Source organism: Escherichia sp. WS2035 (assembly GCF_046487065.1).
GTDB lineage: Bacteria > Pseudomonadota > Gammaproteobacteria > Enterobacterales > Enterobacteriaceae > Escherichia > Escherichia coli.
In genome coordinates, this window is the sequence record NZ_JBJQKD010000001.1 from 802,920 (window position 1) to 915,960 (window position 113,041).

At 50.9% G+C, this 113,041-nt stretch carries 114 protein-coding genes, 2 tRNA genes and 2 pseudogenes (2 of these 118 only partly in view); 63 read left to right on the forward strand and 55 right to left on the reverse strand.

The window, feature by feature from the left end; genetic code table 11:
* Window positions 1–721 carry the 5' portion of a porin OmpA gene (gene ompA, locus ACJHX4_RS03885; RefSeq protein WP_001346420.1) on the reverse strand. The gene continues 332 nt to the left of window position 1, outside the view, so the window shows 721 of its 1,053 coding nt (coding positions 1–721); the start codon lies at window positions 719–721; its stop codon lies beyond the left edge, outside the window.
* Window positions 722–1,076: 355 nt separating this feature from the next.
* On the reverse strand, window positions 1,077–1,586 hold the full coding sequence (gene sulA, locus ACJHX4_RS03890; protein ID WP_000288707.1) for an SOS-induced cell division inhibitor SulA: 510 nt from the start codon (window positions 1,584–1,586) through the stop codon (window positions 1,077–1,079).
* 218 nt (window positions 1,587–1,804) lie between these two features.
* On the opposite strand from sulA, the gene sxy reads away from it, so the two are divergent.
* Window positions 1,805–2,434 carry a CRP-S regulon transcriptional coactivator Sxy gene (gene sxy / locus ACJHX4_RS03895; RefSeq protein ID WP_000839151.1) on the forward strand — a complete coding sequence of 210 codons (630 nt, stop codon included), beginning with the start codon at window positions 1,805–1,807 and terminating at the stop codon, window positions 2,432–2,434.
* On the opposite strand, the gene yccS is transcribed toward sxy, so the two are convergent.
* On the reverse strand, window positions 2,397–4,559 hold the full coding sequence (yccS, locus tag ACJHX4_RS03900; protein ID WP_000875041.1) for a YccS family putative transporter: 2,163 nt from the start codon (window positions 4,557–4,559) through the stop codon (window positions 2,397–2,399). The two genes, sxy and yccS, sit on opposite strands and share 38 nt — an antisense overlap.
* Window positions 4,560–4,568: 9 nt before the next feature.
* The gene (locus ACJHX4_RS03905) at window positions 4,569–5,015 is read right to left on the reverse strand and encodes a YccF domain-containing protein (RefSeq protein WP_001261235.1); all 447 of its coding nucleotides are present in this window, start codon (window positions 5,013–5,015) and stop codon (window positions 4,569–4,571) included.
* Window positions 5,016–5,137: 122 nt separating this feature from the next.
* Here ACJHX4_RS03905 and helD point away from each other — a divergent pair, with 122 nt between their 5' ends.
* Entirely contained in the window at window positions 5,138–7,192 is a 2,055-nt protein-coding gene (helD, locus tag ACJHX4_RS03910; RefSeq protein WP_001295938.1) for a DNA helicase IV, read from the forward strand.
* Window positions 7,193–7,223: 31 nt separating this feature from the next.
* Here the strand turns inward: helD and mgsA are convergent, their stop codons facing one another.
* Together mgsA and ACJHX4_RS03920 are read right to left on the reverse strand one after the other, a co-directional pair.
* Complete coding sequence (gene mgsA / locus ACJHX4_RS03915; RefSeq protein WP_001295939.1) at window positions 7,224–7,682, reverse strand: methylglyoxal synthase; 459 nt, start codon at window positions 7,680–7,682, stop codon at window positions 7,224–7,226.
* Between the two features lie 95 nt (window positions 7,683–7,777).
* The gene (locus ACJHX4_RS03920) at window positions 7,778–8,440 is read right to left on the reverse strand and encodes a DUF2057 family protein (RefSeq protein WP_000847791.1); all 663 of its coding nucleotides are present in this window, start codon (window positions 8,438–8,440) and stop codon (window positions 7,778–7,780) included.
* A 172-nt stretch (window positions 8,441–8,612) separates the two neighbouring features.
* On the opposite strand from ACJHX4_RS03920, the gene ACJHX4_RS03925 reads away from it, so the two are divergent.
* The gene (locus ACJHX4_RS03925) at window positions 8,613–9,026 is read left to right on the forward strand and encodes a CoA-binding protein (protein ID WP_000665217.1); all 414 of its coding nucleotides are present in this window, start codon (window positions 8,613–8,615) and stop codon (window positions 9,024–9,026) included.
* 44 nt (window positions 9,027–9,070) lie between these two features.
* Here ACJHX4_RS03925 and hspQ read toward each other — a convergent pair whose 3' ends face one another.
* Both hspQ and rlmI read right to left on the reverse strand, forming a co-directional pair.
* Window positions 9,071–9,388, reverse strand: coding sequence for a heat shock protein HspQ (hspQ, locus tag ACJHX4_RS03930; RefSeq protein WP_001295356.1), 318 nt, complete (start codon window positions 9,386–9,388; stop codon window positions 9,071–9,073).
* A 57-nt stretch (window positions 9,389–9,445) separates the two neighbouring features.
* Window positions 9,446–10,636 carry a 23S rRNA (cytosine(1962)-C(5))-methyltransferase RlmI gene (gene rlmI / locus ACJHX4_RS03935; RefSeq protein WP_000116318.1) on the reverse strand — a complete coding sequence of 397 codons (1,191 nt, stop codon included), beginning with the start codon at window positions 10,634–10,636 and terminating at the stop codon, window positions 9,446–9,448.
* Window positions 10,637–10,730: 94 nt separating this feature from the next.
* Here rlmI and yccX point away from each other — a divergent pair, with 94 nt between their 5' ends.
* Entirely contained in the window at window positions 10,731–11,009 is a 279-nt protein-coding gene (yccX, locus tag ACJHX4_RS03940; RefSeq protein WP_000048236.1) for an acylphosphatase, read from the forward strand.
* Here yccX and tusE read toward each other — a convergent pair.
* The 3 genes from tusE to ACJHX4_RS03955 all read right to left on the reverse strand — a co-directional run bounded on the left by tusE (window position 11,006) and on the right by ACJHX4_RS03955 (window position 12,382).
* Window positions 11,006–11,335 carry a sulfurtransferase TusE gene (gene tusE / locus ACJHX4_RS03945; RefSeq protein WP_000904443.1) on the reverse strand — a complete coding sequence of 110 codons (330 nt, stop codon included), beginning with the start codon at window positions 11,333–11,335 and terminating at the stop codon, window positions 11,006–11,008. The two genes, yccX and tusE, sit on opposite strands and share 4 nt — an antisense overlap.
* 91 nt (window positions 11,336–11,426) lie before the next feature.
* Window positions 11,427–12,086: an FtsH protease modulator YccA gene (gene yccA / locus ACJHX4_RS03950; RefSeq protein WP_247773227.1), complete on the reverse strand. Its 660-nt coding sequence runs from the start codon at window positions 12,084–12,086 to the stop codon at window positions 11,427–11,429.
* Between the two features lie 208 nt (window positions 12,087–12,294).
* Window positions 12,295–12,382: transfer RNA gene (locus ACJHX4_RS03955), tRNA-Ser, on the reverse strand.
* 427 nt (window positions 12,383–12,809) lie between these two features.
* Between ACJHX4_RS03955 and hyaA the strand changes: the two genes are divergently transcribed.
* From hyaA to appA, 10 genes are all read left to right on the forward strand, one after another.
* Window positions 12,810–13,928, forward strand: coding sequence for a hydrogenase 1 small subunit (gene hyaA / locus ACJHX4_RS03960; protein WP_001295940.1), 1,119 nt, complete (start codon window positions 12,810–12,812; stop codon window positions 13,926–13,928).
* Complete coding sequence (hyaB, locus tag ACJHX4_RS03965; protein ID WP_000107362.1) at window positions 13,925–15,718, forward strand: Ni/Fe-hydrogenase large subunit; 1,794 nt, start codon at window positions 13,925–13,927, stop codon at window positions 15,716–15,718. The genes hyaA and hyaB overlap by 4 nt, the downstream gene beginning before the upstream one ends.
* 18 nt (window positions 15,719–15,736) lie before the next feature.
* A complete protein-coding gene (gene hyaC, locus ACJHX4_RS03970) occupies window positions 15,737–16,444 on the forward strand; it encodes a Ni/Fe-hydrogenase b-type cytochrome subunit (RefSeq protein ID WP_410239905.1) in 708 nt (235 codons plus the stop codon).
* A complete protein-coding gene (gene hyaD / locus ACJHX4_RS03975; protein ID WP_000003638.1) occupies window positions 16,441–17,028 on the forward strand; it encodes a hydrogenase 1 maturation protease in 588 nt (195 codons plus the stop codon). Before hyaC ends, hyaD begins: the two co-directional genes overlap by 4 nt.
* Window positions 17,025–17,423, forward strand: coding sequence for a hydrogenase-1 operon protein HyaE (hyaE, locus tag ACJHX4_RS03980; protein WP_000063960.1), 399 nt, complete (start codon window positions 17,025–17,027; stop codon window positions 17,421–17,423). The genes hyaD and hyaE overlap by 4 nt, the downstream gene beginning before the upstream one ends.
* Window positions 17,420–18,277 carry a hydrogenase expression/formation protein gene (locus ACJHX4_RS03985; protein WP_000004879.1) on the forward strand — a complete coding sequence of 286 codons (858 nt, stop codon included), beginning with the start codon at window positions 17,420–17,422 and terminating at the stop codon, window positions 18,275–18,277. Before hyaE ends, ACJHX4_RS03985 begins: the two co-directional genes overlap by 4 nt.
* Window positions 18,278–18,410: 133 nt before the next feature.
* Window positions 18,411–19,955 carry a cytochrome bd-II oxidase subunit 1 gene (appC, locus tag ACJHX4_RS03990; protein WP_000263563.1) on the forward strand — a complete coding sequence of 515 codons (1,545 nt, stop codon included), beginning with the start codon at window positions 18,411–18,413 and terminating at the stop codon, window positions 19,953–19,955.
* An 11-nt stretch (window positions 19,956–19,966) separates the two neighbouring features.
* A complete protein-coding gene (gene appB / locus ACJHX4_RS03995; protein WP_000460803.1) occupies window positions 19,967–21,103 on the forward strand; it encodes a cytochrome d ubiquinol oxidase subunit II in 1,137 nt (378 codons plus the stop codon).
* A gap of 12 nt (window positions 21,104–21,115) precedes the next feature.
* Window positions 21,116–21,208, forward strand: a complete 93-nt coding sequence (gene cbdX, locus ACJHX4_RS04000) for a cytochrome bd-II oxidase subunit CbdX (protein WP_000270305.1) — start codon at window positions 21,116–21,118, stop codon at window positions 21,206–21,208.
* A gap of 79 nt (window positions 21,209–21,287) precedes the next feature.
* Complete coding sequence (gene appA, locus ACJHX4_RS04005; protein WP_410239906.1) at window positions 21,288–22,598, forward strand: bifunctional acid phosphatase/4-phytase; 1,311 nt, start codon at window positions 21,288–21,290, stop codon at window positions 22,596–22,598.
* Here the strand turns inward: appA and cspH are convergent.
* The gene (cspH, locus tag ACJHX4_RS04010) at window positions 22,586–22,798 is read right to left on the reverse strand and encodes a cold shock-like protein CspH (RefSeq protein WP_000087763.1); all 213 of its coding nucleotides are present in this window, start codon (window positions 22,796–22,798) and stop codon (window positions 22,586–22,588) included. The genes appA and cspH overlap by 13 nt on opposite strands.
* A 285-nt stretch (window positions 22,799–23,083) precedes the next feature.
* Between cspH and cspG the strand changes: the two genes are divergently transcribed.
* Genes cspG through ACJHX4_RS04030 form a run of 4 tightly spaced genes read left to right on the forward strand, consistent with a single transcriptional unit; the run spans window position 23,084 to window position 23,863 of the window.
* Complete coding sequence (gene cspG / locus ACJHX4_RS04015) at window positions 23,084–23,296, forward strand: cold shock protein CspG (protein WP_000066490.1); 213 nt, start codon at window positions 23,084–23,086, stop codon at window positions 23,294–23,296.
* Between the two features lie 10 nt (window positions 23,297–23,306).
* Complete coding sequence (locus tag ACJHX4_RS04020; RefSeq protein ID WP_071524879.1) at window positions 23,307–23,495, forward strand: cold-shock protein; 189 nt, start codon at window positions 23,307–23,309, stop codon at window positions 23,493–23,495.
* Entirely contained in the window at window positions 23,470–23,700 is a 231-nt protein-coding gene (ymcE, locus tag ACJHX4_RS04025) for a protein YmcE (protein WP_001309400.1), read from the forward strand. The genes ACJHX4_RS04020 and ymcE overlap by 26 nt, the downstream gene beginning before the upstream one ends.
* Complete coding sequence (locus tag ACJHX4_RS04030) at window positions 23,690–23,863, forward strand: GnsA/GnsB family addiction module toxin (RefSeq protein ID WP_001019197.1); 174 nt, start codon at window positions 23,690–23,692, stop codon at window positions 23,861–23,863. The genes ymcE and ACJHX4_RS04030 overlap by 11 nt, the downstream gene beginning before the upstream one ends.
* Window positions 23,864–23,911: 48 nt before the next feature.
* Here ACJHX4_RS04030 and ACJHX4_RS04035 read toward each other — a convergent pair whose 3' ends face one another.
* Together ACJHX4_RS04035 and torS are read right to left on the reverse strand one after the other, a co-directional pair.
* The gene (locus ACJHX4_RS04035; RefSeq protein ID WP_000818460.1) at window positions 23,912–24,985 is read right to left on the reverse strand and encodes a 4Fe-4S binding protein; all 1,074 of its coding nucleotides are present in this window, start codon (window positions 24,983–24,985) and stop codon (window positions 23,912–23,914) included.
* Between the two features lie 71 nt (window positions 24,986–25,056).
* Window positions 25,057–27,800: pseudogene (gene torS / locus ACJHX4_RS04040) on the reverse strand (TMAO reductase system sensor histidine kinase/response regulator TorS).
* 82 nt (window positions 27,801–27,882) lie between these two features.
* Between torS and torT the strand changes: the two are divergent.
* Window positions 27,883–28,911 (forward strand): TMAO reductase system periplasmic protein TorT, encoded by a 1,029-nt coding sequence (gene torT / locus ACJHX4_RS04045; RefSeq protein WP_001264949.1) that lies wholly within the window; start codon window positions 27,883–27,885, stop codon window positions 28,909–28,911.
* Here the strand turns inward: torT and torR are convergent.
* The gene (gene torR / locus ACJHX4_RS04050) at window positions 28,884–29,576 is read right to left on the reverse strand and encodes a two-component system response regulator TorR (protein ID WP_001120112.1); all 693 of its coding nucleotides are present in this window, start codon (window positions 29,574–29,576) and stop codon (window positions 28,884–28,886) included. The two genes, torT and torR, sit on opposite strands and share 28 nt — an antisense overlap.
* 129 nt (window positions 29,577–29,705) lie before the next feature.
* Between torR and torC the strand changes: the two genes are divergently transcribed.
* The 3 genes from torC to torD are packed head-to-tail and all read left to right on the forward strand — an operon-like array spanning window position 29,706 to window position 34,020.
* Window positions 29,706–30,878, forward strand: a complete 1,173-nt coding sequence (gene torC, locus ACJHX4_RS04055; protein ID WP_001230247.1) for a pentaheme c-type cytochrome TorC — start codon at window positions 29,706–29,708, stop codon at window positions 30,876–30,878.
* On the forward strand, window positions 30,878–33,424 hold the full coding sequence (torA, locus tag ACJHX4_RS04060; protein WP_001063148.1) for a trimethylamine-N-oxide reductase TorA: 2,547 nt from the start codon (window positions 30,878–30,880) through the stop codon (window positions 33,422–33,424). The genes torC and torA overlap by 1 nt, the downstream gene beginning before the upstream one ends.
* Complete coding sequence (gene torD / locus ACJHX4_RS04065) at window positions 33,421–34,020, forward strand: molecular chaperone TorD (protein ID WP_000209903.1); 600 nt, start codon at window positions 33,421–33,423, stop codon at window positions 34,018–34,020. Before torA ends, torD begins: the two co-directional genes overlap by 4 nt.
* 254 nt (window positions 34,021–34,274) lie before the next feature.
* On the opposite strand, the gene cbpM is transcribed toward torD, so the two are convergent.
* A complete protein-coding gene (cbpM, locus tag ACJHX4_RS04070; protein ID WP_000024569.1) occupies window positions 34,275–34,580 on the reverse strand; it encodes a chaperone modulator CbpM in 306 nt (101 codons plus the stop codon).
* Window positions 34,580–35,500: a curved DNA-binding protein gene (cbpA, locus tag ACJHX4_RS04075; protein ID WP_000420625.1), complete on the reverse strand. Its 921-nt coding sequence runs from the start codon at window positions 35,498–35,500 to the stop codon at window positions 34,580–34,582. Before cbpA ends, cbpM begins: the two co-directional genes overlap by 1 nt.
* Window positions 35,501–35,652: 152 nt before the next feature.
* On the opposite strand from cbpA, the pseudogene ACJHX4_RS04080 reads away from it, so the two are divergent.
* A pseudogene (locus ACJHX4_RS04080) lies at window positions 35,653–35,754 on the forward strand (hypothetical protein); the annotation flags it as partial.
* Window positions 35,755–36,034: 280 nt separating this feature from the next.
* A complete protein-coding gene (agp, locus tag ACJHX4_RS04085; RefSeq protein ID WP_001044302.1) occupies window positions 36,035–37,276 on the forward strand; it encodes a bifunctional glucose-1-phosphatase/inositol phosphatase in 1,242 nt (413 codons plus the stop codon).
* 37 nt (window positions 37,277–37,313) lie between these two features.
* Here the strand turns inward: agp and ACJHX4_RS04090 are convergent, their stop codons facing one another.
* Both ACJHX4_RS04090 and wrbA read right to left on the reverse strand, forming a co-directional pair.
* Window positions 37,314–37,541 carry a YccJ family protein gene (locus ACJHX4_RS04090; protein ID WP_001143120.1) on the reverse strand — a complete coding sequence of 76 codons (228 nt, stop codon included), beginning with the start codon at window positions 37,539–37,541 and terminating at the stop codon, window positions 37,314–37,316.
* A 20-nt stretch (window positions 37,542–37,561) separates the two neighbouring features.
* Window positions 37,562–38,158 carry an NAD(P)H:quinone oxidoreductase gene (gene wrbA / locus ACJHX4_RS04095; protein ID WP_001151437.1) on the reverse strand — a complete coding sequence of 199 codons (597 nt, stop codon included), beginning with the start codon at window positions 38,156–38,158 and terminating at the stop codon, window positions 37,562–37,564.
* A 372-nt stretch (window positions 38,159–38,530) separates the two neighbouring features.
* Here wrbA and ACJHX4_RS04100 point away from each other — a divergent pair, with 372 nt between their 5' ends.
* Window positions 38,531–38,704, forward strand: a complete 174-nt coding sequence (locus tag ACJHX4_RS04100) for a general stress protein (protein WP_001273658.1) — start codon at window positions 38,531–38,533, stop codon at window positions 38,702–38,704.
* 82 nt (window positions 38,705–38,786) lie between these two features.
* Here ACJHX4_RS04100 and rutG read toward each other — a convergent pair whose 3' ends face one another.
* Genes rutG through rutA form a run of 7 tightly spaced genes read right to left on the reverse strand, consistent with a single transcriptional unit; the run spans window position 38,787 to window position 44,230 of the window.
* Window positions 38,787–40,115, reverse strand: a complete 1,329-nt coding sequence (gene rutG / locus ACJHX4_RS04105) for a pyrimidine utilization transport protein G (RefSeq protein ID WP_001295943.1) — start codon at window positions 40,113–40,115, stop codon at window positions 38,787–38,789.
* A 20-nt stretch (window positions 40,116–40,135) separates the two neighbouring features.
* Entirely contained in the window at window positions 40,136–40,630 is a 495-nt protein-coding gene (rutF, locus tag ACJHX4_RS04110; protein WP_001028098.1) for an NADH-dependent FMN reductase RutF, read from the reverse strand.
* Window positions 40,631–40,640: 10 nt separating this feature from the next.
* Window positions 40,641–41,231, reverse strand: coding sequence for a malonic semialdehyde reductase (locus ACJHX4_RS04115; RefSeq protein ID WP_001001161.1), 591 nt, complete (start codon window positions 41,229–41,231; stop codon window positions 40,641–40,643).
* Between the two features lie 9 nt (window positions 41,232–41,240).
* Window positions 41,241–42,041, reverse strand: a complete 801-nt coding sequence (rutD, locus tag ACJHX4_RS04120) for a pyrimidine utilization protein D (RefSeq protein WP_001295944.1) — start codon at window positions 42,039–42,041, stop codon at window positions 41,241–41,243.
* Between the two features lie 7 nt (window positions 42,042–42,048).
* On the reverse strand, window positions 42,049–42,435 hold the full coding sequence (gene rutC, locus ACJHX4_RS04125; protein WP_001126780.1) for a 3-aminoacrylate deaminase: 387 nt from the start codon (window positions 42,433–42,435) through the stop codon (window positions 42,049–42,051).
* 11 nt (window positions 42,436–42,446) lie between these two features.
* Window positions 42,447–43,139, reverse strand: coding sequence for a peroxyureidoacrylate/ureidoacrylate amidohydrolase RutB (gene rutB / locus ACJHX4_RS04130; RefSeq protein ID WP_012896765.1), 693 nt, complete (start codon window positions 43,137–43,139; stop codon window positions 42,447–42,449).
* Window positions 43,139–44,230 (reverse strand): pyrimidine utilization protein A, encoded by a 1,092-nt coding sequence (rutA, locus tag ACJHX4_RS04135; RefSeq protein WP_001295946.1) that lies wholly within the window; start codon window positions 44,228–44,230, stop codon window positions 43,139–43,141. Before rutA ends, rutB begins: the two co-directional genes overlap by 1 nt.
* 287 nt (window positions 44,231–44,517) lie before the next feature.
* Between rutA and rutR the strand changes: the two genes are divergently transcribed.
* Entirely contained in the window at window positions 44,518–45,156 is a 639-nt protein-coding gene (gene rutR / locus ACJHX4_RS04140; RefSeq protein ID WP_000191701.1) for an HTH-type transcriptional regulator RutR, read from the forward strand.
* 39 nt (window positions 45,157–45,195) lie between these two features.
* Here the strand turns inward: rutR and putA are convergent, their stop codons facing one another.
* A complete protein-coding gene (gene putA / locus ACJHX4_RS04145) occupies window positions 45,196–49,158 on the reverse strand; it encodes a trifunctional transcriptional regulator/proline dehydrogenase/L-glutamate gamma-semialdehyde dehydrogenase (protein WP_410239907.1) in 3,963 nt (1,320 codons plus the stop codon).
* Window positions 49,159–49,212: 54 nt separating this feature from the next.
* Between putA and ACJHX4_RS04150 the strand changes: the two genes are divergently transcribed.
* The 6 genes from ACJHX4_RS04150 to phoH all read left to right on the forward strand — a co-directional run bounded on the left by ACJHX4_RS04150 (window position 49,213) and on the right by phoH (window position 56,016).
* A complete protein-coding gene (locus tag ACJHX4_RS04150; protein ID WP_000979522.1) occupies window positions 49,213–49,422 on the forward strand; it encodes a hypothetical protein in 210 nt (69 codons plus the stop codon).
* Window positions 49,423–49,580: 158 nt separating this feature from the next.
* A complete protein-coding gene (gene putP, locus ACJHX4_RS04155; RefSeq protein WP_001018504.1) occupies window positions 49,581–51,089 on the forward strand; it encodes a sodium/proline symporter PutP in 1,509 nt (502 codons plus the stop codon).
* A gap of 219 nt (window positions 51,090–51,308) precedes the next feature.
* The gene (gene efeU, locus ACJHX4_RS04160) at window positions 51,309–52,139 is read left to right on the forward strand and encodes an iron uptake transporter permease EfeU (RefSeq protein WP_000497959.1); all 831 of its coding nucleotides are present in this window, start codon (window positions 51,309–51,311) and stop codon (window positions 52,137–52,139) included.
* Window positions 52,140–52,196: 57 nt separating this feature from the next.
* A complete protein-coding gene (efeO, locus tag ACJHX4_RS04165; protein WP_000154381.1) occupies window positions 52,197–53,324 on the forward strand; it encodes an iron uptake system protein EfeO in 1,128 nt (375 codons plus the stop codon).
* A gap of 5 nt (window positions 53,325–53,329) precedes the next feature.
* Window positions 53,330–54,601 (forward strand): iron uptake transporter deferrochelatase/peroxidase subunit, encoded by a 1,272-nt coding sequence (gene efeB / locus ACJHX4_RS04170; RefSeq protein ID WP_001199134.1) that lies wholly within the window; start codon window positions 53,330–53,332, stop codon window positions 54,599–54,601.
* Between the two features lie 626 nt (window positions 54,602–55,227).
* A complete protein-coding gene (gene phoH / locus ACJHX4_RS04175) occupies window positions 55,228–56,016 on the forward strand; it encodes a phosphate starvation-inducible protein PhoH (RefSeq protein ID WP_000533536.1) in 789 nt (262 codons plus the stop codon).
* Between the two features lie 49 nt (window positions 56,017–56,065).
* Here the strand turns inward: phoH and pgaD are convergent, their stop codons facing one another.
* The 4 genes from pgaD to pgaA are packed head-to-tail and all read right to left on the reverse strand — an operon-like array spanning window position 56,066 to window position 62,249.
* Window positions 56,066–56,479 (reverse strand): poly-beta-1,6-N-acetyl-D-glucosamine biosynthesis protein PgaD, encoded by a 414-nt coding sequence (gene pgaD / locus ACJHX4_RS04180; RefSeq protein WP_001061089.1) that lies wholly within the window; start codon window positions 56,477–56,479, stop codon window positions 56,066–56,068.
* Window position 56,480: 1 nt separating this feature from the next.
* On the reverse strand, window positions 56,481–57,806 hold the full coding sequence (pgaC, locus tag ACJHX4_RS04185) for a poly-beta-1,6-N-acetyl-D-glucosamine synthase (RefSeq protein ID WP_000610443.1): 1,326 nt from the start codon (window positions 57,804–57,806) through the stop codon (window positions 56,481–56,483).
* Window positions 57,799–59,817: a poly-beta-1,6-N-acetyl-D-glucosamine N-deacetylase PgaB gene (pgaB, locus tag ACJHX4_RS04190; protein WP_000945575.1), complete on the reverse strand. Its 2,019-nt coding sequence runs from the start codon at window positions 59,815–59,817 to the stop codon at window positions 57,799–57,801. The genes pgaC and pgaB overlap by 8 nt, the downstream gene beginning before the upstream one ends.
* A gap of 8 nt (window positions 59,818–59,825) precedes the next feature.
* Entirely contained in the window at window positions 59,826–62,249 is a 2,424-nt protein-coding gene (gene pgaA / locus ACJHX4_RS04195) for a poly-beta-1,6 N-acetyl-D-glucosamine export porin PgaA (RefSeq protein ID WP_000287436.1), read from the reverse strand.
* A 585-nt stretch (window positions 62,250–62,834) separates the two neighbouring features.
* On the opposite strand from pgaA, the gene ACJHX4_RS04200 reads away from it, so the two are divergent.
* Window positions 62,835–64,202, forward strand: a complete 1,368-nt coding sequence (locus ACJHX4_RS04200; RefSeq protein ID WP_000409838.1) for a GGDEF domain-containing protein — start codon at window positions 62,835–62,837, stop codon at window positions 64,200–64,202.
* A 104-nt stretch (window positions 64,203–64,306) separates the two neighbouring features.
* Here the strand turns inward: ACJHX4_RS04200 and ACJHX4_RS04205 are convergent.
* Window positions 64,307–64,394 (reverse strand) — tRNA-Ser (locus tag ACJHX4_RS04205).
* A gap of 233 nt (window positions 64,395–64,627) precedes the next feature.
* Here ACJHX4_RS04205 and ghrA point away from each other — a divergent pair.
* The 4 genes from ghrA to ACJHX4_RS04225 all read left to right on the forward strand — a co-directional run bounded on the left by ghrA (window position 64,628) and on the right by ACJHX4_RS04225 (window position 67,529).
* Complete coding sequence (gene ghrA / locus ACJHX4_RS04210) at window positions 64,628–65,566, forward strand: glyoxylate/hydroxypyruvate reductase GhrA (protein ID WP_000351279.1); 939 nt, start codon at window positions 64,628–64,630, stop codon at window positions 65,564–65,566.
* Window positions 65,567–65,620: 54 nt separating this feature from the next.
* The gene (gene ycdX, locus ACJHX4_RS04215) at window positions 65,621–66,358 is read left to right on the forward strand and encodes a zinc-binding phosphatase (RefSeq protein ID WP_000283670.1); all 738 of its coding nucleotides are present in this window, start codon (window positions 65,621–65,623) and stop codon (window positions 66,356–66,358) included.
* 23 nt (window positions 66,359–66,381) lie between these two features.
* Window positions 66,382–66,936, forward strand: a complete 555-nt coding sequence (gene ycdY, locus ACJHX4_RS04220) for a molecular chaperone YcdY (RefSeq protein ID WP_001001921.1) — start codon at window positions 66,382–66,384, stop codon at window positions 66,934–66,936.
* 101 nt (window positions 66,937–67,037) lie between these two features.
* On the forward strand, window positions 67,038–67,529 hold the full coding sequence (locus ACJHX4_RS04225; protein ID WP_001309402.1) for a DUF1097 domain-containing protein: 492 nt from the start codon (window positions 67,038–67,040) through the stop codon (window positions 67,527–67,529).
* A 64-nt stretch (window positions 67,530–67,593) separates the two neighbouring features.
* Here ACJHX4_RS04225 and csgG read toward each other — a convergent pair whose 3' ends face one another.
* Genes csgG through csgD form a run of 4 tightly spaced genes read right to left on the reverse strand, consistent with a single transcriptional unit; the run spans window position 67,594 to window position 69,939 of the window.
* On the reverse strand, window positions 67,594–68,427 hold the full coding sequence (csgG, locus tag ACJHX4_RS04230; RefSeq protein ID WP_001531576.1) for a curli production assembly/transport protein CsgG: 834 nt from the start codon (window positions 68,425–68,427) through the stop codon (window positions 67,594–67,596).
* A gap of 26 nt (window positions 68,428–68,453) precedes the next feature.
* Complete coding sequence (gene csgF, locus ACJHX4_RS04235) at window positions 68,454–68,870, reverse strand: curli production assembly/transport protein CsgF (protein WP_001264082.1); 417 nt, start codon at window positions 68,868–68,870, stop codon at window positions 68,454–68,456.
* Between the two features lie 24 nt (window positions 68,871–68,894).
* Window positions 68,895–69,284, reverse strand: a complete 390-nt coding sequence (gene csgE / locus ACJHX4_RS04240; protein WP_000833288.1) for a curli production assembly/transport protein CsgE — start codon at window positions 69,282–69,284, stop codon at window positions 68,895–68,897.
* A gap of 4 nt (window positions 69,285–69,288) precedes the next feature.
* Entirely contained in the window at window positions 69,289–69,939 is a 651-nt protein-coding gene (csgD, locus tag ACJHX4_RS04245) for a biofilm master transcriptional regulator CsgD (protein ID WP_000481500.1), read from the reverse strand.
* A 752-nt stretch (window positions 69,940–70,691) separates the two neighbouring features.
* Between csgD and csgB the strand changes: the two genes are divergently transcribed.
* The 6 genes from csgB to clsC all read left to right on the forward strand — a co-directional run bounded on the left by csgB (window position 70,692) and on the right by clsC (window position 74,521).
* Window positions 70,692–71,147: a curli minor subunit CsgB gene (gene csgB / locus ACJHX4_RS04250; RefSeq protein WP_000791650.1), complete on the forward strand. Its 456-nt coding sequence runs from the start codon at window positions 70,692–70,694 to the stop codon at window positions 71,145–71,147.
* A gap of 40 nt (window positions 71,148–71,187) precedes the next feature.
* Window positions 71,188–71,646: a curli major subunit CsgA gene (csgA, locus tag ACJHX4_RS04255; RefSeq protein WP_000771429.1), complete on the forward strand. Its 459-nt coding sequence runs from the start codon at window positions 71,188–71,190 to the stop codon at window positions 71,644–71,646.
* Between the two features lie 59 nt (window positions 71,647–71,705).
* Window positions 71,706–72,038 (forward strand): curli assembly chaperone CsgC, encoded by a 333-nt coding sequence (gene csgC, locus ACJHX4_RS04260; protein ID WP_000992818.1) that lies wholly within the window; start codon window positions 71,706–71,708, stop codon window positions 72,036–72,038.
* A 120-nt stretch (window positions 72,039–72,158) separates the two neighbouring features.
* The gene (gene ymdA, locus ACJHX4_RS04265) at window positions 72,159–72,470 is read left to right on the forward strand and encodes a protein YmdA (RefSeq protein ID WP_000489584.1); all 312 of its coding nucleotides are present in this window, start codon (window positions 72,159–72,161) and stop codon (window positions 72,468–72,470) included.
* 94 nt (window positions 72,471–72,564) lie between these two features.
* Window positions 72,565–73,098, forward strand: a complete 534-nt coding sequence (gene ymdB / locus ACJHX4_RS04270; RefSeq protein ID WP_000857405.1) for an O-acetyl-ADP-ribose deacetylase — start codon at window positions 72,565–72,567, stop codon at window positions 73,096–73,098.
* Window positions 73,040–74,521 (forward strand): cardiolipin synthase ClsC, encoded by a 1,482-nt coding sequence (gene clsC, locus ACJHX4_RS04275; protein WP_001311599.1) that lies wholly within the window; start codon window positions 73,040–73,042, stop codon window positions 74,519–74,521. The genes ymdB and clsC overlap by 59 nt, the downstream gene beginning before the upstream one ends.
* Window positions 74,522–74,528: 7 nt before the next feature.
* On the opposite strand, the gene mdoC is transcribed toward clsC, so the two are convergent.
* Entirely contained in the window at window positions 74,529–75,686 is a 1,158-nt protein-coding gene (mdoC, locus tag ACJHX4_RS04280) for a glucans biosynthesis protein MdoC (RefSeq protein ID WP_001070347.1), read from the reverse strand.
* A 393-nt stretch (window positions 75,687–76,079) separates the two neighbouring features.
* Here mdoC and mdoG point away from each other — a divergent pair, with 393 nt between their 5' ends.
* The 3 genes from mdoG (at window position 76,080) to ACJHX4_RS04295 (ending at window position 80,550) form a co-directional block, all read left to right on the forward strand.
* Entirely contained in the window at window positions 76,080–77,615 is a 1,536-nt protein-coding gene (mdoG, locus tag ACJHX4_RS04285) for a glucans biosynthesis protein MdoG (protein ID WP_001300662.1), read from the forward strand.
* The gene (gene mdoH, locus ACJHX4_RS04290) at window positions 77,608–80,151 is read left to right on the forward strand and encodes a glucans biosynthesis glucosyltransferase MdoH (RefSeq protein WP_001304473.1); all 2,544 of its coding nucleotides are present in this window, start codon (window positions 77,608–77,610) and stop codon (window positions 80,149–80,151) included. Before mdoG ends, mdoH begins: the two co-directional genes overlap by 8 nt.
* Window positions 80,152–80,322: 171 nt before the next feature.
* Window positions 80,323–80,550, forward strand: coding sequence for a YceK/YidQ family lipoprotein (locus ACJHX4_RS04295; protein ID WP_001237205.1), 228 nt, complete (start codon window positions 80,323–80,325; stop codon window positions 80,548–80,550).
* On the opposite strand, the gene ACJHX4_RS04300 is transcribed toward ACJHX4_RS04295, so the two are convergent.
* The 3 genes from ACJHX4_RS04300 to lpxL form a co-directional block, all read right to left on the reverse strand.
* A complete protein-coding gene (locus tag ACJHX4_RS04300) occupies window positions 80,551–80,925 on the reverse strand; it encodes a MysB family protein (protein WP_001295957.1) in 375 nt (124 codons plus the stop codon).
* Between the two features lie 82 nt (window positions 80,926–81,007).
* Window positions 81,008–82,234: a multidrug efflux MFS transporter MdtG gene (gene mdtG, locus ACJHX4_RS04305; protein WP_000074171.1), complete on the reverse strand. Its 1,227-nt coding sequence runs from the start codon at window positions 82,232–82,234 to the stop codon at window positions 81,008–81,010.
* Between the two features lie 171 nt (window positions 82,235–82,405).
* Entirely contained in the window at window positions 82,406–83,326 is a 921-nt protein-coding gene (gene lpxL, locus ACJHX4_RS04310; protein WP_001295958.1) for a kdo(2)-lipid IV(A) lauroyltransferase, read from the reverse strand.
* A gap of 224 nt (window positions 83,327–83,550) precedes the next feature.
* Between lpxL and ACJHX4_RS04315 the strand changes: the two genes are divergently transcribed.
* Window positions 83,551–84,603: a rhodanese-related sulfurtransferase gene (locus ACJHX4_RS04315; protein WP_001295959.1), complete on the forward strand. Its 1,053-nt coding sequence runs from the start codon at window positions 83,551–83,553 to the stop codon at window positions 84,601–84,603.
* Window positions 84,604–84,644: 41 nt separating this feature from the next.
* Here the strand turns inward: ACJHX4_RS04315 and ACJHX4_RS04320 are convergent, their stop codons facing one another.
* The 10 genes from ACJHX4_RS04320 to mdtH all read right to left on the reverse strand — a co-directional run bounded on the left by ACJHX4_RS04320 (window position 84,645) and on the right by mdtH (window position 92,072).
* The gene (locus tag ACJHX4_RS04320) at window positions 84,645–85,220 is read right to left on the reverse strand and encodes a YceI family protein (RefSeq protein WP_000749265.1); all 576 of its coding nucleotides are present in this window, start codon (window positions 85,218–85,220) and stop codon (window positions 84,645–84,647) included.
* A 3-nt stretch (window positions 85,221–85,223) separates the two neighbouring features.
* Window positions 85,224–85,790, reverse strand: a complete 567-nt coding sequence (locus ACJHX4_RS04325; RefSeq protein WP_000011128.1) for a cytochrome b — start codon at window positions 85,788–85,790, stop codon at window positions 85,224–85,226.
* Between the two features lie 260 nt (window positions 85,791–86,050).
* Window positions 86,051–86,164, reverse strand: a complete 114-nt coding sequence (locus ACJHX4_RS04330) for a YceO family protein (RefSeq protein WP_001253418.1) — start codon at window positions 86,162–86,164, stop codon at window positions 86,051–86,053.
* Between the two features lie 47 nt (window positions 86,165–86,211).
* The gene (gene solA, locus ACJHX4_RS04335) at window positions 86,212–87,330 is read right to left on the reverse strand and encodes an N-methyl-L-tryptophan oxidase (protein WP_000872785.1); all 1,119 of its coding nucleotides are present in this window, start codon (window positions 87,328–87,330) and stop codon (window positions 86,212–86,214) included.
* A gap of 114 nt (window positions 87,331–87,444) precedes the next feature.
* On the reverse strand, window positions 87,445–87,699 hold the full coding sequence (gene bssS, locus ACJHX4_RS04340) for a biofilm formation regulator BssS (protein ID WP_000414438.1): 255 nt from the start codon (window positions 87,697–87,699) through the stop codon (window positions 87,445–87,447).
* Between the two features lie 288 nt (window positions 87,700–87,987).
* The gene (gene dinI / locus ACJHX4_RS04345) at window positions 87,988–88,233 is read right to left on the reverse strand and encodes a DNA damage-inducible protein I (protein WP_001217754.1); all 246 of its coding nucleotides are present in this window, start codon (window positions 88,231–88,233) and stop codon (window positions 87,988–87,990) included.
* A gap of 76 nt (window positions 88,234–88,309) precedes the next feature.
* A complete protein-coding gene (gene pyrC / locus ACJHX4_RS04350) occupies window positions 88,310–89,353 on the reverse strand; it encodes a dihydroorotase (protein ID WP_000126542.1) in 1,044 nt (347 codons plus the stop codon).
* 105 nt (window positions 89,354–89,458) lie between these two features.
* Complete coding sequence (locus ACJHX4_RS04355; RefSeq protein ID WP_001295443.1) at window positions 89,459–90,019, reverse strand: lipoprotein; 561 nt, start codon at window positions 90,017–90,019, stop codon at window positions 89,459–89,461.
* Window positions 90,020–90,152: 133 nt separating this feature from the next.
* Window positions 90,153–90,800 carry a glutaredoxin 2 gene (grxB, locus tag ACJHX4_RS04360; protein ID WP_000780912.1) on the reverse strand — a complete coding sequence of 216 codons (648 nt, stop codon included), beginning with the start codon at window positions 90,798–90,800 and terminating at the stop codon, window positions 90,153–90,155.
* Window positions 90,801–90,863: 63 nt separating this feature from the next.
* Window positions 90,864–92,072, reverse strand: a complete 1,209-nt coding sequence (gene mdtH / locus ACJHX4_RS04365; protein ID WP_000092206.1) for a multidrug efflux MFS transporter MdtH — start codon at window positions 92,070–92,072, stop codon at window positions 90,864–90,866.
* A gap of 235 nt (window positions 92,073–92,307) precedes the next feature.
* Here mdtH and rimJ point away from each other — a divergent pair, with 235 nt between their 5' ends.
* The 4 genes from rimJ (at window position 92,308) to murJ (ending at window position 96,120) form a co-directional block, all read left to right on the forward strand.
* Window positions 92,308–92,892 (forward strand): ribosomal protein S5-alanine N-acetyltransferase, encoded by a 585-nt coding sequence (gene rimJ, locus ACJHX4_RS04370; protein ID WP_000468182.1) that lies wholly within the window; start codon window positions 92,308–92,310, stop codon window positions 92,890–92,892.
* Window positions 92,893–92,902: 10 nt separating this feature from the next.
* Window positions 92,903–93,550: a YceH family protein gene (locus ACJHX4_RS04375; RefSeq protein WP_247773229.1), complete on the forward strand. Its 648-nt coding sequence runs from the start codon at window positions 92,903–92,905 to the stop codon at window positions 93,548–93,550.
* Between the two features lies 1 nt (window position 93,551).
* Complete coding sequence (locus tag ACJHX4_RS04380) at window positions 93,552–94,475, forward strand: Gfo/Idh/MocA family protein (RefSeq protein ID WP_000736146.1); 924 nt, start codon at window positions 93,552–93,554, stop codon at window positions 94,473–94,475.
* Between the two features lie 109 nt (window positions 94,476–94,584).
* On the forward strand, window positions 94,585–96,120 hold the full coding sequence (murJ, locus tag ACJHX4_RS04385; protein WP_001050672.1) for a murein biosynthesis integral membrane protein MurJ: 1,536 nt from the start codon (window positions 94,585–94,587) through the stop codon (window positions 96,118–96,120).
* Between the two features lie 39 nt (window positions 96,121–96,159).
* On the opposite strand, the gene flgN is transcribed toward murJ, so the two are convergent.
* From flgN to flgA, 3 genes are all read right to left on the reverse strand, one after another.
* Window positions 96,160–96,576 (reverse strand): flagella biosynthesis chaperone FlgN, encoded by a 417-nt coding sequence (gene flgN, locus ACJHX4_RS04390; RefSeq protein WP_000197357.1) that lies wholly within the window; start codon window positions 96,574–96,576, stop codon window positions 96,160–96,162.
* A gap of 4 nt (window positions 96,577–96,580) precedes the next feature.
* Window positions 96,581–96,874 (reverse strand): flagellar biosynthesis anti-sigma factor FlgM, encoded by a 294-nt coding sequence (gene flgM, locus ACJHX4_RS04395; RefSeq protein ID WP_000020884.1) that lies wholly within the window; start codon window positions 96,872–96,874, stop codon window positions 96,581–96,583.
* A gap of 75 nt (window positions 96,875–96,949) precedes the next feature.
* Entirely contained in the window at window positions 96,950–97,609 is a 660-nt protein-coding gene (gene flgA, locus ACJHX4_RS04400) for a flagellar basal body P-ring formation chaperone FlgA (RefSeq protein ID WP_000955721.1), read from the reverse strand.
* A 154-nt stretch (window positions 97,610–97,763) separates the two neighbouring features.
* On the opposite strand from flgA, the gene flgB reads away from it, so the two are divergent.
* From flgB to flgL, 11 genes are all read left to right on the forward strand, one after another.
* The gene (flgB, locus tag ACJHX4_RS04405; RefSeq protein ID WP_000884697.1) at window positions 97,764–98,180 is read left to right on the forward strand and encodes a flagellar basal body rod protein FlgB; all 417 of its coding nucleotides are present in this window, start codon (window positions 97,764–97,766) and stop codon (window positions 98,178–98,180) included.
* 3 nt (window positions 98,181–98,183) lie between these two features.
* Window positions 98,184–98,588, forward strand: a complete 405-nt coding sequence (gene flgC, locus ACJHX4_RS04410; protein ID WP_001196460.1) for a flagellar basal body rod protein FlgC — start codon at window positions 98,184–98,186, stop codon at window positions 98,586–98,588.
* Between the two features lie 11 nt (window positions 98,589–98,599).
* Entirely contained in the window at window positions 98,600–99,295 is a 696-nt protein-coding gene (gene flgD, locus ACJHX4_RS04415; RefSeq protein ID WP_000020484.1) for a flagellar hook assembly protein FlgD, read from the forward strand.
* 24 nt (window positions 99,296–99,319) lie between these two features.
* Entirely contained in the window at window positions 99,320–100,525 is a 1,206-nt protein-coding gene (gene flgE, locus ACJHX4_RS04420; RefSeq protein WP_000885885.1) for a flagellar hook protein FlgE, read from the forward strand.
* 19 nt (window positions 100,526–100,544) lie between these two features.
* A complete protein-coding gene (gene flgF / locus ACJHX4_RS04425) occupies window positions 100,545–101,300 on the forward strand; it encodes a flagellar basal-body rod protein FlgF (RefSeq protein ID WP_000349340.1) in 756 nt (251 codons plus the stop codon).
* A 171-nt stretch (window positions 101,301–101,471) separates the two neighbouring features.
* On the forward strand, window positions 101,472–102,254 hold the full coding sequence (flgG, locus tag ACJHX4_RS04430) for a flagellar basal-body rod protein FlgG (protein ID WP_000625837.1): 783 nt from the start codon (window positions 101,472–101,474) through the stop codon (window positions 102,252–102,254).
* 53 nt (window positions 102,255–102,307) lie between these two features.
* Entirely contained in the window at window positions 102,308–103,006 is a 699-nt protein-coding gene (gene flgH, locus ACJHX4_RS04435; RefSeq protein WP_001295960.1) for a flagellar basal body L-ring protein FlgH, read from the forward strand.
* Window positions 103,007–103,017: 11 nt separating this feature from the next.
* Window positions 103,018–104,115: a flagellar basal body P-ring protein FlgI gene (gene flgI, locus ACJHX4_RS04440; protein ID WP_327643341.1), complete on the forward strand. Its 1,098-nt coding sequence runs from the start codon at window positions 103,018–103,020 to the stop codon at window positions 104,113–104,115.
* Window positions 104,115–105,056 carry a flagellar assembly peptidoglycan hydrolase FlgJ gene (gene flgJ / locus ACJHX4_RS04445; protein WP_001295961.1) on the forward strand — a complete coding sequence of 314 codons (942 nt, stop codon included), beginning with the start codon at window positions 104,115–104,117 and terminating at the stop codon, window positions 105,054–105,056. The genes flgI and flgJ overlap by 1 nt, the downstream gene beginning before the upstream one ends.
* A 65-nt stretch (window positions 105,057–105,121) precedes the next feature.
* Window positions 105,122–106,765, forward strand: a complete 1,644-nt coding sequence (gene flgK, locus ACJHX4_RS04450; protein WP_000096483.1) for a flagellar hook-associated protein FlgK — start codon at window positions 105,122–105,124, stop codon at window positions 106,763–106,765.
* Window positions 106,766–106,776: 11 nt separating this feature from the next.
* Window positions 106,777–107,730, forward strand: coding sequence for a flagellar hook-associated protein FlgL (gene flgL / locus ACJHX4_RS04455; RefSeq protein ID WP_001212762.1), 954 nt, complete (start codon window positions 106,777–106,779; stop codon window positions 107,728–107,730).
* Window positions 107,731–107,924: 194 nt separating this feature from the next.
* Here the strand turns inward: flgL and rne are convergent, their stop codons facing one another.
* Window positions 107,925–111,110, reverse strand: a complete 3,186-nt coding sequence (rne, locus tag ACJHX4_RS04460; protein WP_000827406.1) for a ribonuclease E — start codon at window positions 111,108–111,110, stop codon at window positions 107,925–107,927.
* 572 nt (window positions 111,111–111,682) lie between these two features.
* Here rne and rluC point away from each other — a divergent pair.
* Window positions 111,683–112,642 carry a 23S rRNA pseudouridine(955/2504/2580) synthase RluC gene (rluC, locus tag ACJHX4_RS04465; RefSeq protein WP_000846342.1) on the forward strand — a complete coding sequence of 320 codons (960 nt, stop codon included), beginning with the start codon at window positions 111,683–111,685 and terminating at the stop codon, window positions 112,640–112,642.
* A 111-nt stretch (window positions 112,643–112,753) separates the two neighbouring features.
* Here rluC and yceF read toward each other — a convergent pair whose 3' ends face one another.
* On the reverse strand, window positions 112,754–113,041 hold the final stretch of the coding sequence (yceF, locus tag ACJHX4_RS04470; RefSeq protein ID WP_012896768.1) for a 7-methyl-GTP pyrophosphatase. It continues 297 nt past the right edge of the window; 288 of the gene's 585 nt are visible here — the last part of the coding sequence; its start codon lies off the right edge, out of view — the gene reads right to left on this strand; it ends in the stop codon at window positions 112,754–112,756.

Consider the following 113,041-nt stretch of genomic DNA (forward strand, 5'->3'; position numbering starts at 1 on the left):
CAGCCTGACCTTCCGGTTTCAGGGTTGCTTTGTTGAAGGTGAACAGAACGTCAGACTTCAGAGTGAAGTGCTTGGTCTGTACTTCCGGTGCCGGAGCTGGAGCCGGAGCAACTACTGGAGCTGCTTCGCCCTGACCGAAACGGTAGGAAACACCCAGGCTCAGCATGCCGTTGTCCGGACGAGTGCCGATGGTGTGTGCATCACCGATGTTGTTGGTCCACTGGTATTCCAGACGGGTAGCGATTTCGGGAGTGATCGCATACTCAACACCGCCAGCGAAGACCGGAGAAACGCCGGTGTCGTGGTCTTTAAAGGATGCGCCACCAGGTACGTTAGCCTTGGTGTCTGCACGCCATACCATACCACCCAGACGAGTGTAGATGTCCAGATCGTCAGTGATTGGGTAACCCAGTTTAGCGGTCAGCTGAACGCCCTGAGCTTTGTATGCGCCGTTGATGTTGTCGCCTTTGTACGGCATACGACCTAACCAGTCGTAACCCATTTCAAAGCCAACATACGGGTTAACCTGGTAACCACCAAAAGCACCTGCACCCAGTTGGTTTTCGTGGGTCGGACCATTGTTAGGAATAAAACCAGTGTCATGGTACTGGGACCAGCCCAGTTTAGCACCAGTGTACCAGGTGTTATCTTTCGGAGCGGCCTGCGCTACGGTAGCGAAACCAGCCAGTGCCACTGCAATCGCGATAGCTGTCTTTTTCATTTTTTGCGCCTCGTTATCATCCAAAATACGCCATGAATATCTCCAACGAGATAACACGGTTAAATCCTTCACCGGGGATCTGCTCAATATTAACTCTACCGATATCTTCGGCTTATGCCGAGCACCCCTGGCGATGTAAAGTCTACAACGTAGTTGAAAACTTACAAGTGTGAACTCCGTCAGGCATATGAAAAAAAAGTCTTGTATAAGGTACGTTTAATCTTTTTTGTCAGCGACAATTTACAGAAGAAAATCGCGGAAACCGCTTCAGACAAGCCTCCGCAAGGAAAATTAGTCACGACTGAAAGCATTGGCTGGGCGATAAAAAAAGTTCCAGGATTAATCCTAAATTTACTTAATGATACAAATTAGAGTGAATTTTTAGCCCGGAAAGTTGTCTCGTTGCGTGAGAGGATGCGCTTACCGGACGCATAATAAACCCCATAGCGTTACCTTCATTTGCCGCATCAACAAGTTCAGCATGCTCTTCTGCAGTCAAATCATCTGCCAACCAACCGATCACCACGCTGTAATTGCCCGTGCGTAAAGCGCGAACCATTGACTCCACGGTGTGGCAAGGGGAGAGCTGGCTAATCTGCATTACTTTCGTTAAGGGTAGCCCAGATGCCTGAACCCATTCGCGACTCAGTTTTTGTTGCGGTGTTAACCAGAGTTGCCAGCGTGATTGCTGACCGAGTTGCTGTAACAATGGCAACAGTAGAAGTTGCGTCATCATGGGCTGATCTTCGCGATAGACAACTTCACTGATAAGCCCGGCTGTAGTGTTTTCCGTAGAGACACGCGCAATTTTACTTGCTGCGGATGAGAACGACGAAGAACGATGTGCATAGCCTGAAGTGTACATAATCAATCCAGCCCCTGTGAGTTACTGTATGAATGTACAGTACATCCAGTGACGACAAAGATCAACCCTATTTTCGGAAAGAGCCTCGCAAATTTTGTCGTTGGTGGCGGGAAAACATAAATTAATCTTGCCCCTTAAGAATAAGTTGCCTATTTTCGTAGTTAACGGATCCGTTAATGTGAATCATTCTTTTATGTTATGATTTTAAAAGGAATTTTATGAAAAGCCTCTCCTATAAGCGGATCTATAAATCACAAGAATACCTGGCAACGTTGGGCACAATTGAATACCGATCATTGTTTGGTAGTTACAGCCTGACCGTTGACGACACGGTGTTTGCGATGGTTTCTGATGGTGAGTTGTATCTTCGGGCTTGTGAGCAAAGTGCACAGTACTGTGTAAAACATCCGCCTGTCTGGCTGACATATAAAAAGTGTGGCCGATCCGTTACCCTCAATTACTATCGAGTTGATGAAAGTCTATGGCGAAATCAACTGAAGCTGGTGCGTCTGTCGAAATATTCTCTCGATGCAGCGCTGAAAGAGAAAAGCACGCGCAATACCCGGGAAAGACTGAAAGATTTGCCCAATATGTCTTTTCATCTGGAAGCGATTCTCGGGGAGGTGGGGATTAAGGATGTACGGGCGTTACGTATACTTGGGGCAAAAATGTGTTGGTTGCGACTGCGGCAGCAAAACTGTCTGGTGACAGAAAAGATTCTGTTTATGCTTGAAGGGGCCATTATCGGCATTCATGAAGCTGCGCTCCCAGTGGCACGCCGCCAGGAGCTTGCAGAATGGGCTGACTCTCTTACGCCGAAACAGGAGTTTCCTGCGGAACTTGAGTAATCTGGCGTTGCAGACGACCAATCTCTGGCAGTAATGCAATCAATAACCCAACTTGTTGTACGACCAGAGGTTCTTTGCTGTCTGCCCGTGGTTCAAGTTGCTGCATCCGCTGTTTCAGGCCAGCTAATGCCTGATTGACGCGTTCTTCATCAGCAGGTTGATGATGTAGCGCGTCATCAACATAGCAAACGGCGTCATCAAGAAACGCCAGAATTTCAGGATTAGTTAACTGCTCCCGGTGAGCACCGAGGGCTGAGATATAGCTGGTAAACGTATGGTTAAGGCACAGCAACCGAAACGCGGCTTCGCGAATTTGCGGGGTAACGTTCGGTTCGCTGGACATATTTGATACCACCGACGCCAGTTCAGCATCACGGTTGTGTGCATCGCGGCGGGCAATACGATACGCCAGACGGTTATCACGCCCCTGATGGTATTGTTCCAGTATGGCATCGAGATACCGGCAGTTGGCCTCTGTGGCGCGTTCGAGCATTCGCGGCAGATTGCGAAACTTCCAGTCAGGCCAGATGTAGCTCACTGCCGCCCACGCAATGGCACAACCAATCAGCGTATCGATTACGCGAGGTAACGCCACTTCAAAACCTTCACCCAGCAAGTTGAAACACAGTAGCACCAAAAGTGTGATGAACATCGTTGCATGGGCGTATTGCACGTTACGGAAGGCAAAAAAGAGCACGCCGGTAATAACCAGCAGCACCAGCTGCCCTTCCAATGATGGCACAAACCACAGCACAGGAATACCAATTGCGATACCTACCAGCGTACCAATAATCCTTAACTTCAGGCGGTGGCGCGTGGCGTTATAGTTTGGCTGGCAGACAAACAAACTTGTCAGCAAGATCCAATACCCGTGATGCATTCCGGTTATCTGAATGATGGCGTAGCCGAAGCACAACACCAGCGACATTCTTACCGCATGACGGAAGAGGGCGGATTCCGGCGTGAAGTGACGGCTAAGACGCAGCCAGATATCACTCAATCCGTGCGGGCTGTCATCAGCGAGCTCATTTTCGTCATTATTATGGGGCAGTGCCTGGGCCTGTTCTGATTCAATTGTTGCCAGTTGGGCATCAATGGCACGTAAATTGTTCAGTAAAAATCCCAGTGTTTTGAGTAAATCAGCAGGCGCGCCGTTATCGCGCATCCGCTCCAGCGCAGCATCAATATGCGTAAAAGCGCGCTCAAAATGCGGATCATGTTGATAAGGCTGACGCAGCAAAATACAGCGTGACAGTTGCTGGCACGCCTGGCCCTGCATCGACATCAGCCGCTGAAAACGGAACAGCACGTCGCTGTGGCGAAAATGTTCACGCAATGTTTGATATTGAATATGAGAAGAGCTGGCACGCTCGTGAATATCCTGCGCGACAAAGTAATAATGCAGTGTGCGACGCGTTCCCCGTTGACCACGATCGCCACGTAAGCGGGTCAGCAGCGAGAGTTTCGTCTGATTCAATGTCGCCATCAGCTGACCGTTGGCGAGAGCCAAATCGTACAGCGGTGCCTGGCTTTCATCTTCAATATCAGGATCAAACATGCGCGACTTGAGCTCAAGATAACGCGCCAGTTGTTCATAGCAACGCGCCAGGTTGTCCTGCAGCGGGCGGACCGGGAACAGCAGATGACCAATAAGTGTCAGGACGTTGTACCAGACGGCACCGGCCAGAAGATACATCGGCTGCTGATACCAGTGCTCATACAGTGATGTTCCCAACATAGTGTAAATGGCGATCAGCAATGCACCGAAGGCAATTGTTGCATAGCGTTGACCCAGACCGCCGAGCAAAATGAAGCCGCTGGTAGAGAGCGTTAAGCCAATCGCAAATAGCCAGGGCCAGGGAAACAGCAATTCTACTGAGGCCGAGGCGATAAAAAAGCAGAACAGCGTAATGATGAGGTTACGCAAACGTCCCGCCAGTCGGTCATCGAGATCGGTCAGCGCCGCTGCCACCATCCCAAGCGTCAGCGGAATCGTCAGTTTTACATCACCCAGCCACCACGGAAACGCTGTGGTTCCACAAAGCGCAATAAAAATACGCGCGTAATACAGCCAGGCGCTGTTCCAGGTATAGCGTTTGAGCAAAGGACTTAGCATAAAGGCCATATTAGTGGATTATTCAAAACGACGACGTGCATTGGCTTCGCGCGCAGCTTGCGCTGTTTCTACCGATACCACGCGACGACCGACCGGCCATAGTGCAATAGCGGCAATTTTAAAGTTCGCAATACCGACAGGAATGCCAATGATGGAAATACATTGTGCGATGCCCGTTGCAATGTGCATCAGGCATAACCACCAGCCAAAGAAAATCAGCCAGAAAATATTCAATACCGTACCGCCAGTATTCAGCAGCACATTTTTGCCAGCCGGGTTCAGTTCATCGACATGAATAGCTTCATTGCCATAAGGCACCAGAGACAGTTTAGTGATCTCCCAGCAGGATCGTGTCAGTGGTAAGGTAAAAATCAGCACAATACTGACCAGAGTCGCCAACAGCCAGCCCAGAGTGGTGGCAAATCCGCCAAGCACAAAGTTCAGAATGTTCAAAACGGTACGCATAAAACCTCGCTTTACTGTGGTTTTCAGTAATGGGCGGCAATTGTAACGTTTTTTTGGGCTGGAGCACGTTTTCTCTGACGGTTACACTGATAAGAAATAATTTCGTGTGGATCTACAGAGTCATGGAACTGAAAGCGACAACGCTTGGAAAACGTCTGGCACAGCACCCTTACGATCGGGCGGTGATCCTCAATGCCGGGATTAAAGTCTCCGGCGATCGCCACGAATACCTTATTCCTTTCAATCAATTACTGGCGATTCACTGTAAGCGCGGTCTGGTATGGGGCGAACTGGAGTTTGTACTGCCGGACGAAAAAGTGGTGCGTCTGCACGGCACCGAATGGGGCGAGACGCAGCGTTTTTACCATCATCTTGATGCTCACTGGCGGCGGTGGAGTGGCGAGATGAGCGAAATTGCGTCTGGCGTTTTACGTCAGCAACTGGATTTGATTGCCACGCGCACCGGAGAAAATAAATGGCTGACGCGTGAGCAAACCTCTGGTATGCAGCAACAAATCCGCCAGGCTTTGTCGGCGTTACCATTGCCGGTTAACCGACTGGAAGAATTCGATAACTGCCGTGAGGCGTGGCGTAAATGTCAGGCCTGGTTGAAAGACATTGAAGGCGCTCGGTTGCAGCATAATCAGGCGTATACCGAAGCCATGCTTACCGAGTATGCGGATTTTTTCCGCCAGGTCGAGTCTTCACCGCTGAATCCGGCGCAGGCCCGGGCAGTCGTTAATGGCGAGCATTCTTTGTTAGTGCTGGCTGGTGCAGGAAGCGGAAAAACGTCGGTGCTGGTGGCCCGTGCAGGCTGGTTGCTGGCGCGTGGTGAAGCGTCCCCTGAGCAAATTTTATTGCTGGCGTTTGGTCGCAAAGCCGCTGAAGAGATGGACGAGCGTATTCGAGAACGACTACATACCGAAGACATTACCGCACGCACATTTCATGCGCTGGCGCTGCATATTATTCAGCAGGGCAGCAAAAAAGTTCCGATAGTCAGCAAACTGGAAAATGATACCGCTGCCCGTCATGAACTTTTTATTGCTGAGTGGCGCAAGCAATGCAGCGAAAAGAAAGCGCAGGCGAAGGGCTGGCGGCAATGGCTGACGGAAGAAATGCAGTGGTCAGTGCCAGAAGGTAATTTCTGGGATGATGAAAAATTACAGCGTCGTCTTGCCTCTCGCCTCGATCGCTGGGTAAGTCTGATGCGGATGCACGGTGGTGCACAGGCAGAAATGATTGCCAGTGCACCCGAAGAGATTCGCGATCTGTTCAGTAAACGTATCAAGTTGATGGCCCCGTTATTAAAAGCCTGGAAAGGTGCGCTGAAGGCAGAAAACGCTGTCGATTTTTCGGGCCTTATTCACCAGGCGATTGTGATTCTGGAGAAAGGTCGCTTTATCAGCCCGTGGAAGCATATTCTGGTTGATGAATTTCAGGATATCTCGCCGCAGCGTGCAGCGTTGTTAGCGGCATTACGCAAGCAAAATAGTCAAACGACGTTGTTCGCTGTTGGTGATGACTGGCAGGCGATTTACCGATTCAGCGGGGCGCAAATGTCGCTCACCACGGCTTTCCATGAAAACTTTGGTGAAGGTGATCGCTGTGATTTAGACACGACCTACCGTTTTAACAGTCGTATCGGTGAGGTGGCAAACAGGTTTATTCAGCAGAACCCAGGCCAGCTTAAAAAGCCGCTAAACAGCTTAACCAATGGAGACAAAAAAGCCGTCACATTATTGGATGAGGGGCAACTTGACGCTTTGCTGGATAAGCTCTCTGGTTATGCCAAACCGGAAGAGCGCATTCTGATCCTGGCGCGTTACCATCACATGAGGCCTGCCAGCCTGGAAAAAGCGGCAACACGCTGGCCGAAGTTGCAAATCGACTTTATGACCATTCATGCCAGCAAAGGGCAACAGGCGGATTACGTCATCATCGTTGGCTTGCAGGAGGGGAGTGATGGTTTTCCGGCTGCGGCGCGGGAGTCGATTATGGAAGAGGCGCTACTGCCACCGGTTGAGGATTTCCCGGACGCTGAAGAACGGCGGTTAATGTACGTGGCGCTGACCCGGGCACGCCATCGGGTATGGGCACTGTTTAACAAAGAGAATCCCTCTCCTTTTGTCGAAATACTGAAAAATCTGGATGTGCCGGTGGCGAGAAAACCGTAAGAAACAGGTGGCGTTTGCCACCTGTGCAATATTACTTCAGACGGTCCGCGAGATAACGCTGATAATCGGGGATCAGAATATCGACCGCGTCGTTAAAATGCGGTGACTGGATAATGAAGTCTGCCGTTGCCACGTTGGTGGCGACCGGAATGTTCCATACCGTTGCCAGACGCAGCAAGGCTTTCACGTCAGGATCGTGCGGCACGGCATTTAGTGGGTCCCAGAAGAAAATCAATACATCAATTTTCCCTTCTGAGATCAATGCGCCAACCTGCTGGTCACCCCCCATTGGGCCACTCAACATCGCGTTGACGTTCATGCCGGTCGCGCGGGAAATTAAGTTACCGGTAGTGCCTGTTGCATACAGTACGTGTTGTTCCAGTAACGGTTGATGCCGTTCCACCCAGCTCATCAGCATTTGTTTGCAGTGATCGTGTGCCACCAGCGCAATATGTTTCCGCGAAGGTAAAGTGCGAGTCGTCAGTTCCATAATGTACATCCGTAGTTAACTTTCCTACAGATTACTGTAAGTACTTATCGCTGCAAGATAAAGACTGAAAAAGCCTGCGCACAGGCACAAAAATCTCAGGAGGATGGTTGTTTTTCCGCCCATTGCAGGAAAGTATTTCGCGTTTGTGGGTCAGCCAGTTTAAACCAATACTTCAGCCGTTGTTCTGTGAGCACCTGAGACTGCGGTGGAATAGCATCCAGCTCGGAAACACCCGAAAGCAGCGTACTGTCATCTGCCATCATCGTGGCAAATTGCGGTAGTGAAGCGCGTTTCGCGGATTTGTTATAGCGTTCAACCTCGACCTCATAATCAATCGTTTTTGCCGTTGAGGTAATGGCGAGAATATCCAGCTTTACCGGAATCGGCGTCGCATCGCCATCCAACAATTCAAGGCGCGGCGCGGCATCAAAATGGTTAGCTTCCCGCTCATTCTCCAGGCGAGGCAGGCGAAAATTGACCTGGTTGATGAGCTGGGTATTAAAACTAACCACCAGTGGAGGGGAGATATAGAGCCGTTCTTCACTATTGGAAAGATGAATCGTCTTCTCAACGCGAAACACTAACTGATGCGGTCCATTGTCCAGTTCAATGCTGTCCGCACCGCGCAGCAGAGAGCTGGAAACCTTCTTACCGTCGAGTACCAGAAGATCGACATCAGTAGAAAGCCGCAGCGTGGTGGCAAAAACGGATACCGGCAAACATAATGCAATCAAGGTGGTCACGATGCCGGTTTTCATAGATAGCTCCTGTTAAAAGACCGCCCGAATAATAATGTGTCAAAATTTTTCTTTAATCATACTTACTAACATATAGACATATTTCCCGCTTTTGCTCTCATTCATTCGTATTAGCTGCATGGTTGGCATGTCGGCTTTGTCGTACACTTTGTTAAACAGTCTGGAGGAAATAATGAAAGAAACCGATATTGCAGGCATTTTAACGTCCACTCACACCATTGCGCTGGTGGGGGCAAGCGACAAACCCGATCGTCCCAGCTATCGCGTGATGAAATATCTACTCGACCAGGGGTATCACGTCATTCCTGTTTCGCCAAAAGTTGCCGGCAAAACACTGCTGGGCCAGCAGGGGTATGGCACGCTGGCAGACGTTCCGGAAAAAGTCGATATGGTCGATGTTTTCCGTAATTCAGAAGCGGCGTGGGGCGTGGCGCAGGAAGCTATCGCCATTGGCGCGAAAACCCTCTGGATGCAACTGGGGGTGATTAATGAGCAAGCGGCAGTACTGGCACGGGATGCCGGGTTAAATGTGGTGATGGATCGCTGCCCGGCTATTGAGATCCCTCGCCTGGGCCTGGCAAAATAAAAAATACCCGGAAGGCGAAAACCTTCCGGGTATGTTTATGAGAATTAGTTACGCAGACGCGGCGCCTGGAGTTGTTTGCGGATGGTCTGCGCCAGCTCATCCATGGATGGCTGTTCAGGATGTTCATCCTGCAATTCGCTACTTAGCTGGGCTTCAGCCAGGTAGGTATGAACCGGTAGGCCGTTATCATCCTCCATCACCACGTGATACCACGGAGCGGCGCGAAGCTCGTCATTCACCGCCAGCTCATCAGGCGACGGTTCAGAGAGCGAGTAAACCGGGTCGATATCCACGACCACTCCGAGATAACCTAACAGGGAATGGCGGACCTGCTGGCCGATACCGAATTTGCTGGCAATCATAGTCACCTCCCGGGAAATCTTTACCTTTGATATAAGGGTAAAATTCCACATTTCAAGTTACATGACGCGACAGGCAAACCCTTTCAGATATAGCCCTTCCGGGTAGGTAGCGATCACCGGATGATCGGCGGCCTGACGGAACTGCTCTATAAATTGTACATCACGACCGGCATCAATTGCGGCATCCGCGATGATTTTCTGAAATAAATCGCTGGTCATCAGACCGGAACAGGAGAAAGTCAGGAGAACACCGCCTTCATTCAGCAACTGAATCGCCAGCATGTTGATGTCTTTATAGCCACGGCACGCGCCCATCAACTGGCTTTTATTCTCAACAAACTTCGGCGGGTCCATCACGATAACATCAAATTTTTCACCGCGATCGCGATAAGTACGCAGCAATTTAAAGACATCATCACGGACAAACTCTGCCTTGCTCAGATCCAGTTTGTTCAGCTCAACGTTCTGCCGTGCAATATCCAGCGCTTCCTGGGAGGTATCAACGCTGACAACCTGGCTGCAACCGCCCATCAATGCCGATACGGCGAAACCACCGGTATAGGAGAAACAGTTAAGTACGCGTTTATTTTCGACGTAGCGGCGGGTAGCCAGGCGGCTGTCACGCTGGTCCAGGTAGTAGCCCGTTTTGTGCCCGTGCTGAATATCCACCAGCAGTTTCATGCCGTGTTCTTCAATCGGCAGCAGGGCAGGCGGCAACTCGCCGGTGATGGGGCCCTGAGTCAGCTCCATCCCTTCTTTTTTACGTACCGCGACGTCGCTGCGATCGTAAATGGCACATTCCGGGTACAACGTTTGCAGGGCGCTAATTAATGCCGCGCGCTGATACTCTGCGCCAGCACTCAGCAATTGCAGCACCAGAAAATTACCGAAACGATCGATAGTAATACCCGGCAGGCCATCAGATTCACCGGCGATTAAACGATAGCTGTCGAGGCCATCTTTTTGCGCCAGCCAGTCACGCCATTTTTGTGCTTGCTGCAAACGGCGGGTAAAAAAAGCAATGTCGATAGACTCAGACGGGTCAAACGTCCAGACGCGCGCCCGGATTTGCGAAGCTGGCGAATAAGCGCCGCGTGCTAACCATTTTCCCTGATGATCAACAATATCGATGGTTTCACCGAGGCTGGCTTTACCTTCCATGCGGGCAACGGCCCCGGAAAAGACCCACGGATGGCGACGAAGTAATGATTTTTCGCGCCCTTTGGCTAACACTAAACGTACACTCATAATTTACTTTTCTGTCGATGCAAAGAAATGGGCGTCATTGTCCGGAGTTTTCCATGGATTTGCAACGCGTCCATTAAGGATAAGGAGAGCAGCAATGTCGAAAGTCTGCATAATTGCCTGGGTTTACGGGCGAGTTCAGGGCGTAGGATTCCGCTACACCACGCAGTACGAAGCGAAAAAACTGGGACTAACCGGGTACGCTAAAAATCTTGACGATGGCAGCGTGGAAGTGGTTGCCTGCGGTGAAGAAGGGCAGGTGGAAAAATTAATGCAGTGGTTAAAAAGTGGCGGCCCGCGTTCTGCGCGTGTGGAACGGGTGCTCAGCGAGCCGCATCATCCCTCCGGGGAGTTAACGGATTTTCGTATCCGTTAAATGCATTTTACCGGTTTAGGCAGGCCAGCAATTTTGGTGGCTTGCTTTGCCGGACCTTTCGGGAACAGTCGGTACAGATAGCGGCTATTGCCTTTCTCTTCGCCAAATTTATTCGCCATCGCTTTTACCAGCATACGAATCGCCGGAGAAGTATTGAATTCCAGATAGAAATCACGCACAAAACGCACCACTTCCCAGTGTTCTGGCGACAGAGTAATCCCTTCGTTTTCTGCAATCACCACCGCCAGCGGCTCACTCCACTGGCTGCTTTCTTTGAGATAGCCTTCGGTATCCGTTTCTATCTCTTTACCTTCGAAGATCAGCATAATTCTTTACTACCTTAATCAGACTGGCGGCAGTGTAACAAAAAACAAAGCCCCGCATAAAGCGAGGCTCGGTAAGTAACCCTGGGCGAGATTAATCGCGGCTGGCGAAGCCCAGAATGCTCAGCAGGCTGACGAAGATGTTGTACAGCGAAACATACAGGCTAACCGTGGCACGAATATAGTTCGTTTCACCGCCATGAATGATGTTGCTGGTTTCAAACAAGATAGCGCCAGAGGAGATCAGAATGAAGACCGCGCTGATCGCCAGATGCAGAGCAGGCAGTTGCAGGAAGATATTAGCAACCATACCAATCAGCACCACCACAATACCCGCCATCAGCATACCGCCGAGGAAAGACATATCTTTGCGGGTGGTCAGCACATACGCAGAGCAGCAGAAGAACACTAACGCCGTTCCGCCCAGTGCCATAGCGATTACGTCACCCATTCCGGCAGACAGATAGGTGTTCAGAATTGGTCCGAGGATATAACCCAGAAAACCGGTAAAGGCGAATGCGGAGATAATCCCGGTCGGCTTATTCGCCGTTTTGTAGGTCAGGAACATCAAACCATACATACCCACCAGCGTCAGAATCAGACCCGGAGATGGCAGCATCAGCACCGTACTGGCAGTTGCGGTAATCGCCGAAAAGGCCAGCGTCAGGTTCAGCAGAAAATAGGTATTACGCAGCACCTTATGGGTGCTAAGCAGCGATGTACGGTCATGTGAAGAACTAACTATACGATCCATTGAGTCACTCTCTATGACAGATGTAATTAATTAAGCAGCATAATGATAATGCGTAAGGGCACCCAGAAGTTTTACCCATCTTTACGCATTTGATCTGGAACAGGTTTAACAGCGGATTATCAGGTCATTAGGCAGTGATATAACGCCCTGAGAATTTCGACAGGCAAAAGAAAAAGGGGTTAGCATTTAGCTAACCCCTTATCTTATTTGGCGGAAGCGCAGAGATTCGAACTCTGGAACCCTTTCGGGTCGCCGGTTTTCAAGACCGGTGCCTTCAACCGCTCGGCCACACTTCCGGAATGACGCGCACTATAAACATCCCGATGCGGCGTGTAAACCCCTAATTTGTTTGTTTGCCTGAAAAATAGCCAAAAGTGCATTGATAGCGTGAAACAACAGCAGATTGATCATTTCATCACCATGAATTCCTTCTCTATTTACTCGTTTAGCAACCGGCTAAACATCCCCACCACCCGGCAAAAAGAAAAATAGGTCCATTTTTATCGCTAAAAGATAAATCCACACAGTTTGTATTGTTTTGTGCAAAAGTTTCACTACGCTTTATTAACAATACTTTCTGGCGACGTGCGCCAGTGCAGAAGGATGAGCTTTCGTTTTCAGCATCTCACGTGAAGCGATGGTTTGCCTTGCTACAGGGACGTCGCTTGCCGACCATGTGCGCCCGGTGTTCTGCCGGTGTCGCAAGGAGAAGAGACGTGCGATATGAATAACGAGGAAACATTTTACCAGGCCATGCGGCGTCAGGGCGTTACCCGGCGCAGCTTTCTCAAATATTGTAGTCTGGCTGCCACGTCGCTGGGATTAGGCGCGGGAATGGCACCAAAGATTGCCTGGGCGCTGGAGAATAAACCGCGCATTCCGGTGGTATGGATCCACGGCCTGGAATGCACCTGCTGTACCGAATCTTTTATCCGCTCCGCTCACCCACTGGCGAAGGACGTCATCCTTTCCCTGATTTCCCTCGATTACGACGATACTTTGATGGCTGCCGCCGGAACCCAGGCGGAAGAAGTCTTTGAAGACATCATCGCGCAATACAATGGCAAATATATCCTCGCAGTAGAAGGTAATCCGCCGCTGGGCGAGCAGGGGATGTTCTGTATCAGCAGCGGACGACCGTTTATTGAGAAACTCAAGCGTGCCGCCGCTGGAGCCAGTGCGATTATCGCCTGGGGAACCTGCGCGTCCTGGGGCTGCGTTCAGGCCGCGCGACCTAATCCGACGCAGGCAACGCCTATCGACAAAGTCATCACCGACAAACCCATTATCAAAGTACCTGGCTGCCCGCCGATCCCGGATGTGATGAGCGCCATCATTACTTACATGGTGACGTTTGATCGTCTGCCGGATGTCGACAGAATGGGCCGTCCACTGATGTTTTATGGTCAGCGTATCCACGATAAATGCTATCGCCGCGCTCACTTCGACGCCGGAGAGTTCGTCCAGAGTTGGGATGATGACGCTGCCCGCAAAGGTTACTGCCTGTACAAAATGGGCTGCAAAGGGCCTACCACCTATAACGCCTGTTCCTCCACACGCTGGAACGATGGCGTTTCCTTCCCGATCCAGTCAGGTCACGGCTGCCTGGGTTGTGCGGAAAATGGTTTCTGGGATCGCGGTTCGTTCTACAGCCGCGTGGTCGATATTCCACAAATGGGTACCCATTCCACCGCCGACACCGTCGGTTTAACCGCGCTTGGCGTGGTGGCAGCGGCTGTTGGTGTGCACGCAGTCGCCAGCGCCGTTGACCAGCGCAGACGTCATAACCAGCAACCTACAGAAACCGAACATCAGCCAGGCAATGAGGATAAACAGGCATGAGCACTCAGTACGAAACTCAGGGATACACCATCAACAATGCCGGACGCCGCCTGGTGGTCGACCCGATTACGCGCATTGAAGGCCACATGCGCTGCGAAGTGAATATTAACGATCAGAATGTGATCACCAATGCCGTCTCCTGCGGCACCATGTTTCGCGGGCTGGAGATCATTCTGCAAGGGCGTGACCCGCGCGATGCGTGGGCGTTCGTTGAACGTATCTGCGGCGTCTGTACTGGCGTACACGCCCTGGCTTCGGTTTACGCCATCGAAGATGCCATCGGTATTAAAGTGCCGGACAACGCCAATATCATCCGCAACATTATGCTGGCAACGCTCTGGTGCCACGATCATCTGGTGCACTTCTATCAGCTTGCCGGGATGGATTGGATCGATGTGTTAGATGCGCTGAAAGCCGACCCGCGGAAAACCTCCGAACTGGCGCAAAGCCTCTCCTCATGGCCGAAATCATCCCCTGGCTATTTCTTCGACGTACAAAACCGCCTGAAGAAATTCGTTGAAGGCGGCCAGTTGGGGATCTTCCGCAATGGCTACTGGGGGCACCCGCAGTACAAACTGCCGCCAGAAGCCAACCTGATGGGCTTTGCCCACTATCTCGAAGCTCTCGATTTCCAGCGTGAAATTGTCAAAATCCACGCGGTCTTTGGCGGTAAAAACCCGCATCCAAACTGGATTGTCGGTGGGATGCCTTGCGCCATTAACATTGACGAAAGCGGCGCGGTCGGGGCAGTCAATATGGAACGCCTGAACCTGGTGCAGTTGATTATCACCCGCACGGCGGATTTCATTAACAACGTGATGATCCCCGACGCCTTAGCCATCGGTCAGTTCAACAAACCGTGGAGCGAAATCGGCACGGGGCTTTCTGATAAATGCGTCCTCAGTTACGGCGCGTTCCCTGATATCGCCAACGACTTTGGCGAGAAAAGTCTGCTGATGCCTGGCGGCGCGGTGATTAACGGCGACTTCAACAATGTACTGCCAGTGGATTTAGTTGATCCGCAGCAGGTGCAGGAGTTTGTTGACCATGCCTGGTATCGTTATCCCAACGATCAGGTTGGGCGTCATCCGTTCGATGGCATTACCGACCCGTGGTACAACCCCGGCGATGTCAAAGGCAGCGATACCAACATTCAGCAGCTGAATGAACAGGAACGCTACTCGTGGATCAAAGCGCCACGCTGGCGCGGTAACGCGATGGAAGTGGGGCCGCTGGCACGCACGTTAATCGCTTATCACAAAGGCGATGCTGCGACCGTTGAGTCGGTCGATCGTATGATGTCGGCGTTGAAACTGCCGCTTTCCGGCATCCAGTCAACGTTGGGCCGCATTTTGTGTCGCGCGCACGAAGCGCAGTGGGCCGCAGGTAAGTTGCAGTATTTCTTCGATAAACTGATGACCAACCTGAAAAACGGCAATCTTGCCACCGCTTCCACGGAAAAATGGGAACCAGCAACCTGGCCGACAGAGTGCCGTGGTGTCGGTTTTACCGAAGCGCCGCGCGGGGCGTTAGGCCACTGGGCTGCCATTCGCGATGGCAAGATTGATCTCTATCAGTGCGTGGTGCCGACCACCTGGAACGCCAGCCCGCGCGATCCCAAAGGGCAGATTGGCGCTTATGAAGCGGCGCTGATGAACACCAAAATGGCGATCCCCGAGCAACCGCTGGAGATCCTGCGTACTCTGCACAGCTTTGACCCGTGCCTCGCCTGTTCAACACACGTGCTGGGCGACGACGGTAGCGAGCTTATCTCCGTGCAGGTGCGTTAACAGCGAAGGAGAATCATCATGCAACAGAAAAGCGACAACGTTGTCAGTCACTATGTCTTTGAAGCACCCGTGCGGATATGGCACTGGCTGACAGTGTTATGCATGGCGGTGTTGATGGTCACCGGTTACTTTGTCGGCAAGCCGCTACCTTCCGTCAGCGGCGAGGCGACATATCTGTTCTATATGGGCTACATCAGGTTAATTCACTTCAGCGCCGGGATGATTTTTACCGTGGTTTTGCTGATGCGGATCTACTGGGCTTTTGTTGGCAATCGTTACTCCCGCGAGCTGTTTATCGTGCCGGTATGGCGTAAAAGCTGGTGGCAGGGCGTGTGGTATGAAATCCGCTGGTATCTGTTTCTGGCAAAACGTCCGAGTGCCGATATAGGCCATAACCCCATCGCCCAGGCGGCGATGTTCGGCTATTTCCTGATGTCAGTTTTTATGATCATCACCGGCTTTGCGCTGTACAGCGAACACAGCCAGTACGCTATTTTTGCGCCGTTCCGTTATGTGGTGGAATTTTTCTACTGGACGGGCGGCAACTCAATGGACATTCACAGCTGGCATCGGCTGGGGATGTGGCTGATTGGCGCATTTGTGATCGGCCATGTCTACATGGCGCTGCGTGAAGACATCATGTCCGACGACACGGTGATCTCCACTATGGTCAACGGCTACCGTAGCCACAAATTTGGCAAAATAAGTAACAAGGAGCGTTCATGAGCGAGCAACGCGTGGTGGTAATGGGGCTGGGCAACCTGCTGTGGGCCGATGAAGGCTTCGGCGTGCGGGTGGCGGAACGGCTGTATGCCCATTACCACTGGCCCGAGGATGTGGAGATTGTCGATGGCGGCACCCAAGGACTGAACTTGCTGGGGTATGTCGAAAGCGCCAGTCATCTGTTGATTCTCGATGCCATTGATTACGGGCTGGAACCCGGAACGCTACGAACGTATGCCGGAGAACGCATTCCGGCTTATCTCAGCGCGAAGAAAATGAGCCTGCACCAGAACAGTTTCTCCGAAGTGCTGGCGCTGGCAGATATCCGCGGACATCTGCCAGCACATATTGCCCTCGTCGGTCTGCAACCCGCAATGCTCGACGACTACGGCGGCAGCCTGAGCGAACTGGCGCGGGAGCAACTGCCCGCCGCGGAACAGGCGGCGCTGGCGCAGCTGGCTGCGTGGGGAATTGTGCCGCAACCGGCTAATGAATCGCGCTGTCTCAATTATGACTGTCTGTCGATGGAAAATTACGAAGGCATTCGTTTGCGCCAGTACCGGATGACACTGGAGGAGCAGGGATGAGCAACGACACGCCATTTGATGCGTTGTGGCAACGAATGCTGGCGCGCGGCTGGACGCCGATCAGTGAATCCCGTCTTGACGACTGGCTTACGCAAGCGCCAGACGGCGTGGTGTTATTAAGCAGCGATCCGAAACGCACGCCAGAGGTCAGCGATAATCCGGTAATGATTGGCGAATTATTGCGCGAGTTTCCCGATTATACATGGCAGGTAGCGATTGCTGACCTTGAGCAGAGCGAAGCCATCGGCGATCGCTTTGGCGTCTTTCGCTTTCCCGCCACATTAGTATTTACCTGCGGAAACTATCGCGGCGTGCTGAATGGTATTCACCCGTGGGCGGAACTGATAAACCTGATGCGCGGACTTGTCGAACCGCAGCAGGAGCGTGCCTCATGAGCGAAACTTTTTTCCATCTGCTGGGGCCAGGAACGCAACTGAACGATGACAGTTTCAGCATGAATCCACTGCCGATCACCTGTCAGGTGAATGATGAACCGAGTATGGCGGCCCTGGAGCAATGTGCTCACAGCCCGCAGGTGATTGCGCTGTTAAACGAGTTACAACATCAACTAAGCGAACGCCAGCCGCCGTTGGGCGAGGTACTGGCAGTCGATCTGTTAAATCTCAACGCCGACGATCGTCACTTTATCAATACGCTTCTCGGGGAAGGGGAAGTGTCAGTGCGCATTCAGCAGGCTGATGGTAGTGAAAGTGAAATTCAGGAGGCGATCTTCTGCGGATTATGGCGGGTACGCAGACGTCACGGCGAACAGTTGCTGGAAGACAAACTGGAGGCTGGCTGCGCACCGCTGGCGTTGTGGCAGGCGGCAACGCAAAACGTCTTGCCGACAGATTCGCTGTTACCGCCGCCCATTGATGGCCTGATGAATGGCCTACCGTTGGCCCATGAATTACTGGCACATGTACGTAACCCCGACGCACAGCCGCACAGCATTAATCTGACGCAATTACCCATCAGCGAAGCTGACCGGCTTTTTCTCTCACGTCTCTGTGGGCCGGGAAATATTCAGATTCGTACCATTGGCTATGGCGAGAGCTATATCAACGCCACGGGGTTACGCCATGTCTGGCATTTACGCTGTACGGACACCTTAAAAGGCCCGTTACTGGAAAGTTATGAAATCTGCCCAATACCGGAAGTGGTGCTGGCAGCGCCAGAAGATTTGGTCGACTCTGCGCAGCGGCTTAGCGAGGTATGCCAGTGGCTGGCGGAAGGTGCACCGACGTAAAAAGACGGTAAGTATCGCTTTCAGGCTTATGAATATCGCAATCGGCGAATACCTCTGGTCGTAGAGTTTCAGGATAAAGAGGGAGATCTACCATTAACGGGTTATTTTTCTCTCTTCGCCTACAGGAGTGCGCATGTGGGATGTCATTGATTTATCGCGCTGGCAGTTTGCTCTGACCGCGCTGTATCACTTTTTATTTGTACCCCTTACCCTGGGGCTGATTTTTTTGCTGGCTATCATGGAAACCATTTACGTGGTCACCGGCAAAACAATCTACCGCGATATGACGCGCTTCTGGGGTAAGCTCTTCGGTATCAACTTTGCTCTTGGCGTGGCTACCGGCCTGACGATGGAGTTTCAGTTTGGTACTAACTGGTCATTCTATTCCAACTATGTGGGCGATATTTTTGGCGCACCACTGGCGATGGAAGCATTAATGGCCTTCTTCCTCGAATCCACCTTTGTCGGGCTGTTCTTCTTCGGCTGGCAACGGCTGAATAAATACCAGCACCTGCTGGTGACGTGGCTGGTGGCGTTCGGTTCAAATCTCTCTGCGTTGTGGATATTGAATGCCAACGGTTGGATGCAATACCCGACTGGTGCGCATTTTGATATCGACACCCTGCGTATGGAGATGACCAGTTTCAGCGAGCTGGTCTTTAACCCGGTCAGCCAGGTGAAATTTGTGCACACCGTAATGGCGGGATACGTGACCGGGGCTATGTTTATTATGGCGATCAGCGCCTGGTATTTACTGCGCGGACGGGAGCGCGATGTCGCATTACGCTCGTTTGCCATCGGTTCCGTCTTCGGTACTCTGGCGATTATCGGTACGCTGCAACTCGGAGACAGTTCTGCGTATGAAGTCGCGCAAGTACAACCGGTAAAACTGGCGGCGATGGAAGGGGAGTGGCAAACAGAACCTGCACCTGCACCGTTCCATGTGGTTGCCTGGCCGGAACAGGATCAAGAGCGTAACGCCTTTGCCATCAAAATTCCCGCGCTGCTAGGGATCCTCGCCACTCACTCATTAGATAAACCCGTGCCGGGTCTGAAGAATTTGATGGCTGAAACCTACCCTCGCTTGCAACGTGGACGTATGGCCTGGCTGTTAATGCAGGAAATATCGCAAGGCAATCGTGAGCCGCATGTGTTGCAGGCATTCCGGGAGCTGGAAGGCGACCTGGGTTACGGCATGTTGCTCTCCCGCTATGCGCCGGATATGAATCATGTCACAGCCGCACAGTACCAGGCGGCGATGCGTGGCGCGATACCTCAGGTTGCGCCGGTATTCTGGAGTTTCCGCATCATGGTGGGCTGTGGTTCCCTGCTGCTACTGGTGATGCTGATTGCGCTTGTCCAGACGCTGCGTGGCAAAATCGACCAGCATCGCTGGGTGCTGAAAATGGCGCTCTGGAGTTTGCCGCTGCCGTGGATTGCGATTGAAGCCGGATGGTTTATGACCGAGTTTGGTCGTCAGCCGTGGGCGATACAGGACATCTTACCGACATACTCCGCGCACTCCGCCTTAACCACAGGACAACTGGCTTTCTCACTGATCATGATCGTAGGGCTTTACACCCTGTTCTTAATCGCCGAAGTCTACCTGATGCAGAAATATGCCCGTCTGGGGCCGAGCGCGATGCAGAGTGAACAACCGACGCAGCAACAGGGGTAAAGGAGAAAATCATGTTTGATTATGAAACATTGCGTTTCATCTGGTGGCTGCTGATTGGCGTGATCCTGGTGGTCTTTATGATCTCCGACGGATTTGACATGGGGATCGGCTGTCTGCTGCCGCTGGTGGCGCGTAATGATGATGAACGTCGGATAGTGATAAACAGCGTTGGCGCGCACTGGGAAGGCAATCAGGTCTGGTTGATCCTCGCAGGTGGGGCATTATTTGCCGCCTGGCCCAGAGTGTATGCAGCGGCGTTTTCCGGCTTTTATGTGGCGATGATTCTGGTGCTGTGCTCGCTGTTCTTCCGCCCGCTGGCCTTTGATTATCGCGGAAAAATCGCCGATGCACGCTGGCGTAAAATGTGGGATGCCGGACTGGTCATCGGCAGTCTGGTGCCGCCGGTAGTCTTCGGTATTGCATTCGGCAACTTGCTGCTCGGCGTGCCGTTTGCTTTCACACCGCAATTACGCGTGGAATATCTCGGCAGCTTCTGGCAACTGCTGACGCCATTCCCTTTATTGTGTGGATTGCTCAGTCTTGGGATGGTGATTTTGCAAGGTGGCGTCTGGTTACAACTGAAAACTGTTGGTGTGATTCATCTGCGTTCACAGCTGGCGACCAAACGCGCCGCACTACTGGTGATGCTGTGCTTTTTGCTGGCGGGTTACTGGCTGTGGGTTGGTATTGATGGCTTTGTGCTGCTCGCCCAGGATGCTAACGGTCCTTCCAATCCATTAATGAAACTGGTGGCAGTGCTACCTGGTGCCTGGATGAATAATTTCGTCGAATCGCCCGTTTTGTGGATCTTCCCGCTGCTGGGGTTCTTCTGCCCATTGCTGACGGTGATGGCGATTTATCGTGGTCGCCCGGGTTGGGGATTTTTGATGGCGTCATTGATGCAATTTGGCGTGATTTTCACGGCAGGCATCACGCTGTTCCCCTTTGTCATGCCGTCAAGCGTGAGTCCGATCTCCAGCCTGACGTTGTGGGACAGCACTTCCAGTCAGCTGACGCTGAGCATTATGTTGGTAATCGTGCTGATATTTTTGCCCATTGTGTTGCTCTACACTCTCTGGAGCTACTACAAAATGTGGGGGCGCATGACGACAGAAACTCTCCGCCGTAACGAAAACGAGCTGTACTAAGGAGCAGGAACAATGTGGTATTTACTTTGGTTCGTCGGCATTTTGTTGATGTGTTCGCTCTCCACCCTTGTGTTGGTATGGCTGGACCCGCGTCTGAAAAGTTAACGAAGGTAAGCCTGATGAGGCGCATTAGCGTCGCATCAGGCAATCAATAATGTCGGATATGAAAAGCGGAAACATATCGATGAAAGCGATCTTGATCCCATTCTTATCTCTTCTGATTCCGTTAACACCGAAATCTGCATTCGCTCAGAGTGAGCCGGAGCTGAAGCTGGAAAGTGTGGTGATTGTCAGTCGTCACGGTGTGCGTGCACCAACCAAGGCCACGCAACTGATGCAGGATGTCACCCCTGACGCATGGCAAACCTGGCCGGTAAAACTGGGTTGGCTGACACCGCGCGGTGGTGAGCTAATCGCTTATCTCGGACATTACCAACGCCAGCGTCTGGTGGCCGACGGATTGCTGGCAAAAGAGGGCTGCCCGCAGCCAGGTCAGGTCGCGATTATTGCTGATGTCGACGAACGTACCCGTAAAACAGGCGAAGCCTTCGCCGCCGGGCTGGCACCTGACTGTGCAATAACCGTACATACCCAGGCAGATACGTCCAGTCCCGATCCGTTATTTAATCCTCTAAAAACTGGCGTTTGCCAACTGGATAACGCGAACGTGACTGACGCGATCCTCAGTAGGGCAGGAGGGTCAATTGCTGACTTTACCGGGCATCGGCAAACGGCGTTTCGCGAACTGGAACGGGTGCTTAATTTCCCGCAATCAAACTTGTGCCTTAACCGTGAGAAACAGGACGAAAGCTGTTCATTAACGCAGGCATTACCATCGGAACTCAAGGTGAGCGCCGACAATGTCTCATTAACCGGTGCGGTAAGCCTCGCATCAATGCTGACGGAGATATTTCTCCTGCAACAAGCACAGGGAATGCCGGAGCCGGGGTGGGGAAGGATCACCGATTCACACCAGTGGAACACCTTGCTAAGTCTACATAACGCGCAGTTTTATTTGCTGCAACGCACACCAGAGGTTGCCCGCAGTCGCGCCACCCCGTTATTGGATTTGATCATGACAGCGTTGGCGCCCCATCCACCGCAAAAACAGGTGTATGGTGTGACATTACCCACTTCAGTGCTGTTTATCGCCGGACACGATACTAATCTGGCAAATCTCGGCGGCGCACTGGAGCTCAACTGGACGCTTCCAGGTCAGCCGGATAACACGCCGCCAGGGGGTGAACTGGTGTTTGAACGCTGGCGTCGGCTCAGCGATAACAGCCAGTGGATTCAGGTTTCGCTGGTCTTCCAGACTTTACAGCAGATGCGTGATAAAACGCCGCTGTCATTAAATACGCCGCCCGGAGAGGTGAAACTGACCCTGGCAGGATGTGAAGAGCGAAATGCGCAGGGCATGTGTTCGTTGGCCGGTTTTACGCAAATCGTGAATGAAGTACGCATACCAGCGTGCGCTCTCCATCAAGACAAATAAACATTTGCCGCTGTTGGTCCACGCAGGCCATTTACGCGGCAAAATTCCACGCGTAATCCTGGTATAAGCACTTCTGCGTCGCGGGGAGTGAATGCGGAAATATGGACCTGGACTTCTTTACGACCGTCGGAGGGGATAATGAATCCTTTGCCGCTTTTGCGATCAAAGGTTTTGACAATTCCTGTCATTTTACGGGACAAACAAATTCCTTACTGAAAATACTGCGCTGCACTATACGGGGTTAATAAAATAAAGCCAGCGATATTTAAGACCGCCGGACGGCTAAAATAAAATTTGCTTAATCTCAATTATCATGCGTTAATAGCTGCGTCGGTTTGAAAGACAGACAGCATACAAAGTAGTTTACTAAAGCAGTTCTCATTATCAGGCATTATCCCCTTCTTTTGAGTCTCTCTCCTGAACACTAAGTAGTTTCTGTATTAAAGCCCTGTTTGCCGAAAGGCCCAAAATGAAGGAAGTAAAATATGTCTAATAAAATGACTGGTTTAGTAAAATGGTTTAACGCAGATAAAGGTTTTGGCTTTATCACTCCTGATGATGGCAGCAAAGACGTTTTCGTCCATTTCACTGCCATCCAGAGCAATGAATTCCGCACGCTGAACGAAAATCAGAAAGTTGAATTTTCTATTGAGCAGGGGCAACGTGGTCCCGCGGCAGCGAACGTTGTTACGCTCTAAGGTTGCCGTTATTACTCAACATCTCCATTTCCGCTGTCCATGTTGCCATGGTTCACAGTACCGCACATCGGCATTCGATGTGACGGAGCGAAACCCTTTGGGTGCAAAGTGCATTTTTTGTAAATCGACGATGATCACCTTTGATAACGTTGCGCTGCAAATACGCACTGACCATGCGCCGCTGGATTTCACAAAATAATATCAGGCTCCCTCGTGGAGCCTTTTTTATATCTGCCTTATTTTTCTTCAACGCTGTATGTATAGTAAGCGATAACCTGTTGATTATTGAATCTTTCGGGGAGATGGCTTATAACATTTCTTACCTGACCAGGGTACCGGGAACCAACACCTTACTGGCGTGTTGCTGTCTTTTAAGACCAGAAGAGGTTAACAGTGAATATTGAAGAGTTAAAAAAACAAGCCGAAACGGAAATCGCCGACTTTATCGCGCAAAAAATCGCCGAGCTGAACAAGAATACAGGGAAAGAAGTCTCTGAAATTCGCTTCACCGCACGAGAAAAAATGACCGGGCTTGAAAGTTATGATGTCAAAATCAAAATAATGTGATTTTGTGAACATCACCCCGTGCGAGGTGATGTTCCGCTTGTTGCTAATTTAGTGACCAATCATTGGCGATTGCGGAATTAAGCGTTGGTACAATTCCTCCGGTACCGGGCTTTGCCATACTCCCGCATACATTGCGTAACCAATCGCCGCAAACATAATCCCCATAACCAGTAGCGTCATTAACCAGCCAGACAACGCAAAGGCTTTTTTATTTGCCGCAGGTTTTTGCAGTGAAAAGGCCAATGTTGAGGCTACCGGACATGACTCTACGCAAGTCATACAGCCGGTACATTCCACTGTTCGTACCTGAATTAATTTATCGACCGGGATCCGTGATGGGCAACTTTTTGCGCATTTGCCACAATCGATACAACTTTCGGCATTGCGACGAATCTTAAACGGCGATAATAGCGAAACCACGCCCATCAGCGCGCCATATGGGCAAAGATAACGACACCAGGCATGGCGAATAAACAGGCTGGCAATCAGCAAAACGATCATGCTGATTAATGTCGCGGTCCCCATATGACGAAAGAAATCGAGCATTTTAACGTCCATCACCACGCTGTAGGGCGACAACATAAAATAGTGAATCGCCTGAGCGGGCATCAATAACGCGATATAGAGAAAAAAACTCAACAGCAAATACTTCACGCCGCGCAGAGGAATATCCAGCCAGCGGGGAAGGACAAATTGCCGACCAAACAGTTTGTTACCGAGATCGCCGATTAATTCCGAAAGCGTACCAACCGGGCATAACCATGAACAAAAGGCCTTTTTGAGTAATAGACTGATGACGATAAAAGCGACCAATAACAGCATCGCGGCGGCGTGGACGGACGGTAACTGACCTGTTGCAAGGCTATATTTCAGATTCATCAGACCGGCAATCGGTAGCCAGCCTTCGATACCACCCGGTCTGGTGACAAATGTCGTACTACCTGCCGTTTCGTAATAGCGCACCCAATACCAGAACGTGATGGCAATATAAATATTAATTGCCAACAGTAATAATTGCGTCGCTTTACGCCAGGTCGTGGCATTGCGCCAGTCATTCCACGGTAATTTGCCGCCCGTCGTGCCTGGCCGCCGTTGCCAGCGGGTTCTTTTTTTCTCTGCCATGATTTTGCCAGTCCGTTAAGTTGCATACCAAATGCCACTATTCTAGTTGTTCTTAACTGGCTGATATTGATTCAAATCGCGTTCAGGTCTTTCTTATTAACCATGCTTCCAGAGCGGCAACACTGCGTGTAATTTCTTCGTGTGGAAGGGGGGCAGATAATGGCTGCTGCTCCAGTTGTGCGCATTGCTGGCTGGCGCTACGCATTCCCAGACTCGAGCAACTGCTTTTTAGCTGATGTGCGGCACGCTTTATTTTCTCGTTATCCTGACTGGCGCGGGCAATGTCGATTTCATCGAGAAGCGGCAGGGCATGTTGTTTAAATAATATCAGCCATTCGTGGATCTTCTCCGCCCCCATTAAATGAGCATCTTCATTGAGTTGCGATACATCCAGTGGTTGATCGTTATTGACTTGCAGTTGGAGATAGTGCGCCAGTAATTGACCGAGCACTTCACGCGGCACCGGTTTAGGGATAATCCCGCGAAATAGCGAACTGGTACGCTGTCGCAGTGTTTCGTCAATGACATGGGCGCTAAAGCCAATCAAAACCAGCGACGGATATTGCTGTGCCAGTTGTCGGGCAAGCGTAATGCCGTCGATATCCGGTAGATCAAAATCCACCAGTGCGGCAGCAAACGGTTCACTATTTTGCAGTGTCTCTAAAGCCTGCGCGGCATTTCCTACGGCAACGACCTGCGCCCCACTGCTGTTCAACATCTCAACGGTAATCCGCTGGGTTAGCGGGTTATCTTCAATTAACAGCAAACGTAAACCGTCCAGACGCACCGCCTGATTGACTGTTTTTGGCACGGGTGCAGTGGCAACACGTAACGGCACGCGTAAACAAAAACAGCTTCCAACCTCCGGCGTGCTGGTGGCGCTCAATTCGCCGCCCATCGCCTGGGCCAGACGGCTACTGATAGTCAGCCCCAGCCCGGTGCCGCCGCGTTTGCCGCTAACCTGAACAAATGGCTGGAAGATTTCAGCCAGTTTCGCGGGATCAATACCGCAGCCGCTGTCTTCCACTTCGACCAGCCATTGTTCGCCATCAATGCGACTACGCAGAATAATGTGCCCTTCGTCGGTGAAACGCAGGGCGTTGCTCAACAGGTTGGTAATGACCTGACGAATACGCCGCGGATCGCCCATTAACGCAGTCGGTACATCGTCGGCAATTTCTGTTGCCAGGCGAATCGGGCGACCTTTCACCCTTCCGCTCATTAATTGCAGGGTACTTTCCAGCAGCGGGCGCGGTTCAAAGGGTTCATCGCTGACCGAAACATTCTTGCCGCCTGCTTCGATAGCCGAATAATCGAGAATATCGTTGAGGATGGTCAGCAACGATTCACCAGAGTCGGTAATCGCCCGCAAATCATCGCGCTGGGCGTTAAGTGCGGGGTTATCTGCCAGCAGCTGTGCGGTGCCGAGAATACCGTACAGCGGTGTGCGGATCTCATGGCTCATCGCCGCCAGAAACGCCGATTTTGCCTGGCTGGCTTTTTCTGCTTCCGCCCGTGCCTGTCGGTGTTCTATCACCAGTTCCTGCAATTCAGCTGTACGCGCTTTGACCTGCGCCGCCAGCTGTTCGCGGTGGCGATTCAGTGCATGAACACTGCTGCGAAACGCATCCATCAGCCGCCCGATGGTATCCAGTTCCCGTACGCCAGCGGTTTCCGGGAAAGGGGAGTCGATATCACCATCCAGCAAGCGTTGCAGCGCCTGCGTTTGTTCTGCAAGAGGGCGCGTGACTGAGCGATAAACCACGCGCCAGAGGATCAGAATCAGTGCGCAAAGAGAAACTAATCCCAGCAATAACAGGCTGTATTGCCCGCGTGCACTGGCTTTTTCCAGATGAGCCAGCCCGTGCTGATTACGCAGCTCAATGGTGTCGACCAGCTGACTGACTTCGCTACTAAACTGCGCGAATTGGGCGATGTTATTTTGGGCGAGAGTTTGCAGGTGATTGCTGATTTCACTGTCCTGCTGATACAGCGCCAGCAAATCGCTATATTGGCTAACGGTAGTTAACGTTGTTGCTACCTGAGTACGAACACCCGGATCTTCAATGCGTATTTGCCGACGTTGCAGAATTTTCACCGCATTATTGAGCTGCTTTTCCAGCGTTGGCGCATTTTTCTGGATCTGTTCCAGCCCCAGATTCATCACCATTTGCTGCACCCGCAGGGCGCTAAGGCGCAGTTCATTCATCTGGTTAACATACTCAAGATCGATATCAATCAGCCGATCGAGTGCACTTTCTGCGGCTTGACGCTGATGTTGTTCGATCAAATCGTAAATCCCGGCCTGGGTCGCTCCGGCGGAGGTTGCCGCATTATTCGCCTGACCTTGCGCCAGGCGTGCGATTTCATCGGCGGCGGCGACTATCTGCTGACTGAGTTGCTGTTGTTGCTGGCGAAGTTGCAAACGCTGCCCCACCAGTTCCCCTTGCTGACGTAACGAACGGGAGATCTCCTGCTCCTGTTGTTCAATAGCGGTGGTGTCAAAACCTTGTTCCCGTAACGCTTGCAGCAACGCATTAATCTTCAGACTTTGTGCGGTGAGCATTCGCCCCTGCGCCTGCCACATCTTTTCGTTATCGGCACTGGTCAGGTTCTGCGCGGCGAAAAGTTCCCAGGCGCTGGCTTCGCTCAACTGGCGCGCCATATTCATGGTAGGAATCAATGCCTGAGTGTTGTCTTTTTCCACCTGGCTGATAAAGCGCAGGTTGTACCATCCCACCAGGGTACTGGTCAGGGTTAACAGCGCCATCAGGGCAAAGCCCATCCAGAGTCTTCGGGTCAGGGTTAAATTCACGGTCGGTGCACTTAAGGTGAAAAAGGTTGAGTCGCAAAGCGGAATGCATCTAGCATAAAGCCTTATTATTGATGAGGCTATCATGCGCGTACTGCTATTTTTACTTCTTTCCCTTTTCATGTTATCGGCATTTTCGGCTGATAACCTGTTGCGCTGGCATGATGCGCAGCATTTCACGGTGCAAGCCTCTACGCCGCTTAAAGCCAAACGCGCATGGAAACTGTGCGCGCTTTATCCCAGCCTGAAAGATTCATACTGGTTATCGTTGAACTATGGTATGCAGGAGGCTGCTCGCCGCTACGGTGTGGATTTAAAAGTGCTGGAGGCAGGCGGCTACAGCCAGTTGGCTACCCAGCAAGCACAAATCGACCAGTGTAAACAGTGGGGCGCAGAGGCCATTTTGCTCGGTAGTAGCACGACGTCATTTCCCGATCTGCAAAAGCAGGTAGCAAATCTGCCGGTGATCGAACTGGTAAATGCTATTGATGCTCCCCACGTGAAAAGCCGCGTTGGTGTGCCCTGGTTTCAGATGGGCTATCAACCAGGGCGATATCTGGTGCAATGGGCGCACGGTAAACCACTGAACGTGCTGTTGATGCCCGGCCCCGATAACGCCGGGGGCAGTAAGGAGATGGTAGAGGGTTTTCGCGCAGCCATTGCCGGAAGCCCGGTGCGTATTGTTGATATTGCGCTCGGTGATAACGATATTGAAATCCAGCGTAACCTGTTGCAGGAGATGCTGGAACGCCATCCAGAAATCGACGTCGTTGCCGGAACGGCCATTGCGGCAGAGGCGGCAATGGGGGAAGGGCGTAACCTGAAAACGCCGCTTACCGTGGTGTCGTTTTATCTTTCACATCAGGTGTATCGCGGGTTGAAGCGGGGAAGAGTGATTATGGCTGCCAGCGATCAAATGGTCTGGCAAGGGGAACTGGCGGTTGAGCAGGCCATCAGGCAATTACAGGGGCAATCGGTGTCTGATAATGTCAGCCCACCGATTTTAGTCATGACGCCGAAAAATGCCGACCGCGAACATATCCGCCGCTCGCTGTCACCAGGGGGATTTCGTCCGGTTTATTTTTATCAGCACACATCAGCGGCTAAGAAATAACCTTCGCCATGTTGTGTCACCAGTAAATCCGCACTGAGTTTATGGCGTAAACGACGAATTAACACATCGACGGTGCGCAGGTCAGGGTTTTCCACCCGACGCGCAGAGAGCATACGCAGCAGACGTTCACGGCTGAGAATTTCGCCCGGATTAGTCACAAATGCCACCAGCATTTCATACTCTGCGCGGGTCAGTTTAATCGGCTCGCCATCCCGCTCCAGCGTATGGCGCGACACATTCAGGCAATAACCGGCAAAGCGATAGCAGTTGTCCTGAGTGTGCGGTTGCGCCTGTCGCGCGAGGTCGATTCGCCAGAGCAAATTTTTCACTCGTACCACCAGTTCGCGCAGCTCCAGCGGTTTGGTGACGTAATCGTCTGCGCCCATTTCCAGCCCAACAATACGGTCAATCCGATCGCTGCGTCCGGTAACCAGAATAATCCCTACCGTTGAGCGTTCTCGCAGGGCGCGGGTTAACATCAGGCCATTTTCATCGGGCAAATTGATATCCAGCAGAATCAAATCCACCGGCTGATTCTGCATAATTTCCCGCAGCCCGGCACCGCTCGCCGTAACGGAAACGGTATACCCCTCCTGAGTGAAGTAAGATTGTAATCGCGCCTGGGTAACCGGCTCATCTTCAACAATAACAATGTGATGTGGCATCAGAGGGTTTTACTCATTCTGTTCATATCTGTTCATATTCTGCCGTAAGCCGTTCATCCTGACCAGTGCCGCTGTTCATATTTGCTCATTAAGATCGCTTCACTAAACCATAATTTTACAGGGGCTATTATGCGGAAACTCTGGAACGCGCTACGCCGACCCAGTGCTCGTTGGTCGGTACTGGCGCTGGTCGCTACTGGGATTGTGATTGGCATTGCGCTGATTGTATTGCCACACGTTGGGATCAAAGTCACCAGCACAACCGAATTTTGTGTCAGTTGCCACAGTATGCAACCGGTGTATGAAGAATATAAACAGTCGGTGCATTTCCAGAACGCCTCCGGCGTGCGAGCTGAATGCCATGACTGTCATATCCCGCCGGATATTCCAGGCATGGTGAAGCGCAAACTGGAAGCGAGCAACGACATTTACCAGACCTTTATTGCCCACTCCATTGATACACCTGAGAAATTTGAAGCCAAACGCGCGGAACTTGCCGAGCGTGAATGGGCGCGAATGAAAGAAAACAACTCGGCAACCTGCCGCTCCTGCCATAACTACGATGCGATGGATCATGCGAAGCAGCATCCTGAAGCGGCGCGTCAGATGAAGGTGGCAGCGAAAGATAATCAATCCTGCATCGACTGTCATAAAGGTATTGCCCACCAGTTACCGGATATGAGTAGTGGCTTCCGTAAGCAGTTCGATGAGCTGCGCGCCAGTGCTAATGATAGTGGTGACACGCTGTACTCCATTGATATTAAGCCGATTTATGCGGCGAAAGGCGATAAAGAAGCGTCTGGTTCTCTGCTGCCTGCTTCGGAAGTGAAAGTCCTTAAACGTGACGGCGACTGGCTGCAAATTGAAATCACTGGCTGGACGGAAAGTGCAGGACGTCAGCGTGTACTCACCCAATTCCCAGGTAAACGCATCTTTGTTGCCTCGATTCGTGGTGATGTGCAGCAGCAGGTGAAAACACTGGAGAAAACCACCGTTGCCGACACCAATACCGAGTGGAGCAAGTTGCAGGCCACTGCGTGGATGAAGAAAGGCGACATGGTGAACGATATCAAACCGATCTGGGCTTATGCGGATTCGCTGTACAACGGCACCTGTAACCAGTGCCACGGCGCACCGGAAATATCCCACTTTGACGCTAACGGTTGGATCGGCACGCTCAACGGCATGATTGGCTTTACCAGCCTCGATAAACGTGAAGAACGCACTTTGTTGAAATATCTGCAAATGAATGCGTCTGACACCGCAGGTAAAGCTCACGGCGATAAGAAGGAAGAAAAATAATGAACAATAACGATCTCTTTCAGGCATCACGTCGGCGTTTTCTGGCACAACTCGGCGGCTTAACCGTCGCCGGGATGCTAGGGCCGTCATTGTTAACGCCGCGCCGTGCGACTGCGGCGCAAGCGGCGACTGAGGCTGTCATCTCGAAAGAGGGCATTCTTACCGGGTCGCACTGGGGGGCTATCCGCGCGACGGTGAAGGATGGTCGCTTTGTGGCAGCAAAACCGTTCGAACTGGATAAATATCCGTCGAAAATGATCGCCGGATTGCCGGATCATGTACACAACGCGGCGCGTATTCGTTACCCGATGGTACGCGTGGACTGGCTGCGTAAGCGCCATCTGAGCGACACCTCCCAGCGCGGTGATAACCGTTTTGTGCGCGTGAGCTGGGATGAAGCCCTCGACATGTTCTATGAAGAACTGGAACGCGTACAGAAAACTCACGGGCCGAGTGCCTTGCTGACCGCCAGTGGTTGGCAATCGACGGGGATGTTCCATAACGCTTCGGGGATGCTGGCGAAAGCTATTGCCTTGCATGGTAATAGCGTTAGTACGGGCGGAGATTACTCTACCGGTGCTGCGCAGGTGATCCTGCCGCGCGTGGTTGGCTCAATGGAAGTGTATGAACAGCAAACCTCCTGGCCGCTGGTATTGCAGAACAGCAAAACCATTGTGCTGTGGGGCTCCGATTTGCTGAAAAACCAGCAAGCGAACTGGTGGTGCCCGGATCACGATGTTTATGAATATTACGAGCAGCTAAAAGCGAAAGTCGCCGCCGGTGAAATTGAGGTCATCAGCATCGATCCGGTTGTCACATCCACCCATGAGTATCTGGGGCGCGAGCATGTGAAGCACATTGCGGTTAACCCGCAAACTGACGTGCCGCTGCAACTGGCGCTGGCGCATACGCTGTACAGTGAAAACCTGTACGACAAAAACTTCCTCGCTAACTACTGTGTAGGTTTTGAGCAGTTCCTGCCGTATCTGCTGGGTGAGAAAGACGGTCAGCCGAAAGATGCCGCATGGGCTGAAAAACTGACCGGCATTGATGCCGAAACCATTCGTGGGCTGGCACGGCAGATGGCGGCGAACAGAACGCAGATTATTGCTGGCTGGTGCGTACAGCGTATGCAGCACGGTGAACAGTGGGCGTGGATGATTGTCGTTCTGGCGGCGATGCTGGGGCAAATTGGCCTGCCAGGTGGTGGTTTTGGTTTTGGCTGGCACTATAACGGCGCAGGCACGCCGGGGCGTAAAGGCGTTATTTTGAGTGGTTTCTCCGGCTCTACGTCGATTCCGCCTGTTCACGACAACAGTGACTACAAAGGCTACAGCAGCACCATTCCGATTGCCCGTTTTATCGATGCGATCCTCGAACCGGGGAAAGTGATCAACTGGAACGGTAAATCGGTAAAACTGCCGCCGCTGAAAATGTGTATTTTTGCCGGAACTAACCCGTTCCATCGCCATCAGCAGATCAACCGCATTATTGAAGGCTGGCGCAAGCTGGAAACGGTTATCGCCATAGATAACCAGTGGACCTCAACCTGCCGCTTTGCCGATATCGTGCTGCCTGCGACCACGCAGTTTGAGCGTAACGATCTCGACCAGTACGGCAACCACTCCAATCGTGGCATCATCGCCATGAAACAGGTCGTGCCGCCGCAGTTCGAGGCGCGCAACGACTTCGATATTTTCCGCGAGCTGTGCCGTCGCTTTAATCGCGAAGAAGCCTTTACCGAAGGGCTGGACGAAATGGGCTGGCTGAAACGCATCTGGCAGGAAGGTGTACAACAGGGCAAAGGACGCGGCGTTCATCTGCCAGCGTTTGATGACTTCTGGAATAACAAAGAGTATGTCGAGTTTGACCATCCGCAGATGTTTGTTCGCCACCAGGCATTCCGCGAAGATCCGGATCTCGAACCGCTGGGCACGCCGAGTGGCCTGATTGAGATCTACTCGAAAACCATCGCTGATATGAACTACGACGATTGTCAGGGGCATCCGATGTGGTTTGAGAAAATCGAACGCTCCCACGGTGGGCCTGGCTCGCAGAAGTATCCGTTGCATCTGCAATCTGTGCATCCGGATTTCCGACTTCACTCGCAGTTATGTGAGTCGGAAACTCTGCGTCAGCAATATACCGTAGCGGGTAAAGAGCCAGTATTTATTAGCCCGCAGGATGCCAGCGCGCGCGGTATTCGTCACGGTGATGTGGTACGCGTCTTTAACGTTCGTGGTCAGGTGTTGGCTGGAGCAGTGGTTTCTGACCGTTATGCACCCGGCGTGGCGCGAATTCACGAAGGGGCATGGTACGATCCGGACAAAGGCGGCGAGCCAGGGGCGCTGTGCAAATACGGTAACCCCAACGTCTTGACCATCGACATCGGTACTTCGCAGCTGGCGCAGGCGACCAGTGCGCACACTACGCTGGTGGAAATTGAGAAGTACAACGGAACAGTGGAGCAGGTGACGGCGTTTAACGGCCCCGTGGAGATGGTGGCGCAGTGCGAGTATGTTCCCGCGTCGCAGGTGAAATCATGACCACGCTGACAGCACAACAGATTGCCTGTGTTTACGCCTGGCTGGCGCAGTTGTTCTCCCGTGAACTGGACGATGAACAACTGACGCAAATCGCCAGTGCGCAGATGGCTGAATGGTTTTCGTTGCTGAAAAGCGAACCGCCGCTCACTGCGGCGGTGAATGGGCTGGAAAACAGTATTGCCACTCTGACAGTACGTGACGATGCCCGTCTGGAACTGGCCGCTGACTTTTGCGGCCTGTTTCTGATGACCGACAAACAAGCGGCGCTGCCGTATGCATCGGCCTACAAACAGGACGAGCAAGAGATTAAACGCTTGTTAGTTGAGGCGGGGATGGAAACCAGCGGCAATTTCAACGAACCGGCAGATCATCTGGCGATCTATCTCGATTTGTTGAGTCATCTGCATTTTTCGCTGGGAGAGGGGACCGTTCCTGCGCGAAGAATCGACGGTTTGCGACAAAAAACACTGACGGCTCTGCGGGAATGGTTACCAGAGTTTGCTGCGCGTTGTCGACAGTATGACAGCTTTGGTTTTTACGCGGCACTAAGCCAGTTATTGCTGGTGTTAGTGGAGTGTGACTACCAAAAAAGATAATGCCGTTTGTAGGCCTGATAAGACGCGGCAGGCGTCGCATCAGGCATTAGTGCGCAGTTGCCGGATGCGGCGAGAACGCCTTATCCGGCCTACGGGAACAGTGCTTTTTGTGGGACTGATAAGATGCGTTAAGCGTCGCATCAGGCATTATGGCGCAGTTGCCGGATGCGGCATGAACGCCTTATCCGGCCTACGGGAACAGTGCTCTTTGTAGGCCTGATAAGACGCGTTAAGCGTCGCATCAGGCAACAAACTCACGGGTGAGCCACAAACCGGGAAAGCCGCTGGCGCAGCAGGCGGTTTTCCTGCTTCAGGTGCGCAATATCATCCATTAACGTCAGCGCCACCGCGATCCCCGGCCAGTCCAGAGCCAGTTCATGACGCAGGCGTACCGCGCGTTGCACCACAATGGCGGCATGGTCGTCAAATACCCAGGTTGTCTCCTGGATCTCACTCGGTTCAACCACCCCCAAACCGACAATTTCATTCAACTCCTCTTCAGAGATGCCGGTATGCAGGCAAAATTCGGTAATAGTAAAAGTCACCGTAACATTAGCCATTATGCTTTCCCCCAATCTTTACGTGGATCAAAAGACGACTGGGCGTCTGCCAGTTGCTGCCACAGCGCGGCAGTGTTTTCATCCGGTTTCGGCGGCATCACGATTTTCAGTACCGCATACAGATCGCCGGTCTGTTTTTTGCTCACCAGACCTTTGCCTTTAACGCGCAATCGTTGCCCGGCCTGGCTGCCAGGCGGGATAGTCAGCAAAATGCTTTCTTTCAGTGTTGGAACGGTGACTTTAGTACCCAGCGCCGCTTCCCACGGGCTAACCGGCACCACTATTTCCAGATCCTGGCCGACAATATCAAACAGCGGATGTGGCGCAATGTGAATCACCAGCCACAGGTCGCCATTTGGACCGCCGTTTTCGCCCGGCGTCCCCTGGCCTTTCAGGCGGATGCGTTGACCATTGCCGACGCCCGCCGGGATCTTCACATTCAGCGTTTTCGGGATTTCCTGTTCGATCATGCCAAAGGCGTTATAAACCGGCAGGTTATAGCTGATGGTACGCTTATGCTCAGTAAGCGTTTCTTCGAGGAAAACCGCCACTTCGATTTCAATATCGTGGCCGCGTGTGGCGGGGCGTTGACGGCTCTGGCGGGCATGCTGACCGAAAATTGACGAGAAGATATCGTCAAAATCTTCGGCGTTAAAACTCTGACCGTCGCCATGATGGAACTGACGGTTAAATTGCGGATCGTTGCGATGTTGCCACATCTGATCATACTCAGCGCGACGTTGTTCATCACTTAACACTTCCCAGGCTTCGGCGACCTCTTTGAAGCGGGCTTCGGCATCCGGTTCTTTGCTGACATCAGGATGGTATTTGCGGGCCAGTCGACGATAGGCGGTCTTGATTGTCTTGAGATCGTCCGTCGGTTTCACGCCCATGATGGCGTAATAATCCTTTAATTCCATAGCGTTATCTCGCGTAAATCAACACAAATTGAAGGAACCCCTGTAAGGTAACTCCTATAAGTGTAGGGTAATCCTCAAAATTTCATATGCCAACACAGAATATGTTATTGAAATCATCGCGGAGGGGAGGTTGCCTCAAGGTGGGAGGAACATATTTTATTTACCTCACTCCTGAACTTTTGGCTCATGCTTACAAGTTAAACAATAAGGAAAGGAATGCACAACTCGACTATTTAAATCGTTATGCAATTTAATGATAAAGACATGTGCTAAAAACCATTGCTATTAGTCTCACATTCTTTTTTTATTGGTAATGGTAACGCCGCTGATTTTCTTTATAGCTACTGATGTAATCATTAGCGGCGTAAACGAGGCCGGGGCTAATCAGGCATAGTTTGCGTCAAAACTTGCCTGTTTTTAAAGGGGAATATAGAAAAACAGGCGTTCAACGAGCCATTTTGCGAACCTGTTCCCGGAAAAATGACATATTTCTGTCACACTCTTTAATTATTGATAACAAAAGAGGTGTGAGGAATGAACAAAACGCTAATCGCCGCAACTGTGGCAGGGATAGTTTTACTCGCTTCAAATGCTCAGGCACAAACCGTACCGGAAGGCTATCAGCTACAGCAAGTCCTTATGATGAGCCGTCATAACTTACGTGCGCCGCTGGCGAACAATGGCAGTGTGCTGGAGCAGTCGACGCCGAATAAATGGCCTGAATGGGACGTCCCCGGTGGGCAGCTCACCACTAAAGGGGGCGTGCTCGAAGTGTATATGGGCCATTATATGCGTGAATGGCTGGCAGAACAGGGGATGGTGAAATCAGGGGAATGCCCGCCACCGGACACCGTTTATGCCTATGCCAATAGTCTGCAACGCACCGTTGCGACCGCACAGTTCTTCATTACCGGCGCATTCCCGGGGTGTGATATTCCTGTTCATCACCAGGAAAAAATGGGCACTATGGACCCCACCTTTAACCCAGTGATCACCGATGATTCCGCCGCATTCAGTGAACAGGCGGTGGCGGCAATGGAGAAAGAGCTCAGCAAACTCCAGCTTACCGACAGCTACAAGCTACTGGAACAAATCGTTAACTATAAAGATTCTCCTGCGTGTAAAGAGAAGCAACAATGTTCGCTTGTAGATGGCAAAAATACCTTTAGCGCGAAGTATCAACAAGAACCGGGCGTTTCCGGGCCGCTGAAAGTCGGCAACTCGCTGGTAGATGCGTTTACTTTGCAATACTACGAAGGTTTTCCGATGGATCAGGTGGCCTGGGGAGAAATCAAATCTGACCAGCAGTGGAAGGTGTTGTCGAAGCTGAAAAACGGTTACCAGGACAGCCTGTTTACCTCACCGGAAGTGGCGCGCAATGTTGCGAAACCGCTGGTCAGTTATATCGACAAAGCCCTGGTCACTGAACGCACCAGTGCACCGAAAATCACGGTATTAGTTGGGCACGACTCCAACATTGCCTCTCTGTTAACGGCGCTGGATTTCAAACCGTATCAGTTGCATGACCAGAACGAACGCACGCCGATTGGCGGCAAAATCGTTTTCCAGCGTTGGCATGACAGCAAAGCCAATCGCGATTTGATGAAAATTGAATATGTGTACCAGAGTGCGGAACAGTTACGTAATGCCGATGCGTTAACCCTGCAGGCACCTGCGCAGCGCGTGACGCTGGAATTAAGCGGTTGCCCGATAGATGCCAACGGTTTTTGCCCAATGGATAAGTTTGATCGCGTATTGAATGAAGCGGTGAAATAACAGAAAACTCCCCCGCGTGAAGCGGGGGAGTCGCTGGTTAAACGTTTTTACGTTCGATGGTCTGTTCGCCCCAAAAAAGCGAATCTTTATCGGTCTTAGCAAAGGCTTTGACTAACACTTCATCGCTACCTTCTTCCCAAATCTTTTCCGCCATTTTTTCGTCGTACCCGGCGACTTCGAAAATGGCCTCGGCTATTTCCGGCGACGTATTGCGCAGAGATGCCCATTCACCGACGTGATGAGCTTTCGCTTCTTGAGTTGGCATGCGTATCCTCCTGTTGAAGATTAGCCGTTAAGTTTAACTGCCAGACCTGCGACATATTCCCCTTGATAACGAGCAATAGACAGTTCTTCCTGGCTGGGCTGGCGTGAACCGTCACCGCCTGCGATGGTGGTTGCGCCGTACGGCGTACCGCCGCGAACCTGTGAAACGTCAAATAATTCCTGCGCTGCGTAGCCAATGGGGACAATCACCATGCCGTGATGCGCAAGGGTCGTCCAGGTGGATGTGATGGTTTGTTCCTGACCGCCGCCAGTACCGGTGGAACTAAAGACGCTCGCCAGTTTTCCGTATAGTGCGCCGGAAGCCCACAGGCCGCCCGTCTGGTCGAGGAAGGTACGCATTTGACCGGACATGTTACCAAAGCGGGTAGGTGTACCAAAAATAATGGCGTCGTAATCGGCCAGTTCTTGCGGGGTTGCAACCGGTGCAGTTTGCGTTTTACCGCCTGCTTTTTCAAATAATTGCGGCGGCATGGTTTCCGGTACACGCTTAACGACAACTTCTGCGCCATCCACTTTGCTTGCACCCTCAGCAACTGCGCGAGCCATCGTTTCAATATGTCCGTACATGGAATAATAAAGCACCAGAACTTTAGCCATTTCTAACCACTCCTCGTGTTATCTCTATTCCGTAGCGATTCGCTACCACTTATTTAAAGATAAGACGTCCTTTTCAGAGTGCAAATTTCACAACCACTTATTTGATTTATAACAACTTTCACAAGCACGTAATTTTGTCGCAAAATGACACATTTTTATCTCATCGCGTTTTTTTAATCATAAGAGCGGCTTATGGATAATTATTGGAGATGATATCTATTCTCGCTAAGAAGCTGTTGCAGGATATTACCAAACGCGGATCTGCCCGCGTCAGTTCACTAAGCTTAGTTCCACGTAGCGAAAATATGGCAGCCGCCATACGCCGCGTTAATTCTATGCAATATGATGTCTATACCCAGACGGAGGTCAGTAATGGCAAACCATCGAGGCGGTTCCGGCAATTTTGCAGAAGACCGCGAAAGAGCATCAGAAGCAGGTAAAAAAGGTGGACAGCACAGCGGAGGTAATTTCAAAAATGACCCGCAGCGCGCATCTGAAGCAGGTAAAAAAGGTGGCAAGAGCAGTCACGGTAAAAGCGACAACTAGCCGGGCTAATCAATGACGCATGCATTTTTGTCTGTAGCTCGTCAAAACGCCATCACCGCCGGTAGCCCCGGCGGTTTTCTGTTTATGGCTTCTGATGAACAACTTCTGGCGGTGGAACGTCAACCAACCTTCTGCTTAACAACGCATTGAGTAAAATCGCGCCAAAGGTGGCTGTACCGATCCCTCCCAACGTAAAACCGCCCAGTGTGAGAGCAAAATCACCCGCACCCAGCACTAAGGTTACTGCGACCATAATCAAATTACCGTTCTGGCTTAAATCCACACTGTTTTGTACCCAGATCCGTGCGCCTGCGACGGCAATCAGCCCGAACACAACAATTGATGCACCACCAATCACCGCAGCCGGAATAGTATGGATCAGCGCGCCAAATTTCGGCGAAAAGCCCAACAGCATGGCGATGACGGCAGCGGCAACAAACACCAGCGTCGAGTAGACTTTTGTCACGGCCATCACACCGATATTCTCGGCGTAGGTGGTTATGCCGCTACCGCCGACAGAGCCAGAAAGCATCGTCGCCAGCCCATCGCCTACGAATGCCCGCCCCATATACGGGTCCATATTGCGTCCGGTCATCCCGGCGACCGCCTTGAGATGACCTAAGTTTTCCGCCACCAGAATCACCGCCACGGGCGCAATCAGCATCATTGCCTGACCATTAAAAGCAGGAGTGGAAAAATGTGGCAGACCGAACCAGGCAGCATGGCTGACGAGAGTAAAATCGACGGCTTTTCCCAGCCCTAAAACGTTGGTCATCACGCCATACAGCAGACAGGCGACAATTAATCCTACGAGAATCAATAATCGCTGGATCATGCCACGGGTAAATACGGCCACCAGCCCAATACACAGCACCGTCATTACCGCCATCCAGCTATCAAAGGCCGAAGCCGATACATTTTTCACTGCGATAGGCGCTAAGTTCAGGCCAATCGCCATCACTACCGCACCCGTCACAACCGGCGGCATTAGTCGTTCAATCCAGCGCGTACCGATTTTCATCACCACCAGGCCAATGACGGTATAAACCAGCCCACAGGCGATAATCCCGCCCAGCGCGATGCTGATGTTCGGATTAATTCCCTGACCATTAAAGCCCGTCGCGGCAATCACCACGCCGACAAAAGCCGCGCTGGAACCGAGATAACTGGGCACGCGCCCGCCGGTAATAAAGAAAAACAGTAACGTGCCGATCCCCGACATTAAAATGGAAAGATTGGGATCCAGCCCCATCAGAATCGGCATTAACACCGTCGCGCCAAACATCGCCACCGCGTGTTGAACGCCCATTACTGCCGTTTGAGCAAACGGCAATCGTTCGTCCGGCGCGACCACGCCGCTCTCTGTAGAGGTCGATTTTAACTGCCAGTGAGGAAAACCGAACATTGCCATCAGCTGTCTCCTTAAGGAGGTTAACAAGCAGGGCGCATCAGCGCGTGATAACTGCGATCGAACCACACCAGCCCGTAGGGTGTGGCGTGACGATGAATCGCTTCGATGGCGCAAAACAAAATGTCGTGGGTGCCGACGCTCACCACCTGGCTGATACGGCAGTCAAACGAAACCAGTGCCTTTTCCAGTTGCGGGCATCCGGTCACACCAGTCTGCCAGCGGGCGGCGGCAAAGCGGTGTTCCATGGGCGTTTTGCCGCCAAAAAGGTTTGAAAGCGGCTCCTGCCCGGCGCTAAGTGTATTTACACACAGCGTTCGATTTTCATTGAATACCGGCCAGACGGACGCCCCACGATTCAGGCACACCAGTAATGTGGGCGGCGTGTCGGTCACGCTGCAGACGGCGCTGGCGGTGAACCCGGCGCGCCCGGCTGGACCGTCCGTAGTGATGATATTGACCGCCGCGCCCATACAGGACATCGCATCGCGAAAGGTTTGTTGATCGACAATGTTCATTGTTTGCTCCTTACAACAGCCCGCAGGCTTCTTCAAAGGACAGACGTGGCAGGCGCGCAAAAAGTTTGCTGGAATCGCCATAGCCGATATTAATCAGCAGATCGCTCTTCAGCGTGCTGCCCGCAAAAAAGGCGTCGTCAACGTATTGACGGTCAAAGCCCGACATCGGGCCGGTATCCAGCCCCAGCGCACGGCAGGCGACGATCAGATAGGCCGCCTGCATGGAACTGTTGCGAAACGCTGTTTCTTCGGCAAGTTGTGGACTGGAGGTAAACCAACTGCGGGCATCGCCGTGAGGAAACAGCTGTGGTAACCGTTCATAAAATTCACTGTCCCAGGCGACGATAGCGGTGACGGGCGCGGTCAGGGTTTTTTGCAGATTGCCGCTGGAAAGCGCCGGGCGCAGACGTTCTTTTCCTTCTGCAGTGCGGATAAACACGATCCGGGCCGGAGAACAGTTAGCTGATGTCGGCCCCCATTTCATCAGGGCATAAATCTCCCGTAACGTCTCATCGCTGACGGGGGGCTCCCGCCAGCCGTTGTGAGTGCGGGCATCGGTGAACAGGGTGCTAAGCGCACCTGGGCTAACGGCTTCGTTCATAGCAATTCCTTACAGAGCGGCTTCACGGTGATGTAACAGGCTGGCAAGCCCGTTGAGTAACAGAGCATTAAACGTTTCGGGATCGGTCACGTTGCAGGCGTGTCCGCCATAGCGCATCACCATTTTCTGGCTATCGGGCAGGGCGGCATGAAGTTCACTGGAACATGCTGTTGGCACCAGCAGATCGTCACTGGCGCAGATGATTTGCACCGGGCAGCGGATACGATCCGCATGGTGACTAAAGTCAGCGCGTTTGAGGGCGTTAAGTCGACGCAGTAAATTATTTTTGCCCTGAAAATGCGCCAGTGCCAGCGCATCTTCTGCCTCAAGGCGAGGTGCGCGGGCCGCCATCCAGTCGGCGGGATAGAGGAACAACGGCTGCGCTTCCACCCATGCCTGCGCGCCGCCGCTATGTAGTAACTGTTCGCGAACCTGAAAACAGCGGCGCGTATGGGTGTTTATTCGTAGCCAGCCGTTAACGCTGACCAGCACAGTTACCGACGCGGGATAATCCAGCGCCAGCTGCATTCCCACCAGCGCACCGAGCGCATGGCCGACCACCGCGTAACGCTCAATCCCTGCGGCTACCAGCGCCTGATGCAGTTCCGCTGCCATCTGGGCGATACTGTAATCTTCTGCCAGCGTGTCGGGATTATTGCCGGTGCCGCGCTGGTCGTAACAGACTACCTGATACTCCTGATCCAGCACCGCCAGTTGCGGTAACCAGTAACTGCCGCTACCGCCAAGACCCGAAATCAACACCACTACGGGCGCATCAGCATAAGGGGGAGGTGAGAGTGAAAGTTTCATCGCGGCCTCACTTGGCGATATGCGCAATTGTGGCGATTTCCACCAGCGCGTCAGGTTTTACCAGTCCGCACTGAATGCAGAATCGCGCCGGTTTGTCACCCGGGAAAAACTCGGCGTAGATTTCGTTAATCGCGGCGTAATTTTTCCAGTCGGTAATAAAGATGCTGTTGAAAGTCACATCCGCCATCGTGCCACCCGCCGTCTCGATGACCTTGCGGATGGTTTCCAGAACGTGGCGGGTTTGCGCCTTTGGGTCATCGGCAAACAGCACGTTGTTATGTTGATCAAAAGCCAGCGTACCGGAGACATACACCACGCCATCAGCCAGCGTGCCGGGAACGAAGGGGGCCAGCGGTGCGCTGCTGCCAGCAGGAATAATTACGGATTTTGGCATCGTTAAACTCCTTAAGCGATACGAGCAAAGGACGTGGAAGAAAGCGCGTCGCAGAACGTTTCGACGTCGCTGACCCAGCCAAAAAAGGTTTCGATATTGAACAACGCAGCTTTCTGTGCAAATTCCGGCCCCGCCTGGTGTGTTGCGTCTTCCAGCACCACGCCGAAATACTCCAGAAAAAAGCCGTCGCGTAGCGTCGATTCGACGCAGACGTTGGTAGCGATACCGGTGAAAACCAGATGGCGTATTCCACGGCTGCGCAAAATGCTGTCCAGCGGCGTATTGAAGAAACCGCTGTAGCGCGGCTTCGGCAGCACAATATCGCCAGGCTGCGGCACCAGTTCATCCACCAGTTGATAATCCCAGGAGCCTTTCGCCAGCAATTTCCCCTGCAGCTGCGGCTGCTTACGCATGGTTTTCAGGGCGTTCGATTTATGAAAATTCGGTGAGCCGGGGCCGCCAGCCTCGACATACTGTTCATCCCAGCCATTTTGAAACCAGATGATCAGCATCCCTGCCGCTCGCGCTGCGGTCACGGCGGTTTGAATGTTGGCAATGACCGGGCGAGTGGTTGAGACATCAAACCCGGCGAGATCTAAGTAGCCGCCTGGCGTGGCATAAGCGTTTTGCATATCCACCACGATCAGCGCACTTTGCTGCGGATCGAAGGTAATGGCTTCCGGTCGAGCGGTTAAGGTCGTCATCATGCCACCTCCTGAGTCAGCGCAGGGAGATGGGCGCGGCACTGCATCAGTGGTTGAATGCGCTCGCCGAAGGTTTCGATTCCCGACAGAAAATCATCGAAGGTCAACAGCACGCCTTCGGCACCAGGCACGTTTGCGACTTCATCTAACATGCGCGCGACACTGGCGTAAGAACCGACTAACGTCCCCATATTGATGTTTACCGCCGAAGTGGGATCGGCCATCTGACGGACGTTGGTGTCAGTACCTGAGCGGGTATCTTTCTGACTTTGTTCGGTTAGCCAGCTTAACGCCTCTTCATCCGCGCCCGCTTTGTAGTGTTCCCATTTTGCACGAGCGGCATCGTCGGTTTCGTCGGCAATCACCATAAACAACACATAAGAGCCAACGTCGCGTCCGGTTTGCTCTGCGGCCTGTTTCATCCGCGCAGCGGTCGGGGCGAAAGCCGTGGGTGTATTTACGCCTTTGCCGAAACAGAAGTTAAAATCGGCATACCGGGCGGAGAACGCCATGCCAGCGTCGCTTTGCCCGGCGCAGATCACTTTCATGGGGACACTCGGTTGCGGACTGACGCGACAATCATCCATAGTGAAAAAATCGCCTTTAAAATCGCTTTTCCCCGAGCCCCACAGGTCGCGCAGCACCTGAACATATTCGGTGAGATAGTCGTAACGACGGGAGAAATAGTCATCGCCAGGCCAGATCCCCATCTGCTCATACTCGGGCTTCTGCCAGCCAGTCACGAGGTTGACGCCAAAACGCCCGCCAGAGATGGAGTCGATGGTTGCGGCCATACGGGCGACGATTGCCGGAGGTAACGTTAAGGTGGCAGCTGTCGCGTATATCTGAATGCGCGAGGTCACGGCTGCCAGCCCCGCCATCAAGGTGAACGACTCAAGGTTGTGATCCCAGAACTCAGTTTTGCCGCCAAAGCCACGCAGTTTGATCATCGACAGGGCGAAATCGAAATGGTAGTGCTCCGCTTTTTGCACAATGGCTTTATTCAGTTCAAATGTCGGCATGTACTGCGGCGCGTGGGTCGAAATGAGCCAGCCGTTGTTGCCAATAGGTACGAATACGCCAATTTTCATCATCAACCTCTCTTCGTCTCGTAAAGTGAAAGTCAGACGGGGCGCTGCATCCTGCATATCCTTTTCAGCCGCGTAATGGCTTGTTTGCAAAGCGGATGCCAGTTTTTAAAAAGTGAATGTTATTAATGTGTTAATGTTAAGTTGTCTAAAATGCCTGAAAAAAAGTGGACTAAACGGTCAAAACAGTTGCACATAAAACATGCATTCGTGCGCGATGAGAGTGCAGAAGGTCGAGGCCGGGCGGGGGTTTTGCTATCCTGTTGCCAATCTACAAGAGGGGAGAGCGCATGACGCAAGGCGCAGTGAAAACAACGGGTAAACGTTCGCGCGCAGTGAGCGCGAAGAAAAAAGCGATTCTTAGCGCAGCACTGGACACTTTTTCACAATTCGGTTTTCACGGCACAAGGCTGGAGCAGATCGCGGAGTTGGCGGGTGTTTCAAAAACCAATCTGCTGTATTACTTTCCGTCAAAAGAGGCGCTGTATATAGCCGTACTGCGGCAGATTCTCGATATCTGGCTGGCACCGTTAAAAGCGTTTCGAGAAGATTTCGCCCCGCTGGCGGCGATCAAAGAGTACATCCGTCTGAAGCTGGAAGTTTCCCGCGATTATCCGCAGGCTTCGCGCCTGTTCTGTATGGAGATGCTGGCAGGTGCACCGCTGTTAATGGATGAACTGACGGGCGATTTGAAGGCATTAATTGATGAGAAATCGGCGCTGATTGCCGGTTGGGTTAAAAGCGGCAAACTCGCGCCGATTGATCCGCAGCATTTGATTTTTATGATTTGGGCTTCCACTCAACATTACGCCGATTTTGCCCCTCAGGTGGAGGCGGTGACAGGCGCGACGTTGCGCGATGAGGTATTTTTCAATCAAACGGTTGAAAACGTGCAGCGGATTATTATTGAGGGGATTCGACCACGCTAATGGTGCCGGAGGAAGGTGTAACATCCTCCGGCTACCTGTTTAACCGATCGTCATTAAACTGGCGTTACCGCCAGCGGCAGCGGTATTCACACTCAGCGAACGCTCGATATACAGCCGTTCCAGAAGGATATTGCTTTCGCCACGGGCAAAACCCTGCACCGAAACAATTGCACCATCCCGCGCGGCAACGGCTTCACACAATGCGCGAAGCTGATCCGAATCACCGTGGAAGATCACCGCATCAAATGGTTGAGCGGTTATATTTTCCGCTTTCGCCAGTTGAATACGTTCGCTGACTGCCGATGGCAATGCCTTCACTAACTGACGATGCAGCGCATTATCCGGCCACAGCACCTGGCTACCCACCGCCAGCACGGCGGCGAGCTGAGTCAGCGCATCCTGTTCATCATCCGCAATACACAACACGCGCTCACGCGGCAGCAGCGTCCAGGTGTTGCGTTCACCCGTCGGCCCTGGCAACAATCGTTGTGTTCCTGCCTGCGCCAACTCGCCATATTGCGTACATAACGCCTGCAATTCTGGACGGTTTGCCGCCCATTCCCGCAGTGCATTTAGCGGCTGAGTCAATGCGGCTTTCAACTGCGCATCGACCGGATACTCCGCATCCTGACGCGCGAGCGTCACCGCCAGCGCACTTTCCGGGCGATTCGCCAGCAGACGGTAGAGATAGAGCGGACCGCCTGCTTTCGGCCCGGTGCCGGACAATCCTTCGCCGCCGAACGGTTGCACCCCAACCACTGCGCCCACCATATTACGGTTAACGTACAGATTACCGACATGCGCCGAGCCAGTGACCTGGGCGATGGTTTCATCAATGCGCGTATGGACGCCAAGCGTCAGACCATAACCGGAAGCGTTAATCTGCTCGATCAGCTCTGGGAGCTGGTTACGGTTGTAACGCACCACATGCAACACCGGACCAAAGACCTCTTTTTGTAATTCGGCAAAGTCATCCAGTTCGATCAGCGTCGGAGCGACAAAGGTGCCGCTTTGCCATTCACGGGCATCTTCGCTGTTTTCCCGCACCGCCTGGAACACCTGACGGCCTTTACTACGCATGGTCTGAATATGACGCTCGATATTGGCTTTCGCTTCGCTATCAATCACCGGACCGATATCGGTGGTCAGGCGACCCGGATTACCCATCCGGCATTCGGCCATTGCGCCGCGCAGCATTTTCAGCGTGTGGTCGGCAATCTCATCTTGCAGGCACAGCACGCGCAGTGCCGAACAACGCTGACCTGCACTGTCGAACGCCGAGGCCAGCACATCTATTACGACTTGTTCGGTCAGTGCTGAAGAATCGACAATCATCGCGTTCATGCCGCCGGTTTCAGCGATGAGCGGAATAGGGCGACCCTGAGCGTCCAGGCGGCTGGCGATATTGCGCTGCAGTAACGTAGCGACTTCGGTTGAACCGGTAAACATCACCCCGCGCACGCGATCATCACCCGTCAGTTGCGCGCCCACGGTTTCACCCCGACCTGGCAGCAATTGCACCACGCCTGGCGGTACACCCGCTTCCAGCAAAATGGCGATCCCTTGCGCGGCAATCAGCGGCGTTTGTTCTGCCGGTTTTGCCAGCACGCTGTTACCTGCCGCCAGTGCGGCAGCGATCTGTCCGGTGAAAATAGCCAGCGGGAAGTTCCACGGACTGATACATACCACAGGCCCTAATGGACGGTGGGTTTCGTTAGCGAAATCATCCCGCACCTGTCCGGCATAGTAGTGGAGAAAATCGACCGCTTCGCGCACTTCGGCAATGGCGTTACTGAAGGTTTTTCCGGCTTCACGCACCAGAATACCAATCAGTTGCTGCATCTGGCTTTCCATTAGCACGGCAGCGCGATGCAAAATTGCCGCGCGTTCAGCCGGAGGAGTGGCAAACCAGATTGGCGCGTTATTAACCGCACTTTCCAGCGCCTGTTCTACTTCACGCGGCGTGGCTTCACGCACATAGCCCACAATATCTTTCGGTTCCGCAGGGTTAATAACGGGCGACATCTCACCTGCCGCTACCGGTTGTTCCAGCATTGGCAAGGACTGCCATTTTTGCAGTGCACTATTGAGCAGGGCTGAAGAGAGCGAGGCCAGACGGTGTTCGTTAGCGAGATCCAGCCCTGCCGAGTTGTCGCGCCCGTGACCGTAAAGATCGCGCGGCAGGGGAATTTTCGGATGCGGTAATCCAGTTTGCCCTTCCTGTTGCGCCAGTTTTTCTACAGCAGTGACTGGATCGGCGACCAGTTCATCCAGTGGCAAAGAGGTGTCGGCAATACGGTTAACAAACGAGGTGTTAGCACCGTTTTCCAGCAGGCGGCGCACCAGATATGCCAGCAGCGTTTCATGTGTACCGACCGGAGCATAAATACGACACGGACGGTTAAGTTTGCCGTCGGCAACTTTCCCGGTGACCTGCTCATACAGTGGCTCGCCCATACCATGCAGGCACTGGAACTCGTACTGACCCGGGTAGTAGTTTTGACCCGCCAGTTGATAAATTGCCGCCAGCGTATGGGCGTTGTGCGTCGCGAACTGCGGGTAGATTAGATTTGGCAGCGCCAGCAGTTTTTTCGCACAGGCAAGATAAGAAACGTCGGTATACACCTTGCGGGTATAAACCGGATAACCTTCAAGGCCGTCCATCTGTGCACGCTTGATTTCACTATCCCAGTACGCGCCTTTCACCAGGCGAATCATCAGACGGCGACGGCTGCGGGTGGCGAGATCAATCAGGTAATCGATCACCAACGGGCAGCGTTTTTGATAAGCCTGAATAACAAAACCGATGCCGTTCCAGCCTGCCAGTTCAGGCTCGAAACAGAGTTTTTCCAGCAGATCGAGGGAGATCTCCAGGCGATCGGCCTCTTCGGCATCGATGTTAATACCAATATCGTACTGACGCGCCAGCAGGGTGAGTGATTTCAGACGCGGGTAAAGCTCTTCCATTACCCGGTCATACTGGGCGCGGCTATAACGCGGATGTAGCGCCGACAGCTTGATTGAAATGCCCGGACCTTCATAGATGCCACGACCGTTAGACGCTTTACCAATGGCGTGAATCGCCTGCTGATAGGAAACCATATACGCCTGTGCGTCTGCGGCAGTCAGTGCGGCTTCGCCCAGCATATCGTAAGAGTAACGGAAACCTTTCTCTTCCAGTTTGCGGGCATTGGCTAACGCTTCCGCGATGGTTTCGCCCGTGACGAACTGCTCGCCCATCAGGCGCATCGCCATATCCACACCTTTGCGGATCAGCGGTTCACCGCTCTTACCGATAATGCGGTTCAGCGAGCGGGAGAGGCTGGCTTCGTTATGGGTGGAAACCAGTTTGCCGGTAAACAGCAGCCCCCAGGTAGCGGCATTAACAAACAGGGACGGGCTACGACCAATGTGTGACTGCCAGTTACCGTTACTGATTTTGTCGCGAATTAACGCGTCACGGGTGGCTTTGTCGGGAATACGCAACAACGCTTCCGCCAGACACATCAGCGCCACGCCTTCCTGCGATGACAACGAAAACTCCTGCAATAACCCCTGAACCATACCTGCGCGACCACTGGCGTTTTTTTGATTACGCAGTTTATCGGCCAGTTGATACGCCAGTTTGTGCGCCTGTTCAGCAACTGGCTGCGGCAGGCGAGCTTGTTCCAGCAGCATAGAAACCGCTTCGGTTTCCGGGCGGCGATAGGCCGCGGTGATCGCGGCGCGGGAAACCGACTGGGGCAATATTTGTTCGGCAAAGTCGAGGAAAGGCTGGTGTGGTTCCTCTGCCGGAGTCGGTGCTTCATCGCTCTCATTGGCCGCGCCAGAAAGCAGCGCAGGTAGCTCCGGGAGAGTATCGCTGTTTTCCAGTTGTTCAAGATAAGAAAAAATCGCCTGTTTAATTAACCAGTGTGGTGTGCGATCGATACGTGTCGCAGCAGACTTAATACGCTCACGCGTCGCGTCGTCCAGCTTAACCCCCATGGTGGTGGTTCCCATGCCATTACTCCTGTTGTTCTGAAAGGTGCAACTTAACGTTATCGTGAAATATCCATGATGTTGCAACTTTGTGCAACCATGTTAAATGTGACCTGCGTAGCAAGCTTAAAAATGAATGAAATGTTAATAAACGAAATCGATATGACAGGGATTAAAAAAATAACTCAGACTTTTTCTCTGCGGCAGTTAACATTTTTGAAAGGTGCAACCGCAAAAAATGTGAGAGAGTGCAACCTGATGAAAAATAGTGTCGCTGAGCACTAAAATTTAATGTAAATGGTGTGTTAAATCGATTGTGAATAACCAGCGCTTCCGGCAGGATACGGTCGCCCTGGTAAAACATAAACTCTGTTACCCCGTTCCGGTGGCAGATATAACGGCAAGTTTCGACATTGCCGATAATAATTTTTTGGAGACTTTAGATGGCTATTAGCACACCGATGTTGGTGACATTTTGTGTCTATATCTTTGGCATGATATTGATTGGGTTTATCGCCTGGCGATCAACGAAAAACTTCGATGACTATATTCTGGGCGGTCGTAGTCTTGGGCCATTCGTGACGGCATTATCGGCGGGTGCGTCGGATATGAGCGGCTGGCTGTTAATGGGGTTGCCTGGCGCTGTTTTTCTTTCCGGGATTTCCGAAAGCTGGATCGCCATTGGCCTGACATTAGGCGCGTGGATCAACTGGAAGCTGGTGGCCGGGCGGTTGCGTGTGCATACCGAATACAACAATAACGCCTTAACATTGCCGGATTATTTCACCGGGCGCTTTGAAGATAAAAGCCGCATTTTGCGCATTATCTCCGCGCTGGTTATTTTGCTGTTCTTCACCATTTATTGCGCTTCGGGCATTGTGGCAGGCGCGCGTCTGTTTGAAAGTACCTTTGGCATGAGCTACGAAACGGCTCTGTGGGCGGGGGCTGCGGCGACGATCCTTTACACCTTTATTGGCGGTTTCCTCGCGGTGAGCTGGACTGACACTGTACAGGCCAGTCTGATGATTTTTGCCCTGATCCTGACGCCGGTTATCGTGATCATTAGCGTCGGTGGCTTTGGCGACTCGCTGGAAGTGATTAAACAAAAGAGCATAGAAAACGTGGATATGCTCAAAGGGTTGAATTTTGTCGCCATTATCTCGCTGATGGGTTGGGGGCTGGGTTACTTCGGGCAGCCGCACATCCTGGCGCGTTTTATGGCGGCAGATTCTCACCACAGCATTGTCCATGCGCGTCGTATTAGTATGACCTGGATGATCCTCTGCCTGGCAGGGGCGGTGGCTGTTGGTTTCTTTGGTATCGCTTACTTTAACGGGCACCCGGCGGTAGCAGGTGCGGTAAACCAGAACGCTGAACGCGTGTTTATTGAACTGGCGCAAATTCTGTTTAACCCGTGGATTGCCGGGATTTTGCTGTCGGCGATTCTGGCGGCGGTAATGTCAACGTTAAGTTGCCAGCTGCTGGTATGTTCCAGTGCAATTACCGAAGATCTATACAAAGCATTTCTGCGTAAACAGGCCAGCCAGAAAGAGCTGGTGTGGGTAGGGCGTGTGATGGTGCTGGTGGTGGCGCTGGTGGCGATTGCGCTGGCGGCAAACCCGGAAAACCGCGTGCTGGGCTTAGTGAGCTACGCGTGGGCAGGCTTTGGCGCGGCGTTTGGTCCGGTGGTGCTGTTCTCGGTGATGTGGTCACGCATGACGCGCAACGGTGCGCTGGCGGGGATGATCATCGGTGCGCTGACGGTTATCGTCTGGAAACAGTTCGGCTGGCTGGGTCTGTACGAAATTATTCCGGGCTTTATCTTCGGCAGTATCGGGATTGTAGTGTTTAGTTTGCTGGGTAAAGCGCCGTCAGCGGCGATGCAAAAACGCTTTGCCGAGGCCGATGCGCACTATCATTCGGCTCCGCCGTCACGGTTGCAGGAAGGGTAAGGGAAGGCGTTTTACCGAAAATTTCACGTCATAACAGGAAGCAGGCAGAGGGCAATCAGTGATTGCCCTCTGCGTTTTTTCTCAAAATATTTTTACATCTTCTCATCATTATCACTACATTTCACTTGTATTTTTCTTCATCGTAATGATAATCGCTATCACTGCGATTTACTTTTCTTTGCATAGATTGACTAAGAAAAACGTTTAAGGGTGGGTGGCATGTTTGTTCCGTTTCTCATTATGTTGCGCGAAGGACTTGAAGCCGCGCTGATTGTCAGTTTGATTGCCAGCTATCTTAAGCGTACCCAGCGAGGCCGATGGATTGGTGTAATGTGGATTGGCGTGTTGCTTGCCGCTGCGTTGTGCCTGGGCTTGGGTATCTTCATTAACGAAACCACCGGCGAATTTCCGCAAAAAGAACAGGAACTGTTTGAAGGCATTGTGGCGGTGATCGCCGTGGTGATCCTTACCTGGATGGTTTTCTGGATGCGCAAAGTGTCGCGCAACGTCAAAGTACAACTGGAGCAGGCGGTCGATAGCGCATTGCAGCGTGGAAATCATCATGGCTGGGCGCTGGTGATGATGGTCTTTTTTGCCGTTGCAAGGGAAGGGCTGGAGTCGGTCTTTTTCCTGCTGGCGGCATTTCAACAAGATGTCGGGGTCTGGCCGCCGCTGGGTGCAATGCTCGGTCTTGCTACAGCCGTGGTGCTTGGCTTCCTGCTCTACTGGGGCGGTATTCGCCTCAATCTTGGTGCATTTTTTAAATGGACCAGTCTGTTTATTCTCTTCGTCGCCGCAGGGCTGGCAGCTGGTGCCATTCGCGCATTTCATGAAGCCGGATTGTGGAACCACTTTCAGGAAATCGCCTTCGATATGAGCGCGGTGCTCTCAACTCACTCGCTGTTTGGCACACTGATGGAAGGGATTTTTGGCTATCAGGAAGCACCGAGCGTCAGCGAAGTCGCCGTCTGGTTTATTTATCTCATCCCGGCGCTGGTGGCATTTGTTCTGCCACCACGCGCAGGGGCGACTGCGTCCCGCTCCGTGTAGCAAATACGACGCAAACTCTTGCTTAGTTACAACATACTTTAAAGGGATAGTCTCGTCATGACCATTAACTTCCGTCGTAACGCATTGCAGTTGAGCGTGGCTGCGCTGTTCTCTTCTGCTTTTATGGCTAACGCCGCCGATATTCCGCAAGTCAAAGTCACTGTGACAGATAAGCAGTGCGAGCCGATGACCATTACGGTTAACGCCGGGAAAACACAGTTCATTATTCAGAACCACAGCCAGAAGGCGCTGGAGTGGGAGATCCTCAAAGGCGTGATGGTGGTGGAAGAGCGGGAAAATATCGCCCCTGGTTTTAGCCAGAAAATGACGGCGAATTTACAGCCTGGCGAATACGATATGACCTGCGGTCTGCTGACTAACCCGAAAGGGAAGTTGATCGTCAAAGGTGAAGCAACGGCGGATGCGGCGCAAAGTGATGCGCTGTTAAGTCTTGGTGGTGCAATTACTGCATATAAAGCGTATGTCATGGCGGAAACCACGCAACTGGTGACCGACACCAAAGCCTTTACCGACGCTATTAAAGCAGGCGATATCGAAAAAGCGAAAGCACTGTATGCGCCGACGCGGCAGCACTATGAGCGCATCGAACCGATTGCTGAACTGTTCTCCGATCTGGATGGCAGCATTGACGCCCGTGAAGATGATTACGAGCAAAAAGCCGCCGATCCAAAATTCACCGGTTTCCACCGTCTGGAAAAAGCATTGTTTGGCGATAACACCACCAAAGGGATGGATAAGTATGCTGACCAGCTTTATACCGATGTGGTCGATTTGCAAAAACGCATCAGTGAACTGGCTTTCCCTCCTTCAAAAGTGGTCGGCGGTGCAGCCGGACTGATTGAGGAAGTGGCGGCCAGCAAAATCAGCGGTGAAGAAGATCGCTACAGCCACACCGATCTGTGGGATTTCCAGGCTAACGTTGAAGGCTCGCAGAAAATTGTCGATCTGCTGCGTCCACAACTACAAAAAGCGAATCCGGAACTGTTGGCAAAAGTCGATGCCAACTTCAAAAAGGTCGATACCATTCTGGCGAAATACCGCACTAAAGAGGGTTTTGAAAATTACGACAAACTGACCGATGCCGACCGGAACGCACTGAAAGGACCGATTACTGCGCTGGCGGAAGATCTGGCGCAACTTCGTGGTGTGCTGGGGCTGGACTAAGCGTTATGCAGTATGAAGATGAAAACGGCGTGAATGAACCGTCACGCCGACGTTTACTGAAAGGGATTGGTGCGCTGGCGCTGGCGGGAAGTTGTCCGGTTGCTCATGCACAAAAAACGCAAAGTGCGCCGGGTACGCTTTCACCGGATGCACGCAATGAGAAACAGCCGTTTTATGGTGAGCATCAGGCAGGGATCCTGACACCACAACAGGCTGCAATGATGCTGGTGGCGTTTGATGTGCTTGCCAGCGATAAAGCCGATCTTGAACGGTTGTTTCGCTTGTTGACTCAGCGTTTTGCTTTTCTGACTCAGGGCGGAGCGGCACCAGAAACGCCAAATCCGCGCCTGCCACCACTCGATTCCGGCATTCTTGGCGGCTACATTGCGCCCGATAATCTCACCATCACGTTATCGGTGGGTCACTCATTGTTTGATGAGCGCTTTGGCCTTGCGCCACAGATGCCAAAAAAGTTGCAGAAGATGACGCGTTTCCCCAACGACTCGCTGGATGCGGCGTTATGTCATGGTGATGTGTTGCTACAAATTTGCGCCAACACCCAGGACACGGTGATCCATGCGCTGCGCGATATCATCAAACACACGCCGGATTTGCTCAGCGTGCGCTGGAAGCGGGAAGGGTTTATTTCCGACCACGCAGCGCGTAGTAAAGGCAAAGAGACGCCGATAAATTTGCTGGGCTTTAAAGACGGCACCGCCAATCCCGATAGCCAGAATGCGAAGTTGATGCAAAAAGTGGTGTGGGTGACGGCAGATCAGCAGGAGCCTGCGTGGACAATCGGTGGCAGCTATCAGGCAGTACGCTTGATTCAGTTTCGAGTGGAATTTTGGGACAGAACGCCGCTGAAAGAGCAGCAGACGATATTTGGTCGTGATAAGCAAACCGGTGCGCCGCTGGGCATGCAGCATGAGCATGATGTTCCCGATTACGCTAGCGATCCGGAAGGGAAGGTGATTGCGCTGGACAGCCATATCCGGCTGGCGAATCCCCGCACGGCGGAGAGCGAGTCCAGCCTGATGCTGCGTCGTGGCTACAGTTATTCGTTGGGCGTCACCAATTCCGGGCAACTCGATATGGGGCTACTGTTTGTCTGCTACCAACACGATCTGGAAAAGGGCTTCCTGACAGTACAAAAAAGGTTGAATGGCGAGGCGCTGGAGGAATATGTCAAACCTATCGGTGGCGGCTATTTCTTTGCGCTGCCGGGTGTGAAGGACGCGAACGATTATCTCGGAAGCGCATTATTGCGGGTTTAATGTTTTTAGGCGTATAAGGCGTTTACGCCGCACCAGGCGTTCGTGCGCTGATGCGACGCTTGCGCGTCTTATCATGCCTACAATCGGTGCGGGTCGGTAGGCCGGATAAGGCGTTCACGCCGCATCCGGCAAGCTTTTACCAGTACCGCGAATCCTGCTGAAAGCACACAGCTTTTTTCATCACTGTCATCACTCTGTCATCTTTCCAGTAGAAACTAATGTCACTGAAATGGTGTTTTATGGTTAAATATAAGTGAATATATTGTTGCAATGAATGCGAAATCTGTTGTACTTATTAAGTAGCAGCGGAAGTTCCCGGCAGTGATAGTCAGTCACTATGGAGATCGCGGATGGTAACGTCCTGTACTGGACATGTTTTAGAGAATCAGCGCGCCACCACTCGCGGAGATTTCTCCTCCGGTAGTCATCTCGTCACTTTGTATTTTCAACCTCATCCTTTCTTTTCATGTGTTACCGACGCCGTAAACGGTGCGCGTAGCCGTTTTTCGGCATTTTATCCAAAAGCAAACTATGGCTTACAAGGAAGCCAACCCTCTGATGTTCGTGCGCATAATCGCGCTGCCAACGGCGCGTGTGATGAATACAAACAACTCAAGGTGCTCTCCATGGGAAGACAAAAAGCAGTGATCAAAGCTCGTCGCGAGGCAAAACGTGTGCTGAGACGGGATTCGCGCAGCCATAAGCAGCGTGAAGAAGAATCGGTCACCTCGCTTGTGCAAATGAGCGGCGTAGAAGCCATTGGTATGGCCCGCGACAGTCGCGATACCTCGCCCATCCTCGCGCGAAATGAAGCGCAATTGCACTATCTGAAGGCTATTGAGAGTAAGCAGCTGATATTTGCCACGGGTGAAGCCGGGTGCGGAAAAACCTGGATCAGCGCAGCAAAAGCGGCAGAGGCCCTGATACATAAGGATGTTGACAGGATTATCGTCACCCGTCCAGTTCTGCAAGCCGATGAAGATCTTGGTTTCTTACCTGGTGATATCGCAGAAAAGTTTGCTCCCTATTTTCGCCCGGTCTACGACGTGCTGGTCCGTCGCTTAGGGGCTTCCTTTATGCAGTACTGCCTGCGACCGGAAATAGGGAAGGTGGAAATTGCGCCGTTCGCCTATATGCGTGGACGTACCTTTGAAAATGCAGTCGTCATTCTTGACGAGGCGCAGAATGTGACTGCCGCGCAAATGAAAATGTTTTTAACCCGCCTCGGGGAGAACGTGACGGTTATCGTCAACGGTGATATCACGCAATGCGATTTGCCTCGCGGCGTGCGCTCCGGATTAAGTGACGCGCTGGAACGTTTCGAAGAGGATGAAATGGTCGGGATCGTCCGATTCGGTAAAGAGGATTGCGTACGTTCGGCACTTTGCCAACGTACGCTACATGCATACAGTTAAGTGTATTATCGGTGCAGAGCCCGGGCGAACCGGGCTTTGTTTTGGGTGTTTATACCCGGACTAGCGTTTTTTCTGAAACCACCATTTTTATTTGTCCCTGGCTGGTGAAATGTACGCTCATCCTGTGGCTTTTTTGTAGTTGCTGATAAAGCTCATCAGGTATTGCTAAGCTCTCTGCATATTCTTGCGGCGTATATTGGTATGCTGCATGATGCTGCTGTTTTTGAAAACGCAGCTTATTGTACAACGCCCAGACGATTAACACGACGGCATTCACCACTGCCAGCAAAAAATAGAACTGAAGTCGGCTTCTGGCCTCGCTTTGCCAGAAATAACCCGTCAGCAGATCAATGGCGAATAAGAATATGAATAAAGCAAATAATGTCCACAAGATAGTTGTGGCAACATAATCAACCAGTAAACGTACTGGCGATTGTCGGGTCGTAATAATTAGATTGTTCATATTAACCTCTCAGAATCCCACGATCGGGACTTACCCAACGAGCGCGTTGTTTTTTAGGCATCAACATGACTCGTGTAAATGATACCAACGTCGTTGCCAGGCTTAGCATCCAGAAAATAACCGGGAACCAAATAATCCAGAAAAGCGATGAAGCCAGATTGTGCTCATAGCGATTCTCAATCACCAGACTGACAATAAATTGCAGTAAACATAACGTACACAATAATATTCCGGCAGTATGTGTCGCTGCGATATGTGTCAATTCAATATTTAACGGTACACCTGCAAGTTGGGCTGCGTAAATAATGAAACCGACCAGGCAGGTAAAGGCCCATATTGTCGTCAGACAGTATTCAAAAAACAGTGGCCACATTCGAAAGTTTTCTTTGCGCCACAACCTTGTCATATTTTTGAGGAATACTTCTGCACCGCCCTGAGCCCAGCGCAGGCGCTGATTCCACAGCCCTTTTAACGTTTCAGGCATTAATATCCAGCACAGCGCCCGTGGCTCGTAAAAAATCGTCCACTGATTCAACTGCAGCTTCCAGCTAATATCAATATCTTCGGTGATCATATCGTCACTCCAGTAACCCACTTCTGCCAGGGCGCTGCGACGAAATGCGGCAATAACACCGGAAACGGTAAATACGTTTCCATAGATACGCTGGGTCCGCTTGATCAAACCAATAATTGAGGAATACTCGCCAACCTGAATTTTACCCACCAGGGTAGAACGTGTGCGAATACGAGGATTACCGGTTACGGCACCCACACGCGGGTTGTACAACATCGGTTCCACAATATATGCCGCTGCATCGCGGTCTAATAACGCGTCGCCATCAATGCACACCAGATATTCACTTTTCGCCGCGGCAGCTCCGGTTTTAAGCGCAATGGCTTTCCCCTGGTTTTGCGCCAGATGAATGACCCGCAGACGGGGAATTTGTGCAGCCATGCGATCCAGGATGGCACGGGTTTTGTCTGTTGAACCATCATTTACGGCAATAACTTCAATGTTCTCATAACGCTGTGCTAAAGCGGCATGTATGGTTTCTTCAACGTTTTTCTCCTCATTAAAACAGGGAATGATAATGGAGATAGATGGATTATCTTTCAACTGGGGGGCTGGTGCGTTTTCTCCCCACGGCCAGTGGCGTTCACGATAGACCCAGAAATAGACGCCGCCAATAATCCACATAATGGACATAAAAAACGGCCAGAAGAAAACGAACCTCATCATCAGTTCACCAGAGTGAAAGTACGCTACGCATAGGGGTATGCATAACACCAGACATAATATAAAAAACGATACGATGCGATTAATCATTTTTCGGATACCAGGCTGTTGAAAACTCAGGACGAATAACGTCTATTTCAGGTTGGTTATGCAGAAAATTGTCGGGATAATAACCATAATTTTTCACTCCATTCAGTTGTAATAGGCTCATCCAGTGAGCGAGTTGTTGTGAAGAAATAGCCTGATGCTGACCATTTTTCTGCCAGTTTTGTGCCTGTAATTCTAAAATTGATTTGTCTTTAGCCTGCGGGATGCTTTTCATCTGATTGGTCAATTGTATTAACCATTGATCAGCCGATTTTTCTGTGACGCCTTCCATATAAGGCATAGCCATAATAGCGGTCCAGTCATAGCTTTTTAGGAAATCAGCATAATTCTGTGCAAACCAGGCTTCACTTTCAGGTTGTATTACCGGAAGTGCAAAAATATTTCGTGCAGTTTTAACATGTGGACCACGAATGGCTTTTACGCGCGCACTAAGTTCTAAAGTGAAGTCAGCTAACGCACGACTTTTAAAGCGGGTCCACTGTTTAAATTGCTCCGGGTTTTGTCGAATTTCGCTCAGACTCCCGCTAAAGCCAGCTTGCTGATAAGCCGCGATAGCCGCTGCACTGGCATCTTCATAATCTGAAAGCAAAGCATCATCGTGGAACAATATGCCATCAAAAGCAGCATGTCCGGCAAGATCATCATATAACATACCAACTTGTGCTCTGACCCTGTCATCGAAAGGAGAGAGACGGCGGTATTGTTCAGGATGAATTTGTGCTTTTTTCTCCCCAGTTGGTAAGTATTTTACTCGCGTTAATGTGGGATCTAAATCCCAGCTTAATACCGGCATCCACGCATAGATGTTTACACCTGAGCGGGTACGCAATTGCCAGGCAACCCGACTAAAAATATCTGCTTTCATTGGTAGCAAACGATTTGGAAACCAGACCTCTTTAACCAGCCCATCACCATCGGGATCAGCAAATGCTTGCAAATACACGGTAGATATTTGCATATCTTTTACCCGCTGAATTAGCACATCAATATTGCGATCCATTTGCTGGCGGTTTTCGTCATAAACGTAATCAAGATCGATATGCATTACCCGTTGTAGTGGTTTTTCCTGTACGGTAATAATTTGCTGGGCAAACTCTTTTAATGAGGGATTATTGGCGATTAATACTCGCGGAATGGAATCTAATTGCGACGCATTTGCCAAACCTGATTCAAGGGTGAAGAACATGTCATAACCGAGTTTTTTTAATTCCGCTATTGCTATGCCATTCGCTTCGCCATAAGGCCAAACAAAAACGTGTGGATTTACCTCAGCCTTTGTACGCAGGTATTCCGTCATTTTTACAGCATCCAGGCGAATTCTTTCCCGGTATTCTGCTGCGGTTTCATACCGTGCGTGGTCAGTAAAATATGCACGATTTACATATGCAGGCAATAAGCTGCCGGTGGCATTAGCCTGAATACCGTAGTGAGAATCCCATGTATGAGAAGCGACCTCAACGAGCCGGGAACGCGCAACTTCTCGCACTTGTTGCCACGTGGCAAAATATTCTCGACTGACCATCTCATCGCCAAATTTCACTTGTTTATCCGCTGGAGTATCGACCCAACTGCCGACGGGAGCCCATACAGCCGGCCACTGGAAGGCCTGAAGAATTGGGAAGACACGGGTATAAAAACTCTGGTAGCCGTCATCAAAAGTCAGCACTACTGCTTTTTCCGGTAGCGGTTTTCCTCCTCGATGTGCTTCACGAATTTGAGCAATACTGACCGGTTGATAACCGTTCTCGCGCAGCCAGGCAAATTGTTCACGCAGTGCTGATGTTCGCACTGACATAAAACGCTGGTCGGCAGCTTCGTCTTCAACGTTATGCCATGAAATCACCACAAAACCATTATGTGGCCACGGTTGCTCGGCGAGTAAAGATTCGCGATCCTGTGGCGGTATAAATGATGTTCTTGACTGGCTAATGCACGCGGTGAGCATAATTATACTCACCAGCATCAGGAGATATTTATTTCCATTACGTAACATATTTATCCTTAAAATCTGAATGTCATATCGAATTCAACGTATAAGTTGTGTTCTCTGTCACCGTCATAAGGTCGTTTTTCCCAGCGTAGCGTTGCGCCAGCATCAATCACGTCATTCCAGCTAATACGTTGCCCGTAGCCGAGTTGGGTGACGACATCCGTGCCATAATGTTTTTGCCAGGAGGCACCAACACCTGCGCTGAATATTTGCTCCCAGCTATTTTCATAGCTTCGCCATAACAAATGACTTGCCTCAAATGCCGGAACAATATCGAACATTTTTATAGGGTTGTAGTATGGGGTGTCGTGTTCTGTATTTTGTTCGTAATACAGATTGGGTAGGAAATCGACAATCAAATATGGTGAAGACCAGATGCGTTCTTGACCCTCAATTGAGACTTCATGACGCTGGTTACTGTCGGAAAAATCAGTGAAAGCCCAGGAGACACCGTACTTACGCCGCTCATTTTGATACCAGCGAACATAAGCCTGTGCGCTGTTGCCTGTAACACCATTTTTCATTGCCCGTAATGGAACGCGGTGAGAGAGGCGTTCCAGTTGCGAACCAATACGCCAGTTATCATTAAAATCATACCAGCCAGACAGGCGCGCGCCGGGTTTATGCTCATGATTGAAAAAGCGTTCAGCGTACTCCGCCTCGAGCCAGATATTACGTGACCGCCACTCAACACCTGCCAGCCAGTCGCGAACAATCCCTTTTCCTTCGCTAAATTGTCCATCGGCATAACCGAATCCAGCAAAACCGCGCCAGTTATCATTCAGCGGTGGTGAATAAACGATGGTGGTTAAGTCGACATCATGTTTGCCACTATCTGGACCTTCGGCATCAATTCCTGTTGAGCCAGCGATACGAAGCTCTGCAAGATTATGTACATCAACCGCACGTTTTAATCGTACAACGCCGGGATCTTGCGGTTCACGTTCGACAACATCGTGGGTTAAGACAGCTGCCTGCTGCCATTCTTGTAACGTTAATGCTGTCCAGGCTTGTTCAACCTCCAGATTAATATTACGTGGCTCGATCACTTCTGCTTTTTTTAATTCATTTTCTGCCGCACGAGGCCAACCGCGGGCTTGTAACACACTCGCGTAATCGATGCGCAGTCCCTGATTTCCTGGTGCGTTATAAGCAAGTTCTCTGGTTGTTATTTCAGCTTGAGGAAGATCATTACTATATTTTGCTACGGTTGAGAGAAACGAATGCCCCTGTAACCAGGTATCATTCGGGATGCTCGTAGGCGTGCCCATTAGCCGAAGGAAAGGCGGCGAAGTATTAATGGTATGTTTGGTGACAGTTAGCGCGCCGGGATAATTTTCACTCTCCAGGTGGCTGTAAAAGAGATCCGCAAGTTCTTCATCGGATAAATCCGTGGCAATGGTTTCCTTGTTATAAAAGAGCTCGGTCATTATTGACTGTGCTTTTTTCGGCTGCTGATCTTTGAGATAAGCCGACGCAACCCAATATAGCGCCCAGGGCGGAATAATTTGCCCCGTCTTTTTTAAACGCTGATAGTGAGAAATAACGTCTCTATAACGATCGCGAGTTAATAACGCGCCAAGATGATCAACCTGAATACGCTGGTACTGGGCAGTGCGGTCTGGGTTATCGTGCCACAGAATTTCTAATGCAGCGTATTGGGCGAGGGCGCGATCGGCAATGGCATAACGTTCATTTTCACTGCGCGTAGGCATAAACGACAGTCTGACCAGTTCGGCATGAATATCAGCGCGAATATCTGGCGTTAAATTGGCATCGTCAATCGCGGCAGCTAGTTGATTATTACGTAATGCCAGCACGTATTCTGTGGGATATTGTTGCTTAGATGCATTTTCAGGTAATGACTCTGTCATCGCCCGTAATTCATCCTGATAACGCCCCGTCAGTTTATAGATATAGGCTTCTGCGAGTAAATTGGCTTTGTCCGGTGCTCCAGATTTAAGCTGCTTAAGTTTAAACAGCGCAGTATCATAGTGACCCGCATCTGCCAGGGTTAAAATTTGTCCCCGTTGATAATCCTTATTTTGCGGCTCCAGAGAGAGCGCCTTTTGCCACAGTGTAAGCGAGTTTTGCCATTGTTGCAGGTTACGATAAGCGACGGCGACAGCTGCATAACCACGCGCTGGTAATTGCTGATGACGATAGCGGTTGTAAACGGTAATAACCTGTTTATCTTGCCCGGCCCATAAGGCAATCTGTAACCAGTCAGCAATTTGGTTATTACTGAGTGTTGATTTTTGTGCAAACCATGACAAAGCTGGCTGAGTATTTCCTTTGCGAGCTTCAATAATCAATGCATCATAGGCGTTATTAACAGCACTCTTCGCCGCGGGACTCGCTGCTAAAAATGCAGCAGTAAGAATTTTCAAAGCCCATTTGGTTTTCGGGCACCTTTTTCTGCTACTTGAATACATCCTGTATTACTCCATGTATTGCCAAAATCTCTCTCTGTATCTAATTACAGGTAACTGAAAAGAAAGATATTTTTGCATCTCATAATCCGTTATTAAACGCGGAAGAGAGACGTGAATTGTTGATGATGAGAAGAAGAAATGATGAGCAGAGTGTCCATATAAAATCCTTTTCTCGCCCGAAAATCCATTCCAATGATGAGGATCTTCAGGAATACGGCATAAATCCCAATACCTTTTTCAAAATAAATTAGGATTAAAATAATTAAATCAGTAAATTCCGATGCATGATTTCGGATTTTTCGAAAGTCCTGATGAAAGGCAGCGCTACTGCACTCACGGATTTAATTGTTATTCCTAATGTATCTATTAATTAATGCTTTATAAGGATTTTATTATAATCTTTTATAAGTATTTGCGCCTGCCTTGCAGCAAAAAATGTATAAAGCATTAAAGTGATAATAATTGCATTCTGCAACTATCATCATCGGTATTGTTTGTGGGTGGATTTTCATATTGACAACAGTACAGTTCTTATATCTATTAATAATAAAAAGGGATCTACAACCTACAGGTTGGTGTAGCTTTATGGAAAAAGACTATTTGGGAATTAGTAGTACTGTATTAGTGAGCTTATTGTTTGGGCTTGCATTGGTTTTGGTTAATAGTTGGTTCAATCAGCCAACCGTTGAGGAAGTTGTTCCACGATCAACCTATCTGATGGTTATGATTGCTTTATTTTTTATCGATACTGTTGCATTTATTTTTATGCAGTTGTATTTCATTTATGACCGTAGGCAATTTTCAAACTGTATACTTAGTTTGGCTTTTCTAAGTTGTTTGATTTACTTTGTTAAAACCGTCATTATCATTCAGCAAATTATTGAGGGGCGTTTGACAAGCAGTGTTGTTCAAAATGACATTGCAATTTATTATTTGTTTCGTCAGATGAGTTTGTGCATGTTAATATTTCTGGCATTGATAAATAAAGTTAGTGAAAACACAAAACAGCGCAATTTATTTTCCAAAAAAGTGACTTTGTGCATAAGTTTGTTTTTTGTTCTTGGGGGGCCGATAGTTGCTCACATATTTTCTAGCCATTATGAGAGCTACGATTTACACATTGCCGAGTTAACCAATGAAAATGGTCAGGTGGTTTGGAAAGCCTCATATGTTACCATAATGATTTTCATGTGGTTAACCTTGCTTTCGGTTAATCTATACTTTAATGGTTTACGCTGTGATATCTGGAACGGGGTGTCGGTGATTGCTTTTTGTGCCGTGCTGTACAATATCTCTCTGTTATTTATGAGCAGGTATAGCGTGTCCATTTGGTATATTAGTCGCACTATTGAAGTAGTCAGTAAGTTAACCGTTTTGGTAATTTTTATGTGCCATATATTCAGTGCGCTACGAGTAACAAAGGACATTGCACATCGCGATCCCTTAACCAATATATTCAACAGAAATTATTTTTTTAATGAACTGACGGTTCAATCAGCATCGGCCAAAAAAACACCTTATTGCGTCATGATTATGGATATTGACCACTTCAAAAAAGTCAACGACACCTGGGGACATCCGGTTGGCGATCAAGTGATAAAGACAGTGGTGAATATCATTGGGAAAAGCATACGACCAGATGACCTTTTAGCGCGCGTTGGCGGCGAAGAGTTTGGCGTCTTGCTGACGGAGATCGATACTGAATGTGCGAAAGCTTTAGCGGAAAGGATTCGGGAAAATGTTGAACGTTTAACTGGCGATAATCCTGAATACGCCATACCACAAAAAGTGACGATTAGTATTGGCGCTGTTGTAACGCAGAAAAATGAGTTAAACCCTAAGGAGATCTATCAACTGGCTGATAACGCACTTTACGAGGCGAAAGAGACCGGGCGTAATAAGGTGGTAGTAAAAGAGGCAGAAATTCTTATCAACCGCAAGGATGATGAATGAGTCTGTCGCTAGTTGTCAACCTCCGCCTGGGGCTTCTCATCCCCCCGGTGTATGCAATATACGAAAAAAAAGCTCGTACTTTCGTACGAGCTCTTCTTTAAATATGGCGGTGAGGGGGGGATTCGAACCCCCGATACGTTGCCGTATACACACTTTCCAGGCGTGCTCCTTCAGCCACTCGGACACCTCACCAAATTGTCGTTCCTGTCTTGCTGGAACGGGCGCTAATTTAGGGAAATCATGACCTGAGGTCAACAAACTTTTTTAAAAAATCGCTCGATTATTCAAACTTCAATCAATATGTAGTTTTAATAAGCGAAATTTGCTTTTTTTGTCACCGACCACGGATTTGTTATGCTGGTGGCCTTTGTAGATCATAACGATAAGTGCGAATAAATTTCGCGCAACGCTTTTCGGGAGTCAGTATGGATATCATCTTTTATCACCCAACGTTCGATACCCAATGGTGGATTGAGGCACTGCACAAAGCTATTCCTCAGGCAAGAGTCAGAGCATGGAAAAGCGGAGACAATGAATCAGCCGATTATGCTTTAGTCTGGCATCCTCCTGTTGAAATGCTGGCAGGGCGCGATCTTAAAGCGGTGTTTGCACTTGGGGCAGGTGTTGATTCTATTTTGAGCAAGCTACAGGCTCACCCTGAAATGCTGAAGCCTTCTGTTCCACTTTTTCGCCTGGAAGATACCGGTATGGGCGAGCAAATGCAGGAATATGCTGTCAGTCAGGTGCTGCATTGGTTTCGACGTTTTGACGATTACCGCCTCCAGCAAAATAGTTCGCATTGGCAACCGCTGCCTGAATATCATCGGGAAGATTTTACCATCGGCATTTTGGGCGCAGGCGTACTGGGCAGTAAAGTTGCACAGAGTCTGCAAACCTGGCGCTTCCCGCTGCGTTGCTGGAGTCGAACCCGTAAATCGTGGCCTGGCGTGCAAAGCTTTGCCGGACGGGAAGAACTTTCTGCATTTCTGAGCCAATGCCGGGTATTGATTAATTTGTTACCGAATACCCCTGAAACCGTCGGCATTATTAATCAACAATTACTCGAAAAATTACCGGATGGCGCGTATCTCCTCAACCTGGCGCGTGGTGTTCATGTCGTGGAAGATGACCTGCTCGCGGCGCTGGATAGCGGCAAAGTTAAAGGCGCAATGCTGGATGTTTTTAATCGTGAACCCTTACCGCCGGAAAGTCCGCTCTGGCAACATCCACGCGTGACGATAACACCACATGTCGCCGCGATTACCCGTCCCGCTGAAGCTGTGGATTACATTTCGCGCACCATTGCCCAGCTCGAAAAAGGGGAGAGGGTCTGCGGGCAAGTCGACCGCGCACGCGGCTACTAATAAAGCATCAGGTTTCCTGCTATCCTTGGCGGGAATTGAATACAGGAGAGAGTTATGTATCCCGTCGACCTTCATATGCATACCGTTGCCAGCACGCATGCATATAGCACATTGAGTGATTACATTGCCCAGGCCAAACAAAAGGGCATTAAACTTTTTGCGATCACCGATCATGGCCCGGATATGGAAGATGCGCCGCATCACTGGCACTTCATTAACATGCGTATCTGGCCGCGAGTGGTTGATGGGGTAGGGATCCTGCGCGGCATCGAAGCTAACATTAAAAATGTTGATGGTGAAATTGATTGCAGCGGCAAAATGTTTGATTCGCTGGATCTGATTATTGCCGGTTTTCATGAGCCGGTTTTTGCGCCACATGACAAAGCAACCAATACACAAGCGATGATCGCCACTATCGCCAGCGGCAATGTGCATATAATAAGCCATCCCGGAAATCCGAAATATGAGATAGATGTTAAAGCCGTTGCTGAAGCAGCCGCGAAATATCAGGTGGCGCTGGAAATCAATAATTCCTCATTTTTACACTCACGTAAGGGCAGTGAAGACAACTGTCGTGCGGTAGCTGCAGCGGTACGTGACGCTGGAGGTTGGGTGGCATTAGGCTCGGATTCTCACACTGCATTTACCATGGGGGAATTTGAAGAGTGTCTTAAAATCCTCGACGCGGTAGATTTTCCGCCAGAACGCATTTTGAATGTTTCTCCGCGCCGCTTACTGAACTTCCTTGAATCTCGCGGTATGGCACCGATTGCGGAATTTGCAGACCTTTAATTACTAGTAATGGAAATATATTAATGAACGAGTTTTCTATCCTCTGTCGTGTGCTGGGTTCGCTCTATTACCGCCAACCGCAAGATCCTTTACTGGTGCCGTTGTTTACCCTGATTCGTGAGGGGAAACTGGCTGCGAACTGGCCACTGGAGCAGGATGAGTTACTGACGCGTTTACAGAAAAGCTGTGATATGACGCAAGTCTCTGCCGATTACAATGCGTTGTTTATCGGCGATGAATGTGCTGTGCCGCCATATCGTAGCGCATGGGTTGAGGGCGCAACGGAAGCGGAAGTGCGCGCTTTTCTTTCCGAACGAGGGATGCCACTAGCGGATACGCCAGCCGATCACATCGGCACATTGCTGCTTGCGGCTTCCTGGCTGGAAGATCAGTCAACGGAAGATGAGAGCGAAGCACTGGAAACACTGTTCAGTGAGTATCTGTTACCCTGGTGTGGTGCGTTCCTTGGCAAAGTGGAGGCCCATGCAACTACGCCTTTCTGGCGCACCATGGCACCGCTAACCCGCGATGCTATTAGTGCAATGTGGGACGAGCTGGAAGAAGATTCTGAAGAGTAAATGTGATCTGCATCACTCATAACTGCAACTGATAATTTGTTGTTGCATAAAATGTGTGCTCGATCTCATTCATGGCCGCGTTTTCTGCTATCATGCGCGGCATGAACATACTTCTCTCTATTGCAATCACAACAGGCATTCTCTCCGGTATCTGGGGATGGGTGGCTGTTTCCCTGGGCTTACTAAGCTGGGCGGGCTTCCTGGGCTGTACGGCCTACTTTGCCTGCCCGCAAGGTGGGCTGAAAGGGCTGGCGATCTCCGCTGCAACCCTGCTTAGTGGCGTGGTGTGGGCGATGGTCATTATTTACGGTAGTGCACTGGCACCACATCTGGAAATTCTCGGTTATGTAATAACCGGTATTGTCGCGTTTCTGATGTGTATTCAGGCCAAACAGCTGCTGCTTTCATTTGTTCCGGGGACGTTTATAGGCGCATGCGCGACGTTTGCCGGGCAGGGGGACTGGAAACTGGTGTTACCTTCGCTGGCGCTTGGACTGGTATTTGGTTACGCAATGAAAAACAGCGGCCTGTGGCTGGCGGCGCGTAGTACGAAGACCGCTCACCGTGAGCAGCAAATCAAAAATAAAGCGTGAGGGGCACTCACGCTTTCGCTTAAACAGTAAAATGCCGGATTATTAATTCCGGCGTTTTTATCTATCAGGATTCCGGTGGAACCGACATATGGCGGTATTTCACCAGAATGTCATTCTGCCGTTCTGTTTTATTTTGCAAATCCCAAAGGCCGCGGTCGATACCATCATTAATCAGGAAAATGACGCCTGTTTCGATAGCCGACATCAGGCACAGCATAACGGGTTCGTTCGAGGTGTAACCTACTTCCCCTTCCAGCAAGCGCTGGTAGTCAATAAAGCGGAAGACCCCCGCCTGAACTTCATAGGAAAGTATCGTCTTACTGGTGTTCACCGAGGAGAGGATCTCACCGGTACTCACATTGACGACACGCAGGTTCACGGCAATCTGATCAAGCTGGTATTGCGTGTCTGCACCGATCCCAAAATATCTTGCCCCAACACCGCCCGATTTAACGTTGCTTTCATAACCGATAATCGAACCTTCAACCATGATATTTGCCGCCATTAAAGATTGCAGCGGGATTCGGTTATTAATGGCAACTGTGCCGTTTTCTTGTGCCGCACGAATAATCTTGCGCTCGTTAAGCAGATTTTGTAAGCCCTGGCGCTCCAGCGGTATAAACCAGCGAGAATCTTTCAGTGCCGTGACCAGCATTGCCGTGGCGCTTTGCGGAACAGCAGTGGAGAAGTTACTTGCCGGGTAGGGTTTAAATTGTCCGGTTTCGTCCTGAATGTTGTATACCGAAACAAAGATCTTACCCGTCGGCGCTGGCAGATGGGTCAAATCTTTGTAGCTCTGAGCACGAGGCATTAATGTCGGTCTGGCGGCTTCTTTAGGCGGGGCGGTTAAGCATCCGCTCAGTAACATGACGGCAACCAAAAGAAATAAGCGCTGCATGATTATTTTCCTTATGAAGCTGGGGCTTAAAAATCGGTTGAGTTATTTTGTAAACCCGAAACCTGGATGGTCGAGGTTTGTCCGGTTTTACGATCTGTCACGTTCAACTGCAATTGACCATCGCGGTTAGCAATATCAACAATATAATCGTTGGTCACCATGCGGCCCGGTTTACCGGTATTAATATTCGACAGTAGCCCACCCAAAATTTGTGACTGGATGGCCTGAGTAAAGTTATCTAACGCTGATGGCGTTTCAATACCAAAGTCATCGTTATAGCTCGGATCTTTATAAGAGTTTTGTGCCTGAGCGCTATTTAACAAAAAAGCGCCATTATTTGGGTTACCACCAAAGTTTGGATTACGGAACTGGAAAGTCATGGATCCAGCCCAACTTAATGGCGAAATAAGCATGAGTAGAACTACTGCATGTTTGACACGCATTGCAGCCTCCGAACAATTTATTATTTAAAATTCATCATGCGCCAAATCGCCCGTACTTAATAACGCCTGGTTTATCTGGCGACGATTTAGTGCTTCTTCAGTTTGAATCAGTGCAAAGACGACAGTTTTCTCGAAGTCTCTTTTCAACGGAAATAAAAAAGTCTGGAAAATAACGTCCTGATTGACCGTTATAGTGATCCAACTTCCCCATCGTGCACTGGGCCTTTCATTAATCGTTAAGTTACCCGTATAGTCACTTTCCCATTTATCACTAAAGGCTCGGTAAAAATCATGGCCAATAGATGAAACAGTATGGTCAGTTAACAATCCCGGGACTTCTACCTCAACGGCATGAAGATTCCCTGCGGCGAACAGAAATTCTGCCGCCACAATCCAGCGTAAATAACGTTTCATGGCTTTATCGCCTGAGGTTATCGTTTGCCCAGGAAACCGCTTGTGTCCGGTTTTTTACGGCTATCTTCTTGAAAAGATTATAAAGATGCGTTTTAACCGTATTTTCGCTGATGAACAACGAACGAGCGATCTCGTTATTAGACGCGCCGATACGCAGCTTATTCAGGATCTCTTTTTCCCGATGAGTAAGGAGGGCTGATTCCGTGCTGTTATAACGATAGTTACCTGAATGCGTAATCAGGTAACTGGCAAGCTTTTGCGTAAAGTAGCATTCGCCGCGCAGGACGCCTTGCAACCCATTGACAACACGTTCTTGATCCTCCATGGCATAAAAAACGCCGTTGATATGAGGCCAGTTTTCAATGTCGCGGTACGGGTAATCTTCAGGCGTATTTAGCAACAATATTTTGATATTGTTGTTTTTCCTGCTCAAAGTATCCTGCCAATAATGGATAAGCTTTTTATCCGCTTCCATCATATCCAGAAGAATAATAGAGCCTGAAGATATATCGTCCAGAGAACGTTGAATATTATGTAATTTTCCTGTAATCGCCAGCGATTGTTTAAGGTGCTGCAAGAGAGCTGTCGCTTGCAAAGAAGGTTTAGTGATCAACAATAATGTATGACCATGAATACTATGGACTTCATTAAACATGATGAAACCCCGCTTTTTTATTGTTCGCACACCTGACAGCTGCCTCTAAAATAGAAGCACCAGAAGTACTGACAGATGTTGCACTGCTGTGTGTAGTAATAAATCAGCCCTAAATGGGTAAAATATAAAACTAATGGATTACATCTGATTTCAATCTAGCCATTACAAATCTTAAATCAAGTGTTAAACATGTAACTAAATGTAACTCGTTATATTAAAATGTTAATCTTAAGGTTTTATTAAGTTTAGAAATGATAGAAAAGTTGTACATTTGGTTTTTATTGCACAATTTTAAAAAATCATACAAATGGTGCTAACTTACTAATAATGCATATAAAAAATATTTCGCTGTAGTCCTTTCGTCATGTAAAACGTTCTTGTTTTTTCTCCATACCACCGTGGACAATTTTTTACTGCAAAAAGACGAGGTTTGTCACGGCTTGTGCGCAAGACATATCGCAGCAATCAGCGACGGGCAAGAAGAATGACTGTCTGGTGATTTTTGATAGCGGAAAACGGAGATTTAAAAGAAAACAAAATATTTTTTGCGTAGATAACAGCGTATTTACGTGGGTTTTAATACTTTGGTATGAACAAAAAAAGAAAAATACAACGCGCGGGTGAGTTATTAAAAATATTTCCGCAGACATACTTTCCATCGTAACGCAGCGTTAACAAAATACGGGTTGCGTTAACAACCAAGTTGAAATGATTTAATTTCTTAAATGTACGACCAGGTCCAGGGTGACAACATGAAAAACAAATTGTTATTTATGATGTTAACAATACTGGGTGCGCCTGGGATTGCAGCCGCAGCAGGTTATGATTTAGCTAATTCAGAATATAACTTTGCGGTAAATGAATTGAGTAAGTCTTCATTTAATCAGGCAGCCATAATTGGTCAAGCTGGGACTAATAATAGTGCTCAGTTACGGCAGGGAGGCTCAAAACTTTTGGCGGTTGTTGCGCAAGAAGGTAGTAGCAACCGGGCAAAGATTGACCAGACAGGAGATTATAACCTTGCATATATTGATCAGGCGGGCAGTGCCAACGATGCCAGTATTTCGCAAGGTGCTTATGGTAATACTGCGATGATTATCCAGAAAGGTTCTGGTAATAAAGCAAATATTACACAGTATGGTACTCAAAAAACGGCAATTGTAGTGCAGAGACAGTCGCAAATGGCTATTCGCGTGACACAACGTTAATTTCCATTCGACTTTTAAATCAATCCGATGGGGGTTTTACATGAAACTTTTAAAAGTAGCAGCAATTGCAGCAATCGTATTCTCCGGTAGCGCTCTGGCAGGTGTTGTTCCTCAGTACGGCGGCGGTGGCGGCAACCACGGTGGTGGCGGTAATAACAGCGGCCCGAATTCAGAGCTGAATATTTACCAGTACGGTGGCGGTAACTCTGCTCTTGCTCTGCAAGCTGACGCCCGCAACTCTGATCTGACCATTACCCAGCACGGCGGCGGTAATGGTGCAGATGTTGGCCAAGGTTCTGATGACAGCTCAATCGATCTGACTCAGCGTGGTTTCGGCAACAGCGCTACTCTTGATCAGTGGAATGGTAAAGATTCTACTATGACTGTTAAACAGTTCGGTGGCGGTAACGGTGCTGCTGTTGACCAGACTGCATCTAACTCCAGCGTTAACGTCACTCAGGTTGGCTTTGGTAACAACGCGACCGCTCATCAGTACTAATACATCATCTGTATGAAAGAAACAGGGCGTAAGCCCTGTTTTTTTTTCGGGAGAAGAATATGAATGCGTTATTACTCCTTGCGGCACTTTCCAGTCAGATAACCTTTAATACGACCCAGCAAGGGGATATGTACACCATTATTCCTGAAGTCACTCTTACTCAATCTTGTCTGTGCAGAGTACAAATATTGTCCCTGCGCGAAGGCAGTTCAGGGCAAAGTCAGACGAAGCAAGAAAAGACCCTCTCATTGCCTGCTAATCAACCCATTGCTTTGACGAAGTTGAGTTTAAATATTTCCCCGGACGATCGGGTGAAAATAGTTGTTACTGTTTCTGATGGACAGTCACTTCATTTATCACAACAATGGCCGCCCTCTTCAGAAAAGTCTTAATTTGTTGAAATATCGAGCATAAGATGAACCTGGAGAGAATGGTCTGCTGCGAATCAGCCAACCTGAAAGTATGGATAACACAACCCTCAAGGATGACTAATCATTGAGGAAATAGAATAAATGTTCAGACCTTTTTTAAACTCTCTTATGCTCGGCAGTTTGTTTTTTCCTTTTATTGCCATTGCAGGAAGCACCGCGCAAGGGGGCGTGATCCATTTTTATGGCCAAATTGTGGAACCGGCATGTGACGTCAGCACCCAGTCATCACCCGTAGAAATGAACTGCCCACAGAATGGTTCTGTTCCGCGTAAAACCTATTCCAGCAAAGCCTTAATGAGCGGCAATGTTAAAAACGTGCAAATAGCCTCAGTAAAAGTGCAGTATCTTGATAAACAGAAAAAGCTGGCTGTAATGAACATCGAATATAACTAAGTTTCTGAACAACTCACGTTGCTAAGCAGAAAAATGCGATTTAACTAAAAAGCCTGCTGTACACTTAGGAAACAAGAAGGTGTAAGGAGGCGTTATGAAAACGCGTATTCATGTTGTGCAGGGTGATATTACCAAACTGGCCGTTGATGTGATTGTGAATGCGGCTAATCCGTCATTAATGGGAGGCGGCGGCGTCGATGGGGCCATTCATCGCGCAGCGGGTCCGGCCCTGCTGGATGCCTGTTTAAAAGTCAGGCAGCAGCAGGGCGATTGCCCTACGGGGCATGCCGTTATTACGCTTGCAGGCGATCTTCCCGCTAAAGCCGTAGTGCACACCGTCGGGCCAGTCTGGCGTGGTGGTGAACAAAACGAAGACCAGCTTTTGCAGGATGCCTATCTCAATAGCCTACGACTGGTGGCGGCAAACAGCTATACGTCAGTGGCTTTTCCTGCAATCAGTACTGGGGTTTATGGTTATCCCCGTGCGGCAGCGGCTGAAATCGCAGTAAAAACCGTTTCAGAATTTATTACCCGTCACGCTTTACCCGAACAGGTATACTTTGTCTGTTATGATGAAGAAAACGCCCACCTCTACGAAAGACTCCTTACCCAACAAGGAGATGAATGATTTGCCTCGGCTGGCGAGCGCGGTGCTGCCACTGTGTTCGCAACATCCCGGTCAGTGTGGACTTTTTCCTCTGGAGAAAAGTCTGGATGCGTTTGCCGCCCGGTATCGTCTGGCTGAAATGGCAGAGCATACGCTGGATGTTCAGTATTACATCTGGCAGGACGATATGTCGGGTCGGTTACTGTTTTCCGCCCTGTTAGCCGCAGCAAAGCGTGGCGTTCGCGTCCGTTTGTTGCTGGACGACAACAATACGCCCGGACTTGATGACATTTTACGCTTGCTTGACAGCCATCCACGCATTGAAGTCCGGCTTTTTAATCCTTTCTCGTTTCGTTTGCTACGTCCGCTTGGTTATATCACCGACTTTTCCCGTCTCAATCGCCGTATGCACAATAAAAGTTTCACTGTCGATGGCGTGGTGACGCTGGTGGGAGGACGAAATATTGGTGATGCCTATTTTGGGGCAGGGGAAGAGCCACTTTTTTCGGATTTAGATGTCATGGCAATAGGACCCGTGGTAGAGGACGTTGCCGATGATTTCGCCCGCTACTGGTATTGCAAATCGGTTTCCCCCTTACAGCAGGTGCTGGATGTCCCGGAAGGTGAAATGGCGGATCACATCGAGTTACCCGCCTCCTGGCATAACGATGTCATGACGCATCGTTACTTACGCAAAATGGAATCCAGTCCGTTTATACATCATCTGGTTGATGGAACGTTGCCGCTTATCTGGGCGAAAACACGTTTATTAAGTGATGATCCGGCGAAAGGGGAGGGCAAGGCAAAACGGCATTCACTGTTACCGCAGCGCCTGTTCGATATCATGGGCTCACCCAGTGAACGCATCGATATTATCTCTTCCTATTTTGTACCGACACGTGCAGGTGTGGCGCAACTCTTACGGATGGTGAGAAAAGGGGTAAAGATTGCGATCCTAACCAATTCTCTTGCCGCTAACGATGTTGCTGTCGTCCATGCCGGATACGCGCGCTGGCGCAAAAAATTGCTTCGCTATGGGGTGGAATTATATGAACTCAAGCCGACGCGTGAACAAAGTAGTACATTACACGATCGCGGTATAACCGGTAATTCCGGTGCCAGCCTGCATGCTAAAACCTTTAGCATCGATGGTAAAACGGTGTTTATTGGCTCTTTCAATTTCGATCCGCGTTCAACATTGCTCAATACTGAAATGGGCTTCGTGATAGAGAGCGAAACGCTGGCACAGTTAATTGATAAACGCTTTATTCAGAGCCAGTATGATGCGGCCTGGCAGCTCCGTCTGGACAGGTGGGGACGGATCAACTGGGTTGATCGTCATGCAAAGAAAGAGATTATTCTCAAAAAAGAACCCGCCACCAGTTTCTGGAAGCGGGTTATGGTCAAACTGGCGTCGATATTGCCCGTGGAATGGTTATTGTAAACGCGGCTTAACGGGCAGGTGCTTTATCGTTCTCACGCTTAACAACCGGTTTACCAGAGAACAAAAACTTCAATAATGGGATGCGTAAATGAATTTCATACAGAATTATCGCAATCCCTACTACGAATATCAGGCCACAGAGAAAACCAAGCCAGTTGGAGGTGATGTGTGGTGTAATGTATGCGCCGAAAAACAGCGTTAACGGGTGGTGAACCAGATAGATAAACAGCGATGCGTTAACAAAATAAGTCACCCGCGCTGACTGGAAGTTAAGCAAACGGTGGCCAAAGGAGAAGACCACATTCACCATCCACAGACCGAGGACCATGGTGATCACCGACTCGGTTTCATACATCCAGGCATCGCCACTGCCATAGCGCAGGTTGAGTAAATAAGCGACAAACGCCAATGCTGCTGCAAGGGTACAGCCACGAGAAGGCGTGGTAAACAAGGCTTTAAGATGAGGGAAAATGAAAGCCAGTGCGCCGAGGATAAAGAACGGCAAATAAAATAACGTTTGCATGACAATAAAATTGAACATGCCGTTACTCAGAATGGGTGGATACACAATAAAAATCGTTCTTCTTATTACCGCATAACCGATGCCGAGGCACAAAAAAATCACCGATAATTTTACCATCGAGAATTTTTTATTCGTTTTATCAGAATTTTCTAAATTATTTCTGATGCGTTTAAATATCCATACGCACAGCGTCGTCATGACCACTAACACCAGTAAAAACCACAGGTGTGATATTAATTCCCAGGCCAACGTATTATATTTGTCATACAATGACAGCCCAGGCCAACTTTCCGCTTTGCCTTTGACGTATTGCAGCATAATAAATTGCGGCAATGTCAGTAAGGGGATGGCTGTTAACATCGGGATACCTACACGTTCGACACGTACTTTCCACCATTTTTTCAAGGGATAGCGTAAAAAAAGCATGTAGGAAAAGTACCCGGATATAACGAAAAACACCTGCATGCGGAACGAGTGGATGAAGTCATTAAAAAGGGTCAGCCACAATGACGGCTCGGCGCTATTCACATGCCATGTATGGCTCGAATAGATTAAAGAAATATGAAAAGGGATCCCTAACAACATCAGCCAGGCGCGGATGGAGTCGAGGAAATATTCACGTTGCGCGGGTACTGGATTCATATATGGTTAACTGATCTCAGATTTTTCGTCTTATCCCTGTCGGGTTATGCCTTTAGGCTTGTTGCCATAGTGACACCGACCTGACCGCGCCAGGCGCAGGCTTCAAGGTTTTTATGCATAGCATCATCGCTACCACTAACCAGAATGGAAGCGTCTGTAAGACGGTTGATAAATAAATTTGCTGGCAAACCCTACACGAAGTCGATGCTTCTGTCTTTAGGAGAAGCACGGAAAGTGAAAACGGTTGCAATCAGGTGCTTAATCCATGAGCCAGTGTGCTGAACGATACCGGGATTCTGTTGTCGGAATGGCAGGTTATCCATTAAAATAGATCGGATCGATATAAGCACACAAAGGGGGAAGTGCTTACTAATTATGAAACATAAACTACAAATGATGAAAATGCGTTGGTTGAGTGCTGCAGTAATGTTAACCCTGTATACATCTTCAAGCTGGGCTTTCAGTATTGATGATGTCGCAAAGCAAGCTCAATCCTTAGCCGGGAAAGGCTATGAGGCGCCCAAAAGCAACTTGCCCTCCGTTTTCCGCGATATGAAATACGCGGACTATCAGCAGATCCAGTTTAATCATGACAAAGCGTACTGGAACAATCTGAAGACCCCATTCAAACTCGAGTTCTACCATCAGGGTATGTACTTCGATACCCCGGTCAAAATAAATGAAGTGACTGCCACCGCAGTCAAACGAATCAAATACAGCCCGGATTATTTCACTTTCGGCGATGTTCAGCATGACAAAGACACGGTAAAAGACCTTGGTTTTGCCGGTTTCAAAGTGCTTTACCCGATCAACAGCAAAGATAAAAACGATGAAATCGTCAGCATGCTCGGGGCCAGCTATTTCCGCGTGATTGGTGCAGGTCAGGTTTATGGCCTTTCTGCACGCGGCCTGGCAATTGATACCGCCTTGCCATCGGGTGAAGAATTTCCACGCTTCAAAGAGTTCTGGATCGAGCGTCCAAAACCGACTGATAAACGTTTAACCATTTATGCATTGCTTGACTCGCCGCGCGCGACAGGTGCTTACAAATTCGTAGTTATGCCAGGACGTGACACGGTTGTGGATGTGCAGTCGAAAATCTATCTGCGCGATAAAGTCGGCAAACTGGGGGTTGCACCGTTAACCAGTATGTTCCTGTTTGGGCCGAACCAACCGTCGCCTGCAAATAACTATCGTCCGGAGTTGCACGACTCTAACGGTCTGTCTATCCATGCTGGTAATGGCGAATGGATCTGGCGTCCGTTGAATAACCCGAAACATTTAGCTGTCAGCAGCTTCTCGATGGAAAACCCGCAAGGCTTCGGTCTGTTGCAGCGCGGTCGTGATTTCTCCCGCTTTGAAGATCTCGATGATCGTTACGATCTTCGTCCAAGCGCATGGGTGACTCCGAAAGGGGAGTGGGGCAAAGGCAGCGTTGAGCTGGTGGAAATTCCAACTAACGATGAAACCAACGATAACATCGTCGCTTACTGGACGCCGGATCAGCTGCCGGAGCCGGGTAAAGAGATGAACTTTAAATACACCATCACCTTCAGCCGTGATGAAGACAAACTGCATGCGCCAGATAACGCATGGGTGCAACAAACGCGTCGTTCAACGGGGGATGTGAAGCAGTCGAACCTGATTCGCCAGCCTGACGGTACTATCGCCTTTGTGGTCGATTTTACCGGCGCTGAGATGAAAAAACTGCCAGAGGATACCCCGGTCACAGCGCAAACCAGCATTGGTGATAATGGTGAGATAGTTGAAAGCACGGTGCGCTATAACCCGGTTACCAAAGGTTGGCGTCTGGTGATGCGTGTGAAAGTGAAAGATGCCAAGAAAACCACTGAAATGCGTGCTGCGCTGGTGAATGCCGATCAGACGTTGAGTGAAACCTGGAGCTACCAGTTACCTGCCAATGAATAAGACAACTGAGTACATTGACGCAATGCCCATCGCCGCAAGCGAGAAAGCGGCATTGCCGAAGACTGATATCCGCGCCGTTCATCAGGCGCTGGATGCCGAACACCGCACCTGGGCGCGGGAGGATGACTCCCCGCAAGGCTCGGTAAAGGCGCGTCTGGAACAAGCCTGGCCAGATTCACTTGCTGATGGACAGTTAATTAAAGACGACGAAGGGCGCGATCAGCTAAAGGCGATGCCAGAAGCAAAACGCTCCTCGATGTTTCCCGACCCGTGGCGTACCAACCCGGTAGGCCGTTTCTGGGATCGCCTGCGTGGACGCGATGTGACGCCGCGCTATCTGGCTCGTTTGACCAAAGAAGAGCAGGAGAGTGAGCAAAAGTGGCGTACCGTCGGTACCATCCGCCGTTACATTCTGTTGATCCTGACGCTCGCGCAAACTGTTGTCGCGACCTGGTATATGAAGACCATTCTTCCTTATCAGGGGTGGGCGCTGATTAATCCTATGGATATGGTTGGTCAGGATGTGTGGGTTTCCTTTATGCAGCTTCTGCCTTATATGCTGCAAACCGGTATCCTGATCCTCTTTGCGGTACTGTTCTGTTGGGTGTCCGCCGGGTTCTGGACGGCGTTGATGGGCTTCCTGCAACTGCTTATTGGTCGCGATAAATACAGTATATCTGCGTCAACAGTTGGCGATGAACCATTAAACCCGGAGCATCGCACGGCGTTGATCATGCCTATCTGTAACGAAGACGTGAACCGTGTTTTTGCTGGCTTGCGTGCAACGTGGGAATCAGTAAAAGCCACCGGGAATGCCAAACACTTTGATGTCTACATTCTGAGTGACAGTTATAACCCGGATATCTGCGTCGCAGAGCAAAAAGCCTGGATGGAGCTTATCGCTGAAGTCGGTGGCGAAGGTCAGATTTTCTATCGCCGCCGCCGCCGTCGCGTGAAGCGTAAAAGCGGTAATATCGATGACTTCTGCCGTCGCTGGGGCAGCCAGTACAGCTACATGGTGGTGCTGGATGCTGACTCGGTAATGACCGGTGATTGTTTGTGCGGCCTGGTGCGCCTGATGGAAGCCAACCCGAACGCCGGGATCATTCAGTCGTCGCCGAAAGCGTCCGGCATGGATACGCTGTATGCGCGCTGTCAGCAGTTCGCGACCCGCGTGTATGGGCCACTGTTTACAGCCGGTTTGCACTTCTGGCAACTTGGCGAGTCGCACTACTGGGGGCATAACGCGATTATCCGCGTGAAACCGTTTATCGAGCACTGTGCACTGGCTCCGCTGCCGGGCGAAGGTTCTTTTGCCGGTTCAATCCTGTCACATGACTTCGTGGAAGCGGCGTTGATGCGCCGTGCAGGTTGGGGGGTCTGGATTGCTTACGATCTCCCGGGTTCTTATGAAGAATTGCCGCCTAACTTGCTTGATGAGCTAAAACGTGACCGCCGCTGGTGCCACGGTAACCTGATGAACTTCCGTCTGTTCCTGGTGAAGGGTATGCACCCGGTTCACCGTGCGGTGTTCCTGACGGGCGTGATGTCTTATCTCTCCGCTCCGCTGTGGTTTATGTTCCTCGCGCTCTCTACTGCATTGCAGGTAGTACATGCGTTGACCGAACCGCAATACTTCCTGCAACCACGGCAGTTGTTCCCGGTATGGCCGCAGTGGCGTCCTGAGCTGGCGATTGCACTTTTTGCTTCGACCATGGTGCTGTTGTTCCTGCCGAAGCTATTGAGCATTTTGCTTATCTGGTGCAAAGGAACGAAAGAATACGGCGGCTTCTGGCGCGTTACATTATCGTTGCTGCTGGAAGTGCTGTTTTCCGTGCTGCTGGCTCCGGTACGCATGCTGTTCCATACGGTCTTCGTCGTCAGCGCGTTCCTTGGCTGGGAAGTAGTGTGGAATTCGCCGCAGCGTGATGATGACTCCACTTCCTGGGGGGAAGCGTTCAAACGCCACGGCTCACAGCTGCTGTTAGGGTTAGTGTGGGCTGTTGGGATGGCGTGGCTGGATCTGCGTTTTCTGTTCTGGCTGGCACCGATTGTCTTCTCGTTGATCCTGTCACCGTTTGTTTCGGTGATTTCCAGCCGTGCCACCGTTGGTCTGCGAACCAAACGCTGGAAACTGTTCCTGATCCCGGAAGAGTATTCACCGCCGCAGGTGCTGGTTGATACCGATCGGTTCCTTGAGATGAATCGTCAACGCTCCCTTGATGATGGTTTTATGCACGCGGTGTTTAACCCGTCATTTAACGCTCTGGCAACCGCAATGGCGACCGCGCGTCACCGCGCCAGCAAGGTGCTGGAAATCGCCCGTGACCGCCACGTTGAACAGGCGCTGAACGAGACGCCAGAGAAGCTGAATCGCGATCGTCGCCTGGTGCTGCTAAGCGATCCGGTGACGATGGCCCGTCTGCATTTCCGCGTCTGGAATTCCCCGGAGAGATATTCTTCATGGGTGAGTTATTACGAAGGGATAAAGCTCAATCCACTGGCATTGCGTAAACCGGATGCGGCTTCGCAATAAAAACGTAGTTGCCTGATGCGCTACGCTTATCAGGCCTACATCGTTCCTGCAATTTATTGATTTTGCAAGATTTTGTGGGTCTGGCAAGGCGTTCACGCCGCATCCGGCAAAAACAACGAGCCAATAAAAATACCGGCGTTATGCCGGTATTTTTTACGGAAGAGGTATCAAATGCGTTTAATTGTGGTGAGCATAATGGTGACCTTGCTGAGTGGCTGTGGCAGCATCATTAGTCGCACTATACCGGGGCAGGGGCATGGCAACCAATATTATCCCGGTGTGCAATGGGACGTGCGTGACTCCGCCTGGCGTTACGTCACGATCCTTGATCTGCCATTCTCCCTGGTTTTCGATACCTTACTGCTGCCGATCGACATTCATCATGGCCCGTATGAGTGATTAACGTTCATCCCACTCATCAGCTGCTGTGCGTCCTTCCTCGGTATCCAGCGGTGGCTCAAGCTGAAATTCCCCCTCGTCCCATTCATGTAATGTATTCTCATCTTGCCACTCCTGGCGGATCTCTATCTCATCATAGTCGCCGTCAAAGACACTTTGCGCAGCTTCACCGCTAAGCATGGGTAAACATTCACCTTCTTCCCCTTCGTCGGCAAAAAACTCAACTTGCCACATGATGTCGCCGTCCTGCAAAACGTATTTTTGGGCATTGAACTGTTGCACATTCGCGTTTTCGGCGTCGATGCCGGGGTTGTCTGCAAGAAATTCTTCGCGTGCAGCGTCAATGGCTTCTTCAAGCGTTGCGTACATGGTCATCACGATTCTCCCTTTGAGTTGATGAGGTTTCAGGGAAAAGGATAGCTGATTCTCCGCTTTTGCAAGTATGAAAGGCGAAAAATCAGTTCGATATCTGGGGGATTCGACGACGACGTAGACTGTTCCATGAATAGACTGCGTTGAATAACACTACGCCAGCGGTGACGAGAAATACCGCCCTAAAACCGTAGTTCGCTGAAATCGCTGCTCCCATCAATGGTCCGGTAACGTTGCCAATATCACGAAACGATTGGTTATAGCTGAAGATACGCCCGGCGATCTGGTTGCTCGAGTTATAAACTAATAGTGTCTGTACGGCGGGGAGTAGTGCACCATCGGCGGCACCGAGCAAAAAACGTAAAATCCCAAGTTGCAATGGCGTCTGAACGTAAGACATTGGGATCAACAGCAGTACAGAAAAGATCAGCGCCGTAATCAGGATCTTTTCGGGTCCGATTCGATCGCCAAGTTTGCCGAGTCGTGGTGCACTTAGCAGAGCCGCCACGCCTGGCACCGAGGCGATCATGCCACTGATAAAGGCGACGTTACTGACGTTACCCGCCAGTTCGCGGACATACAGCGTCAGAATGGGGGCAATTGAGCCCGTCGCCACCTGGATGATTAACGTGGTGACAAACAGGCTGAGTACCAGTTTCGGGTTTTTAAGTGATGTCACCACTTCCCGCATGTGCAGCATCTCTTTTTTGCTGACCGGCTGGAATTTTTCTCTGATGCAAAACAGGGTGACGAAAAAGCAGAGTATGAGCACACTGGCGGTAATAAAGAATACCGGACGTAAGCCGTAGCTATCGGCGAGCAAACCGCCAGCCATTGGGCCGAGCAACGCGCCGCTAACGCCGCCTGTGGAGAGCGTACCCAGCGCCCAGCCGCTTTTATTACGCGGTACTTGTGTGGCGATAAGAGCATTAGCGTTGGGGACAAATCCGCCAAGTAAACCAAGAAGCGCCCGCAGGATCAAAAACTGCCAGATATTTTGTGCCAGTCCCATCAACACCATCACGATGCCCATGCCGAGAGCAGAGCGTAATAGCATGAGTTTTCGGCCTTTACGATCGGCGAGTCCACCCCAAAACGGTGAGGCGATGGCCGAAAATAAAAATGTAATGCTGAAGACAATACCGGACCACATATTCAGGGCGGAGTGGCCGGTAACGCCAAGCTGCTCAACGTAGAGGGGTAAGAAGGGCATTACCAGGCTGAAGGCGGCACCGGTAAGAAAACAGCCTAGCCAGGCGACGATCAGGTTTCGTTTCCAGTTTATAGGGGTGTCATTTTCACAGGGTGACATAGCAATCCGCTGTTGGTGCGCCAGGCGCGGTGAACATAAGAAGAAAAGATAAGCACACTAATTATGCGCCCGACTTCCAGGGGGCGCAATCCAGAGAGCTTTTATCGCTAAATCAGGGGGATTTTCTGTGGTAATGCCGGATGCCATTCTGAAGCATCCAGCATGGAAGATTTAATAGCGTGAAGGAACGCCTTCCGGGCGTGTTTTAAAGCGACGGTGTAACCACATATACTGCTCTGGTGCCATCATGATGCATTTTTCGACCACTTTGTTCATCCACGCGGCGGTAGTTTCGGCATCATCCAGCGGCGGAGAACACTCTGGCGGCAGTATAATCAACTGATACCCTTTGCCATCTGGCTTACGGCGTGGAACGAAGGGCACCAGACATGCGCCGGACATCCGTGCCAGCATCCAGGTTCCGGTCGTGGTCGCAGCCTGCTCAACGGCAAACAACGGGACGAAAACGCTTGAGCGCGGGCCGTAATCATGATCCGGTGCGTACCAGACCACTTCGCCTTTTTTCAGGGCTTTAATCATGCCTTTTAAATCTTTGCGGTCGAGCATCGATTTATTTGAGCGCAAACGGCCCCAGGTTTGTAGCCAGTCAATCAGTGGATTATCGTTCGGGCGGTAAACGCCAATCCCCGGTTCCTGCATACCAAACTGCCGCGCACCCAGCTCCAGTGTCAGAAAATGGATGCCAACTAACAGGATGCCGCGTTTTTGCGCCTGCACGTCACGAATGTGTTCCATGCCGATCACTTCCGTCCAGCGGGCGATTCGGCGGTCCGGCCAGAACCACGCCATGCCGGTTTCCATCAGGCCCATGCCAACGGATTCGAAATTCTTCACCACCATTTTACGGCGTTCTTGTTCGCTCATTTCCGGGAAGCACAGTTCCAGGTTGCGATGCACAATTTTTGCGCGTCGTTTCATAAAACGTAACGCCAGTTTTCCTAATCCACAACCGAGGCGGTAGATAACCGGGTAGGGCAATTGCACGACCAACCAAAGTACGCCAATACCCAACCAGGTTAACCAATAACGCGGATGAAGCAGTGCGGTGGAGAACTTGGGTAGATTCGTCATATCAATCCTGTTTTTCAACCTATACGGGCAATTGTATGTATTGTCGCATTTTTTCGTCCGCAACCAAAATTTGTGACTGAAGACTGGGCGAAATTGCCGCGCTTGTAAATAACAAATAATTTTTAATGCTAAAATGTAGCGTAAAATGTGTGGATGTTAATTATCGATAATTGCTATATCATGCCGCGGATTTTTACTTTCCCATCTCGCAGGAACCGTACACCATGCCAGTGTTACACAACCGCATTTCCAACGACGCGTTAAAAGCCAAAATGTTGGCTGAGAGCGAACCGCGAACCACCATTTCGTTTTATAAGTATTTCCACATTGCCGATCCTAAGGTGACCCGTGACGCTTTATATCAACTGTTTACCGCGCTGAATGTTTTTGGGCGAGTGTATCTGGCGCATGAGGGCATTAACGCGCAAATCAGCGTACCTGCGAGCAATGTTGAAACATTTCGCGCACAGCTCTATGCCTTCGATCCGGCTTTAGAGGGTTTACGCCTGAATATCGCGTTGGATGATGACGGGAAATCCTTCTGGGTACTGCGTATGAAGGTACGCGATCGCATTGTTGCCGACGGTATTGACGATCCTCACTTTGATGCCAGCAATGTTGGTGAGTATCTGCAAGCGGCGGAAGTGAACGCCATGCTTGACGATCCCGATGCATTGTTTATCGACATGCGTAACCACTATGAGTATGAAGTGGGGCACTTTGAAAACGCGCTGGAAATACCGGCAGATACCTTCCGTGAGCAGCTGCCAAAAGCAGTTGAGATGATGCAGGCACATAAAGATAAAAAAATCGTCATGTACTGCACCGGCGGCATTCGTTGTGAAAAGGCCAGTGCCTGGATGAAACATAACGGATTCAACAAAGTCTGGCATATCGAGGGCGGAATTATTGAATACGCCCGTAAGGCGCGCGAGCAGGGCTTGCCGGTGCGTTTTATTGGCAAAAATTTTGTTTTTGACGAGCGGATGGGCGAACGTATATCTGATGAGATTATCGCGCACTGCCACCAGTGCGGTGCGCCGTGCGACAGCCATACCAACTGTAAAAATGATGGCTGCCATCTGCTGTTTATTCAGTGTCCAGTATGTGCGGAAAAATACAAAGGTTGTTGTAGTGAGATTTGCTGCGAAGAAAGCGCGTTACCGCCAGAGGAACAGCGACGCCGTCGGGCAGGACGTGAAAATGGCAATAAGATCTTTAATAAGTCTCGTGGACGTCTGAATACAACACTGGGCATTCCTGATCCAACAGAATAAATATCATTGCCGGATGCGTGCCATCCGGCAACATTTCACTCTTACTTCTGCTGTACGCCTTCCACTGAAATAATCAGATCCACTTCCTGAGACGCTGGACCTAAATCTGTCTTGATATTGAAGTCTTTGAGCTTAATTTTGCCTTCGGCCTCAAAGCCTGCACGTTTACCGCCCCACGGGTCGTCACCCTGACCAATTAATTTCGCTTCCAGTGTGACGGGCTTGGTTACACCATTCAGCGTCAGATTGCCGGTAATATCCAGTTCGTCACCGTCTTTCTTCACGCTGGTGGAGGTGAATGTTGCCTGTGGATATTTTGCGGTATTGAGGAAATCCGCACTGCGAAGATGTTTATCGCGTTCGGCGTGATTAGTATCGACGCTGGTGGTGTTAATTGTCACATTCACTTTATCGGCAGCTGGATTTTTTTCATCAAAGGTAAAAGTACCGTCGAAATCTTTGAAGGTGCCATATAACCAGCTATAGCCAAGATGCTGGATTCGGAAGTTAACAAAGGCGTGCTGACCTTCTTTGTCAATTTTGTAATCGGCGGCAACCGCTGAACCGGCAGAGAACATCAAGGAAGCGAAGGTTAAACCAAGCAGGCTTTTTTTCATTTTTTATACTCCATAGTCAGATGACGACTTTCCCAGCATGCGCTTCAGAGTGTCGTCTTTATCGATGAAATGATGCTTCAGGGCCATAAATCCGTGCATAACGGACAGTACTACAACGCTCCACGCGAGCCAAAAATGCAGGGCACCGGCAAAGTCAGCCTGTGCGCCAGCGTCGGAGAGGGTCGCGGGGACGTCAAACCAGCCAAAAACGCTGATCGGTTTACCATCGGCAGTTGAGATCAGATAGCCGCTGATGCCGATGGCGAACAGCAATAGGTACAATGCGAGATGTCCAGCTTTTGCTGCAAGACGAGTCATGGGCGAATAACTCGGCAGCGGACCCGGCGGTGGAGATATGACACGCCACAGAACGCGAATAACCAGCCCCATCATTAACAAAATACCGATGCTTTTATGCAGTTCGGGTGCTTTGTGATACCAGCCATCGTAATAACTGAGCGTGACCATCCACAGACCTAAAGCAAACATGCCGTAGACAATAATTGCGCTTAGCCAATGTAAGGCCGCAGATATAACACCATAGCGTTCAGGGGTATTTGTGAATGACATAAGTACATCCAAAACGAATTTGCGAGAGAAAGAAAATGGCGTGTCGGAGAATGAATTGCAACACAAAAATAACAAATTGAATGATATTTATTTTTATTTCAATAATTTTGAATTAATAATGAAAGAATCTTCATAAGTTTAGTGGGTTAAGCATCTGGAAGGTCTAGTGAGTGCTGTAGAGGCAGGAAGAATCTCATTCAATTTTTCACGCTAAATGAAAGGGAGATTAAATATTTGTCAGTTTATGTCAGTGCGGAAAACTAAAAATAAAACACATAGATCAGATCCATAATTGCCAACAATCCCCAGAGAAAAAGATAAAGCATCAGATGCTCGCGAATATTATTGATGAGATAGTGCAACAGTCGACGCATTAAATACTCCTGTAAAAACGGCCTCATTCTGGAGGCCGTAATGATGATTATTGGAAGCGGGAAAGCCTGAATGGCGTCAAATCAAAATCGCTTTTTTTGTCTTGCGCAAAATCGGCAGCTATTTCCCCTAAAACTGACGCAAATTTAAAACCGTGCCCACTCAGGCCGGTAATGAGCAGTGTATTATCGTGGCCGGGTAGGGTATCGATAATAAAATCTTCGTCAGGCGAATTATCATAGGTGCAGGCAGCGCCGTACAGGCAGCAACCGATACCCGGCAACACATTGCGCAAGAACGGGAAGGCTTCCGAACCATCGCTGGCCACTTCCGCAAACGGAACACGTTCATCCGCTGAATGGATAACCTGGCCTCCGTTATGTTTGCCAATCTTCAACGCGTCGTTTTCTGCCGGAAAACCATAATATTGATCGCCATTGGGCAGCTCACCGGTAAATGCCGGGAATTTATTCTTCACGCTATAGCGGCCATCGGCCTGATACCAGGCAAATACTTTGCGTACGGGCTGGACAGGCAGCTCCGGGAGTAGGTCTTTTACCCATGTTCCCGCGCAGACAATCGCTTTTTTCGCCTGATACTCACCGTCTGCCGTTTCAATAGTTACGCCATCATCGTCATGACGAATTGCGGTGACCGGGCAGTTGAACAGCTGCGCACAGCCCGCTTCCTTCGCCAGTTGGATCCAGGTTTTAATCGCCAGTTCGCTGCGCAAAAAACCGGAATCAGTTTCAAATAAACCGATGTAGTTGTCCGGGACGCGTATTTCTGGCCAGCGGGCCATAATCCCTTGCGCGTCGAGCTTTTCAACGTTGAGTTGCCACTGGTCGGCGCTGTGGGCGACGTTGGCGAGAAATGCGGAGTCAGCCGGACCGAGGTTAATGACACCAGAGCGTACAAAAATGGGATCATCTTCGTTGTGGCGGGAAAGTTCATCCCACAGCATTTGCGCGTGGAGGACCAGCGGGACATACTTTTCGCCTTCACCATAAGCATGGCGAATTAATCGCGTATCGCCGTGGTGGCTGCCGTGTTGATGCGGTGGCATATGGGCGTCGGTCATTAGCACGTTTAAACCGGCGCGGGTTGCATAATACCCGGCGGCAGCGCCTACGGAACCGCTGCCAATAATGATGAGATCGTATTTCATTTTTTTCTCTCTGCTCTCATGGTTTAAGCAGAGTAATTAACTGAATGCAGATATACAACCCAGAAATGGTAAAGGCACCGGTGAGGTGCCTTTTGGGTGGATGGTCATGTCATGTTAATGACGCCGATACTCGTTTACCTGGAAATCACCGGATTCAATTTTGGCGATTCCTGCTTCTAATATCGAAATAAATTGTCTGGCAACATCAGTGGTTAACCAGAGCGTCTGACCAACTTCAGTCCCTTCCTGCTCGGACTTATTTGGGGTCTGGTAGTGCAAACGCAACATCAGCGCATCATAGCTATCAACGGTGCTGATGTCCCACCCTACGAGCGGATGAGTCTGAATGACTTCATTATTTTTTTCCATCATGGCCCCCTAATTCGTGTTACTAGACAACGTTATTCGAGGTTCAATGCGTTTTTATCTGAAGCAACTTCAGTATACCAATAAGTAAGGGTATTCACCGAATTTTTAAAGGGGGAACAGATAAATTTCTGCTTTTAAGATTTATATGAACAATAAAACAGCATGTCATTCATATTTTTTTAGCATATTGTGCAATTATTTTGAGTAAGTGTAGAAATTTTGTACTCACAATTCGCAAGTAAAATAAAAAAGCCGGGGCGACCCGGCAAAAACAAAAATCACTGCATATTATTCGCTGACAAACCAGTCATCGGCGCTTTCCCACGTCTCCTGGAGAATTTCGCTAATGCGCTGTTTATCTTCTTTTGTCGCGCCAATAACCGATAAATTATTTGCTGCGGCATAACGTACCGATACGTGGCCTTCATTATCAGGAAACGCATACTGAATACGGCGGGAAAGTTCGCCAGCCAGGGCGTCAATAGCCCCAGCTGGCAATGGAGAAGTTTTCGCTATGGTGACTTCAATTCGCATAATAGCCCCCTGTTGAATATACTGGTTATTTATACAGGTAAAATAACCTAATGACAACAGGAAGCTACGATTTTTATTATTTAACGGACCAGCGTACCGTTTCTCCGGCGAGGAATGGCACCAGCGTGTCATCAGTCAGTGCGATGCTTTCAGCAACCTGTTGCTCTTCACGTACCAGTTCGATGAATGTGTCGTTGACCGGCAAGCCATAGAACTGCGGGCCGTTTACAGAACAGAATGCTTCAAAGTGCTGCAAAGCATTCATCTCTTCAAAGACGGTAGCGTAACTGCCCAGCGCGGTTGGGGCGTTGAAACAGCCCGCGCAGCCGCAGCTGCTCTCTTTGCGATGACGTGCATGTGGCGCAGAATCCGTTCCGAGGAATACACGATTAAAACCGCTGGCGACCAGTTCACGCAATGCCTGTTGGTGGATATTGCGTTTGAGGATGGGTAGACAATACAGGTGCGGACGCACACCACCAACCAGCATATGGTTGCGGTTAAACATCAGATGCTGCGGAGTGATGGTGGCAGCCAGCCGTTCATTTCCGTCACGGACATAGTCGGCAGCGTCTTTGGTGGTGATATGCTCAAAAACGACTTTCAGCGCGGTCAGGCGCTGGCGCAGCGGTTCCATCACGCTTTCTATAAAGCGCGCTTCACGATCAAAAATGTCGATATCTGCATGTGTTACTTCACCATGCACCAGTAGCGGCATACCGATTTTTTCCATGCGCTCAAGTACCGGCATGATTGCGTCAACTGACGTAACGCCGTGGCTGGAGTTAGTGGTTGCATTTGCCGGATAAAGTTTTGCAGCGGTGAACACGCCTTCGTTAAATCCGCGCTCCAGCTCATTAGGATCCAGCGAATCTGTTAAATAACAGGTCATCAGCGGGGTGAAATCGTGCCCGGCAGGTACGGCGTCAAGAATACGCTGGCGATACGCCACGGCAGCCTCTACGGTGGTCACGGGCGGAGCCAGATTGGGCATTACGATAGCCCGTCCATAAATTTCGCTGGTATACGGCACGACAGTTTTTAACATGTCGCCATCGCGGAGGTGAAGGTGCCAGTCGTCTGGGCGGCGGATCTTTAAAACCTGGGATGGTGCAGTCATTAATCTCTATGCTCCGGCTGAAGGGATGTTTTTGCCGGACACAAAGGATAAGCGGAAACGTTTTCCTTTGCACGAAAAATAAAGGGCGCGAATGCGCCCTCGTGATTAATCAGTAAACGGAATGACAATTTCGCCTGGCTTCACTTCAATGCCTTTCGCCAGTTTCTTCGCCATTGCTTCGCCCTGGCTGCCATCTTCGCGCAGGACGTAAGCAGGTTGCTGGTTAAAGTAATTGCGTAATGCCTGGTTTAAATAGGGAAGCAACGTTTGCATCACCGTTTGCATTTTTTCCGGTTGTACCGTCGCATCGACCACTTCCATCTCTTTCAGGAAGATCGCGCCTTTTTCTTTATCAAACACGGGCAGCGCTTTCAGCTTCAGTTTCATGGTCGCTTTCTGGCTACCGAACAGGGAGTTCATGTCCAGATTGGCGTCTCCGGTTAGGGTAACCTTATTCGGCTCTTCGCGACCAATTTGGCTGGTCAGGTTTGTCAGAACGATATGGGCGTCAGCCACGCCGGGTAAACCGATATCTTTTGAGAAATTATTATGTTTCGCAAGCGACTGGTTAATTTCTTGTTCGGTGATGGTGTATTGGGTGAGTTGATTACAGCCAACGAGCAGGCCACTGACGATCAATGCAGCGGCAAATAAAAACTTGTTCATGGTAGTCCTCGACATGAAATCTGCGTCAATATCCTGACACAACGCAGCATGTGTCACCAGCGATAAACGCGCCAGCAGAAAAAACTGAAAACGGCGGCAACCCGCGAATACAGGCTGCCGCGACGGGTCAGGATTAAATCGCCATTGATGATAACAAATTGATTTGTGTCTGTTTCGCCATATTATCGCGGTAATCAGCAACGCGGCTTGGCCAGTTGATTCCGGCTACTAGCGTCAGATTACGCAGGAGCGGAAATAGCTGAATATCATCTTCCGAAAGTTCGCCATTCACGGCGTTCGGTTTGACGATCAGTTTGTCCAGCGCACGTAAATCATCGCTGATATTCTTAATCAGACCGTCAGAGTGGGCCAGCAGGTCGGCAAAATTACCCGCGCTGGCCTCTTTCTTGTCGACGAAATATTTGCGCGCGGCAGGAGTAGAAAACTCATCAAATGCCGATTTGGCAAAACGCGGCAACAGCAGTTTGTTGGCGTAGCCATTGACCTTGCGCAGCCACTCTTCAATGGCAGGGGAACGTTTGCCGGTCAGTAACGGTTTGCCGTCGAGTTTATCGACATAGTGAACGATGTCCATGCTTTCTGGCATATAGCGGCTGTCATCTTTTTGCAGAATGGGAACCTGTTTTTGACCGACCATCCGGGTGGGTGTTTCTGCGTCGTCGTTGAGCAGAACATGTAATTCGACGGGGATATTTTTCAGGCCGAAAATCATGCGGGCTTTGAGGCAGTAAGGGCAGTGATCGTAAATGTATAGCTTCACGTGACTCCTCCATTTGGCTGTCAGTTCTCTTTCAGTATGGAGGAGTCAGGGGGGAGTATCAAATCAGGCGTCGCGTTCAAGCAAACGACGCGCGGCGCGTTTCTGGCTAAACTGCCAACCCAGCGCAAGGAAAGTGAAGATGCCAATAATGCCCAGCATCATCCACGGAAGCTCTGGCTGGTGCGCCGATTTGCCCAGGTCAAACAGCCAGCCGCCACCGATATAACCAATAGCGCCGCCAATCGCCAGACCCAGACGGCTAAATCCCATATAGCTGCCGCGAGCTCTTGCGTCTGCCAGCGAAGCACTTAAGGTTTCACGCGCAGGCTCGGCAATGATCGACCCGATATAAAACAGACAAATCAGGGTGAAAAGTTGTTGCAGGCCGCTGACCATGCCCACTGGCATCATGCTTAATGACATTATCAACAGCCCAGCCATTAACCGGTGTTCCAGACGAAAATGCTTTTCACTCCAGCGGGCGATAGGGTAGAGCAACGTTAACGACAGACACGCTTCAATGGCATACATCCATTTAACGGCAGAGGGCGCGCCAGCCACGTCGTTGACCATAATTGGCAGCATCAGCATCACTTGTACAGCCAGCATGTAGTAACCCGCCAGCGTCAGGACATAGGTGACAAAACGCTTGTCGCGCATCACGCGGGTCATGCCTTCGCGAACGGGCGTGCGTACGGTGGAGAGTTTCCATGCTGGTAACAACCACGCATTGAACGCCGCACACAGCACAAACAAAACTGCCCCTGTGGCGCAGACCAGGCGAAAGTCGTATTGCAACAGCCAGCTCCCCAACAATGCGCCAATGACCGCACCGGCACTGTCCTGCATCATCAACAGCGAGAAAAAACGACCACGCTGTTGTGGACGGATTAGTTTCACCACCAGCGCCGAACGCGGAGGATCAAACAACGTGCCGCCGAGTCCCGAAAGCAGGCATGAAAACCACAGTAGCCACGGTTCGTGGGCGATACCCATTGTGGCGAATCCGGCGGCACGCATCAGCATACCGGTGACAATCATCGGTTTGGCACCAAAGCGGTCGGCAATTGCGCCGCCGAAAATACCCAGACCTTGCTGAATAAACTGGCGTAGACCGAGGGCAATACCGACCATGACGGCGGCCCAGCCCATTTGATCAACGAAGCGGATAGAGATCAGCGGGAAGACAACAAAGAACCCCAGCACGACCAGCATATTATCGATGAGCAGGAAATATTTACCCAGGTTCCTCGCCTGCGACACGCGGGACATTTCCCCTCCCGGGAAATAAAAGATGAGCACTTTCTATTCTGCATTGCCGCTAAGACTTTTCCCATCACTTCGGGGACAATATTTTTTTATCAAAACGTCGCTTTGATAGAGAGTTTTTATCAAATATGTGAATAATGCAGAAAATGGCATTCTGGACTTTTCACAGGGTCTGGTTGCGCAGGTATAGTAATACTTACAGCGTATTAAAGACGTTACGGGAAGGAGTAGGTATAGAATGTTTGGCTATCGCAGTAACGTGCCAAAAGTGCGCTTAACCACAGACCGACTGGTCGTGCGTCTGGTGCATGATCGTGATGCCTGGCGTCTGGCGGATTATTACGCAGAGAATCGCCATTTCCTCAAGCCCTGGGAGCCAGTGCGCGACGAAAGCCACTGTTATCCATCAGGCTGGCAGGCCAGGCTAGGGATGATTAACGAATTTCATAAACAAGGTTCAGCTTTCTACTTTGGCTTATTCGACCCGGACGAAAAAGAGATTATTGGCGTTGCCAATTTTTCCAATGTTGTTCGCGGCTCTTTTCATGCCTGCTATCTCGGTTATTCGATTGGGCAAAAATGGCAGGGCAAAGGACTCATGTTTGAAGCTCTGAGCGCAGCCATTCGTTATATGCAGCGCACCCAACATATTCATCGCATTATGGCTAATTATATGCCGCACAATAAACGCAGCGGTGATTTACTGGCGCGACTGGGTTTTGAAAAAGAAGGCTATGCGAAAGACTATCTGTTGATTGATGGACAATGGCGCGATCACGTACTGACGGCATTAACTACCCCAGACTGGACGCCCGGCCGCTAAGGAGAATCTCATGAAATATCAACTGACCGCCCTGGAAGCCCGCGTGATTGGTTGCTTGCTGGAAAAACAGGTGACCACGCCGGAGCAATACCCGCTCTCCGTAAATGGTGTAGTCACGGCCTGTAATCAGAAAACGAACCGTGAACCGGTTATGAATCTGAGTGAATCTGAAGTGCAGGAACAGCTGGATAATCTGGTCAAACGTCATTATCTACGCACGGTGAGCGGTTTTGGTAATCGGGTCACCAAATATGAGCAACGTTTTTGTAATTCAGAATTTGGCGATCTGAAACTGAGCGCCGCAGAAGTGGCGTTAATCACCACGCTGTTATTGCGTGGTGCCCAGACGCCGGGTGAACTGCGCAGCCGCGCCGCGCGAATGTATGAATTCAGCGATATAGCGGAAGTGGAGTCGACGCTGGAACAACTGGCGAATCGCGAAGATGGTCCTTTTGTGGTGCGTCTGGCCCGCGAACCGGGTAAACGCGAAAGCCGCTACATGCATCTTTTCAGTGGTGAGGTTGAGAATCCGCCGGCGGTAACGGATATGTCGAACGCGGTTGACGGTGATTTACAGGCCCGCGTCGAAGCCCTGGAAATCGAAGTGGCAGAACTGAAACAGCGTCTTGATTCGTTGCTGGCCCATCTGGGAGATTAAAGTGAAAAAATTACGTATCGGCGTAGTGGGGTTAGGCGGCATCGCGCAAAAAGCGTGGTTACCGGTGCTGGCGGCAGCGTCTGACTGGACGTTACAAGGTGCCTGGTCGCCTACGCGCGCCAAAGCCCTGCCAATTTGTGACAGCTGGCGCATTCCTTATGCTGATTCGTTATCCAGCCTTGCCGCCAGTTGCGATGCGGTTTTTGTGCATTCCAGCACCGCCAGCCACTTTGGCGTGGTCAGTACGTTACTCAATGCGGGGGTACATGTCTGTGTCGATAAACCGCTGGCAGAAAATCTGCGCGATGCTGAACGGCTGGTGGAACTGGCGGCGCGGAAAAAACTGACGTTGATGGTCGGTTTTAACCGTCGTTTCGCACCACTCTACGGTGAGTTAAAAACGCAACTCGCCACCGCGTCCTCGCTAAGAATGGATAAACATCGTACCAATAGCGTCGGGCCACACGATCTTTATTTCACATTGCTGGATGATTATTTGCATGTGGTTGATACCGCGCTGTGGTTGTCTGGCGGCAATGCAACTCTCGAAAGCGGTACGTTGCTGACCAATGAGTCCGGCGAAATGCTGTTTGCCGAGCACCATTTTTCGGCTGGTCCTTTGCAGATCACCACCTGTATGCATCGCCGGGCCGGAAGTCAGCGTGAAACCGTGCAGGCCGTGACTGATGGTGCGCTGATCGACATTACGGATATGCGCGAATGGCGTGAGGAGCGCGGGCAGGGCGTAGTGCATAAACCGATTCCTGGTTGGCAGAGTACGCTTGAGCAACGTGGATTTGTCGACTGTGCGCGGCACTTCATTGAATGCGTGCAAAATCAGACAGTTCCGCAAACAGCCGGCGAACAGGCCGTGCTGGCGCAACGTATCGTTGACAAGATCTGGCGCGATGCGATGAGTGAATAAACCCTGTAACATCTGGCGGTAGCAATTCACCATAATCCAGGTAGACTATTCGCCTCTTTCAGCGCCTGCCTTGCAGGCGTTTTGCCCGTGGGTCTGGATTAGAACACCGATGAATTTATTAAAATCGCTGGCCGCCGTCAGCTCGATGACCATGTTTTCGCGTGTGCTTGGCTTCGCACGAGACGCAATTGTCGCCAGAATCTTTGGCGCAGGGATGGCAACCGACGCCTTTTTCGTCGCTTTTAAACTTCCTAACTTGTTACGCCGTATCTTTGCCGAAGGGGCATTTTCCCAGGCATTTGTACCGATTCTGGCAGAATATAAAAGCAAGCAGGGTGAAGACGCCACGCGGGTCTTTGTCTCTTATGTTTCTGGCCTGCTGACACTTGCGCTGGCGGTTGTGACGGTCGCTGGCATGCTCGCTGCACCGTGGGTGATCATGGTGACCGCGCCAGGCTTCGCTGACACTGCCGACAAATTTGCCCTGACCAGCCAGCTACTAAAGATAACCTTTCCCTATATCTTGCTGATCTCCCTGGCGTCGCTGGTGGGAGCGATTCTGAATACCTGGAACCGCTTCTCAATTCCGGCGTTTGCCCCGACATTGCTCAATATCAGCATGATTGGTTTTGCGCTGTTTGCCGCGCCGTACTTTAATCCACCGGTGCTGGCGCTGGCCTGGGCTGTTACGGTCGGCGGCATCCTGCAGCTGGTGTATCAGCTACCTCATCTGAAGAAGATCGGCATGCTGGTTTTGCCACGCATTAACTTCCACGATGCCGGAGCAATGCGTGTGGTGAAACAGATGGGACCGGCAATCCTTGGCGTCTCTGTGAGCCAGATCTCCTTAATCATCAACACCATTTTTGCCTCGTTTCTTGCTTCCGGTTCGGTGTCGTGGATGTATTACGCCGACCGCTTAATGGAGTTTCCGTCCGGTGTGCTGGGCGTGGCGCTTGGCACCATTTTGCTACCGTCGCTGTCGAAAAGTTTTGCCAGTGGCAATCATGATGAATACAACCGTTTGATGGACTGGGGGCTGCGTCTTTGTTTCCTGTTGGCGCTGCCAAGTGCGGTTGCGTTGGGCATTCTTTCCGGTCCGTTAACCGTTTCGCTGTTCCAGTACGGTAAATTTACCGCCTTTGATGCGCTGATGACCCAGCGGGCGTTAATTGCCTACTCGGTGGGTTTGATTGGCCTGATTGTAGTGAAAGTGTTGGCTCCTGGCTTTTATTCCCGCCAGGACATTAAAACGCCAGTGAAAATTGCCATCGTTACGCTGATTTTAACGCAATTGATGAACCTGGCGTTTATTGGTCCGTTGAAACATGCCGGGCTGTCACTTTCTATTGGTCTGGCGGCGTGTCTGAATGCTTCGCTGCTTTACTGGCAGTTGCGTAAGCAGAAAATCTTTACTCCGCAACCCGGCTGGATGGCGTTTCTGTTGCGTCTGGTGGTGGCGGTACTGGTGATGTCTGGCGTGCTTTTAGGTATGTTACATATCATGCCGGAGTGGTCATTGGGTACCATGCCCTGGCGTTTACTGCGTTTAATGGCGGTCGTGCTGGCGGGGATTGCCGCGTACTTCGCTGCACTGGCAGTACTGGGCTTCAAAGTTAAAGAATTTGCCCGCCGGACGGTGTAACGATACATTCCGGCCTGCAGTGCAGGCCGGAGATAATCTTCAGATCGAAATCTTTTTACTGCCGCGATAGGGGGTTGAGGTCTGACCGTTCGCCCCATACAGCGTCGGTTCCTGATGCGGTTTCAACATTTCCAGCGCCTGTTGATTGCGCTCAATCTGTCCTTCCAGTAACCAGCCGTTATGTTGATTCATTTGGCGTAGTTGCTGCGTTTTCACAGCAATTTCCTGCCAGCGTTGACTAATATCAACGCTATTTGCTGTATTGGGTTCTTTCCTGCGTAACTGTTCGAGGTAATCCAGCGTCGCCAGCAGTGAGCTTTTTTGTTCTGTAATCCATTGCAACTGGCTGCCGTTGATCTGCCCCATAGAGAGATGTTGCTGCTCTTGATCCATTACCGTTTTGAGATCGTTAAGCACAGCGGACATCTGGTCGAGGATCTCTGCAAGACGCGTCATACGATCAATTACTCTGCAAGTCTTGCTGCGCTTCGTTGATCAGCGCATCGGCAATTTTGCCAGTGTCCATTTTTAGTTCACCGTTACGAATCGCCAGCTTTAACGCTTCGACACGTTCAAGATTGATATCACTGCTGCCGGGTTGCATCAGTTTTGCTTGCGCGTCGCTTAACGTCACACTGGTGCTGGTGGAGGCTGTTGTTTTTGCCGCTCGGGTGTTTGTTACCGGCGCGTCAGTGGTTTCGCGCGGTTGAACGGTGCTTACTGGCTTCAGAGGCGAAGTGCGATCAATACTCATGGTTTATTCCTCATTGAGGGCGCTTTTATCATGTGTTGCTTATTTATCGGCAAGGGACGGGTAATCTTTAACAGCTTACAGGTTTATAAGAATATTCCCATCTGCATCAACAACGCCGCTGACCACTTGTCCCGATATCATGCGCACCCGCGCATTCTGTGCGACGGCTGCATTGTTCAGCGCCTGACCTTCTGCGTTGGCGCTAAACCCATCACCGCTGGCGATAACGTTGACGCGTTGTCCCGCTTTTACCCGCCATGCCTGGCGAAAGTGGGTTAACTGGATAGGTTGATCGGGTGATAGATCGCGCAGGCTAACGGCATCAACAAGTTGATTGATATCCAGCACCGTACGCGGTGGCAAGGTATCCAGCCGTCCGCGTTTCAGTTTGACATTGCCAGCTTCCAGCTTTCCTCCACGCACAATGGGCATCGCGGCAACCACATAATTTCCTGTGGCCTGTACATTAACCTGTAAATATCGTTTGTCGTTACCGCAGCGTGCCAACACATTCACATTGCCCCACAGGCGGGAATTATTGCTCATCGAAAGCAATGGCTGCTCGCACGGCGGTAGCAGATTGGGCGCTGTACGAATAGAAACACGAACCTCATCACTTACCCCCGCGAGTTGGGCGCTAAAAAAGTTGTGCAATTGCGATGTGAGATTGCTCGCCGTACTTAACGGACTGAAGAGTATCGCGATGATCGCCACGCTACGTTTTATTGTCAGCATTTTCGCCCCCAGCCATTTCTACAACGTGAATTGTACCTGTCCGCAATGACCATCAACGGCATAAATAGCGACCCATTTTGCGTTTATTCCGCCGATAACGCGCGCGTAAAGGCATTTAAGCTGATGGCAGAATTTTGATACCTGCGGAGGAGATATGCTCGATAAGCTCGACGCCGCCTTACGTTTTCAACAAGAGGCGCTCAATCTGCGCGCCCAGCGTCAGGAAGTGCTGGCAGCAAACATCGCCAATGCCGATACCCCTGGTTATCAGGCGCGCGATATCGATTTTGCCAGTGAACTTAAAAAAGTCATGCAACGTGGACGGGATGCAACCAGTGTGGTTGCTCTGACGATGACCTCAACGCAACACATTCCGGCGCAGGCGCTGACGCCTCCTTCCGCAGAACTGCAATACCGTATTCCGGACCAGCCTTCGCTTGACGGTAATACTGTCGATATGGATCGCGAACGCACCCAGTTTGCCGATAACAGCCTGCAATACCAGATGAGCCTTAGCGCGTTGAGCGGGCAAATTAAAGGCATGATGAACGTTTTACAGAGCGGAAATTAACGGATGGCACTGCTGAATATTTTTGATATCGCCGGGTCGGCGTTAACTGCCCAGTCCCAGCGTCTGAACGTGGCGGCCAGTAATCTGGCGAATGCTGATAGCGTGACCGGTCCCGATGGACAGCCATATCGGGCAAAACAGGTGGTATTCCAGGTTAACGCTGCACCAGGTGCTGCGACAGGCGGCGTAAAGGTTGCCGATGTTATAGAAAGTCAGGCCCCGGACAAACTGGTTTATGAACCGGGTAATCCGCTGGCGGATGCAAAGGGCTACGTGAAAATGCCAAACGTTGATGTCGTCGGGGAGATGGTTAACACCATGTCGGCGTCACGCAGTTATCAGGCCAATGTTGAAGTGCTCAACACGGTGAAAAGCATGATGCTGAAAACCCTTACGCTCGGTCAATAAAGGAGAAAGCTATGTCTATTGCGGTAACCACCACCGATCCGACGAATACCGGCGTCAGTACCACCAGCAGTAGTTCGCTCACGGGCAGCAACGCCGCAGATTTACAAAGCAGTTTTCTGACTTTGTTGGTGGCGCAGCTGAAAAACCAGGACCCGACCAATCCAATGGAAAACAACGAGCTGACGTCGCAATTGGCACAAATCAGCACGGTCAGTGGGATTGAAAAACTCAATACCACGCTCGGATCTATTTCCGGACAGATTGATAACAGTCAGTCGTTACAGGCCAGTAACCTTATCGGTCACGGCGTGATGATCCCCGGTACCACAGTTCTTGCGGGAACCGGCAGTGAAGAAGGGGCTGTGACCACGACCACGCCGTTTGGTGTTGAGTTGCAACAGGCAGCAGACAAAGTGACGGCCACCATCACCGATAAAAACGGCGCGGTCGTCCGTACCATTGATATCGGTGAACTGACTGCCGGAGTCCACAGTTTCACCTGGGACGGTACGTTGACTGACGGCAGCACTGCGCCGAACGGTTCTTACAATGTAGCGATTAGCGCCAGTAACGGTGGTACACAACTGGTTGCCCAACCGCTGCAGTTTGCTCTGGTGCAGGGGGTGATCCGCGGCAACAACGGTAATACGCTGGATCTTGGCACTTACGGCACCACTACCCTCGACGAAGTACGGCAGATAATTTAAGCCTTCACATTTCAGGAGTCAGTCATGGCCTTTTCTCAAGCGGTTAGCGGATTAAACGCTGCCGCCACCAACCTCGATGTTATTGGCAACAATATCGCCAACTCCGCCACCTACGGCTTTAAATCAGGCACGGCCTCTTTTGCCGATATGTTTGCCGGTTCGAAAGTGGGACTGGGGGTAAAAGTTGCTGGTATCACTCAGGACTTTACCGATGGCACGACCACCAACACCGGGCGTGGTCTGGACGTTGCTATCAGCCAGAACGGTTTTTTCCGTCTGGTAGACAGCAATGGTTCGGTATTCTACAGCCGTAACGGACAATTTAAGCTGGATGAAAACCGTAACCTGGTGAATATGCAAGGTTTACAGCTGACGGGTTACCCGGCAACCGGTACGCCGCCGACTATTCAGCAAGGGGCGAATCCGACCAATATTTCGATTCCGAATACCCTGATGGCAGCGAAAACTACCACCACGGCGTCGATGCAGATCAACCTGAATTCCAGTGATTCGCTTCCCTCTGTTAACGCATTTGATGCCAGCAATGCGGATAGCTATAACAAAAAAGGTTCGGTGACTGTTTTCGATAGTCAGGGTAATGCTCATGACATGAGCGTCTACTTTGTGAAGACCGGGGATAATAACTGGGATGTTTACACCCTGGATAGCAGTGATCCAACAGGCACAGCTAACCCTGCAACGACGCTGGTGTTTAATGCCAATGGCGTTCTGACCTCAGATCCAACAAAGGATATTACCACCGGCGCAATTAACGGCGCAGATCCCGCCACGTTTAGCCTGAGCTTCCTCAACTCCATGCAGCAAAATACCGGCGCTAACAACATTGTGGCAACCACCCAGAACGGCTACAAACCGGGCGATCTGGTGAGTTATCAAATCAATGATGACGGTACGGTTGTCGGCAACTATTCCAACGAACAAACCCAACTGCTGGGGCAGATTGTACTGGCGAACTTTGCCAACAACGAAGGTCTGGCATCCGAAGGCGACAACGTCTGGTCCGCTACGCAATCTTCTGGCGTGGCGCTGTTGGGGACAGCCGGGACGGGCAACTTTGGCACCCTGACCAACGGTGCGCTGGAAGCGTCCAACGTCGATCTCAGTAAAGAACTGGTCAATATGATCGTTGCCCAGCGTAACTATCAGTCTAACGCCCAGACCATCAAAACCCAGGACCAGATCCTCAATACGCTGGTTAACTTACGCTAATCGCTGACGGGATAGCTCAATGGATCACGCAATTTATACCGCGATGGGAGCAGCCAGCCAGACGCTGAATCAACAGGCGGTAACCGCCAGTAATCTGGCCAATGCCTCTACGCCCGGTTTTCGCGCGCAGTTAAACGCCTTGCGCGCAGTGCCGGTGGAAGGGCTTTCACTGCCCACGCGCACGCTGGTAACGGCGTCAACACCGGGTGCAGACATGACGCCCGGCAAGATGGATTACACCTCGCGCCCGCTGGACGTTGCGTTGCAGCAGGATGGTTGGCTGGTCGTGCAGACCGCTGACGGCAGTGAAGGGTATACGCGTAATGGCAGCATTCAGGTTGATCCCACCGGGCAACTGACAATTCAGGGACATCCGGTGGTAGGCGAGGCGGGGCCAATTGCTGTGCCGGAAGGGGCGGAAATCACTATTGCTGCCGATGGCACAATCTCGGCGCTGAATCCGGGCGATCCGGCAAATACGGTTGCGCCAGTGGGGCGTCTGAAGCTGGTGAAAGCCACGGGCAGCGAAGTCCAGCGCGGTGACGATGGCATTTTTCGTTTAAGCGCAGAAAGCCAGGCTACGCGTGGGCCGGTACTGCAGGCAGATCCAACCTTGCGTGTGATGTCGGGGGTTCTGGAAGGCAGTAACGTCAATGCCGTTGCGGCAATGAGCGACATGATTGCCAGCGCACGGCGTTTTGAAATGCAGATGAAGGTGATCAGCAGCGTCGATGATAACGCAGGCCGTGCCAACCAACTGCTGTCGATGAGTTAATTGAAAGGATACATGACAAGTATAAGTTGCCCTATGCGCAAGTTTATCGGGTCTATGGGGGCAATCGCAATTTATCGATTTTGCGAGCTCTTGTAGGCCGGATAAGGCGTTTACGCCGCATCCGGCAAGAAGACATATGCACTTTGTCACTAATCCACTACAGGACATTTTATGATCAGTTCATTATGGATCGCCAAAACGGGCCTTGACGCCCAGCAAACCAATATGGACGTCATTGCCAACAACCTGGCAAACGTTAGTACCAACGGTTTTAAGCGTCAGCGCGCGGTGTTTGAAGATCTACTTTATCAAACCATTCGCCAGCCGGGGGCACAGTCTTCCGAACAAACCACCTTACCATCCGGATTACAAATCGGTACGGGGGTACGCCCGGTCGCCACGGAACGTTTACACAGCCAGGGCAACCTGTCGCAAACCAATAACAGTAAAGACGTCGCGATTAAAGGGCAGGGCTTTTTCCAGGTGATGTTGCCAGATGGCTCATCAGCCTATACCCGTGACGGCTCTTTCCAGGTGGATCAGAACGGGCAGCTGGTGACGGCCGGTGGTTTTCAGGTGCAGCCAGCGATCACCATTCCGGCGAATGCGTTAAGTATCACCATCGGTCGTGATGGCGTGGTCAGCGTAACCCAACAAGGCCAGGCAGCTCCGGTTCAGGTTGGGCAGCTCAATCTCACCACCTTTATGAATGACACCGGACTGGAGAGCATTGGCGAAAACCTCTACACCGAAACGCAATCCTCCGGTGCACCGAACGAAAGCACGCCGGGCCTGAACGGCGCGGGACTGCTGTATCAAGGGTATGTTGAAACGTCTAACGTCAACGTGGCGGAAGAACTGGTCAATATGATTCAGGTGCAACGCGCTTACGAAATCAACAGTAAAGCGGTGTCCACCACCGATCAGATGCTGCAAAAACTGACGCAACTCTAAGGCTTAACCGGTGGGCAGGTTCACCGGTTTACTGATTTTTGAAGATGATAGCCATGCAAAAAAACGCTGCGCATACTTATGCCATTTCCAGCTTGTTGGCGCTTTCACTAACCGGCTGCGCCTGGATACCCTCCACGCCGCTGGTACAGGGGGCGACCAGTGCACAACCGGTTCCCGGTCCGACGCCCGTCGCCAACGGGTCTATTTTCCAGTCTGCTCAGCCGATTAACTATGGCTATCAACCGCTGTTTGAAGATCGTCGACCACGCAATATTGGCGATACGCTGACTATCGTGTTGCAGGAGAACGTCAGCGCCAGCAAAAGCTCCTCTGCGAATGCCAGCCGTGACGGTAAAACTAATTTTGGCTTTGATACTGTGCCGCGCTATTTGCAGGGGTTGTTTGGTAACGCTCGTGCCGATGTCGAAGCCTCCGGTGGTAACACGTTCAACGGAAAAGGCGGGGCCAATGCCAGCAATACCTTTAGCGGTACGTTGACGGTGACGGTTGACCAGGTACTGGTCAACGGCAACCTGCATGTGGTGGGTGAAAAACAGATCGCCATTAATCAGGGTACCGAATTTATTCGCTTCTCTGGGGTGGTTAATCCACGCACTATCAGCGGCAGCAATACCGTACCGTCTACTCAGGTGGCAGATGCGCGCATTGAATACGTAGGCAATGGCTACATTAACGAAGCGCAAAATATGGGCTGGTTGCAGCGTTTCTTCCTTAACCTGTCGCCAATGTAAGTGAGGCTGTGGTGATTAAATTTCTCTCTGCATTAATTCTTTTACTGGTTACCACGGCGGCTCAGGCTGAGCGTATTCGCGATCTCACCAGTGTTCAGGGGGTAAGGCAAAACTCACTGATTGGCTATGGCCTGGTGGTGGGGCTTGATGGTACAGGTGACCAGACAACTCAGACGCCGTTTACCACACAAACGCTTAATAACATGCTCTCACAGCTGGGAATTACCGTTCCGACGGGCACTAATATGCAGCTAAAAAACGTCGCTGCGGTTATGGTGACAGCGTCACTTCCACCGTTTGGACGTCAGGGGCAAACCATTGACGTGGTGGTTTCTTCCATGGGAAATGCCAAAAGTCTGCGTGGCGGTACGTTATTGATGACACCGCTTAAGGGCGTTGACAGTCAGGTGTATGCGCTGGCGCAGGGCAATATTCTGGTTGGCGGCGCAGTGGCCTCCGCTGGCGGTAGCAGTGTTCAGGTGAATCAACTGAACGGTGGACGGATCACCAATGGTGCGGTTATTGAACGTGAATTGCCCAGCCAGTTTGGCGTCGGGAATACCCTTAATTTGCAACTTAACGACGAAGATTTCAGTATGGCGCAGCAAATCGCTGACACCATCAACCGCGTGCGTGGATATGGCAGCGCCACCGCGTTAGATGCGCGGACTATTCAGGTGCGCGTACCAAGTGGCAACAGTTCCCAGGTCCGTTTCCTTGCCGATATCCAGAATATGCAGGTTAATGTCACCCCGCAGGACGCTAAAGTAGTGATTAACTCGCGCACTGGTTCGGTGGTGATGAATCGCGAAGTGACCCTCGACAGCTGCGCGGTAGCGCAGGGGAATCTCTCAGTAACAGTTAATCGTCAGGCCAATGTCAGCCAGCCAGATACACCGTTTGGTGGTGGGCAGACTGTGGTTACTCCACAAACGCAGATCGATTTACGCCAGAGCGGCGGTTCGCTGCAAAGCGTACGTTCCAGCGCCAGCCTCAATAACGTGGTGCGTGCGCTCAATGCGCTGGGCGCTACGCCGATGGATCTGATGTCCATACTGCAATCAATGCAAAGTGCGGGATGTCTGCGGGCAAAACTGGAAATCATCTGATGATCAGCGACAGCAAACTACTGGCAAGTGCGGCCTGGGATGCGCAATCACTCAACGAACTAAAGGCGAAAGCGGGCGAAGATCCAGCGGCAAATATCCGTCCGGTGGCCCGCCAGGTGGAAGGGATGTTCGTGCAGATGATGTTGAAAAGCATGCGCGACGCTTTACCAAAAGATGGCCTGTTCAGCAGCGAGCACACTCGCCTGTATACCAGTATGTATGACCAGCAGATTGCCCAACAGATGACGGCGGGCAAAGGTCTGGGGCTGGCAGAGATGATGGTTAAACAGATGACGCCAGAACAACCATTGCCAGAGGAGTCCACGCCAGCAGCACCGATAAAATTCCCGCTCGAAACCGTGGTGCGTTATCAAAATCAGACGCTTTCGCAGCTGGTGCAAAAGGCCGTACCACGTAACTACGATGATTCGCTGCCGGGTGACAGTAAAGCATTCCTCGCGCAACTCTCGCTGCCCGCCCAACTGGCAAGCCAGCAAAGTGGTGTGCCACATCATTTGATCCTCGCTCAGGCGGCGCTGGAATCTGGCTGGGGACAACGGCAAATCCGCCGTGAAAACGGCGAGCCGAGCTATAACCTGTTTGGTGTCAAAGCCTCTGGCAACTGGAAAGGGCCAGTCACTGAAATCACCACGACTGAATATGAAAATGGCGAAGCGAAGAAAGTAAAAGCGAAGTTTCGGGTCTACAGCTCGTATCTGGAAGCATTGTCGGATTACGTTGGGCTGTTAACGCGTAACCCGCGCTACGCCGCCGTGACGACCGCCGCGAGTGCGGAGCAGGGGGCGCAGGCCCTACAGGACGCGGGCTATGCCACCGATCCTCACTATGCCCGCAAACTCACCAACATGATTCAGCAGATGAAATCGATAAGCGACAAGGTGAGCAAAACCTACAGCATGAACATTGATAATCTGTTCTGAATAACTCAAGTCCGGCGGGTCGCTGCCGATAATACTCTGTAATTGAAGGCTTATAAGGAACCTCCATGTCCAGCTTGATCAATAACGCCATGAGCGGACTGAACGCGGCCCAGGCGGCGTTAAATACGGCAAGTAATAATATCTCCAGCTATAACGTTGCCGGATATACCCGCCAAACCACTATTATGGCGCAGGCCAATAGCACGTTGGGCGCTGGCGGCTGGGTTGGCAATGGCGTCTACGTTTCTGGTGTGCAGCGTGAGTATGATGCGTTTATTACCAACCAGTTACGTGCGGCGCAGACGCAAAGTAGCGGCCTGACTGCCCGCTATGAGCAGATGTCGAAAATCGACAATATGCTCTCCACCAGTACCTCTTCGCTGGCAACACAGATGCAGGATTTCTTCACCAGCCTGCAAACGCTGGTGAGTAACGCGGAAGATCCGGCAGCGCGCCAGGCGCTGATTGGGAAATCAGAAGGGTTGGTGAATCAGTTTAAAACCACCGATCAATATCTGCGCGACCAGGACAAACAGGTCAATATCGCGATAGGTGCCAGTGTTGATCAGATCAACAATTACGCTAAACAAATCGCCAGCCTGAACGATCAGATCTCCCGCCTGACAGGCGTGGGGGCAGGGGCGTCACCTAACAATCTGCTGGATCAACGCGATCAACTGGTGAGCGAATTAAACCAGATTGTTGGCGTAGAAGTCAGTGTTCAGGATGGTGGCACTTATAACATCACGATGGCCAATGGCTACTCACTGGTTCAGGGAAGTACGGCGCGGCAACTTGCGGCAGTTCCTTCCAGCGCCGACCCTTCTCGTACGACTGTCGCTTATGTTGATGGGACGGCAGGCAATATTGAGATCCCGGAGAAATTACTGAATACCGGGTCGCTGGGCGGCATTCTGACATTCCGTTCTCAGGATCTGGACCAGACGCGTAATACGCTTGGACAACTGGCGCTGGCATTTGCCGAGGCTTTCAACACCCAACACAAAGCCGGATTTGATGCTAACGGCGATGCCGGTGAAGATTTCTTTGCTATCGGTAAGCCCGCGGTTCTGCAAAACACGAAAAACAAAGGTGACGTTGCGATCGGTGCAACGGTAACTGATACCTCCGCGGTACTGGCGACAGATTACAAAATCTCGTTCGATAATAATCAGTGGCAGGTCACCCGCCTTGCCAGCAATACCACTTTTACGGTGACGCCGGATGCCAACGGTAAAGTGGCATTTGATGGTCTGGAGTTGACGTTTACAGGAACGCCTGCCGTTAACGACAGCTTCACGCTGAAACCGGTAAGTGACGCCATCGTCAACATGGATGTATTAATCACCGACGAAGCGAAAATCGCCATGGCGAGCGCAGAAGATGCGGGTGATAGCGACAACCGCAACGGTCAGGCCCTGCTCGATCTGCAAAGCAACAGTAAAACGGTGGGCGGTGCGAAATCCTTTAACGACGCTTATGCCTCGTTAGTGAGTGATATCGGTAATAAAACCGCGACGTTGAAAACCAGTAGCACCACTCAAGGTAATGTGGTGACGCAGCTTTCCAATCAGCAGCAGTCGATTTCCGGTGTCAATCTCGATGAGGAGTACGGAAATCTGCAACGTTTTCAGCAGTATTACCTCGCGAATGCGCAGGTTCTGCAGACGGCAAACGCGATTTTTGATGCGCTGATTAACATTCGCTAAGGGGAGATAAAATGCGTTTCAGTACCCAGATGATGTACCAGCAAAACATGCGCGGCATCACCAATTCTCAGGCAGAATGGATGAAGTACGGCGAACAGATGTCGACGGGTAAGCGAGTCGTTAACCCTTCAGATGATCCCATTGCTGCATCACAAGCTGTTGTTCTCTCCCAGGCACAGGCGCAAAACAGCCAGTACACGCTGGCGCGTACTTTCGCCACTCAAAAAGTGTCACTGGAAGAGAGTGTACTTAGCCAGGTCACAACCGCTATACAGAATGCTCAGGAAAAAATTGTCTACGCCAGCAATGGCACCTTGAGTGACGATGACCGGGCCTCGCTGGCTACGGATATTCAGGGGCTTCGTGACCAGTTGCTGAATCTGGCGAACACCACTGACGGTAACGGGCGCTACATTTTTGCCGGTTATAAAACAGAATCCGCACCGTTTAGCGAGGCGGATGGCAAATACGAAGGCGGAGCAGAAAGTATTAAACAACAGGTCGATGCTTCGCGTTCGATGGTGATAGGACATACGGGCGACAAAATTTTCGACAGTATTACTAGCAACGCGGTAGCGGAACCAGACGGTAGCGCTTCTGAAACCAATCTTTTTGCCATGCTGGATAGCGCCATCGCAGCCCTGAAAACGCCGGTCGCGGATAGCGAAGCGGATAAAGAAACCGCCGCTGCGGCACTGGATAAAACCAACCGCGGACTGAAAAACTCGCTGAACAATGTGCTGACTGTTCGCGCGGAATTAGGCACGCAACTGAACGAACTGGAGTCGCTGGATTCATTAGGTAGCGATCGCGCTTTAGGGCAAACGCAGCAGATGAGCGATCTGGTTGATGTGGACTGGAATGCAACTATTTCATCTTACATCATGCAGCAAACGGCATTGCAGGCATCGTATAAAGCATTTACCGATATGCAGGGATTGTCGCTCTTCCAGCTCAACAAATAAGCTCGCTTTAAAACATATCATGAAACTGGGTATGTTTTGTCTGCCCGCTCTGGGATCGCCGGAGCGGGCATTTTTTTGCCTATTTTGTATTGTTGGTTAGCAAGGATGCCATTTGATGAATTTTAATATGTTGACTCAAAGATGAAATAAAAAAGCCCTGGCAGTTACCAGGGCTTGATTACTTGAGCTAACTATTACTCAACAGGTTGCGGACGCGCAGGAGCGGCAGATGCATGATGCGTTGCCGTATGACCACCTGCGGCACCTTTACCTTCGAAGGCAAAAGTAGGGCGCTGCCAGTCACTGTGACGCGGTGCTTCCGGAACATATTCCGGTGCCGGAGCGCGCGTCATCGGCGCGGTAGCGTGGTTATGCTCAACGGTGACCTCAGGTTCAACCGCAGCTACCGTTTCAACTTCTGCTGTGACTTCAGCGACGACTGGCGCGGCAGGTTGAGCAACAACTTCAGGTTCAGCAACCACAACCTCAGCAGTTTCGGCAACTTCTTCAATATCTGCCGTCTCTTCCTGCGGTTCAACCACCGGTTCTGCGTGTTCTGCAACTTCCTGGGCTACGGCAACATCAGACTCGGTAATCACCTGCGGCTGTTCAGTTACCGCGGCAGCAATCACTTCAGGATGCGTCGTTTCAACCACTTCCGGTTGCGGTTCGGCAACCTGAACGGGGGCTTCTACGACTTCAGCCACTTCTTCAACAACTGGCGCGCTAACAACAGGTTCGGCAGCGGCGGCGACAGGGACCTCAGTCACCATCGGCTGCACTTGTACTTCTTCCTGTTCGCGCTGCTCTTCAACCTGTACATCTTGCGGACGTACAATTGGATAGCGGATCCAGACTTTGCCAGAGGCCAGTTCCGGAGACGCGCACGCTACGGTCAACGGCATTGGCGACTGGGTTGGATAACGCTCGTCACGATAGCGACGACGACGCTGACCACTTACGCGCAGGTGACGAGGCGAGCGGCGAGAACGACGCGGCATGCCACCGTTGTCACGGTTATCAGCATTGTTCTCTTCTTGCTGTTCTGGTGCAGTTTGCGCTACGACTGGCAGCGGAACTTTCACCAATTCTGTGCGTGGGGCTGCCGCTTCCTGAACAATTGGTTCGGCTGCGACAGTTTCTTCAACCACCGGTGCGACTACCGCTTCTTCGGCTACGCTTTGCTCGTAACGCACTTTCTGATTGAGCTGACGCTGTTTACGACGCGGCTGAACCGGACGTACACGTTCTTCCTGTTCGGTTTCCTGAACAGATTGCTCTTCAACATTCAGCGCCTTCACTTCTTGTTGCGCCTGACGTTTATCATCGTTACGGCGGCGGCTACGTTCACGACGCGGCGTTTGCTGCTCGTCGGTGGTACGCGCTTTTTCCGTTACCTCTGCCTGCTGACGGCTCTCACGCGTCTCGGCAGTCTGCTGCTGTGCCTGGCGACGATTACGACGGTTTTCTTCGCGATTATCGCTGCCTTCAGTACGTTCACTACGAGGGTCGCGGCGCTCATTACGGTCACGGCGGTTGTTCTGACGAGGCTTGCGACGATCCTGTTGACGTTCCGGTTTCGCTTCTGCTTTCGGTGTTGGTTGCTCGGACGGTTTGGTTTCTTCACCACCGCTGAACAGCGCTTTCAGTGCGCCGAAGAAGCGGCTCAACAGCCCAGGTTGGGCAGGAGCGGCTGGTGTTGCCGGTGCAGATTTAGGTGCTGGGGCTACGACAGGCGCGGCAGGTTCAGCTGGCGTTGGTGCTGGCGGCACATCCGGCATGGCAAAGGTTGCCAGCGCAGGTTGTTCCGGACGCTTACGTTCAGCGAACTCTTCTTCAGACGGCAGCGCCATCGCTTCTTCATGCAGCTTCGGCAGCATGTAGCTTAAGGTTGGGGTTTCTTCCCCTTTGCGCACGCGCAGCACATGGTAGTGCGGGGTTTCCATCTGATCGTTTGGCACAATCACACAGCGTACGCCGTCCTGACGAGTTTCAATCGCATTTACCGCAGAACGTTTTTCATTCAGCAGGTAAGAAGCAATTGGCACAGGAACAATGGCGTGAACTTCCTGGGTGTTCTCTTTCAGCGCTTCTTCTTCGATCAGACGCAGAATAGAGAGCGACAGCGATTCGTTGTCACGAACGGTACCGGTACCGGAGCAGCGCGGGCAGACGTGATGGCTGGATTCACCCAGTGATGGGCTCAGGCGCTGACGGGACATTTCCAGCAGGCCAAAGCGAGAAATATGGCTGATTTGAATACGCGCCCGGTCCTGACGCACCGCTTCACGCAGACGGTTTTCTACCGCACGCTGGTGGCGTACTGGCGTCATGTCGATGAAGTCGATAACAATCAGGCCGCCGAGGTCACGCAGGCGCAACTGACGAGCAATCTCATCGGCAGCTTCGAGGTTGGTGTTAAACGCGGTTTCTTCGATATCGCCGCCGCGGGTCGCGCGTGCGGAGTTGATGTCGATGGCCGTTAACGCTTCGGTGCTGTCGATAACAATGGAACCACCGGATGGCAGACGAACTTCACGCTGGAAGGCGGACTCGATCTGCGACTCGATCTGGTAGTGGCTGAACAGCGGGATCTCGCCGGTGTACAGTTTGATTTTGCTGCTGAAATCCGGGCGGCCTAATGCAGCGATATGCTGACGTGCCAGTTCGAGCACTTTCGGGTTATCGATAAGGATTTCGCCGATGTCCTGGCGTAAGTAATCGCGGAATGCGCGAACGATTACGTTGCTCTCCTGATGAATCAGGAACGGAGCCGGGCGGCTTTCAGCGGCTTTTTTGATGGCTTCCCAGTGTTTCAGACGGAAGCTTAAATCCCATTGCAGCGCCTCAGCAGATTTGCCGACGCCAGCGGTGCGCACGATAAGCCCCATGCCTTCCGGCAGTTCAAGGCTTGCCAGTGCTTCTTTTAATTCGGTACGGTCGTCGCCTTCGATACGACGAGAAATACCACCCGCGCGCGGGTTGTTCGGCATCAGAACCAGATAGCTACCCGCCAGACTGATAAAGGTGGTTAATGCCGCGCCTTTGTTGCCGCGCTCTTCTTTATCGATCTGAACAATGACTTCCTGACCTTCACGCAACACATCTTTAATGTTGGGACGACCATGAGCACTGTAGTTAGCAGGGAAATATTCGCGGGCAATTTCTTTTAGTGGGAGGAAACCGTGACGTTCAGCGCCGTAATCAACAAAAGCAGCTTCCAGACTCGGTTCAATGCGGGTGATTTTACCTTTGTAGATGTTTGCCTTTTTCTGCTCGTGCCCTGGACTTTCGATATCCAGGTCATACAGACGCTGCCCATCTACAAGGGCAACGCGCAACTCTTCCTGCTGAGTTGCGTTGATTAACATTCTTTTCATCGTAACTTACTCATTATTCTTACATTGACGACTAAGCTGCGGGCAAAGTAACGCCTTTCCGGGTGTGAACCGATGGCCTCGTGTCTAGTCGCGTCGCCAACCTCACGGTTATCGTCAGCTCAAAGAGGCGCAGAGTGTCGGTTGCCCGTTTTTCATGCGGAAAAACAGCGCAATTATCAAAGAAACAGACTGGGTATTACTCTCCAGAAATATTTCCATCTACCGGTAAGGACTGCAACCCGCAGCCCGCTAACTGCCTGAAAGATCAATACGTCTTACGCCATTGCTGCGTGGATGATCGGTCGGGCAAAATGGGTTATTCCGTAAAATTTCTTGTTTTAACAAGGATGGACACGGAAACGGCCTCATTATTCCACTGCAAGCCTTGTTATAGCAAGATGACTTTTACCATTTATCACCCGCTTACTCACAGTTTTTTCACTTCTTGCTGGTGATTGGTTTAATAACCATCAATAAAGTGATCATGTAGTGAAGTAATAAGGTGCAAAACTAAATATAAGCATAGAAAAATGAGTGGCGCGAATCCTGTTGGCTAATTAGAATCGCCCACCATGAAAACAGAGACTCCATCCGTAAAAATTGTTGCTATCACCGCTGACGAAGCGGGGCAACGTATCGATAACTTTTTGCGTACCCAATTGAAAGGTGTACCAAAAAGTATGATTTACCGTATTTTGCGTAAAGGCGAAGTGCGGGTGAACAAAAAACGTATTAAGCCTGAATATAAACTCGAAGCGGGTGATGAGGTGCGTATCCCACCGGTTCGCGTTGCTGAACGGGAAGAAGAGGCGGTTTCGCCACATCTGCAAAAGGTGGCGGCGCTGGCGGACGTCATCTTATATGAAGATGACCATATCCTGGTGCTGAATAAACCTTCCGGTACGGCGGTACATGGCGGTAGTGGTTTAAGCTTCGGCGTTATCGAAGGTTTGCGGGCGTTGCGCCCGGAAGCGCGGTTCCTTGAACTGGTTCATCGTCTTGACCGGGACACCTCAGGTGTGTTGCTGGTAGCGAAAAAACGCTCGGCGTTGCGTTCTCTGCATGAGCAATTACGTGAAAAAGGGATGCAAAAAGATTACCTGGCGCTGGTGCGCGGTCAGTGGCAGTCGCATGTGAAGAGCGTTCAAGCGCCGTTACTGAAAAATATTCTGCAAAGCGGCGAACGTATCGTGCGTGTGAGTCAGGAAGGCAAACCGTCGGAAACACGCTTTAAAGTGGAAGAGCGCTATGCATTTGCCACCCTGGTGCGTTGTAGCCCGGTAACAGGGCGTACTCATCAGATCCGTGTGCATACACAATATGCGGGTCATCCGATTGCCTTTGACGATCGCTACGGTGACCGTGAATTTGACAGACAGCTCACTGAAGCAGGCACGGGATTAAATCGTCTGTTCCTGCACGCCGCAGCGTTGAAGTTTACCCATCCGGGGACCGGTGAGGTGATGCGTATCGAAGCGCCGATGGATGATGGTTTGAAGCGTTGTTTGCAAAAACTGCGTAACGCGCGCTAATACGAGCATATAAGCATGATAATGGGCGGTTGGCCTGATAAGGCGTTTATGCCGCATCAGGCCGCCAGCACCGATTGCCGGATGCGACGTAACCGCATCCGGCGCAAAAAACTATCCCATCAGCGGGTTTTTTCCTTCCCGACGTAACATCTGACACAGCGCGATTAGCGGTAAACCAACCAGCGTGTTAGGATCACGCCCCTCTAAACGCTCAAACAGCGTAATGCCAAATCCTTCACTCTTAAAGCTACCCGCGCAGTGCAGGGGATGCTCTTTACGCACGTAATTATCAATCTCCGCCTCGCTCAGGTGACGGAAATGGACGTCAAAAGGCTCCACTTCTGTTTGTAGATGCCCATTCGCCGAATTAAACAACGCCAGTCCAGTATAGAAGGTGAC

What these genes read in the sequence shown, in the direction of transcription:
- sulA (WP_000288707.1), bottom strand. Translation starts at nt 1,586, where the DNA reads ATGTACACTTCAGGCTATGCACATCGTTCTTCGTCGTTCTCATCCGCA.
- sxy (WP_000839151.1), top strand. Translation starts at nt 1,805, where the DNA reads ATGAAAAGCCTCTCCTATAAGCGGATCTATAAATCACAAGAATACCTG.
- yccS (WP_000875041.1), bottom strand. Translation starts at nt 4,559, where the DNA reads ATGGCCTTTATGCTAAGTCCTTTGCTCAAACGCTATACCTGGAACAGC.
- ACJHX4_RS03905 (WP_001261235.1), bottom strand. Translation starts at nt 5,015, where the DNA reads ATGCGTACCGTTTTGAACATTCTGAACTTTGTGCTTGGCGGATTTGCC.
- helD (WP_001295938.1), top strand. Translation starts at nt 5,138, where the DNA reads ATGGAACTGAAAGCGACAACGCTTGGAAAACGTCTGGCACAGCACCCT.
- mgsA (WP_001295939.1), bottom strand. Translation starts at nt 7,682, where the DNA reads ATGGAACTGACGACTCGCACTTTACCTTCGCGGAAACATATTGCGCTG.
- ACJHX4_RS03920 (WP_000847791.1), bottom strand. Translation starts at nt 8,440, where the DNA reads ATGAAAACCGGCATCGTGACCACCTTGATTGCATTATGTTTGCCGGTA.
- ACJHX4_RS03925 (WP_000665217.1), top strand. Translation starts at nt 8,613, where the DNA reads ATGAAAGAAACCGATATTGCAGGCATTTTAACGTCCACTCACACCATT.
- hspQ (WP_001295356.1), bottom strand. Translation starts at nt 9,388, where the DNA reads ATGATTGCCAGCAAATTCGGTATCGGCCAGCAGGTCCGCCATTCCCTG.
- rlmI (WP_000116318.1), bottom strand. Translation starts at nt 10,636, where the DNA reads ATGAGTGTACGTTTAGTGTTAGCCAAAGGGCGCGAAAAATCATTACTT.
- yccX (WP_000048236.1), top strand. Translation starts at nt 10,731, where the DNA reads ATGTCGAAAGTCTGCATAATTGCCTGGGTTTACGGGCGAGTTCAGGGC.
- tusE (WP_000904443.1), bottom strand. Translation starts at nt 11,335, where the DNA reads ATGCTGATCTTCGAAGGTAAAGAGATAGAAACGGATACCGAAGGCTAT.
- yccA (WP_247773227.1), bottom strand. Translation starts at nt 12,086, where the DNA reads ATGGATCGTATAGTTAGTTCTTCACATGACCGTACATCGCTGCTTAGC.
- hyaA (WP_001295940.1), top strand. Translation starts at nt 12,810, where the DNA reads ATGAATAACGAGGAAACATTTTACCAGGCCATGCGGCGTCAGGGCGTT.
- hyaB (WP_000107362.1), top strand. Translation starts at nt 13,925, where the DNA reads ATGAGCACTCAGTACGAAACTCAGGGATACACCATCAACAATGCCGGA.
- hyaC (WP_410239905.1), top strand. Translation starts at nt 15,737, where the DNA reads ATGCAACAGAAAAGCGACAACGTTGTCAGTCACTATGTCTTTGAAGCA.
- hyaD (WP_000003638.1), top strand. Translation starts at nt 16,441, where the DNA reads ATGAGCGAGCAACGCGTGGTGGTAATGGGGCTGGGCAACCTGCTGTGG.
- hyaE (WP_000063960.1), top strand. Translation starts at nt 17,025, where the DNA reads ATGAGCAACGACACGCCATTTGATGCGTTGTGGCAACGAATGCTGGCG.
- ACJHX4_RS03985 (WP_000004879.1), top strand. Translation starts at nt 17,420, where the DNA reads ATGAGCGAAACTTTTTTCCATCTGCTGGGGCCAGGAACGCAACTGAAC.
- appC (WP_000263563.1), top strand. Translation starts at nt 18,411, where the DNA reads ATGTGGGATGTCATTGATTTATCGCGCTGGCAGTTTGCTCTGACCGCG.
- appB (WP_000460803.1), top strand. Translation starts at nt 19,967, where the DNA reads ATGTTTGATTATGAAACATTGCGTTTCATCTGGTGGCTGCTGATTGGC.
- cbdX (WP_000270305.1), top strand. Translation starts at nt 21,116, where the DNA reads ATGTGGTATTTACTTTGGTTCGTCGGCATTTTGTTGATGTGTTCGCTC.
- appA (WP_410239906.1), top strand. Translation starts at nt 21,288, where the DNA reads ATGAAAGCGATCTTGATCCCATTCTTATCTCTTCTGATTCCGTTAACA.
- cspG (WP_000066490.1), top strand. Translation starts at nt 23,084, where the DNA reads ATGTCTAATAAAATGACTGGTTTAGTAAAATGGTTTAACGCAGATAAA.
- ymcE (WP_001309400.1), top strand. Translation starts at nt 23,470, where the DNA reads ATGCGCCGCTGGATTTCACAAAATAATATCAGGCTCCCTCGTGGAGCC.
- ACJHX4_RS04035 (WP_000818460.1), bottom strand. Translation starts at nt 24,985, where the DNA reads ATGGCAGAGAAAAAAAGAACCCGCTGGCAACGGCGGCCAGGCACGACG.
- torT (WP_001264949.1), top strand. Translation starts at nt 27,883, where the DNA reads ATGCGCGTACTGCTATTTTTACTTCTTTCCCTTTTCATGTTATCGGCA.
- torR (WP_001120112.1), bottom strand. Translation starts at nt 29,576, where the DNA reads ATGCCACATCACATTGTTATTGTTGAAGATGAGCCGGTTACCCAGGCG.
- torC (WP_001230247.1), top strand. Translation starts at nt 29,706, where the DNA reads ATGCGGAAACTCTGGAACGCGCTACGCCGACCCAGTGCTCGTTGGTCG.
- torA (WP_001063148.1), top strand. Translation starts at nt 30,878, where the DNA reads ATGAACAATAACGATCTCTTTCAGGCATCACGTCGGCGTTTTCTGGCA.
- torD (WP_000209903.1), top strand. Translation starts at nt 33,421, where the DNA reads ATGACCACGCTGACAGCACAACAGATTGCCTGTGTTTACGCCTGGCTG.
- cbpM (WP_000024569.1), bottom strand. Translation starts at nt 34,580, where the DNA reads ATGGCTAATGTTACGGTGACTTTTACTATTACCGAATTTTGCCTGCAT.
- cbpA (WP_000420625.1), bottom strand. Translation starts at nt 35,500, where the DNA reads ATGGAATTAAAGGATTATTACGCCATCATGGGCGTGAAACCGACGGAC.
- agp (WP_001044302.1), top strand. Translation starts at nt 36,035, where the DNA reads ATGAACAAAACGCTAATCGCCGCAACTGTGGCAGGGATAGTTTTACTC.
- ACJHX4_RS04090 (WP_001143120.1), bottom strand. Translation starts at nt 37,541, where the DNA reads ATGCCAACTCAAGAAGCGAAAGCTCATCACGTCGGTGAATGGGCATCT.
- wrbA (WP_001151437.1), bottom strand. Translation starts at nt 38,158, where the DNA reads ATGGCTAAAGTTCTGGTGCTTTATTATTCCATGTACGGACATATTGAA.
- ACJHX4_RS04100 (WP_001273658.1), top strand. Translation starts at nt 38,531, where the DNA reads ATGGCAAACCATCGAGGCGGTTCCGGCAATTTTGCAGAAGACCGCGAA.
- rutG (WP_001295943.1), bottom strand. Translation starts at nt 40,115, where the DNA reads ATGGCAATGTTCGGTTTTCCTCACTGGCAGTTAAAATCGACCTCTACA.
- rutF (WP_001028098.1), bottom strand. Translation starts at nt 40,630, where the DNA reads ATGAACATTGTCGATCAACAAACCTTTCGCGATGCGATGTCCTGTATG.
- ACJHX4_RS04115 (WP_001001161.1), bottom strand. Translation starts at nt 41,231, where the DNA reads ATGAACGAAGCCGTTAGCCCAGGTGCGCTTAGCACCCTGTTCACCGAT.
- rutD (WP_001295944.1), bottom strand. Translation starts at nt 42,041, where the DNA reads ATGAAACTTTCACTCTCACCTCCCCCTTATGCTGATGCGCCCGTAGTG.
- rutC (WP_001126780.1), bottom strand. Translation starts at nt 42,435, where the DNA reads ATGCCAAAATCCGTAATTATTCCTGCTGGCAGCAGCGCACCGCTGGCC.
- rutB (WP_012896765.1), bottom strand. Translation starts at nt 43,139, where the DNA reads ATGACGACCTTAACCGCTCGACCGGAAGCCATTACCTTCGATCCGCAG.
- rutA (WP_001295946.1), bottom strand. Translation starts at nt 44,230, where the DNA reads ATGAAAATTGGCGTATTCGTACCTATTGGCAACAACGGCTGGCTCATT.
- rutR (WP_000191701.1), top strand. Translation starts at nt 44,518, where the DNA reads ATGACGCAAGGCGCAGTGAAAACAACGGGTAAACGTTCGCGCGCAGTG.
- putA (WP_410239907.1), bottom strand. Translation starts at nt 49,158, where the DNA reads ATGGGAACCACCACCATGGGGGTTAAGCTGGACGACGCGACGCGTGAG.
- ACJHX4_RS04150 (WP_000979522.1), top strand. Translation starts at nt 49,213, where the DNA reads ATGATGTTGCAACTTTGTGCAACCATGTTAAATGTGACCTGCGTAGCA.
- putP (WP_001018504.1), top strand. Translation starts at nt 49,581, where the DNA reads ATGGCTATTAGCACACCGATGTTGGTGACATTTTGTGTCTATATCTTT.
- efeU (WP_000497959.1), top strand. Translation starts at nt 51,309, where the DNA reads ATGTTTGTTCCGTTTCTCATTATGTTGCGCGAAGGACTTGAAGCCGCG.
- efeO (WP_000154381.1), top strand. Translation starts at nt 52,197, where the DNA reads ATGACCATTAACTTCCGTCGTAACGCATTGCAGTTGAGCGTGGCTGCG.
- efeB (WP_001199134.1), top strand. Translation starts at nt 53,330, where the DNA reads ATGCAGTATGAAGATGAAAACGGCGTGAATGAACCGTCACGCCGACGT.
- phoH (WP_000533536.1), top strand. Translation starts at nt 55,228, where the DNA reads ATGGGAAGACAAAAAGCAGTGATCAAAGCTCGTCGCGAGGCAAAACGT.
- pgaD (WP_001061089.1), bottom strand. Translation starts at nt 56,479, where the DNA reads ATGAACAATCTAATTATTACGACCCGACAATCGCCAGTACGTTTACTG.
- pgaC (WP_000610443.1), bottom strand. Translation starts at nt 57,806, where the DNA reads ATGATTAATCGCATCGTATCGTTTTTTATATTATGTCTGGTGTTATGC.
- pgaB (WP_000945575.1), bottom strand. Translation starts at nt 59,817, where the DNA reads ATGTTACGTAATGGAAATAAATATCTCCTGATGCTGGTGAGTATAATT.
- pgaA (WP_000287436.1), bottom strand. Translation starts at nt 62,249, where the DNA reads ATGTATTCAAGTAGCAGAAAAAGGTGCCCGAAAACCAAATGGGCTTTG.
- ACJHX4_RS04200 (WP_000409838.1), top strand. Translation starts at nt 62,835, where the DNA reads ATGGAAAAAGACTATTTGGGAATTAGTAGTACTGTATTAGTGAGCTTA.
- ghrA (WP_000351279.1), top strand. Translation starts at nt 64,628, where the DNA reads ATGGATATCATCTTTTATCACCCAACGTTCGATACCCAATGGTGGATT.
- ycdX (WP_000283670.1), top strand. Translation starts at nt 65,621, where the DNA reads ATGTATCCCGTCGACCTTCATATGCATACCGTTGCCAGCACGCATGCA.
- ycdY (WP_001001921.1), top strand. Translation starts at nt 66,382, where the DNA reads ATGAACGAGTTTTCTATCCTCTGTCGTGTGCTGGGTTCGCTCTATTAC.
- ACJHX4_RS04225 (WP_001309402.1), top strand. Translation starts at nt 67,038, where the DNA reads ATGAACATACTTCTCTCTATTGCAATCACAACAGGCATTCTCTCCGGT.
- csgG (WP_001531576.1), bottom strand. Translation starts at nt 68,427, where the DNA reads ATGCAGCGCTTATTTCTTTTGGTTGCCGTCATGTTACTGAGCGGATGC.
- csgF (WP_001264082.1), bottom strand. Translation starts at nt 68,870, where the DNA reads ATGCGTGTCAAACATGCAGTAGTTCTACTCATGCTTATTTCGCCATTA.
- csgE (WP_000833288.1), bottom strand. Translation starts at nt 69,284, where the DNA reads ATGAAACGTTATTTACGCTGGATTGTGGCGGCAGAATTTCTGTTCGCC.
- csgD (WP_000481500.1), bottom strand. Translation starts at nt 69,939, where the DNA reads ATGTTTAATGAAGTCCATAGTATTCATGGTCATACATTATTGTTGATC.
- csgB (WP_000791650.1), top strand. Translation starts at nt 70,692, where the DNA reads ATGAAAAACAAATTGTTATTTATGATGTTAACAATACTGGGTGCGCCT.
- csgA (WP_000771429.1), top strand. Translation starts at nt 71,188, where the DNA reads ATGAAACTTTTAAAAGTAGCAGCAATTGCAGCAATCGTATTCTCCGGT.
- csgC (WP_000992818.1), top strand. Translation starts at nt 71,706, where the DNA reads ATGAATGCGTTATTACTCCTTGCGGCACTTTCCAGTCAGATAACCTTT.
- ymdA (WP_000489584.1), top strand. Translation starts at nt 72,159, where the DNA reads ATGTTCAGACCTTTTTTAAACTCTCTTATGCTCGGCAGTTTGTTTTTT.
- ymdB (WP_000857405.1), top strand. Translation starts at nt 72,565, where the DNA reads ATGAAAACGCGTATTCATGTTGTGCAGGGTGATATTACCAAACTGGCC.
- clsC (WP_001311599.1), top strand. Translation starts at nt 73,040, where the DNA reads ATGATGAAGAAAACGCCCACCTCTACGAAAGACTCCTTACCCAACAAG.
- mdoC (WP_001070347.1), bottom strand. Translation starts at nt 75,686, where the DNA reads ATGAATCCAGTACCCGCGCAACGTGAATATTTCCTCGACTCCATCCGC.
- mdoG (WP_001300662.1), top strand. Translation starts at nt 76,080, where the DNA reads ATGATGAAAATGCGTTGGTTGAGTGCTGCAGTAATGTTAACCCTGTAT.
- mdoH (WP_001304473.1), top strand. Translation starts at nt 77,608, where the DNA reads ATGAATAAGACAACTGAGTACATTGACGCAATGCCCATCGCCGCAAGC.
- ACJHX4_RS04295 (WP_001237205.1), top strand. Translation starts at nt 80,323, where the DNA reads ATGCGTTTAATTGTGGTGAGCATAATGGTGACCTTGCTGAGTGGCTGT.
- ACJHX4_RS04300 (WP_001295957.1), bottom strand. Translation starts at nt 80,925, where the DNA reads ATGACCATGTACGCAACGCTTGAAGAAGCCATTGACGCTGCACGCGAA.
- mdtG (WP_000074171.1), bottom strand. Translation starts at nt 82,234, where the DNA reads ATGTCACCCTGTGAAAATGACACCCCTATAAACTGGAAACGAAACCTG.
- lpxL (WP_001295958.1), bottom strand. Translation starts at nt 83,326, where the DNA reads ATGACGAATCTACCCAAGTTCTCCACCGCACTGCTTCATCCGCGTTAT.
- ACJHX4_RS04315 (WP_001295959.1), top strand. Translation starts at nt 83,551, where the DNA reads ATGCCAGTGTTACACAACCGCATTTCCAACGACGCGTTAAAAGCCAAA.
- ACJHX4_RS04320 (WP_000749265.1), bottom strand. Translation starts at nt 85,220, where the DNA reads ATGAAAAAAAGCCTGCTTGGTTTAACCTTCGCTTCCTTGATGTTCTCT.
- ACJHX4_RS04325 (WP_000011128.1), bottom strand. Translation starts at nt 85,790, where the DNA reads ATGTCATTCACAAATACCCCTGAACGCTATGGTGTTATATCTGCGGCC.
- ACJHX4_RS04330 (WP_001253418.1), bottom strand. Translation starts at nt 86,164, where the DNA reads ATGCGTCGACTGTTGCACTATCTCATCAATAATATTCGCGAGCATCTG.
- solA (WP_000872785.1), bottom strand. Translation starts at nt 87,330, where the DNA reads ATGAAATACGATCTCATCATTATTGGCAGCGGTTCCGTAGGCGCTGCC.
- bssS (WP_000414438.1), bottom strand. Translation starts at nt 87,699, where the DNA reads ATGGAAAAAAATAATGAAGTCATTCAGACTCATCCGCTCGTAGGGTGG.
- dinI (WP_001217754.1), bottom strand. Translation starts at nt 88,233, where the DNA reads ATGCGAATTGAAGTCACCATAGCGAAAACTTCTCCATTGCCAGCTGGG.
- pyrC (WP_000126542.1), bottom strand. Translation starts at nt 89,353, where the DNA reads ATGACTGCACCATCCCAGGTTTTAAAGATCCGCCGCCCAGACGACTGG.
- ACJHX4_RS04355 (WP_001295443.1), bottom strand. Translation starts at nt 90,019, where the DNA reads ATGAACAAGTTTTTATTTGCCGCTGCATTGATCGTCAGTGGCCTGCTC.
- mdtH (WP_000092206.1), bottom strand. Translation starts at nt 92,072, where the DNA reads ATGTCCCGCGTGTCGCAGGCGAGGAACCTGGGTAAATATTTCCTGCTC.
- rimJ (WP_000468182.1), top strand. Translation starts at nt 92,308, where the DNA reads ATGTTTGGCTATCGCAGTAACGTGCCAAAAGTGCGCTTAACCACAGAC.
- ACJHX4_RS04375 (WP_247773229.1), top strand. Translation starts at nt 92,903, where the DNA reads ATGAAATATCAACTGACCGCCCTGGAAGCCCGCGTGATTGGTTGCTTG.
- murJ (WP_001050672.1), top strand. Translation starts at nt 94,585, where the DNA reads ATGAATTTATTAAAATCGCTGGCCGCCGTCAGCTCGATGACCATGTTT.
- flgN (WP_000197357.1), bottom strand. Translation starts at nt 96,576, where the DNA reads ATGACGCGTCTTGCAGAGATCCTCGACCAGATGTCCGCTGTGCTTAAC.
- flgM (WP_000020884.1), bottom strand. Translation starts at nt 96,874, where the DNA reads ATGAGTATTGATCGCACTTCGCCTCTGAAGCCAGTAAGCACCGTTCAA.
- flgA (WP_000955721.1), bottom strand. Translation starts at nt 97,609, where the DNA reads ATGCTGACAATAAAACGTAGCGTGGCGATCATCGCGATACTCTTCAGT.
- flgB (WP_000884697.1), top strand. Translation starts at nt 97,764, where the DNA reads ATGCTCGATAAGCTCGACGCCGCCTTACGTTTTCAACAAGAGGCGCTC.
- flgC (WP_001196460.1), top strand. Translation starts at nt 98,184, where the DNA reads ATGGCACTGCTGAATATTTTTGATATCGCCGGGTCGGCGTTAACTGCC.
- flgD (WP_000020484.1), top strand. Translation starts at nt 98,600, where the DNA reads ATGTCTATTGCGGTAACCACCACCGATCCGACGAATACCGGCGTCAGT.
- flgE (WP_000885885.1), top strand. Translation starts at nt 99,320, where the DNA reads ATGGCCTTTTCTCAAGCGGTTAGCGGATTAAACGCTGCCGCCACCAAC.
- flgF (WP_000349340.1), top strand. Translation starts at nt 100,545, where the DNA reads ATGGATCACGCAATTTATACCGCGATGGGAGCAGCCAGCCAGACGCTG.
- flgG (WP_000625837.1), top strand. Translation starts at nt 101,472, where the DNA reads ATGATCAGTTCATTATGGATCGCCAAAACGGGCCTTGACGCCCAGCAA.
- flgH (WP_001295960.1), top strand. Translation starts at nt 102,308, where the DNA reads ATGCAAAAAAACGCTGCGCATACTTATGCCATTTCCAGCTTGTTGGCG.
- flgJ (WP_001295961.1), top strand. Translation starts at nt 104,115, where the DNA reads ATGATCAGCGACAGCAAACTACTGGCAAGTGCGGCCTGGGATGCGCAA.
- flgK (WP_000096483.1), top strand. Translation starts at nt 105,122, where the DNA reads ATGTCCAGCTTGATCAATAACGCCATGAGCGGACTGAACGCGGCCCAG.
- flgL (WP_001212762.1), top strand. Translation starts at nt 106,777, where the DNA reads ATGCGTTTCAGTACCCAGATGATGTACCAGCAAAACATGCGCGGCATC.
- rne (WP_000827406.1), bottom strand. Translation starts at nt 111,110, where the DNA reads ATGAAAAGAATGTTAATCAACGCAACTCAGCAGGAAGAGTTGCGCGTT.
- rluC (WP_000846342.1), top strand. Translation starts at nt 111,683, where the DNA reads ATGAAAACAGAGACTCCATCCGTAAAAATTGTTGCTATCACCGCTGAC.